97 protein-coding genes and 3 tRNA genes (2 of these 100 cut by a window edge) are annotated in these 115,343 nt (G+C 51.9%); 53 read left to right on the top strand and 47 right to left on the bottom strand.

Features of this window, described 5'->3' with window-relative positions; all coding sequences use genetic code 11:
- The 3 genes from AB1K62_RS07950 to AB1K62_RS07940 all read right to left on the bottom strand — a co-directional run.
- Positions 1-106, bottom strand: partial view of an acyl-CoA dehydrogenase family protein gene (locus AB1K62_RS07950; protein ID WP_367002720.1) — the 5' end (the start) only. It extends 1,049 nt beyond the left edge of the window; only the first 106 of its 1,155 coding nucleotides appear in the window; it begins with the start codon at positions 104-106; its stop codon lies off the left edge, out of view.
- A gap of 44 nt (positions 107-150) precedes the next feature.
- Positions 151-2,103, bottom strand: a complete 1,953-nt coding sequence (locus tag AB1K62_RS07945; protein ID WP_367002718.1) for an alkyl sulfatase dimerization domain-containing protein — start codon at positions 2,101-2,103, stop codon at positions 151-153.
- Positions 2,104-2,287: 184 nt separating this feature from the next.
- Positions 2,288-3,085 (bottom strand): enoyl-CoA hydratase-related protein, encoded by a 798-nt coding sequence (locus AB1K62_RS07940; RefSeq protein WP_367002717.1) that lies wholly within the window; start codon positions 3,083-3,085, stop codon positions 2,288-2,290.
- Positions 3,086-3,189: 104 nt separating this feature from the next.
- Between AB1K62_RS07940 and gspH the strand changes: the two genes are divergently transcribed.
- Complete coding sequence (gspH, locus tag AB1K62_RS07935; RefSeq protein ID WP_367002715.1) at positions 3,190-3,684, top strand: type II secretion system minor pseudopilin GspH; 495 nt, start codon at positions 3,190-3,192, stop codon at positions 3,682-3,684.
- An 8-nt stretch (positions 3,685-3,692) separates the two neighbouring features.
- Positions 3,693-4,079 carry a type II secretion system minor pseudopilin GspI gene (gene gspI, locus AB1K62_RS07930; protein ID WP_367002713.1) on the top strand — a complete coding sequence of 129 codons (387 nt, stop codon included), beginning with the start codon at positions 3,693-3,695 and terminating at the stop codon, positions 4,077-4,079.
- Here gspI and purU read toward each other — a convergent pair.
- A complete protein-coding gene (purU, locus tag AB1K62_RS07925; RefSeq protein ID WP_367002711.1) occupies positions 4,076-4,942 on the bottom strand; it encodes a formyltetrahydrofolate deformylase in 867 nt (288 codons plus the stop codon). The two genes, gspI and purU, sit on opposite strands and share 4 nt — an antisense overlap.
- 128 nt (positions 4,943-5,070) lie before the next feature.
- On the opposite strand from purU, the gene AB1K62_RS07920 reads away from it, so the two are divergent.
- From AB1K62_RS07920 to AB1K62_RS07880, 9 genes are all read left to right on the top strand, one after another.
- Complete coding sequence (locus AB1K62_RS07920) at positions 5,071-5,820, top strand: 6-phosphogluconolactonase (RefSeq protein ID WP_367002709.1); 750 nt, start codon at positions 5,071-5,073, stop codon at positions 5,818-5,820.
- A gap of 346 nt (positions 5,821-6,166) precedes the next feature.
- Complete coding sequence (locus AB1K62_RS07915) at positions 6,167-7,702, top strand: acyl-CoA synthetase (protein ID WP_367002707.1); 1,536 nt, start codon at positions 6,167-6,169, stop codon at positions 7,700-7,702.
- 8 nt (positions 7,703-7,710) lie between these two features.
- Entirely contained in the window at positions 7,711-9,003 is a 1,293-nt protein-coding gene (locus tag AB1K62_RS07910; RefSeq protein WP_367002706.1) for a cytochrome P450, read from the top strand.
- A gap of 77 nt (positions 9,004-9,080) precedes the next feature.
- Positions 9,081-10,508, top strand: a complete 1,428-nt coding sequence (locus tag AB1K62_RS07905; RefSeq protein WP_367002705.1) for an aldehyde dehydrogenase family protein — start codon at positions 9,081-9,083, stop codon at positions 10,506-10,508.
- A 172-nt stretch (positions 10,509-10,680) separates the two neighbouring features.
- Positions 10,681-11,853 (top strand): acetyl-CoA C-acetyltransferase, encoded by a 1,173-nt coding sequence (locus AB1K62_RS07900; protein WP_367002702.1) that lies wholly within the window; start codon positions 10,681-10,683, stop codon positions 11,851-11,853.
- 74 nt (positions 11,854-11,927) lie between these two features.
- Positions 11,928-12,713: an SDR family NAD(P)-dependent oxidoreductase gene (locus AB1K62_RS07895; protein WP_367002700.1), complete on the top strand. Its 786-nt coding sequence runs from the start codon at positions 11,928-11,930 to the stop codon at positions 12,711-12,713.
- Positions 12,714-12,775: 62 nt separating this feature from the next.
- Entirely contained in the window at positions 12,776-13,645 is an 870-nt protein-coding gene (locus tag AB1K62_RS07890) for a crotonase/enoyl-CoA hydratase family protein (RefSeq protein ID WP_367002698.1), read from the top strand.
- 53 nt (positions 13,646-13,698) lie between these two features.
- The gene (locus AB1K62_RS07885) at positions 13,699-14,340 is read left to right on the top strand and encodes a TetR family transcriptional regulator (RefSeq protein WP_367002696.1); all 642 of its coding nucleotides are present in this window, start codon (positions 13,699-13,701) and stop codon (positions 14,338-14,340) included.
- A 135-nt stretch (positions 14,341-14,475) separates the two neighbouring features.
- Complete coding sequence (locus AB1K62_RS07880) at positions 14,476-15,654, top strand: LL-diaminopimelate aminotransferase (RefSeq protein WP_367002695.1); 1,179 nt, start codon at positions 14,476-14,478, stop codon at positions 15,652-15,654.
- A gap of 46 nt (positions 15,655-15,700) precedes the next feature.
- Here the strand turns inward: AB1K62_RS07880 and AB1K62_RS07875 are convergent, their stop codons facing one another.
- Genes AB1K62_RS07875 through ftsE form a run of 4 tightly spaced genes read right to left on the bottom strand, consistent with a single transcriptional unit; the run spans position 15,701 to position 18,579 of the window.
- Entirely contained in the window at positions 15,701-16,390 is a 690-nt protein-coding gene (locus AB1K62_RS07875; protein WP_367002693.1) for a lysophospholipid acyltransferase family protein, read from the bottom strand.
- Positions 16,391-16,392: 2 nt separating this feature from the next.
- Complete coding sequence (locus AB1K62_RS07870) at positions 16,393-16,926, bottom strand: YdcF family protein (protein ID WP_367002692.1); 534 nt, start codon at positions 16,924-16,926, stop codon at positions 16,393-16,395.
- 9 nt (positions 16,927-16,935) lie between these two features.
- Positions 16,936-17,862, bottom strand: a complete 927-nt coding sequence (locus AB1K62_RS07865; protein WP_367002690.1) for a cell division protein — start codon at positions 17,860-17,862, stop codon at positions 16,936-16,938.
- Between the two features lie 6 nt (positions 17,863-17,868).
- Positions 17,869-18,579 (bottom strand): cell division ATP-binding protein FtsE, encoded by a 711-nt coding sequence (gene ftsE, locus AB1K62_RS07860; RefSeq protein ID WP_367002688.1) that lies wholly within the window; start codon positions 18,577-18,579, stop codon positions 17,869-17,871.
- 196 nt (positions 18,580-18,775) lie between these two features.
- Here ftsE and AB1K62_RS07855 point away from each other — a divergent pair, with 196 nt between their 5' ends.
- From AB1K62_RS07855 to tyrS, 3 genes are all read left to right on the top strand, one after another.
- Positions 18,776-19,558, top strand: a complete 783-nt coding sequence (locus tag AB1K62_RS07855; RefSeq protein ID WP_367002686.1) for a zinc-ribbon domain-containing protein — start codon at positions 18,776-18,778, stop codon at positions 19,556-19,558.
- Positions 19,559-19,713: 155 nt separating this feature from the next.
- Positions 19,714-19,801, top strand: a tRNA-Leu gene (locus tag AB1K62_RS07850).
- 318 nt (positions 19,802-20,119) lie between these two features.
- Positions 20,120-21,382, top strand: a complete 1,263-nt coding sequence (tyrS, locus tag AB1K62_RS07845) for a tyrosine--tRNA ligase (RefSeq protein WP_367002684.1) — start codon at positions 20,120-20,122, stop codon at positions 21,380-21,382.
- Between the two features lie 98 nt (positions 21,383-21,480).
- Here tyrS and AB1K62_RS07840 read toward each other — a convergent pair whose 3' ends face one another.
- From AB1K62_RS07840 to AB1K62_RS07830, 3 genes are read right to left on the bottom strand one after another with little or no spacing between them, the layout of a single operon-like run.
- Positions 21,481-22,023, bottom strand: coding sequence for a histidine phosphatase family protein (locus tag AB1K62_RS07840; protein WP_367002683.1), 543 nt, complete (start codon positions 22,021-22,023; stop codon positions 21,481-21,483).
- Positions 22,024-22,040: 17 nt separating this feature from the next.
- A complete protein-coding gene (locus tag AB1K62_RS07835; RefSeq protein ID WP_367002812.1) occupies positions 22,041-24,812 on the bottom strand; it encodes an ATP-dependent DNA helicase in 2,772 nt (923 codons plus the stop codon).
- Positions 24,813-24,840: 28 nt separating this feature from the next.
- Positions 24,841-25,410, bottom strand: a complete 570-nt coding sequence (locus tag AB1K62_RS07830) for an NnrU family protein (RefSeq protein WP_367002681.1) — start codon at positions 25,408-25,410, stop codon at positions 24,841-24,843.
- Positions 25,411-25,545: 135 nt separating this feature from the next.
- On the opposite strand from AB1K62_RS07830, the gene AB1K62_RS07825 reads away from it, so the two are divergent.
- Both AB1K62_RS07825 and AB1K62_RS07820 read left to right on the top strand, forming a co-directional pair.
- The gene (locus tag AB1K62_RS07825; RefSeq protein WP_367002811.1) at positions 25,546-27,141 is read left to right on the top strand and encodes a lysine--tRNA ligase; all 1,596 of its coding nucleotides are present in this window, start codon (positions 25,546-25,548) and stop codon (positions 27,139-27,141) included.
- On the top strand, positions 27,138-27,617 hold the full coding sequence (locus AB1K62_RS07820; RefSeq protein WP_367002679.1) for an asparaginase domain-containing protein: 480 nt from the start codon (positions 27,138-27,140) through the stop codon (positions 27,615-27,617). The genes AB1K62_RS07825 and AB1K62_RS07820 overlap by 4 nt, the downstream gene beginning before the upstream one ends.
- A gap of 22 nt (positions 27,618-27,639) precedes the next feature.
- On the opposite strand, the gene AB1K62_RS07815 is transcribed toward AB1K62_RS07820, so the two are convergent.
- Together AB1K62_RS07815 and argE are read right to left on the bottom strand one after the other, a co-directional pair.
- Positions 27,640-28,677: a fatty acid desaturase family protein gene (locus tag AB1K62_RS07815; RefSeq protein ID WP_367002678.1), complete on the bottom strand. Its 1,038-nt coding sequence runs from the start codon at positions 28,675-28,677 to the stop codon at positions 27,640-27,642.
- A gap of 177 nt (positions 28,678-28,854) precedes the next feature.
- A complete protein-coding gene (argE, locus tag AB1K62_RS07810; protein ID WP_367002677.1) occupies positions 28,855-30,003 on the bottom strand; it encodes an acetylornithine deacetylase in 1,149 nt (382 codons plus the stop codon).
- 210 nt (positions 30,004-30,213) lie between these two features.
- Between argE and AB1K62_RS07805 the strand changes: the two genes are divergently transcribed.
- Positions 30,214-30,603, top strand: coding sequence for a GAF domain-containing protein (locus AB1K62_RS07805; RefSeq protein WP_367002676.1), 390 nt, complete (start codon positions 30,214-30,216; stop codon positions 30,601-30,603).
- Positions 30,604-30,666: 63 nt separating this feature from the next.
- On the opposite strand, the gene AB1K62_RS07800 is transcribed toward AB1K62_RS07805, so the two are convergent.
- The 8 genes from AB1K62_RS07800 to aroQ all read right to left on the bottom strand — a co-directional run bounded on the left by AB1K62_RS07800 (position 30,667) and on the right by aroQ (position 38,947).
- Positions 30,667-30,960 (bottom strand): hypothetical protein, encoded by a 294-nt coding sequence (locus AB1K62_RS07800; protein ID WP_367002674.1) that lies wholly within the window; start codon positions 30,958-30,960, stop codon positions 30,667-30,669.
- A 369-nt stretch (positions 30,961-31,329) separates the two neighbouring features.
- A complete protein-coding gene (locus AB1K62_RS07795; protein ID WP_367002672.1) occupies positions 31,330-33,183 on the bottom strand; it encodes a DUF885 domain-containing protein in 1,854 nt (617 codons plus the stop codon).
- A gap of 171 nt (positions 33,184-33,354) precedes the next feature.
- Positions 33,355-34,083, bottom strand: coding sequence for a 2OG-Fe(II) oxygenase (locus tag AB1K62_RS07790; RefSeq protein WP_367002671.1), 729 nt, complete (start codon positions 34,081-34,083; stop codon positions 33,355-33,357).
- Between the two features lie 8 nt (positions 34,084-34,091).
- Positions 34,092-35,396, bottom strand: coding sequence for an amidohydrolase family protein (locus tag AB1K62_RS07785; protein ID WP_367002669.1), 1,305 nt, complete (start codon positions 35,394-35,396; stop codon positions 34,092-34,094).
- A 147-nt stretch (positions 35,397-35,543) separates the two neighbouring features.
- A complete protein-coding gene (locus AB1K62_RS07780; RefSeq protein ID WP_367002668.1) occupies positions 35,544-36,470 on the bottom strand; it encodes an RcnB family protein in 927 nt (308 codons plus the stop codon).
- 146 nt (positions 36,471-36,616) lie between these two features.
- On the bottom strand, positions 36,617-37,969 hold the full coding sequence (gene accC, locus AB1K62_RS07775) for an acetyl-CoA carboxylase biotin carboxylase subunit (RefSeq protein WP_367002666.1): 1,353 nt from the start codon (positions 37,967-37,969) through the stop codon (positions 36,617-36,619).
- A gap of 14 nt (positions 37,970-37,983) precedes the next feature.
- Positions 37,984-38,457 carry an acetyl-CoA carboxylase biotin carboxyl carrier protein gene (gene accB, locus AB1K62_RS07770; protein WP_367002665.1) on the bottom strand — a complete coding sequence of 158 codons (474 nt, stop codon included), beginning with the start codon at positions 38,455-38,457 and terminating at the stop codon, positions 37,984-37,986.
- 37 nt (positions 38,458-38,494) lie between these two features.
- Positions 38,495-38,947, bottom strand: a complete 453-nt coding sequence (aroQ, locus tag AB1K62_RS07765) for a type II 3-dehydroquinate dehydratase (RefSeq protein WP_367002663.1) — start codon at positions 38,945-38,947, stop codon at positions 38,495-38,497.
- A 112-nt stretch (positions 38,948-39,059) separates the two neighbouring features.
- Here aroQ and thiS point away from each other — a divergent pair, with 112 nt between their 5' ends.
- Complete coding sequence (thiS, locus tag AB1K62_RS07760) at positions 39,060-40,046, top strand: sulfur carrier protein ThiS (RefSeq protein ID WP_367002661.1); 987 nt, start codon at positions 39,060-39,062, stop codon at positions 40,044-40,046.
- A 350-nt stretch (positions 40,047-40,396) separates the two neighbouring features.
- Positions 40,397-40,762: a UrcA family protein gene (locus tag AB1K62_RS07755; protein WP_367002660.1), complete on the top strand. Its 366-nt coding sequence runs from the start codon at positions 40,397-40,399 to the stop codon at positions 40,760-40,762.
- Between the two features lie 109 nt (positions 40,763-40,871).
- On the opposite strand, the gene AB1K62_RS07750 is transcribed toward AB1K62_RS07755, so the two are convergent.
- Both AB1K62_RS07750 and AB1K62_RS07745 read right to left on the bottom strand, forming a co-directional pair.
- The gene (locus AB1K62_RS07750; protein ID WP_367002659.1) at positions 40,872-41,678 is read right to left on the bottom strand and encodes a LytTR family DNA-binding domain-containing protein; all 807 of its coding nucleotides are present in this window, start codon (positions 41,676-41,678) and stop codon (positions 40,872-40,874) included.
- A gap of 2 nt (positions 41,679-41,680) precedes the next feature.
- A complete protein-coding gene (locus AB1K62_RS07745) occupies positions 41,681-42,808 on the bottom strand; it encodes a histidine kinase (protein WP_367002657.1) in 1,128 nt (375 codons plus the stop codon).
- Between the two features lie 266 nt (positions 42,809-43,074).
- Here AB1K62_RS07745 and AB1K62_RS07740 point away from each other — a divergent pair, with 266 nt between their 5' ends.
- Positions 43,075-43,626: a hypothetical protein gene (locus tag AB1K62_RS07740; protein WP_367002656.1), complete on the top strand. Its 552-nt coding sequence runs from the start codon at positions 43,075-43,077 to the stop codon at positions 43,624-43,626.
- A 25-nt stretch (positions 43,627-43,651) separates the two neighbouring features.
- Here the strand turns inward: AB1K62_RS07740 and AB1K62_RS07735 are convergent, their stop codons facing one another.
- The gene (locus tag AB1K62_RS07735; RefSeq protein ID WP_367002654.1) at positions 43,652-44,551 is read right to left on the bottom strand and encodes a metal-dependent hydrolase; all 900 of its coding nucleotides are present in this window, start codon (positions 44,549-44,551) and stop codon (positions 43,652-43,654) included.
- Positions 44,552-44,616: 65 nt separating this feature from the next.
- Between AB1K62_RS07735 and AB1K62_RS07730 the strand changes: the two genes are divergently transcribed.
- The gene (locus AB1K62_RS07730; RefSeq protein ID WP_367002653.1) at positions 44,617-45,213 is read left to right on the top strand and encodes a helix-turn-helix domain-containing protein; all 597 of its coding nucleotides are present in this window, start codon (positions 44,617-44,619) and stop codon (positions 45,211-45,213) included.
- A 124-nt stretch (positions 45,214-45,337) separates the two neighbouring features.
- Positions 45,338-46,453 carry a sigma-54 dependent transcriptional regulator gene (locus tag AB1K62_RS07725; protein ID WP_367002652.1) on the top strand — a complete coding sequence of 372 codons (1,116 nt, stop codon included), beginning with the start codon at positions 45,338-45,340 and terminating at the stop codon, positions 46,451-46,453.
- On the opposite strand, the gene AB1K62_RS07720 is transcribed toward AB1K62_RS07725, so the two are convergent.
- Both AB1K62_RS07720 and AB1K62_RS07715 read right to left on the bottom strand, forming a co-directional pair.
- Complete coding sequence (locus tag AB1K62_RS07720; protein ID WP_367002809.1) at positions 46,436-46,858, bottom strand: VOC family protein; 423 nt, start codon at positions 46,856-46,858, stop codon at positions 46,436-46,438. The genes AB1K62_RS07725 and AB1K62_RS07720 overlap by 18 nt on opposite strands.
- A complete protein-coding gene (locus tag AB1K62_RS07715) occupies positions 46,854-47,543 on the bottom strand; it encodes a hypothetical protein (protein WP_367002651.1) in 690 nt (229 codons plus the stop codon). The genes AB1K62_RS07720 and AB1K62_RS07715 overlap by 5 nt, the downstream gene beginning before the upstream one ends.
- A gap of 92 nt (positions 47,544-47,635) precedes the next feature.
- On the opposite strand from AB1K62_RS07715, the gene lnt reads away from it, so the two are divergent.
- The 4 genes from lnt to AB1K62_RS07695 all read left to right on the top strand — a co-directional run bounded on the left by lnt (position 47,636) and on the right by AB1K62_RS07695 (position 52,464).
- Positions 47,636-49,237, top strand: a complete 1,602-nt coding sequence (gene lnt / locus AB1K62_RS07710) for an apolipoprotein N-acyltransferase (protein ID WP_367002649.1) — start codon at positions 47,636-47,638, stop codon at positions 49,235-49,237.
- An 88-nt stretch (positions 49,238-49,325) separates the two neighbouring features.
- Entirely contained in the window at positions 49,326-50,537 is a 1,212-nt protein-coding gene (gene metK, locus AB1K62_RS07705; protein WP_367002648.1) for a methionine adenosyltransferase, read from the top strand.
- A gap of 28 nt (positions 50,538-50,565) precedes the next feature.
- A complete protein-coding gene (locus AB1K62_RS07700) occupies positions 50,566-51,261 on the top strand; it encodes a tRNA (guanine(46)-N(7))-methyltransferase TrmB (RefSeq protein ID WP_367002646.1) in 696 nt (231 codons plus the stop codon).
- A gap of 195 nt (positions 51,262-51,456) precedes the next feature.
- Positions 51,457-52,464 carry a metal-dependent hydrolase gene (locus AB1K62_RS07695; protein ID WP_367002645.1) on the top strand — a complete coding sequence of 336 codons (1,008 nt, stop codon included), beginning with the start codon at positions 51,457-51,459 and terminating at the stop codon, positions 52,462-52,464.
- Here the strand turns inward: AB1K62_RS07695 and AB1K62_RS07690 are convergent.
- The 3 genes from AB1K62_RS07690 to rplU all read right to left on the bottom strand — a co-directional run bounded on the left by AB1K62_RS07690 (position 52,461) and on the right by rplU (position 54,038).
- On the bottom strand, positions 52,461-53,036 hold the full coding sequence (locus AB1K62_RS07690) for a GNAT family N-acetyltransferase (protein ID WP_367002643.1): 576 nt from the start codon (positions 53,034-53,036) through the stop codon (positions 52,461-52,463). The two genes, AB1K62_RS07695 and AB1K62_RS07690, sit on opposite strands and share 4 nt — an antisense overlap.
- Positions 53,037-53,276: 240 nt before the next feature.
- Positions 53,277-53,546 (bottom strand): 50S ribosomal protein L27, encoded by a 270-nt coding sequence (gene rpmA, locus AB1K62_RS07685; protein WP_367002641.1) that lies wholly within the window; start codon positions 53,544-53,546, stop codon positions 53,277-53,279.
- 3 nt (positions 53,547-53,549) lie between these two features.
- Positions 53,550-54,038 (bottom strand): 50S ribosomal protein L21, encoded by a 489-nt coding sequence (gene rplU, locus AB1K62_RS07680; RefSeq protein WP_367002640.1) that lies wholly within the window; start codon positions 54,036-54,038, stop codon positions 53,550-53,552.
- A gap of 227 nt (positions 54,039-54,265) precedes the next feature.
- Between rplU and AB1K62_RS07675 the strand changes: the two genes are divergently transcribed.
- Positions 54,266-54,781: a hypothetical protein gene (locus AB1K62_RS07675; RefSeq protein ID WP_367002638.1), complete on the top strand. Its 516-nt coding sequence runs from the start codon at positions 54,266-54,268 to the stop codon at positions 54,779-54,781.
- 8 nt (positions 54,782-54,789) lie between these two features.
- Here AB1K62_RS07675 and AB1K62_RS07670 read toward each other — a convergent pair whose 3' ends face one another.
- The 4 genes from AB1K62_RS07670 to AB1K62_RS07655 all read right to left on the bottom strand — a co-directional run bounded on the left by AB1K62_RS07670 (position 54,790) and on the right by AB1K62_RS07655 (position 58,687).
- Entirely contained in the window at positions 54,790-55,356 is a 567-nt protein-coding gene (locus AB1K62_RS07670; RefSeq protein ID WP_367002637.1) for a gamma carbonic anhydrase family protein, read from the bottom strand.
- Positions 55,353-55,910, bottom strand: a complete 558-nt coding sequence (locus AB1K62_RS07665) for a GNAT family N-acetyltransferase (RefSeq protein WP_367002636.1) — start codon at positions 55,908-55,910, stop codon at positions 55,353-55,355. The genes AB1K62_RS07670 and AB1K62_RS07665 overlap by 4 nt, the downstream gene beginning before the upstream one ends.
- The gene (hemB, locus tag AB1K62_RS07660; protein ID WP_367002634.1) at positions 55,907-56,920 is read right to left on the bottom strand and encodes a porphobilinogen synthase; all 1,014 of its coding nucleotides are present in this window, start codon (positions 56,918-56,920) and stop codon (positions 55,907-55,909) included. Before hemB ends, AB1K62_RS07665 begins: the two co-directional genes overlap by 4 nt.
- Positions 56,921-57,046: 126 nt before the next feature.
- On the bottom strand, positions 57,047-58,687 hold the full coding sequence (locus AB1K62_RS07655) for a M23 family metallopeptidase (RefSeq protein WP_367002633.1): 1,641 nt from the start codon (positions 58,685-58,687) through the stop codon (positions 57,047-57,049).
- Between the two features lie 210 nt (positions 58,688-58,897).
- On the opposite strand from AB1K62_RS07655, the gene AB1K62_RS07650 reads away from it, so the two are divergent.
- The 10 genes from AB1K62_RS07650 (at position 58,898) to AB1K62_RS07605 (ending at position 71,270) form a co-directional block, all read left to right on the top strand.
- On the top strand, positions 58,898-61,687 hold the full coding sequence (locus AB1K62_RS07650; RefSeq protein WP_367002632.1) for a helicase-related protein: 2,790 nt from the start codon (positions 58,898-58,900) through the stop codon (positions 61,685-61,687).
- 35 nt (positions 61,688-61,722) lie between these two features.
- Positions 61,723-62,025, top strand: a complete 303-nt coding sequence (locus AB1K62_RS07645; protein WP_367002631.1) for a S4 domain-containing protein — start codon at positions 61,723-61,725, stop codon at positions 62,023-62,025.
- Positions 62,026-62,151: 126 nt separating this feature from the next.
- Positions 62,152-62,490, top strand: coding sequence for a ferredoxin FdxA (fdxA, locus tag AB1K62_RS07640; protein WP_367002630.1), 339 nt, complete (start codon positions 62,152-62,154; stop codon positions 62,488-62,490).
- A 631-nt stretch (positions 62,491-63,121) separates the two neighbouring features.
- Complete coding sequence (locus tag AB1K62_RS07635) at positions 63,122-63,652, top strand: CarD family transcriptional regulator (protein ID WP_367002629.1); 531 nt, start codon at positions 63,122-63,124, stop codon at positions 63,650-63,652.
- A gap of 1,005 nt (positions 63,653-64,657) precedes the next feature.
- A complete protein-coding gene (locus AB1K62_RS07630) occupies positions 64,658-65,197 on the top strand; it encodes a hypothetical protein (protein ID WP_367002628.1) in 540 nt (179 codons plus the stop codon).
- A gap of 141 nt (positions 65,198-65,338) precedes the next feature.
- Positions 65,339-66,112 carry a hypothetical protein gene (locus tag AB1K62_RS07625; protein WP_367002626.1) on the top strand — a complete coding sequence of 258 codons (774 nt, stop codon included), beginning with the start codon at positions 65,339-65,341 and terminating at the stop codon, positions 66,110-66,112.
- Between the two features lie 109 nt (positions 66,113-66,221).
- Entirely contained in the window at positions 66,222-67,022 is an 801-nt protein-coding gene (locus AB1K62_RS07620) for a fimbria/pilus periplasmic chaperone (protein WP_367002624.1), read from the top strand.
- The gene (locus AB1K62_RS07615; RefSeq protein ID WP_367002623.1) at positions 67,019-69,673 is read left to right on the top strand and encodes a hypothetical protein; all 2,655 of its coding nucleotides are present in this window, start codon (positions 67,019-67,021) and stop codon (positions 69,671-69,673) included. Before AB1K62_RS07620 ends, AB1K62_RS07615 begins: the two co-directional genes overlap by 4 nt.
- A 9-nt stretch (positions 69,674-69,682) precedes the next feature.
- On the top strand, positions 69,683-70,597 hold the full coding sequence (locus tag AB1K62_RS07610; RefSeq protein WP_367002622.1) for a hypothetical protein: 915 nt from the start codon (positions 69,683-69,685) through the stop codon (positions 70,595-70,597).
- 259 nt (positions 70,598-70,856) lie between these two features.
- Positions 70,857-71,270: a hypothetical protein gene (locus AB1K62_RS07605; RefSeq protein WP_367002621.1), complete on the top strand. Its 414-nt coding sequence runs from the start codon at positions 70,857-70,859 to the stop codon at positions 71,268-71,270.
- Between the two features lie 82 nt (positions 71,271-71,352).
- Here the strand turns inward: AB1K62_RS07605 and AB1K62_RS07600 are convergent.
- From AB1K62_RS07600 to aroA, 5 genes are all read right to left on the bottom strand, one after another.
- Positions 71,353-71,439, bottom strand: a tRNA-Leu gene (locus tag AB1K62_RS07600).
- A 153-nt stretch (positions 71,440-71,592) separates the two neighbouring features.
- Positions 71,593-71,874, bottom strand: coding sequence for an integration host factor subunit beta (locus AB1K62_RS07595; protein WP_367002619.1), 282 nt, complete (start codon positions 71,872-71,874; stop codon positions 71,593-71,595).
- Positions 71,875-72,146: 272 nt separating this feature from the next.
- The gene (gene rpsA, locus AB1K62_RS07590) at positions 72,147-73,850 is read right to left on the bottom strand and encodes a 30S ribosomal protein S1 (protein ID WP_367002617.1); all 1,704 of its coding nucleotides are present in this window, start codon (positions 73,848-73,850) and stop codon (positions 72,147-72,149) included.
- A 203-nt stretch (positions 73,851-74,053) separates the two neighbouring features.
- A complete protein-coding gene (locus AB1K62_RS07585; protein WP_367002616.1) occupies positions 74,054-74,713 on the bottom strand; it encodes a d(CMP) kinase in 660 nt (219 codons plus the stop codon).
- On the bottom strand, positions 74,710-76,104 hold the full coding sequence (gene aroA, locus AB1K62_RS07580; protein WP_367002615.1) for a 3-phosphoshikimate 1-carboxyvinyltransferase: 1,395 nt from the start codon (positions 76,102-76,104) through the stop codon (positions 74,710-74,712). Before aroA ends, AB1K62_RS07585 begins: the two co-directional genes overlap by 4 nt.
- A 180-nt stretch (positions 76,105-76,284) precedes the next feature.
- On the opposite strand from aroA, the gene AB1K62_RS07575 reads away from it, so the two are divergent.
- Both AB1K62_RS07575 and AB1K62_RS07570 read left to right on the top strand, forming a co-directional pair.
- Positions 76,285-76,611 (top strand): TIGR02300 family protein, encoded by a 327-nt coding sequence (locus AB1K62_RS07575; protein WP_367002613.1) that lies wholly within the window; start codon positions 76,285-76,287, stop codon positions 76,609-76,611.
- A gap of 82 nt (positions 76,612-76,693) precedes the next feature.
- Positions 76,694-76,769 (top strand) — tRNA-Ala (locus AB1K62_RS07570).
- Between the two features lie 13 nt (positions 76,770-76,782).
- Here the strand turns inward: AB1K62_RS07570 and AB1K62_RS07565 are convergent.
- Positions 76,783-77,967 (bottom strand): endo-1,4-beta-xylanase, encoded by a 1,185-nt coding sequence (locus AB1K62_RS07565; RefSeq protein WP_367002612.1) that lies wholly within the window; start codon positions 77,965-77,967, stop codon positions 76,783-76,785.
- Between the two features lie 207 nt (positions 77,968-78,174).
- Between AB1K62_RS07565 and AB1K62_RS07560 the strand changes: the two genes are divergently transcribed.
- From AB1K62_RS07560 to AB1K62_RS07540, 5 genes are all read left to right on the top strand, one after another.
- Entirely contained in the window at positions 78,175-79,392 is a 1,218-nt protein-coding gene (locus tag AB1K62_RS07560) for an NAD-dependent epimerase/dehydratase family protein (protein ID WP_367002611.1), read from the top strand.
- Between the two features lie 82 nt (positions 79,393-79,474).
- Positions 79,475-81,037, top strand: coding sequence for a hypothetical protein (locus tag AB1K62_RS07555; protein WP_367002610.1), 1,563 nt, complete (start codon positions 79,475-79,477; stop codon positions 81,035-81,037).
- Positions 81,034-82,860, top strand: a complete 1,827-nt coding sequence (locus AB1K62_RS07550) for a glycosyltransferase (RefSeq protein ID WP_367002608.1) — start codon at positions 81,034-81,036, stop codon at positions 82,858-82,860. The genes AB1K62_RS07555 and AB1K62_RS07550 overlap by 4 nt, the downstream gene beginning before the upstream one ends.
- Positions 82,860-83,774: an outer membrane beta-barrel protein gene (locus AB1K62_RS07545; RefSeq protein WP_367002607.1), complete on the top strand. Its 915-nt coding sequence runs from the start codon at positions 82,860-82,862 to the stop codon at positions 83,772-83,774. The genes AB1K62_RS07550 and AB1K62_RS07545 overlap by 1 nt, the downstream gene beginning before the upstream one ends.
- Before the next feature lie 669 nt (positions 83,775-84,443).
- The gene (locus AB1K62_RS07540; RefSeq protein WP_367002605.1) at positions 84,444-96,815 is read left to right on the top strand and encodes an autotransporter-associated beta strand repeat-containing protein; all 12,372 of its coding nucleotides are present in this window, start codon (positions 84,444-84,446) and stop codon (positions 96,813-96,815) included.
- A gap of 476 nt (positions 96,816-97,291) precedes the next feature.
- Here the strand turns inward: AB1K62_RS07540 and AB1K62_RS07535 are convergent, their stop codons facing one another.
- A complete protein-coding gene (locus AB1K62_RS07535) occupies positions 97,292-97,690 on the bottom strand; it encodes a metalloregulator ArsR/SmtB family transcription factor (protein WP_367002604.1) in 399 nt (132 codons plus the stop codon).
- Positions 97,687-98,319, bottom strand: coding sequence for a peroxiredoxin (locus AB1K62_RS07530; protein WP_367002602.1), 633 nt, complete (start codon positions 98,317-98,319; stop codon positions 97,687-97,689). The genes AB1K62_RS07535 and AB1K62_RS07530 overlap by 4 nt, the downstream gene beginning before the upstream one ends.
- Positions 98,320-98,420: 101 nt before the next feature.
- Here AB1K62_RS07530 and AB1K62_RS07525 point away from each other — a divergent pair, with 101 nt between their 5' ends.
- The 5 genes from AB1K62_RS07525 to sulP are packed head-to-tail and all read left to right on the top strand — an operon-like array spanning position 98,421 to position 103,288.
- The gene (locus AB1K62_RS07525; protein WP_367002600.1) at positions 98,421-99,338 is read left to right on the top strand and encodes an MBL fold metallo-hydrolase; all 918 of its coding nucleotides are present in this window, start codon (positions 98,421-98,423) and stop codon (positions 99,336-99,338) included.
- Positions 99,338-99,778: a YeeE/YedE thiosulfate transporter family protein gene (locus AB1K62_RS07520; RefSeq protein ID WP_367002599.1), complete on the top strand. Its 441-nt coding sequence runs from the start codon at positions 99,338-99,340 to the stop codon at positions 99,776-99,778. The genes AB1K62_RS07525 and AB1K62_RS07520 overlap by 1 nt, the downstream gene beginning before the upstream one ends.
- Positions 99,775-100,182, top strand: coding sequence for a DUF6691 family protein (locus AB1K62_RS07515; RefSeq protein WP_367002597.1), 408 nt, complete (start codon positions 99,775-99,777; stop codon positions 100,180-100,182). The genes AB1K62_RS07520 and AB1K62_RS07515 overlap by 4 nt, the downstream gene beginning before the upstream one ends.
- Positions 100,183-100,242: 60 nt before the next feature.
- Entirely contained in the window at positions 100,243-101,508 is a 1,266-nt protein-coding gene (locus AB1K62_RS07510; RefSeq protein WP_367002808.1) for an FAD/NAD(P)-binding oxidoreductase, read from the top strand.
- Positions 101,509-101,518: 10 nt separating this feature from the next.
- Positions 101,519-103,288 carry a sulfate permease gene (sulP, locus tag AB1K62_RS07505; protein WP_367002596.1) on the top strand — a complete coding sequence of 590 codons (1,770 nt, stop codon included), beginning with the start codon at positions 101,519-101,521 and terminating at the stop codon, positions 103,286-103,288.
- 76 nt (positions 103,289-103,364) lie between these two features.
- On the opposite strand, the gene AB1K62_RS07500 is transcribed toward sulP, so the two are convergent.
- From AB1K62_RS07500 to dps, 5 genes are all read right to left on the bottom strand, one after another.
- Positions 103,365-104,510 carry an alkene reductase gene (locus tag AB1K62_RS07500; protein ID WP_367002595.1) on the bottom strand — a complete coding sequence of 382 codons (1,146 nt, stop codon included), beginning with the start codon at positions 104,508-104,510 and terminating at the stop codon, positions 103,365-103,367.
- 50 nt (positions 104,511-104,560) lie between these two features.
- Positions 104,561-105,121, bottom strand: coding sequence for a nuclear transport factor 2 family protein (locus AB1K62_RS07495; protein WP_367002594.1), 561 nt, complete (start codon positions 105,119-105,121; stop codon positions 104,561-104,563).
- Between the two features lie 164 nt (positions 105,122-105,285).
- Positions 105,286-107,826: a TonB-dependent receptor gene (locus AB1K62_RS07490; protein ID WP_367002592.1), complete on the bottom strand. Its 2,541-nt coding sequence runs from the start codon at positions 107,824-107,826 to the stop codon at positions 105,286-105,288.
- Between the two features lie 607 nt (positions 107,827-108,433).
- Positions 108,434-108,814 carry an MliC family protein gene (locus tag AB1K62_RS07485; RefSeq protein ID WP_367002590.1) on the bottom strand — a complete coding sequence of 127 codons (381 nt, stop codon included), beginning with the start codon at positions 108,812-108,814 and terminating at the stop codon, positions 108,434-108,436.
- A gap of 55 nt (positions 108,815-108,869) precedes the next feature.
- A complete protein-coding gene (gene dps, locus AB1K62_RS07480) occupies positions 108,870-109,352 on the bottom strand; it encodes a DNA starvation/stationary phase protection protein Dps (protein ID WP_367002588.1) in 483 nt (160 codons plus the stop codon).
- Positions 109,353-109,616: 264 nt separating this feature from the next.
- Between dps and AB1K62_RS07475 the strand changes: the two genes are divergently transcribed.
- Positions 109,617-109,835, top strand: a complete 219-nt coding sequence (locus AB1K62_RS07475) for a hypothetical protein (protein ID WP_367002586.1) — start codon at positions 109,617-109,619, stop codon at positions 109,833-109,835.
- Between the two features lie 247 nt (positions 109,836-110,082).
- Here AB1K62_RS07475 and mgtE read toward each other — a convergent pair whose 3' ends face one another.
- A complete protein-coding gene (mgtE, locus tag AB1K62_RS07470) occupies positions 110,083-111,423 on the bottom strand; it encodes a magnesium transporter (RefSeq protein WP_367002585.1) in 1,341 nt (446 codons plus the stop codon).
- Positions 111,424-111,814: 391 nt separating this feature from the next.
- Here mgtE and AB1K62_RS07465 point away from each other — a divergent pair, with 391 nt between their 5' ends.
- The 3 genes from AB1K62_RS07465 to AB1K62_RS07455 all read left to right on the top strand — a co-directional run.
- Positions 111,815-112,999 carry an NAD(P)/FAD-dependent oxidoreductase gene (locus tag AB1K62_RS07465; RefSeq protein ID WP_367002583.1) on the top strand — a complete coding sequence of 395 codons (1,185 nt, stop codon included), beginning with the start codon at positions 111,815-111,817 and terminating at the stop codon, positions 112,997-112,999.
- Positions 113,000-113,078: 79 nt separating this feature from the next.
- Entirely contained in the window at positions 113,079-115,112 is a 2,034-nt protein-coding gene (locus tag AB1K62_RS07460; protein ID WP_367002582.1) for a DEAD/DEAH box helicase, read from the top strand.
- Between the two features lie 20 nt (positions 115,113-115,132).
- Positions 115,133-115,343: the beginning of a YaiI/YqxD family protein gene (locus tag AB1K62_RS07455; RefSeq protein WP_367002806.1), read on the top strand. 245 nt of this gene lie beyond the right edge of the window; the window shows 211 of its 456 coding nt (coding positions 1-211); the start codon lies at positions 115,133-115,135; its stop codon lies off the right edge, out of view.

The following is a 115,343-nucleotide window of genomic DNA, read 5'->3' as shown; positions in this document are numbered from 1 at the left end:
GATAATTTCCCGCTTCCCGTTCTTCCTTCAGAAACGCCTGAAGCTCCGCGCGCAATTCTTCGAGCGCGGGGTCCGGCGGGACAACAGGAAAATTGAATCGTTGCATTTAATCAGTCCTCTTAATTTCCGCGCTCTTCACCAAAGTATAATTTACGGGGTCACAATATCAAATTGCGGGTCCACCGGATCAAGCGCGCCAAACATGGCCGCCAACAACCCCGCATCACCGCTCATTTTCATGGCACCAGATGCAATGAGTTCGCGGGGGGATATTTCCCGCATAAGCAAGCGGGTAAAATCATCGCGGTTTACAGCTACCTGCGCGTTAGCATTGGTCTCGCCCGCCCGGGGGAACATCACGCTCTTACCCAGATCAACACTGACTTTTTCTTGGCGATCAGGAAAAGAGAATTGGATGATACCACCAGTGCCGGTCATTTTAGCCGGATTAAATCGCGCGGCCATGGCATCGAACAGGGAAATTGCCGGAATGCTGTTCAGCACGCGGGCATTGGTGGTTGCGGTTGCATCGCCTTGCTTATTGCCTTGCCGCAGTTCCATCGCGCCGCTCAGGTAGATATTGCGCCATGTTCCCGCCTCGGCTTGAAAGCCAAGCTGTTCATAAGTGGAAGCCAGCCATTTTTTTGCCGCTTCATTGGCTGGATCGGCAAAGACGATATGATTGAAAACCATGGCTGCCCAGCGGTAATCGCCGGATGCAAAAGCTGTTTCACCAATGGCAAGCGCGCGGTCGGCGCCGCCCATGGCCGCGACATATTTTTGCGATGCCTCCTCCGGTGGCAATTGATGGTAATGGGCAGGAACCCCGTCCCACCAGCCAAAATAACGCTGATAGACCGCCTTGGCATTATGGTTCATCGTTCCATAATAATCCCGCACGCCAAAATCGGATGCGGCAAAATCAGGTTCACCGATATTTTCGGCAATTTCGTGCATAGTCGCGCCCTGATTGGCCAGACGCAAAGTCTGGTCGTGGACATAGCGGTATAGGCCACGCTGGTTTTTAAGAGCGGTCTGGACATTGGCACTGCCCCATGTCGGCCAGTGGTGGCTGGCGAGTAGCACATCGGATTTAGCGCCATATCTGGCGAGCATGGCATCAATCACCTTGCTCCATTTCAGCGTATCGCGCACCAGCGCGCCGCGCGGGGTCAGCACATTATGGAAATTGCGGGTGGCGACTTCGGCGCTATGCAATGCTTTATGTTCGGGCAGGTAAAAAACCAGTTCCGCCGGGGCTTCGGTTTCGCTGGCATCCATAAATTCAAAAGTGACGCCATCAATGATCACCGTTTCGCCGTCTTTACCAATGCTCTTGGTCGGCGGTAGCAGGGCGATATCGCCTTTGGAGAGATATTGGCCCAGACCCGTGCCGACATGGCCGGTTTTTCCGGCGGGCAAGCCGGTGCCGAATTGAAATTGCACCCGGCGGTTCATCGTGGTTCCGGCCAGTATATTTTCGCCGATGGCCTCGCCTAAAAAGCCATGCGGTGCGATGATCTGCACTTTGCCGGACTGTATATCTGCCGCAGAAGCCACGCCGCTTACGCCGCCAAAATGGTCGCCGTGGCTATGGGTAAAAATAACTGCCTGAACGGGTCGCTCGCCAAGGGTTTTATTGGCCAGCGCCAGACCCGCTTTTGCGGGGGCAGGGGTGGTGAACGGGTCAACCACAATCCATCCCGTCTTGCCAGCGATCAGGGTCATCACCGCCAGATCATAACCGCGCAACTGGTATATGCCGTCTTTTACCTTGAACAGGCCGTGGATGCTGTTGAGCTTGCTTTGCCGCCAGAGCGAGGGATTAACGCTGTCGGGCGCGGCATCCTTGATAAAATCAAATTGCCCGATTTCCCATGCAATCGAGCCGTCCTCGTTCAGGATCCGGTCGCCTTCTATTTTGGCCAGAAATCCGCGATTGGCGTTTTCAAAATCTGTCTGGTCGGCAAGGGGAAGACGCGCGGCCACTTTGGCATTGGCGGATTTGGTCGCCTGTGTAGCACTGCCTTCGGGCGGCTGGTTCGCAGCGATAAGCAACGGCGCGGCGGCCAGTGTTATGAATATTCCGATCGACTTGCCCATTTTTTCCTCTCCCCTAAACTACATGTTTTTTCGTGTCCGCTCCCCCGCCGCTCCGTTAGTCCTGAGCTTGTCGAAGGACGTTTTTAAATTAAAGCACCAAGGCCAGAAACGTGGTTCGACAAGCTCACCACTAACGGTATCTTCAAAGGGCATGTTCACCAATCACGCCCGAAGTTTAGCCTAACTATTGCCCCTTGAACACCGGCTTGCGCTTTTCCAGAATTGCATCAATTGCTTCGCGATGATCGTCAAGCTGTTGCAATACGCCCTGAAACAAGGCCGCTTCATCAAGATTTTCTTTCAGCGTGACACTTTGCGCCGTGCGGACCAGTTCCTTGGTCTTGCGGATAGCAGAGGGCGGCAAGGCTACCACCTGATCAGCCAGTTCATAAGCGCGTTCCAGCAAGGCGTCATTGGCGATAACCTCTGACACCAAACCATAGTTCAGTGCTTTTTGGGCATCAATAAACTCGCCGGTGAACAGCATCTGGTTCGCGCGTGCCTGACCAATGACACGCGGCAATAGCCACGCGCCGCCATCGCCGGGGATCAAGCCAACGCGCAGAAAACTTTCCGCGAAAATAGCGTCTTCGCTGGCAATGCGGATGTCGCACATGGTGGCAAGGTCGTTTCCTGCGCCGATCGCATGGCCGTTGACCGCCGCAATCACCGGAACAGAAATGTCCGCCATGGTCAGCGGGATGCGCTGGATGCCGGTTTTATACCATTGTTCGATTTGCAGCGGCGACATATTCTGCTCCGCTGTCATCGCTTTTATTTCGTGCAGGTTTCCGCCGGACGAGAAACTTTTGCCATTGGCGGCGAGGACAACACAGCTCACCCCTTCGTCATCATCCGCTTTTTTCATTGCCGTGACCAGGGCCTCGCACAGGTCGGTCGATAGCGCGTTGCGAGTCTCCGGCTTGTTGAGTGTAATCGTGACCACGCGGCCTTGCTTTTCATAAAGAACGACGTCGCTCATATCTTCTCCACCTGTTTTGCTGGTATCATTTCAGTCTCTTTCTTCATCCATTGCAGGCTAGGTCCGCTTCTGCAAGAGAGGGGGACGGGCTGAACGGATTATTTATGGAACGCTGCCGAAAATTACGACAGGGTGCTAACCGCGCAACGTATGACGCGGGCTTTACGCTGGTGGAACTCATGATTGTACTAGTGATTCTGGGGTTGATGGCGTCGGTTGCGGTCATGTCATTCCCCGAAGGTAATGATCTGCAACGCGATGCCCAGCGATTTGCAGCGCGCACGGCGGCGCTGCGCGACAATGCGATATTGCAATCGCGTCCGATGGCGGTGCAGGTCACACCGTCGGGATATGTTTTTCTGGAACGGCGCAAGGGCGGCTGGCGCGTGATAGACGACAAACCTTTTCACGCAGCAAGCTGGTCGAGCGGGGTGAGCGCCGCAGTGGATGAAGGCGGGTCGATGCTCATCAGTTTTGAAAGCACAGGCTTGCCCAGCGATCAGGCCGAGCTACGGCTAAGCTACGAAGACTTGAGCCGCAGTATCATGATTACCCCGATGGGCGATGTGGAATTGGTCGCAGTGGAGGCTGCACCATGAGGTCAGCCATGAAGAGTGAACGTGGTTTTACCTTGATCGAAATGCTGGTGGCCCTGTCGGTATTTTCGCTTGCCGCGCTCGCGTTGATCCGGCTTCAGGGCTATACGACGCGCAACGCCGCTGAACTGGAACTGCGCGTCGTGGCGCAATCCGTGGTCCGCAACCGCGCGGTAGAAATCCTCACTGATCCGCGCCCGCCCGCTCTGGGTAAAAGCAGCGGCGAAGAGGAAAATGGCGGGCTAAGCTGGACATGGACACAGGAAGCAAAGCTCGCTGGGGAAGGCCGTTTCGTGCAGGTCGATATTAGCGCGCAGGAAAAGACCAGCGGCGCGCCGGCATCCCTGACCATTTTACGGCCAACGGGCGCGGTGCTTGATGCGAGGGAGCAATATTAGCGAAACACAACCGTCCGGTTGCCGTTCAGCAAGATTCGGTGCTCGCCGGCCCATTTTACCGCTTTGGCAAGAACTTGCGCTTCTATATCGCGGCCAATGCGGATCATTTCCTCAACACTGGCGCGGTGATCGACACGCTCGACCGCCTGCTCGATAATCGGCCCTTCATCAAGGTCCGCGCTGACAAAATGGGCGGTTGCGCCGATGAGCTTGACGCCGCGTTCATGCGCGCGGTGATAGGGCTTAGCGCCCTTGAAACCGGGCAGAAAACTGTGATGGATATTGATGCAGCGTCCGGCCAGCCGGCTGCTCAGGTCGTCGGATAAAATCTGCATATAACGCGCAAGGATCAGATAATCGGCCTGTTCCTGCTCCATGATATTCACGATAGCCTGTTCCTGCTCTGCGCGGTTACTGTCCGTCACGGGCAGATAATGGAAATCCACGTCATGCCATTCCGTTAGAGCGCGCAGGTTTTCATGATTGCTGACTACAGCGGCAATATTGACAGGCAGTCCGCCGGTTTTCCAGCGATAAAGCAAATCGTTGAGGCAATGGCTGCCCTTTGAAACTGCGATGACAATATTGGGTTTGGTCGCGTCGCCGTTCAACGTCCAGTCAAGCGCGTAGCGATCACCGATCACTGTAAATTTTTCGGTGAGCACATCAAGACTGGCCGGAAACCGCTCGCCTGCGCCCTTAAACTCGACACGCATGAAAAAGCGTCCAAGCTCCAGATCGGCATATTGTTGGCTATCGAGAATGAAGCCGTCATGCTCAGCCAAAAAACCCGCAACCGCGGCAACCAGGCCAACACGGTCCTCGGCGGTGAGAGTGAGTATATAGTTTTGCGTTATAGTCATAACAGTCCTATTGTCATTTCGGTGTCCAATTGGCCCAAAGTGAGCGGTTTGAAAAGCGGGATTTACCCTTGTGCTCAATTCTTGAGTGATTAGAAGCCTGAACAAGAGACCGGAAGGACAGGATTAATATGAGTGAAGACGAGCCGTGGGATTTGGATGGGGATCTTGAAGATTTACCGGAAGGCGAAGATTCTCAGCTCGAATGGTGGGATTTTGATGACCATGCAGAAATGGTCGACGCCATTTCAAGCGATGCCGCTTTCATTATTGAAAGCGCGCTTGATGCGCGCGGAGAGGCCTTGCTGGCCCTGCCGGTGAGCGATGCCGCGATGCCGGTTCTGGAAGCCTTGGCAGAAAAGCAGATCAAGTGGAAATATGTCACGATCATCCCGACCGATGATTTTCTGGTTCCGGTTGATGATCCGCGTAGTCATGTCAAAGCACTGGCCCAATTATTTCTGACGCGCGGCGCGCGGGTTCTTCCCATTGCGACAGAGAATGAAGATTATCATTTGGCTGGCGGAGCTGCGGATGCACGGTTACAGGACCTGAAATGGCCGCCTGATCTGGTCTGGCTCGGCATGGCCGAAGACGGCAGTACCGCAGGTTTGGTCGAAAGCGCGGACCTTGAAGAAGCGCTGGACGGACCAAAGGAAAAACGTGCTGTCGGTATCATGCCCGACAACGGGGACACCCCGCTGGTGACGATCACCAAGGCCGCGATTTGCGAAGCGCGCACCGTCATGGTTCAACTCAATGGCGCGGGCGCACAGCTAAGTCTGGAACAGGCGATTGAAGAAGGCGCGGGCAGCATGGCGCCGATTGGCCGGCTATTTGCCGATCTTGCAGTGCCTGTGGACATATATGTAGAAAATTAATGCGCGGGGGTGGAGGATCCACTTGATCCTTCTTCCCTCGTCCTCCCGTATCATTACCGGGTAGGCGGGAATCCAGTTATAGAAAGACCGAAATCTTGCAGTTTGGCAAGCTGGATTTCCGCCCGCGCGGAAATGACGGCGTTTGGGCTATGTCCAAATCTTATGCCGCTCACGGCCATCAGTGTCTTTTGAAACCTTCGAACAGACGGTATCTTTCTGAACCACATCACCAATTTCATATATTAGCAATGATAACTTCATTGATTTAACTGCGCGATTAAACCATGATAGGGAAAATGCGAATCGCCAATAATGGTAATCGCCACATTATGGAGAGATACAGCCGATGCACCCTTATCTGCACGCGCAGGAAAATCCCGATAAACCAGCGGTCATCATGGCCGGTAGCGGAGCGGTTCAGACTTTTGCGGAGCTGGATAAGGCATCCAATCGTATGGCCCAGCTTTTTCGCAAAGAGGGGCTTAAAATTGGCGATACGGCAGCGGTGTTGCTCGACAACCATCCGAATTTCTTTGATTTTATCTGGGGCGCGCAACGCGCGGGGCTTTATTATGTGGCTATCCCCAGTCGCCTGACCGCATCTGAAGTATCTTATATTCTGGCCGATAGCGGGGCTTCATTGCTGGTAAGCTCGGAAAACAAAAAAGCCGTGCTTGACGAATTGTCCACGCTCAACCCCGATGTGAAGCAATTTATATATGGCACAGAAGATAGCCGTTCGATGGAAACCGCTTTGGCCGCCATGCCCGATACACCGATTGAGGATGAACGGCACGGCACCGATATGCTTTACAGTTCGGGAACCACCGGCAGACCAAAAGGCGTCCGGATTCCTTTTCCTGAGAATGAGGATATTGCCGGGCCTAACGGGCTGGCAATGATGGCCCAGACTGTGTTCGGGTTTGAATTCGGCTGCACCTATTTATCTCCAGCGCCACTGTATCATGCAGCGCCGCTGCGCTGGTGCATGAGTGTCCACAGGCTGGGCGGCACAGTTGTTGTCATGGAGAAATTTGATCCGGAACAAGCGCTTGCCTTGATCGAAAAATACAAGATTACTGCCAGCCAGTGGGTTCCGACCCATTTTATACGGATGCTCAAGCTTCCTGAAGAAGTTCGGGCAAAATATGATGTATCATCCCTGAAAAGCGCAGTGCATGCTGCTGCGCCCTGTCCGGTGCCGGTGAAAGAGCAGATGATTGAATGGTGGGGGCCGGTGCTGATGGAATATTATGCCGGATCGGAAGGTAATGGCTTTACCTTTATCAACTCCGAAGACTGGTTAGAGCGTAAAGGATCCGTGGGTAAGGCCTTGATTGGCAAGCTGCGAATCTGTGACGAAGAAGATAATGAAGTTCCCCCCGGAGTAGAGGGGCAGATTTATTTCGAGGACGGAGCGCCGTTCAGCTATCATAATGATCCGGAAAAAACCAAGGCCGCGTTCAATAAGCATGGCTGGACCTCTTTGGGAGATGTCGGGAAAGTTGATGAGGATGGTTTCCTTTATCTTACCGACCGAAAAAGCTTTATGATTATTTCCGGCGGCGTGAACATCTATCCCCAGGAAATAGAGAATTTGCTCGTCACTCATCCCAAGGTTGCCGATGCCGCTGTGATTGGCGCTCCCGATGAGGATATGGGAGAGCGGGTTGTTGCGGTGGTTCAGCCTAATGATCCGAAAGAGGCAGGTGATGCTCTGGCTCAGGAACTTGAAGCCTATTTGCGGCAAAGCCTGTCGGGCGTGAAAGTTCCGCGCCAGATTGATTTTCGCGCCGAATTGCCGCGTGAAGCTACCGGAAAATTATATAAACGCCTGCTCCGCGACGAATATTGGGGCAAGACCGGAAACCGGATTGTTTAGGAGGAAATATGAACGCTGCACCACAAGCACCGGCTGATATAGCGTCGGCGGTTATTAACCCCGCATCCTATGCGGAATGGGACAATCTGCTCGATAAATTTGATGTGCTGCGCCGGGATATGCCGATTGCGCGCATTGAAAATGGCGACCTGCATGATCCTTTCTGGCTTGTCACCGGCTATGATGATGTCATGCAGATCAGCAAAGACAACGCCATGTTCCTGAACAGCCCGCGCGGCGTTGTATTCGCTATGCGTGAAGGCGAGGCCATGGTTAAGGCGATTACCGGCGGCAGTCCGCATCTGGTTAATTCGCTGGTTGCGCTGGATGCCCCTATCCATCCCAAATACCGCCGGCTGACGCAGCAATGGTTCATGCCCAAAAACTTGCGCCAGCTTGAAGGGGAGATTAGCGCTCTGGCCAAAACCACGGTCCAGCGATTGGTTGATGCGGGGTCGGAAGCAGATTTTGTGCCTCTGGTCTCGACACCTTATCCCTTGCACGTCATCATGCAGATATTGGGCGTTCCGGAAGAGGATGAGCAACGCATGCTCTTCCTGACCCAGCAAATGTTCGGCGGTCAGGACGAGGATCTCAATAAAACCGGCATGGCAAATATGACAGCAGAACAGATCACCAAGCTGGTGGTTGGCGCTGTTGCGGATTTCGAGGCCTATTTTGCCAAGCTGGCGCAAGAAAAGCGCGCTAATCCGACAGATGATGTCGCAAGCGTTATCGCCAATGCAAAAGTGGATGACGAATATCTCAGTGACCGGGACATGGCGGGCTATTATATCATAGTCGCCTCTGCGGGCCATGATACAACCTCTGCTTCCACGGCTGGTGCGATGATGGCGCTGGCGCAGGATCCCGAACAGTTTGCGCGGTTGAAAGCGGACCGTTCTTTGCTTCCCGGCATTGTCGAAGAAGCAATCCGCTGGACCTCTCCTGTGCAGCATTTCATGCGGACCGCTGCAGATGATACCGAGATTGGCGGTGTATCCATAAAGAAAGATGACTGGCTGATGATGAGCTATGTCGCTGCTAATCATGATGAGCGGATATTCGAAAACCCGCGAAAATTTGACGCGTCGCGGTCGCCCAATCCTCATTTGGCCTTTGGCGCCGGGGCGCATAAATGCCTTGGCCTCCATATGGCGCGGCTGGAAATGAGGATATTATTCAATGAATTGCTTGACCGGATCGAAACGGTTGAACTGGCCGGAGAGCCAAAGCGCGCCAAATCCAGCTTTGTCGGCGGGCTCAAAACCCTGCCGCTCAAATATACATTATCAAAATGACAGGCGCATAGTGCCTTGTAATTGGGTATATACGCACGAAGTAGATACAGCAGAAGAAATTTTAATAGGAGAGCGACATGATCACGCAATATAAGAACCTTATTAACGGCCAGATGGTCGGCACCAAAGATGTGCTGGACGTGGTCAATCCCGCGAATGAAGAAGTCATTGGTCAGGTGCCGGCCAGCGGCGAAGCCGAACTGGATCAGGCGGTCGCCGCGGCGCGTGCGGCTTTTCCGGCATGGAGCAAGAAACCCATTGATGAGCGCCGCGAGGTGATCCAGGCGATCTCTGCGACACTCAAGGAAAATAGCGACGAGCTGTTCCGGCTGCTCACATCCGAGCAGGGTAAGCCCCATGCGCAGGCGCAAAGCGAGATTATCGGCGCATCCATGATGGCATCGGCGCAATCAACGCTCGACCTGGATGACGAAATCAACGAAGATACTGACGAGCGGCTCAGTCGCACACGCCGGGTTCCGGTGGGCGTAGTTGGCGGCATTGTGCCTTGGAACTTCCCGATCATGATGGCGGTGCAGAAAATTGTTCCCGCACTTTTGTCTGGCTGTACGATTGTGCTCAAGCCTTCCCCGTTCACCCCGTTGACGACATTGCGGCTGGCCGAGCTGATCAAGGATGTTGTTCCGGCGGGCGTAGTCAATATCATTACCGGCGAAGACAGCCTTGGCCCGTTGATTACCAACCATCCCGATATTGATAAAATCACCTTCACCGGCTCCACCGCGACCGGCAAAAAAATCATGGAAGGTGCTTCCAAAGACCTGAAGCGGATCACCCTTGAACTGGGCGGCAATGATGCGTCAATCATCCTGCCTGATGCCAATGTCGAAAAAGTGGCTGAGCAGCTTTTCTGGTCGAGCTTTGCCAATGCCGGACAGATTTGTGTCGCTGCCAAGCGTATTTATATCCACGAGGATATCTACGACGAGCTGAGCGCTGCGCTGGCTGAATATGCCAAAAATGTTAAAGTGGGCGATGGCTCGCAACAGGGCACAGCGGTTGGTCCGGTGCAGAACAAGAAACAGTACGAACGTGTGCTGGAGCTGGTTCAGGACGCCAAAGACAATGGCTATAAATTCCTGGTTGGCGGAGACCATGATCCGGATATTCCGGGCTATTATGTGCCGATTACCATTCTTGATAACCCGCCAGAAGATGCGCGGATTGTTGCCGAGGAACAATTTGGCCCGGTCATGCCGCTGATGAAATTCAGCACAACGGATGAGGTGATCAGCCGCGCCAATGCCAGCGAATATGGTCTGGCCGGAGCGGTCTGGACCGCTGACCCTGATGAAGGCGTCCGCATTGCCGAGCAGCTTGAAACCGGAACAGTGTGGGTTAATGAATCCCTGCATCTGTCACCATTTGCGCCCTTTGGTGGCCATAAACAATCCGGCTTTGGCGCGGAATATGGCAAGGAAGGCCTGCTGGAATTCACCTATCCTCAGGTAATAACGGTAAAGAAAGACAATGTGCCTGCTTGAAGCAGCCTGAGTAAATTGACCAGTCGCTCTGATGAACTGGCATGATATATTGGCGCTCTGCATTTCAGTGCAGAGCGCCTTATCATCACTATTAATGATTGACGCTAAGACAGGGCGCGTTTAACCGGTCAATTAAATTTCAGATTCGCAAATATATCAAGGAGTATAAATAATGGGTGAAGCCTATATTGTAGATGCAGTTCGGACCGCTGGCGGCCGTCGTGGTGGCCGGTTGGCGGGGATTCACCCTGTTGATCTGGGTGCAGCGACTCTTGATGCCATTGCGGATCGCAACGATTTTGATCCTGCCGCGATTGAAGATGTCATTACCGGCTGTGTGATGCAGGGCGGCGAGCAAGCCGGCGATGTCGGACGCAATAGCGTTCTGGCCTCCAAACTGCCGGACAGTATTCCGTCCGTATCCATCGACCGCCAGTGCGGTTCTTCGCAGCAATCCATTCAGTTCGCCGCGCAGGGCGTGATGTCCGGCACACAGGACATGGTTGTCGCGCATGGCGTGGAAAGCATGACCCGCGTGCCCATGGGTTCGACATCGGTATTGTTTCACAAAGCCGATCTGGGCCACAATAAAAGCCCCCGTCTGGAAGAAGCCTTTCCGGGCGTTAAATTCAGCCAGTTCATGGGCGCCGAAATGCTGGTCGAAAAGCATGGCTTTACCCGTGAAGACCTTGACCGGTTCGCGCTGGAAAGCCACCAAAAAGCTATCGCTGCTGTAGAAGCCGATGCGTTTGCCAACGAAATTGTTGCTGTAAAAATTGAAACGCCCGAAGGCGAGGAAATGCACACGGTCGATGAGGGTATCCGTTTTGATGCCACTATGGAAAGTATTTCCAGTGTCAAATTGCTTCAGGAAGGCGGCGCGATTACCGCGGCCAATGCCAGCCAGATTTGTGACGGGTCCAGTGCTGTTCTGGTTTGCTCGGAGCAGGCATTGAAAGACCACGGACTGACCCCGCGCGCACGGATCGTTAATCTGACCGTAACCGGTGGCGATCCGGTCATCATGCTGGAAGAGCCTTTGTTTGCAACCGACCGGGCGTTACAGCGCGCGGGCATGAAGATTGACGATATTGACCTCTATGAAGTCAACGAAGCCTTTGCTCCGGTTCCGCTTGCATGGTTGAAGCATGTCGGCGCAGACCGCAGCAAGCTCAACGTAAACGGCGGCGCGATTGCGCTGGGCCATCCACTGGGCGCTTCGGGTGCAAAACTAATGGCTACCTTGCTCAATGCGATGGAAAACCGTGGTTCAAAATACGGACTGCAAACCATGTGTGAAGGCGGCGGTCAGGCCAACGTAACCATTATCGAACGTTTGGGTTAACCACCATTTCCCTGAACCGGCCCATGGTATGATGAGTGCCGGTTCGGGGTATAAAACAGGAAAGAAGAAATATCATGGAACTAAATAACACGATGTCGGCAGTTATTACTGGCGGTGCTTCTGGTCTTGGCGCTGCAACAGCGCGGCGTCTGGCCGAAAAAGGCGTTAAGGTTGCGTTGTTCGACCTGAACGAAGAAAAGGGCGAAGCTCTGGCGTCTGAGCTTGGCGGCGTTTTTTGCAAGGTCAATGTAACAGAAGATGACAGCGTTGATGCTGGTTTTGAAAAAGCCCGCGCGGCCGTTGGCCAAGAGCGCATTTTGGTAAATTGTGCCGGTATTGGCAACGCCATCAAGACCGCAAAGCGCAACCGCGAAGACGGTTCCATCAGCCATTTCCCGATGGACGCTTTCAACTTTGTCATTCAGGTAAATCTGGTCGGAACTTTCCGCTGTATTGCCAAATCGGCAGCCGGCATGTTGACGCTTGATCCGCTTGACGACAATGGCGAACGTGGTGCGATGGTTAACACTGCATCTGTCGCAGCCGAAGATGGCCAGATGGGGCAAGCAGCCTATTCCGCTTCCAAAGGCGGCGTTGTCGGCATGACCCTTCCTATTGCCCGCGATCTTATGGCCGAAGGTATCCGTGTAAACACAATCCTTCCGGGCATTTTTGATACACCGTTGCTGGCGGGTGCCCCGCAAAAGGTCCGAGATGCACTTTCAGCATCCGTGCCGTTTCCAAAGCGCCTGGGTCTGCCCGATGAATATGCCAAACTGGCTATGTGCATGATCGAAACCGGTTATTTCAACGGTGAAGATGTGCGTCTGGACGGAGCAATCCGTATGGCCCCGCGGTAATATGTCGCGGTAATTTACATCCCCTCCCGTATCAGCGGGAGGGGTTTGATAGGATCCTCCCCATGACTTATTCCCATATCAGCTATGACGTTGCCGATAAAATCGCGACGATTACGATCAACCGTCCGGAAAAAATGAACGCTTTCACCAACATAATGTTGAATGAAATGTGCGATGCGTTCGACCGGATTGACGCGGATGATGATGTCCGCGCTGTTATTGTGACCGGCGCTGGCGACCGGGCTTTTTGTGCCGGAGCGGATTTGACTCCCGAGGGTGGCGGAGGACCATTTGCCAGCAGCGATCCGGTGGAGGATTATTCCGACCCGCGTGTCCGTGATGGCGGCGGCAAGCTGACCTTGCGTATCTACCAATGTCTTAAACCTGTTATTGCTGCGGTAAATGGCGCAGCGGTCGGTGTCGGTGCGACTTTGCAGCTGCCGATGGATATCCGGCTGGCCAGCGAAACGGCACGATTTGGATTTGTTTTTGCCCGGCGCGGCATTGCGCCCGATGGAGCAGCGAGCTGGTTCCTACCTCATATTGTTGGGCGGCCATTGGCGCTGGAATGGTGTATGACCGGACGGATTTTCAATGCGAAAGAAGCCTTGGACGGGGGGCTGATTCGCTCCATCCACAAACCGGATGAACTATTACCGGCGGCTTATGCTCTGGCGCGTGAAATTATCGACAATACCGCACCTGTTTCTATCGCTGTAACCCGGCAAATGCTGTGGCAGATACCGTGCGCGGATCACCCGATGGAAGCGCATAAAATTGATAGCCGGATCATCTATAGCCGCGCAAAATCGGGCGACGCCAAAGAAGGCATTTCCAGTTTTCTGGAAAAACGCGATCCGGTTTATCCGGACAAAGTTTCCACAGATATGCCAGATAGCTTCCCATGGTGGGAGGAACCTGTTTATAAGTGATCGCTTGAGCGGGGTCTGTGGAGATATAGACCTGTCGAGTAAGGGGATATGATATGAGCGCTGGCAAGCAGGCGAGTAAAAACAGCGACGCTGATAACGCGAGCGCACGTGGAAAATTGATCGAAACCGCCAGCATGATTATGCGTGAAGGCGATACGATTGATATATCATTCAGCGAGCTTTCCGTTAGGTCGGGCCTGAACAGCGCGTTGGTCAAATATTATTTCGGTAATAAAGACGGCTTGCTAGAGGCTATTCTTGAACGCGATATGACCAAGATTGTCGAGGATGTAGGCCTGTTAATTGCCAAGGATATGCCGCCCGAAGATAAATTGCGCCATCATATCGGCGCGGTAATCGATACCTATCATAAATATCCCTATTTGCACCGGCTGACTATGCGCTTGATCCGCGATCTTCCGCCTGATGGTGCGCGTGATATTGCGACCAAATATCTTAAGCCATTATCAGAGGCCTATAGCATATTTCTTGGCGACGGGATTAAAACCGGCGTCTTTCGTGATCTTGATTCGGACCTTTTCTATTCTGCTGTCACCGGGGCTGCTGACCGTTTCTTCACCGGGAAACTGGTCTGGAAATATTGCTATGGTCGTGATGATTTTGAAGAGAAAATGCGCGATTCCTATCGTGAACAGACGGTCGACCTGATCATGTCCGGAATATTAGCGAAATAAAGCGCCGTGGCGCTTGGTGAAACCGCCTGAATGGGCGGTGATAAATGCAATAATTTGTCTCGGGCCCCTCGACATTGCTACAAAATTGCGCGAAGCAGCCACTCTGTATAATGAACCACCGGAATTATTATAATCATGTCTGAAGATTTTTACCGTATTAAGCGTTTGCCGCCTTATGTATTTGCTGAAGTAAATGCGATGAAGGCCGATGCGCGAGCCCGCGGTGAGGATATTATCGACCTTGGCATGGGCAATCCCGATGGTGCACCCGCAAAGCATGTGATCGACAAGCTGTGCGAAACAGCAAATGATCCCTCGGCGCATCGATATAGCGCGTCCAAGGGGATAAAAGGCCTGCGGCTTGCGCAGTCCAATTATTACAAACGCCGTTTTGACGTGGAGCTTGATCCTGAAAGCGAAGTCATTGTGACTTTGGGGTCAAAAGAAGGGCTGGCCAATCTGGCACAGGCAATTACGGCGCCCGGTGATGTGGTTCTGGCGCCCAATCCGTCTTACCCGATCCATACCTTCGGTTTCATCATCGCAGGAGCATCGGTCCGCTCTATCCCCGCTGCGCCCGGCCCGGATTTTTTCACCAGGCTGGAATATGCGATGAGCTATAGCGTGCCAAAGCCGTCTGTTTTGGTGATGGGCTATCCTTCCAATCCGACCGCTTATGTTGCCGATCTCGATTTCTATAAAAAGGTGGTCGATTTTGCACTTGAACATAAATTGTGGGTGATCAGCGATCTTGCCTATGCTGAAATCTATTATGGCGATGTGCCGACCCCGTCGATGTTACAGATTGACGGAGCGAAAGATTGTGTTGTCGAATTTACCAGCATGTCGAAAACTTATTCCATGCCCGGTTGGCGTATGGGATTTGCCGTTGGCAACCAGCAATTGATCGGCGCGCTGACGCGGGTCAAATCCTATCTGGATTATGGTGCTTTCACGCCGATTCAGGTGGCGGCTACCGCTGCCCTTAATGGCCCGCAGGATATTATCGAGGAAAACCGTGTGCTCTATAAAAAGCGCCGGGATGTAATGGTCGAAAGTTTTGGTCGTGCGGGCTGGGACATCCCGGCACCGGAAGCCAGCATGTTTGCATGGGCACCAATTCCAGAGCAGTTCAGGCATCTGGGCGCCATGGAGTTTTCAAAGCGGTTGATTGCCGAAGCGGGCGTTGCGGTGGCTCCTGGCCCCGGCTTTGGCGATGAGGGAGAAGGCTATGTCAGGCTCGCGCTGGTCGAAAATGAACAACGCATCCGGCAAGCGGCACGCAATATGAAGAAGTTTCTCAGCCAAGGGTGATTGGGGAGTGTTTGTCGCGCCTAACCATCGCGCCTAACCATCACATCTAATCATTAAGGGCGTTAATCGCGGCATGAACGCGGTCGCGGATATCGTCGCGGCCCAGACCCGGCTCGATCTCGTCTTGCACAGCATAGGTGATCACACCGCTTTTCTGGACAAATGTATCACGCGGGGCGACTAGCCCGCTATCAAGGGCTACAGGGACCAGAGGTAGCTCCATAAGCTTGTATATGCCGGCAAATCCGGTTTGCAATTCTGGCCGCTGGCCATGGTGGGCGCGGCTGCCTTCGGCAAAAATAATGATCGGGCGGCCCTGGGCAACGGCTTTTCTGGCTTGTTTGATAATCTGCCGCATCGCTGCGCCGCCGCCATCGCGATCAATGCCCAAAAGCCCGTGCCGTTTGGCAATCCAGCCCCAAAGCGGAATGACGAGCAGTTCTTTTTTGGCAATAACTACAGGTTTCTTGAAGATACGCAGCAGATCAATCGTCTCAAACATGCTTTCATGTTTGAAGACATACAGCAGGGGTTCGTTGCGTATTTCCCCCTCTATTTTGACCCGGATACCCAAAATGAGACGGGCGCAAAGATAGTGGTAGCGGCTCCAAAGCCGGCCCATGAAATGGGTTCCGGATTCGGAAAAAAGCGCCACGAGAAACGCTAATATGATGATCGGTGTCGACCCACCGTAAAACACCGGAATGAAGATGATCGACCGGATTGCTGCCAACATGTTTAAACCCCCGCCAATGCAGCCACTTGGCGCATCAGATATTTATTATATTCCTTGAACAGCATGCCAAGCGATGGCGCACTGGCCACGGCATCCGCTATGATCGAAATTTCCGGCGGTATAGCACGTTCCAGTTCCAGTTTCGCGCGCCGCATGTGCCAGTCAGATGTGACCAGTCGCAAGGATGTATCTTTGCGCCGGGCGGCCCAGCGCGCTGTTTCCAGAGCATTGGAACGGGTGTCCACGGATTGGAATCCTAAATCTATGCAACATTCGAACAAACTGTCGGAACGGCCATATTCAACCGCTAGCTCATGCGGTTTCACATCGCGATCAACGCCGGATATTAAAAGATATTGGGCCTTTTTAGCTTCCAGAAGCTCAAGCCCGCGGTCGATCCGTTTGGCTCCGCCGGTCAGCACCACTACCGAATCGGTTTGCACATCATCGGAGGCCGGACGCGGCAAATCTATGGCAAACCAGGCGAAACCGATTATCCAAAGGAGCAAAAGAAAACTGAAAGAACGCAGGATCATAAAATGTGACTACAATATTTTCTTAAGCGCGCCCATGACCGTCATTCGCGCAGTCACCATTGCAAGAAGCATCCCCAATATCGGAATGACAGCGATAATCAACCAGCTAAACCACGATAGCCGGAGCGATTGCACCAGCCCGGACCCCAGTGCCGAAAGCTGCATCCCCAGCAGCAATATGATCGCCGCGCCGCACAATAGCCCCAATATACCGCCAAGCAACGCATCAAGCGCGATCCGGCGTTGGAACAGGCGGCTGATTTGTCCATCGGTTCCGCCGAGCAAATGAATAACGCTGATGGTTTCCTTATGCGTGTTCAGTGCGGAACGGGCAGAAATAATCACCGCCGCTGATGTTGCCATCGCCAGTAAAGCCACCAGACCAAAGGCAATCCACTGTAATGATTTTACCAGTCCTATGACCGGCGCAATAAGGCCGCTGCTTGGCTCTACCCGCGCATTCGCCGAAAACGGCCTGATCGCGGCGCGTAGCTGTTCCAGTTCATCCTCACCCGCCGGACGTACAAGTGTCAGATCAATCAGGGAGGGAAGAGGTATATCTTCCAGTAAAGAGCCTGCTTGCGCGTTCCCTGTCTGGTTTTCCGTCTGTCCCAGCCATGGTGCGATCAATTCCTCAATCTCTTTGGGCGGTAAGATACGAACTTCGTCTATCAATGCCATACCCCGCAACCGCGCGGCTGTATCCTCGGTCTGTTGTGCTTTAAGAGCGGGATTGGCTTCTATAATCTGAACCGTCGCACGGCTGGAAAGCTGGTCGGAAATATTATTCCCGGCTTCGGTAAAAGCCAGGCCCGCACCCGCAGCTAGCACCATCAGAAAAATCATGATGGCAATGACCCATGGCATTGGTCCCGACAGACGACCTTCGGGAATCAACCGGCGATCGTGACCGGGAATGACAAACAGGCTGAGCATCAGGCGTTATGCCCTGTCACGCGGTAAGGGCGGGTTGCGTAACGAGCCGGTCGGATCGGACAGTCCGCCTTTTTCAAGCTTCATCATCTGGGCACCGGCTACCTTGCTAAGCAGGTGAATATCATGGGTCGCAACCACGATTGTTGTACCTAATGTATTTAACGCTTCAAATAATTGCAGCAGACGAACCGCCATTTCGGGATCGACATTGCCAGTAGGTTCATCCGCGACAAGTATCTCCGGTCTGCCGATCACCGCGCGGGCAATGGCGACGCGCTGTTGTTCCCCGCCTGACAGCGTAGCTGGACGGGCTTCCGCACGCTCGCCCAATCCCACCCAGTCGAGCATTTCGGCAACGGGGGTTGTCAAATCCTTTTCCTTCACTCCGGCAACGCGCAGTGGCAGGGCAATATTGTCAAAGGCGGAAAGATGGGGAACAAGGCGGAAATCCTGAAACACCACGCCAATACGTCGCCGGAACCCGGGCAGGCGCGCGCGCGACATGGTTACGGCATCTTCGCCAAATAATCTGATCAAGCCACGACTGGGCCGTTGAGCCAGATATAATAGTTTGAGCAGCGATGTCTTGCCTGCGCCGGACGGTCCGGTCAGGAAATAGAAGCTACCCGGATAGAGCGTGAATGTAAGGTCAGACAAGGTTTCCGCGCCCGCACCATAGCGCAGACCAACATTTTCAAACTGAACAATTTCATTCATCAATATTTTTCAAATCATTTGATCGTGTTGGAAATAATATTTGGAGTCAATTAAGACGCTACAACGCGCAAAATCAACTACCGTGTAGTTTAGAGCCGATCAAGCGAACATCAGAACGTAGAAAAAAAGACACTTCTCCCAAAAGCATGAATAGCGGACTTGCAGTTTCATGGTTAGCCGTGTTTAGAAGGACATCATGATTTTGAATTGCCCGGCTTGTAAGACACGTTACCTCGTGCCTGATAGTGCGATCGGCCCTTCTGGCCGGTCAGTTCGCTGTGCGTCATGCCGTCATAGCTGGTTTCAGGAAGCGGCCCCACCCGAACCCGCCCCACCAGAATCAGCCGCGCCCGAACCCGCTCCTTCTGCACCGGCTAAAACGGATACCCCCGCAACGCCGCCTATGACGGGCGCACCGCCGATGGCTGAAGCATTGGCCGAGGCCACGCCCGTTCCGCCGGTACGTCCGCCAAAACAGCCACCATCCGCAGTCACACCGTCTTATGCGCCGGAAAGCAGCTTCTCACCCGGGCCACCGTTCAAACCGCGCCGCAATCCCGCGAGATTATGGACGATTGCCGCTATTGTTTTTGCTGGTCTGATCCTGCTAATCGGCGGAACGGTTTATGCTTTGGGAATGCCAAACTGGTTTTCCGGCTATCAAATGGCGTCGGTTGATGACACGCCTTTGTTAATAGAGCTAAACCAGAAGCAGGATCGCCGGACATTACAGGATGGCACCGAATATTTTGCTGCGAGCGGGACGATCATCAATCCCTCCAGCACGGAACAGACTGTGCCGCCTATGCTGGTCATCCTGCGCGATGCCAGTGGGCGGATTGTTTATAGCTGGAAGATGAAAGCTCCGACCAAAACATTGGCTCCGGGCGCAAAAGCCAATTTTAATGAAGCCAAGCTGGATGTGCCACGAGCTGCCAGCCAGTTGGAAGTTGGTTGGGCCGATATTTCTCGCGAATAGCAGAAAAAATCAGCCATAAAGGCTTTTCAAGACGAATCCTCTTGAAAATAAGCGGCATCGCATGTCTGTTAGCAAGAATATCTGTTGCGGCCCAATCCACCCTTTGCTAATGGCACGCGCCTACCAAGGGTCTATGACCCGGTTCGAATGACAGTGCGGTCGTGGCGGAATTGGTAGACGCGCAGCGTTGAGGTCGCTGTGGGATAATATCCCGTGGAAGTTCGAGTCTTCTCGACCGCACCATTTCAGATTTGAAATAAAATCACCGTTATCGCGTCGATGGATGTCGATGCAGCATGTGTTTATTCTCAAGATATCTTATTATTCTCAGCCGTTTTATAAGATGCGCGGGGATATATAGCTAATAATCCTGTGATGCCCATTGCGCTTCGCGCTATCTCTATCTACATGGTGCGCATGATCAAGCTCGCACCCATTGCTGCTTTTTATTATGCGCCCTCTTCATAAAGAGCGGTGCGTTTCGATCATGTCGTAAAACAAGAGCCGCCATCAGGCGGCTTATGTTTTTCACTCTCCTGATGGCAAATCAGGAGATATTTAATGAATTTCGATGAGAACCCGCTTGAGCAGTTTCAGGCCAAATCGCCTGTCATGCAGATGCTGATACAGCGTGGATACGTCAATCAAGCAACCAATATCACAGATGTCGACGAGGCATTCGATACGGGCATTGTAACAGCTTATGTCGGTTTCGATGCTACAGCAGACAGCCTTCATGTAGGACATTTATTGCCGATCATGTCGCTGCGCCGGTTACAACAGGCAGGGCATAAGCCCATCGTGCTGGTTGGCGGCGGTACCACGCGCATTGGTGACCCCAGTTTCAGATCAGAGGTCCGGCCCATGCTGACGGACGAACAGATCGCCAGTAACATTGCCGGAATTAAAAAGGTTTTCGAGCGCTTCCTTGTCTTTGGTGATGGTCCTACTGACGCGATACTGGTCAATAATGCCGATTGGCTCGACCAGATAGGCTGGATTGATATGCTGCGTGACGTCGGCCAGCATTTTTCCGTTAACCGCATGCTGTCGTTCGACAGCGTAAAATCACGGCTCGACCGGCAAGAGAATCTGAGCTTCCTTGAATTCAACTATATGATTTTACAGGCTTATGACTTTCTAGAACTGTCCCGCCGCTATGGCTGTGTGTTGCAGATGGGCGGAGCGGATCAATGGGGTAATATCGTCAATGGTATTGATTTGACCCGCCGCGTAGAAGGCCGGAAGGTTTTTGGTATGACAGCGCCTCTTTTGACGACGGCGAGTGGAACCAAGATGGGCAAGACGGCATCGGGGGCGGTATGGCTGAACGCGGATCGTCTCTCGCCTTATGATTATTGGCAGTTCTGGCGCAATGTCGATGATGCTGATGTAGGCAAGTTCCTTCGACTGTTCACGGATATTCCGGAAGACGAGATTCTTCAGCTTGAGGGGCTGCAAGGGGCGCAGCTTAATGCGGCAAAGATACGCCTCGCAAAGGAAGCGACCGCGCTTGCTCACGGAGTGGAAGCTGCCAGGGCTTCTGAAGAAACGGCCCGGCAGACCTTTGAGCGGGGACAGGCGGCAGACGGCCTGCCTACATTCGAGCTGACGGATGAGGAACGCGCTTCGGGTGTGCGAATCGTGGATTTGCTTGTCCGCACAACATTGGCTAAATCCAAGGGCGAAGCACGGCGTGCTATCGCAGCGCGTAGTGTGCGTATTGACGGCGCTGTCATGGATGAGGATCAGGCGACTATTGCCGAAAGCTCTTTGCCATTACGTCTTTCGGTGGGACGCAAGCGCCATGCCGTCGTAAAATAATTGTGTGAAATAATAACATTGGTGCCGGCTATATGTCGGCGCCAATGATTTGGGCGCCCGTCTTTGGTGATTATAGCGCGCCGCTATTCTATGAAAAGCTAGATATGGTCCGGTCCCAATTCCGGGTCGAGGTCGCGTGGGCGGGTGAAGCGGTTGAATGTGGCGCAGCCGTCTTTAATGTCTGTCCAATTGTCAATATTCAGGGTTAGCTCCGCCAGTGACGCTGTCGGATATTTGATTTCTACCGCGCTGCGTTCTTCGGATGGATTTTCATGGGGAACAAGGTCAAATATCAGATCTTCAAGCCCGGGGTTATGGCCAACCATTAACACATGGCCTGCTTGCGGGTCTGCGCCGCGCAGTACGTCCATCAATGTGACCGACGAAGCCAGATAGATTTTGCGATCCCATTGCGGTTCGAATGCAAGGCCGCTGGCGTCTTCAAAATGTTCGAGCGTTTCGATAACGCGCAGAGCGGGTGAAGCGAGCACTTGGTCAAAGGTGATGGCGTTGCGATTGACGAACTTGCCCATAACAACGGCAGCGCGCTTACCCTTTTCATTTAGGGGTCGGTCAAAATCACGTGTGACGGGATCATCCCAACTGGATTTGGCATGCCGCAAAAGTGTCAGTTTCTTCATATACCGCCTGATTTATATCATATGCTTGATCCTTGCGCGGAGTCATGCCCGAAAGATGTGTCAGGGGAAAGACCGTATTGCACAGTTTTGGATTTTGCTTCTTTTATCTCTGCCAAGGCGCGGTCCAATGGCATTCTTTCAACCGGTGTCCCATCCGGAAAAGCGGATAGCAGCCGGGATGGAAAGGCAGATGACAGAATGATGAAATGACCATGATCGTCAGCGCGGCGGATGATCCGGCCAAACGCCTGTGCCAGCCGGGCGCGGATGATCCTGTCATCATAGGCGCTACCCCCGCCCGCCAGCCGCCGGGCCTTGTGCAATATATTGGGCCGCGGCCAAGGCACTGATTCCATCACCACCAGACGCAGGCTGTTTCCCGGCACATCAACTCCGTCGCGCAAAGCATCGGTGCCGAGCAGGCTGGCCTTGGGATCATCACGGAAAATATCGACCAGCGTCCCTGTATCAATGGGGTCCACATGCTGGGCATAAATTGGCAAGCCATTTTGCGCCATGCGGTCGGCAATCCGTGCATAAACGGTTCGCAGCCGCCGGATAGCAGTAAACAGGCCCAGCGTGCCGCCGCCCGATGCTTCAATCAACCGGGCATAAGCCCCGGCCAGAGCGGCCATATCGCCGCGCTTTATATCGGTGACGATAATGACCTTGGCCTGTTTCGCATAGTTGAACGGACTGGGCACTTCAAATTCCTGCACGGCCTGGTTCAGGTGCACCGCCCCGCTTCGCGCCCTTGCCGTTTCCCAGTCACCGCCACCTTTAAGTGTGGCCGATGTAATCATCAGGCCGTGCGCTGGCTTGGTGACGACTTCGGTAACCGGAATGGTCGGGTCAAGCCAGTGACGGCAGATACCGATATCATATTCGCGGCCCTCGAAACGTTCAATCATCATCCAGTCAACAAAATCAGGGTCAGCAGGGCCGCCAATGCGCGACAACAGGGCAAGCCAGCCGGACAATGTATCGCAGCGCCAGCCAAGGCTGGAGAGCGCCCCTTCCATTCGAGCACGGGCGGGCCCATCCATCCAGTCCGGGCTTTCCTCAATCAGATGCTCGATCCGTTTACCCAACCGGACCAAAGGTTTGAGCAGGGCATCAATTGCTCCTGCGGCACCAGCAACAGCATCAATCATCGGTCCTTCGATGGCTGTAAGTTCGGTTTCCAGCCCGTAACCGGCATCGGCGCTCTGGCTCTCGTCACGGGCAAAAACCACGTGACGGACTTCACCCAGCAAGGCTTCGATCGGGCCAGATGGTTCGCTTTCAGCCAATCGTTGTAACCAGCCGTCGCCCGGCATGGCTTCGGCGGCATGGCGAGCGCTTTCAATCGCGCGCCCGCCTTCATCATCATAAGAAGCAAGATCGGCTAGCCGGGCAGCAAGACCGCGTCGCCGTCCACGGTTGCGGCTTTCCGGTCCGATGACCCAGCGGCGTATCTCAATGGCTTCCTGTCCCGACAGACGCGTTGCAAACATTGAATCCGCGGCATCGAACAGATGATGGCCTTCGTCAAAAATCAGACGCGTCGGGGCGTTTTGCTCACGCCCTAAAGTCCCTCTGGCCGCATTGACCATGACCAGTGCGTGATTGGCGATGACAATATCGGCTTGCTGGCTGGCGCGGGCCGATTTCTCGATGAAACATTTGCGGTAATGGGGGCAGCCGGCATAGACACATTCACCCCGCCGGTCGGTCAGGGCGGTGGCGCCATTGCGGCGGAACAGGGTCGGTAGCCAGCCGGGCAGGTCGCCGCCAATCATATCGCCATCTTTTGAATAGACCGCCCAGCGCGCAACCAGATGCGCCAATATTGCTGCGCGCCCGGTAAACCCGCCTTGCAAAGCATCTTCCAGATTGAGCAGGCACAAATAATTTTCGCGGCCTTTGCGAACGACAACTTTTTTACGGAAGGTTTCTTCGTCCGGATAAATTCGCCGGGTTTCGCGGTCGAGTTGACGTTGCAAAGCCTTGGTAAAAGTGGAGATCCAGACCGCGCCCTCCGCTTTTGCCGACCAAAGGGATGCGGGGGCAAGATAGCCCAATGTCTTGCCAATACCTGTACCTGCTTCGGCAAGTAGCATATTGGGCGTGCCTTTAACGCGGCGCGGACTAAAGATTCCGGAAACCGCGGCGGCATAGCGTTTCTGGCCCGCACGTTCCTCTGATCCTTCGCCGGTCAGCTTCCCTAGCTGAGCCAGGGTCGCGTTTTCATCCATCGTTACGGTGCGCGGGGCCGGGCGAGGAGTTTCCTCTTCCCATTCTTCGAGTTTGGAAAACAGCCAGCGTTCCTTTTCATCCGGTTTTTTAAGCCGTTTTGACACCTCTCCCGCCCATGGCCAGCGCAGCCGGTAGAGCGCCTGTGCGCTGCTCCATGCGCCTTCGCGTTCTGGCCAGTGCCCGGCCTGTAATCCGGCTAGCAGATGGCTTGCTGCCAGACGATAGAAGGCCGCAATATCCGCTTCGCGTTCCGGCGGTTCCAGTCCTAGCACTTTGGCCAGCCCTACTGGTGTCGGCACGACAAATTGTGCCGGATGAATGAACGCAAATAGCTCCAGCAGATCAAGTCCGGACAGGTCAGGATAGCCAAGCCGCTGACCCATGAGCGGTGCATTGAGAAGGATATGCGGAGTTTCGGCAACACAGCCAATAGCCTCTCCCTTGCCAATGGCACGACTCACGCCATCGCTACCGCACAGCCAGATACCGCTATGGCTGGCATGCAGTGCGGGATAAGGAAGCGCAGGGGTGGGCGAGGCCGGTTGGGTCAAACTATTGTTCAATATCTCTTCAAAAAACTTATCCACCCACCAGCGGCATGCCGGTATAATAGAGGTGCGTCATGAACAAGACGCCATAAAGAACCAGCGCGATAATAAAGCCCAGTATTTCTCGCCCGACACTGGCGGTCTCTGTTGGTTTTACCCAAGCCCCTTCATTGCGTGACACCGTGAAAATCGAAATCAGTGCCCACAGGCCCAGACCGCCGAATAAAACCACCGAACGGCTGTCACCATTGGCAAGCAAATGTCCGCCAGCCCAGACCAGCATACCGGTCAGCATCGGGTGACGGATCCATTGTCTGATCTGTGATTTGCCTTGCGCAGCTCCGAACAGCAAGATTGCAAAGACCATAAACAACATATTCAAATGACGGCCCCAAGTCGGTGGATCATAGACGAATTCAAATTGCGCCGTGCGCCATCCATAGATCATCAGGGCAACCGCTGCGATAATCAGCAATGCAACCAATCCCCTGTGCGGCCCTTTACCCAGCTTGCTTTGAAGGCTCTCCCTGAATTCCGGGGCAACGGATTTGGTCAAGTGAACGATGCTCCAGAGTAACACGCCTGCGATCAATGCACCCATTAAAAATCTCCTGCTTTTGTCCTGTGCTAACTTGCTATAGACGCTAATGCTACTATTAGCGCAGGTTCAGGCAAAAGAAACGCCAAGAAATTGCCCATAGCCTATTTACTGGCACCCATTTAACAGGACTATCATATCGTGACCGATTATCGTGAAGCAGCACAGCAATCCAAAGCATGGCCATTTGAAGAAGCCCGCAAATTGCTCAAACGCTATCGCGGAGAGCGCGGTGCGCCTGCGCCCAAAACCGGCCCGGACGGTGAAATTCAACCGATGCTGTTTGAAACCGGCTATGGCCCATCCGGCCTGCCGCATATTGGCACGTTTAACGAAGTGCTACGCACCACCATGGTCCGCCATGCGTATGAAACCCTGACAGGAAATCCGACCCGTTTAATAGCGTTTTCCGATGATATGGACGGATTCCGCAAGGTGCCAACCAATGTTCCCAATCAGGATATGCTGGCGGAGCATTTGCACAAACCGCTAACAAAAGTACCGGACCCGTTCGGGAAATATGAGAGTTTTGCAGCGCATAATAATGCGATGTTGCGGGAATTTCTTGACCGTTTCGGGTTTGATTATGAATTTATGTCATCGACCGACCAATATACGTCCGGCCTCTTTGACCCGACGTTGAAGCTGGTGCTTCAACGCTATGACCAGATAATGGACATCATGCTGCCGACATTGGGCAAGGAGCGGCAGGCGACCTATTCTCCAGTGCTACCGATCAGTCCGAAAACTGGCCATGTCCTGCAAGTGCCGGTCGAGGTGATCGACGCGGAAGCCGGGATAGTCAGATTTGAAGATGACGGCGATATGATCGAACAGAACATATTATCCGGTGGCGCCAAGCTGCAATGGAAAGTGGACTGGGCGATGCGCTGGACCGCATTAGGCGTCGATTATGAAATGTATGGCAAGGATTTGACCGATAGCGGTATTGTATCGGGAAAAATCGCCAAAGTCCTGGGCGCGCGCAAGCCGGAAGGCCTGATTTACGAATTATTCCTGGATGCCAAGGGAGAGAAAATCTCCAAGTCCAAAGGCAATGGTTTAAGCATCGAGGAATGGTTGCGCTATGGCTCGGAAAACAGTCTGGCCTTCTATATCTTTCGTGAACCCAAATCCGCCAAACAGCTCCACATGGGTGTGATCCCCAAAGCCGTGGATGAATATTTCCAGTTCCGGGCTAACTGGCATGACCAGACACCGGAAAAACGGCTCGGAAACGCCGTGCATCATGTTCATAATGGTGATGTGCCAGCCGATACCATTCCGGTGACATTCGGGTTATTGCTTAATCTCGTCGGGGTGATGGGCGATGCGGACCGGGATCAGATATGGGGCTATTTGCGTCAATATGCACCCGATGCAACGGCAGAAAAATATCCCGATCTGGATGAGCTGATCGGCAATGCGATGGCCTATCACAAGGATTTTATCGCACCCACACTAAGCCGCCGCAAACCCGAAGGGGTCGAGGTAGCGGCGCTGGAACGGCTTGACAGAGAGCTGGGCGCTTTACCGGATGAAGCTCAGGCAGAAGATATTCAGACGATTGTTTATTCAATCGGCAAGGAAGGCGGTTTTGACAATCTGCGTGACTGGTTCAAGGCGCTTTATGAAACCTTGCTGGGTAGCTCGCAAGGGCCGCGCATGGGTAGCTTCATTGCGCTTTACGGCGTAGAGAATACCCGCAAACTGATTGCAGAGGCGCTTGCGTGATTGAAATTTTCACCACGGGCGGCACGATAGACAAAGTGTATTTCGACGCTTTGTCGGAATATCATATCGGACCGACAACGCTACCCGACATATTGGCGGAAAATAATGTTTTTGCGCCGCACCGCGTGCGACAGTTGATGCGTAAAGACAGCCTGGATCTAACCGATGCCGACCGGCAGGCAGTCCATGACGCAGTGGCCGGAAGCGATGCGGACAAGGTGCTGGTGACTCACGGCACGGATACGATGGTGGAGACAGCGCAGAAACTTGGCGATATTGCCGGAAAAACCATTGTGCTGACCGGCGCTATGCAGCCTGCGACTTTACGCAAAAGTGATGCAGAATTTAACATCGGCTTTGCCTTGGCCGCGACCCAGACATTGCCGCACGGCGTATATATTGCGATGAATGGAGAGGTGTTTGATCCGGCAAGCGCCCGAAAAGATCGCGTAGCCCATCGTTTCATGCATGGATGAAAGCCTTAAAATCACGGACATATCAGTCAGGTTGAGCGGTGACCTGTTTCATTACGGCCCAATATCCGCTGGCAATTGTCATCCGTTTATCCATGCCCTTGGCAATTAAAAGTGCATTTGCTTTGGGCAGTTTATAACATGGCACGCCCATGAACAGGTGATGCTCACTGTGATAATTGACCCAATAAGGAGCGATGGTGGCGCGCTCCAGCCAGTTTGCATAAGTGGTGCGGGCATGGGTGAACGGATCTTCGCTACCCGTAGTGGTGCAGGCATGTTCCGCAATATTGCGGATACGCAGGAACAATTGGAATGTCGTCGCCAGTGCGATGAACCAGATCAGAAAAGGCAGGGCGCCAAAGCCGCTGAGATAGGACAGCCCCAGCAATGCGAGCTGTGCCATGATGAATTGCGCTGTGACTTTACCGATGAAGAGGGTCTGTGCCTCGCTCTGTTTTTTCGGATCGACCGCCTCGCCCGTTAAGCCCGCTTCCGGTCGGCCAGCCTTGCTATCATAACCGGACAGCACCTTGCCGCCGCTCATGATGATAAGACGCATCGCTGACAGCATAGTCAATAATTGCCCGCCACGCTGTTTTAGGAAGGTCAATCCGCTCAAATCGCGCAATATTTTACGCGCCATGCTGGCTTTGCTGGTCGGGAAGGGCTTCGATAATCTTAGGTCCGGATCCTCCGGCTGTTGCGTATAGCGATGATGGATCAGATGATAGGCGCGATAAGCCTGCAAATCGCTACCCGTAAAAATGCCACTTGCCCATTGACCAAGGAAATTATTCACTTTGCGGCGCGGGTGGAGCAAGCCGTGCGCTGCGTCATGCATCAATATAGCAAGACCGAGTTGCCGGCTGCCAACCAGAATGATCGCCGCGATCCACGCCAGCGGATGAGCAGCCCATAGCGCCAGTGCGATAGCCGCGATAATCACGATCCACGCATGAACGATCAACCATGGTCCGCGCCATCTGGAGATAGTGGTGAGCTTCGCCCAATTATCGGGCGTGAAAACATCTGTGGGGCGGGCTGCTTTAACGGCTGACATAATCCTTATAATAGCCCAATTCCCGCGAAAAAGCTAACTTTCTACGCGTTTTTCGGTGGTCCGCACATTCCGTAGCGTCATATTTGAACGTGCGTTTCTATTTAATTGCTTGTGAGCGTTTTTCTTTGTCTATGGTGGCGAATCAGATGGCTATCGACCCATCAGGCCCATATTTATTTAGGGCTGCTCTAGCTCCGTGATCAGTTTCGACATGAAATCAGCACCGCGGGAAAACTGGTCCATGCTGATATATTCATTTGGCTGGTGCGCTTGTTCAATTGACCCCGGCCCGCAAATAACGGTCGGGAAACCCGCTTGCCGGAATTGTCCCGCTTCAGCCGCATAGGATACGACACCGGCGGGGGTGTTGTCCCCGGTCAATTTACGGACAAATGCTTCTGCTTCGCTCGAGCCGGACTGGGTAAGTGGCGGAGCGTTGGAAAGTTGTGTCACACGCACTCCTGTATCAGGGAAAGCGTCTTTTAGCTGCGCGTCAAGTACAGCCGCTTTCTCTTTGAACGGTTTCAAGATAATGCCCGGATCGATACCGGGGGGACAGCGCAAATCGAAAATAAAATGAGCGCGGCGTGCTAATATGTTGGCCGCCGTTCCGCCCTCCATCTTGCCGATCGTCAGGGTTGCATGCGGCGGAATGAACGGAGAGTCGGGATCGGCTTGATCCCAAAGCTCGCGCGCCAGTTCGGCAAGGTCATGCATCAGCTCAATCGCAATCATATTGGCGGAAACCCCAAGATGGGTCAGGCTGCTGTGTGCTTCATGGCCCAGCACTTCCACCTCATGGACGCAAATGCCCTTATGCCCGGTGACGGGTTTCATCATTGTGGGCTCACCGATAATTGCCAAAGCCGGTTTCGGGAGTGACGCGGCAATCTCTTCAATCATTGCGGGTGCACCCAGACAACCAACCTCCTCATCATAGCTGATCGCCAGATGAACGGGCCTTTTGCCATTTTTCAGCATTGGAACCGCAGCGAGAGCAAGGGCGATAAACCCCTTCATATCGCATGTCCCCCGCCCGTGAAGCAGATCACCCCGTTCGGTTAATATGAATGGATCGCTGGCCCAGTCCTGCCCGTCAACCGGCACGACATCGCTATGACCCGATAGGATGATCCCTCCGGCGACATCGGGACCGATGGTGGCGTATAGATTAGCTTTGGCCCCATCAGCACTACTGACGCGAGTGGAGCTAATGCCATATTGCGACAGATAATCTTCAACCCAGTTTATAAAGTCCAGATTGCTGTTCCGTGAAATTGTATCAAATGCAATGAGCGAATCGAGTATCGCTAAGGCTGTTTTCATTAACTGATTCATCATTCGCTCAACATAAACACAGCAATAATAAAAGGGAATGGACTTAAAAATTCGTTATATTACAGGTGCTTTAGATTATTATACATATAGTTGTTTGGAGACTAAGGAAGTTTTCGTTAAGAACTGTTCATCCATGGTTAATAAATTATTTAGGGTTTCGCCATAGACCGGTCTGAAATCAAAGGCTCCAATTCGCAAATGAATACAGATATTACAGTAGAACAGGATTTGGAACTTCTCGCCAATATGGCGGCGAGGCTGCTTGCGACGCCGGTAGCGACAATCACTATATATAACGGAAATTGCGAAGACACTGATGATGTCGCACATATGGCTGTGTCCTGCGATAAAAAATGGGCCGCGAACAACCCGGATATTGATATTAAACAATTGGGCAGCCCGCGTAGTGCGATGACTCAATCTCTTGGTCTTTACGCTTCGATGCCACTCCGCAACAGCGATGGCGGAACCGTTGGCATGGTTGCCTGCGCGGGTGATGAAGCCCGAGATTTTAGCGCGGGTGAATTATCCTTGTTGAAGCATGTAACCGCATTGGCAGCTGCAGTCATTCACGCCGATAGCTGTTAATATTTCTGGTTAAAATCAGGCAATCTTTGTCGAAGGGCCAGCTTGCTACAGAACCGATAAACTTCAGGCGCCGGACTCTACGGCGTTCAATGCGGCCTTTCCGCGAGCTGTGATCATTGTGTCAAGAAAGCGGGGGCCAGAAGCCTGGCCGGTCAGAAATGCTTCATATAGAAGCATGCCATTGTCGCTTAACGTCTGAACAGCATCCACAAATAATAGCGGATTATCGACAGTATCATTTGTTCCTAGGCTGGTCGGGGTCATGATGGTCGCGGAAGGCCAGACTTTGTTGAGCGATCCTAAAACAGATCGCTCCGTGGCGGACAGGTTTGCTTCGGGGGAATAAGCTCGTGTCATATTCTGCTATTAACCAGTCAAATAAAGTATGCCCCACTTGTTTGATTGCGTTAACCTTTATTAAACTAAAAAGTTAAAAAAGTGTTAATGCCTGGTAACGACCGTTACTATTTTGGCTCGCTCAAGCGTTCTTAAAAAGAGCGCAAAGCCAGCTTCAAGCTGGCTCTTTACGAGATTTTACCTATAGGATCTGGAATCGGAGATGAAGGTTAAGAAGGCTGTTCTGCCCTCAGGATCGGATGAATTGAACCTGTTTTTCCAATTTTTGGACAGTTTACATAATAGCAGTTAACCATAGGGTGCTATTGCATGAATGAACGGGCATGTGATTCCGGCCAACGTCATGCGGTGGCCGGATCATTCATGCGTTCAGACCTGTGTAGCAATCCAGTCGTTGATCTTTTTTTCCAGCACCGTCATCGGCAATGCGCCAGTGCCAAGGATTTGCTGATGAAATTCACGTGGGTCAAATTTGTCGCCAAGGCTGTCCTGTGCTTTTTTCTTTAACCTCTGTATAGTCAGGGCGCCAATTTTATAAGCCAGTGCCTGTGACGGGATAGCGATATAGCGCTCGACTTCGGCGGTAGCATCTGTTTCGCCCATGCTGGAGTTGTCGAGCATATATTGGATCGCCTGTTCGCGGGTCCAACCTTTGCTATGTAAGCCTGTATCAACCACCAGTCTCATGGCGCGAAGCATTTCATCATCCAGATGGCCGAACCGCTGATAAGGGTCGCTGAACAGCCCCATCGGAAAACCCAGTTTTTCCGCATAAAGCGCCCAGCCTTCGACAAAGGCGGTGTTGCCGCCAAAGCGCATGAAATTGGGCAGGCTCTCATTTTCCTGTGCCAGTGAAATCTGGAAATGGTGGCCCGGTGCACCTTCATGCAGATATAGCGTGTTTATACCATATGTATTGCGTGAGGGCAGATCGTAAGCGTTAAAGTAAAATACTCCGGGGCGGGAGCCATCGGGGGTTCCGCTTTGATAGGAGCCACCGGCCTGAAACTTCTCGATCGATTCATCATAGGGGCGGATTTCCAAGGGAGATTTGGGCAGTACCTTGAATTGAGTAGAGATAAGTTCATCAACTTTTTTCCCGATATCATAATAGCGCTGGGTTAGTGCCTCGCGAGATTCCGGGTCAAATTTGGGATCGGTCCGTAAATAGGTGAAGAAATCAGACAAAGACCCAGCAAAATTCACTTCGTCCTTGATCGCCTCCATTTCGGTTTTGATCCGGGCGACTTCGCCAAGACCAAGGTTATGGATAGTGTCCGCATCCAGAGGTAGCGTCGTCGTTTTTTCGATCAGATGCTTATATAATATATCGCCGCCCTTCATATAGGACAGGCCAACACCTTCGCGTGCCACTGGAAGATATTCGTTTTTCAGAAAATCATGCAAGGCTTGATAAGCTGCAAAGATGTTCTTCGTCATTTCTTTATATTCGGCCGTCAGACGTGCCTTGTCAGCTTCGCTGAAATTGTCCGGAAACGCCTGTGTCGGTGCCATGAAAGGGCTTTTCTCCAAACCTAGCCCGATTTGCGTGGCTAATTGCTCTATAACATTGCCGGTCGTCAGTCTGGTTTCGACAACACCGCTATCCATACCCTGCCGAAACCGGTCAATCGAACGGTTTATCAGCGTGATAAATTCGGCATGGCGTTTCAGGTTGTCGTCATAATTTTTGACGGTTTTGAAGGGCGCAGCGCCTTTGCCAGATGCAAAAGTCGGGTAAAAGGTGTGAAAGCCGCTGAAATGGTTAAGGGGGCGAACAACGGTCAGGTCCATTATCTCGGGTGACAAACCATGGATAGCTTGCGTCTTGTCACGCAAGAATACATCATAAGCAATCTTGTCGGTCAGGGCGAGTTTGCTGCGATCAATGGCCTTCAACGCCGCCAGTTCTTTCTCCTCTGCTGCAAGTTCGGCAGCGAAATATTCGTCGGATATATAATCGCCCAATTGGTCAGCATAACGTTCATCACCGCGGAACAGGGCGCTGACAGGATTGCGTCTCAGACTATCTTCATCACTCTGTGCGAACAAAGCCTTTAACTTCTCGCTCTCGGTCATCGCTGGCGTGGCGGCGGCTTGCTGTGTGCTGGTGGATTTGCTGGCTATGGACAAGCCATGGGCATTTGCATCCGAAACAATGGCAAGAAAGCTGACGCCAATTATGCCAGTGCTGGCAAGCAGTCTAAAAGTTCTGTTTAGCATGAAGGGGCCCCTCGTTTATATTATGCTGTTATCTATGACACGGCATGGTTTCACCCGCAACGATCGCAGATGTTGTTCATCGAAAAAAGACGGTGGTTGGTCAGTGACCCACTTAATCCATGGTCCTTGTTACCGGCCATTAGATAGAAACGACCGATCAAGATCAAACTATCACTGGGACCAACGGCCTTTCCATCGGTTGAGCCGGAACCATTTGGTAATGATATATTTCGTACCTTTAATAACCGGCATCCCTGCATGAATCGTGTTCAGGTTTGGCCTTCCGTCCAACCCCATATTATTCCACATCAAAAGCATGCCCTTGCGTGGTTCGACCTGATATTCAAGCTGCGGAAAAGCTGTCGCGCCGCCTTCTTCCGGTTCGTTGAGATAAGCCATGGCTGTCCAGCTGCGCTGCCCGCCATTATTCGCTTCAATCCGCGTCCAATAATCCTCTGACTCATGGAAAAAGTCATGGTGAGCCTGAAACTCCTGTCCGACTTCATAGCGTTGCCCCTGAAGAATCTCACTATGTGAATTTTCCAGCCCCATCAGATCGCAGATAGATTGCTCAATGCGCTGTATATCCTTGTCATGGGCGCTGACATTACAGCTATAGCTGGTGCGAAATCCTTCCCTTTCGGTACCGGAATAGAGACTTGAAGGTGTGGCCTCTGCATTGATCATATTGATCAGCAAATCACAATCCTGATCATTCAGGAAATTCTGATGCACAAATAGTTGCGCGTGCGGACTTTCCAGCCACTGCACTTGCGGATGGGCATTTAACTTGTCTGTAACCAGGCGGGTAATCTCGGCTAGACGCTTCGGGCTATTATTGCGCGTCGCCTTGGTTTTTATATCCGTAGTTCCTGTAGCCTTTTGTGCAGGGGCGTTCATTTATATCCTCAATCAATTACCCGCCCGCGTACCATGACCCAGTCAATATTTTCCAGCACAGTTACATCTTCAAGCGGGTTTCCGTCAAAAGCAATCAGATCAGCAGAATAACCGTTGGCGATGCGCCCGATCTGCCCTTCCATGCCCAGTATTTTGGCAGCAAGGGTGGTAGCGCTGGCGACCGCTTCGCGGGCTGTCAGCCCGTGACTGACCATCAGCGCAAACTCCTCGGCATTGCGGCCATGGTCAAACACACCGGCATCTGTACCAAAAGCAACCGGCACGCCCATTTTCTTTGCCATGGTTACAGCTTTGCCGACTCTGCCCAATGTCTCGCGTATTTTATTCTCGACGACGGGCGTATATATTCCTTTGCCCAGCCCTTCGCTGACCCCTTGAAACGCCATTAGTGTAGGAACCAGAGCCGCGCCGTTTTCTTTCATCGCTTTTAGCGCCGCCTCATCGGCAAATGTACCATGGTCGATTGTGTCAATGCCCGCGCGTGCCGCTGCTTCAATGCCGCGTGCGCCATGGGCATGGGCCATGACTTTCAGGCCAAGCGAATGGGCGGTATCGGCAATAGATGTCATCTCGGCATCTGTGAAATGCGCTTCCAGCCCGCGACCTTGTTGTGACAGCACGCCGCCGGTTGCAGTGATTTTGATAATGTCGGAGCCGGCGCGAGAGGCCTTGCGTACTTTTTCAGCGCATTCGACCGCGCCAGTGCAGCTATACCCGCTGGAAAGAGCGTCGTTAATATCTTCTGTAAAGCCGGTGGTGTCGCCATGACCGCCGACTATGGCCAATGCTGGCCCGGCAGCGATAATGCGCGGTCCCGGGACAAGGCCCTCAGCGGTTCCTTTACGCAGAGAAAATGCTGAATATTGCGAAGACCCTGCTTCGCGAACGGTGGTGAAACCAGCCTTGGCCGTCAGTAGTGCATTTTTAGCACCAACAACAACGCCCCATTCGGTTGGCTGAGTGGTCCTCTTCCAGAAATCTCCGCCGGGGTCCCCGGTCAGGTGAACGTGAAGATCAATGAGGCCGGGCATCACGGTCTTGTCAGACATATCAACAATGGTGACATGATTATCCGGAGCAGACGGGACGTTGGAGCCTGAGCGAACGTCAATAATTTTACCGTCTTGAACGATAATTGTAGCTGGTCCGCTGGCACCTTGAGCCGGATCAGCGATAAGATTGCCTACTTTGATCATCGTAACCGAGGGAGTATTGGCTTCATTATTAGCCGAGGCGGGAGCCGCAAAGCTCGCAAAGCACATTGCTGTAATAGCAAGCAGATGACGGATCATATTTTCTTCTCCCCTGGAATCTTTTTCAGTTAATCCTTCTTCATCTGTGCGACGAGTGGCAAACTGTTTCAAGCGAAATATAAAACAAGGCCCGCAACCACTGATGGTTACGGGCCTTGACTGACGAAACCGTCATTTTGCTATAATCTAATAAAAGAAGTTGTAGATCACATCGGCTACGCGGCCAGTATATATGTCAATCAACAGCACATCGTCATAATAGCGAACCCAGCGATAGCCACCATAAGCGGGCGGCAGACGATAGCGCCAAGGATCATTTATCCAATAGCGTGATCCGTAAAAGGCCGATCCCAAGCGGATACCGATGCTCCAGCGCCGGTAATTATGATGCCGATAAGGTGAATAATAGCGTCCCGGACGATAATAGTGGCGGTTTGCTTTACGGTATTTCTTCCAATTATAGCGACGGTCATTGCGCCAATTGCGTTTCCATTGTCTGTAATTGCGTTTGCTGCGATAGTCATTGCGACGTTCAGCGCGATATCGGCGGTCGATCCGTCCATCCCGGTTGCGGTCCACTCGCCGGTCTACACGGTTGTTATTATTACGGTCGAACCGACGGTCAATGCGACCGTCACGATTGCGATCAAAACGGCGGTCTACACGGCCATCGCGGTTACGATCACCACGAGCATTGGCGCGGCGCTGTGCGCGACGTTCTGTTCGGCGGTCCATTCTACGTTCTGCTCGGCGCTCGGCACGTCGCTCAGCGCGGCGCTCGGCACGTCTTTCCGCACGGCGTTCGGCACGTCGTTCTGCTTGACGTTCTGTGCGTCGTTGCTGTCGTGCTTCAATATAGTCACCGCGTGACCGGATATTAGCCCGGCCTTTGTTATTGCGGTTCTCGGCTCGCGCAGCGCGCCGTGCATCACGTGATCCGCGATTGGCACGGCGTTCGGAACGCCGATCACGTTGTAGCGCGACACCATTGGTAAAGTCCGCAGCTATTATGGCACTGTTTCTGTTGATATTTGGCGCGATCTCGGCAGCTGATGCTGTTGCTGGTGTCAGCACTGTGGCCGCCATCAGACCGGTTATATAAAATAGTCGCATAGGGTTGCTCCTCACTATAGCGACTCTGTTTGCCGCATCTGTGGAACATCTTATAGAATAGTCACCCTGTCCGGTAGCTGAACTGCACTGTAATGTTCAGGAAAGGAAGCATTAATATGAATAAATTGACTGGCTTCCAGACAGAATTAGGCCTCGTCGTCCTTGTCCAGCCATTCTTCAAGCCATTTGATCGTATATTCACCGGACTGAAAGCCTTCGTCATAAACCAGTTTCTGATGCAGGGGGATGGTCGTCTCCACGCCCTCGATGACAAATTCATCAAGCGCACGGGCCAGCCGCATCATACAGCCATCTCTTGTCCGGCCATAAACGATCAGCTTGGCAATCATACTGTCATAATAAGGCGGTATCGAATAGCCGGCATAAAGCCCGCTATCGACGCGAACATGCATACCGCCGGGCGCATGATAGCTGACAACCTTGCCGGGTGAGGGGGCAAATGTTTTCGGATTTTCAGCATTGATCCGGCATTCAATCGCGTGGCCCTTAAATTCGAGATCCTCTTGTTTGACGGATAGATCGCGGCCATCGGCAATGCGAATTTGCTCACGGACCAGATCAAAGCCGGTTATCATTTCGGTCACCGGATGCTCGACCTGAAGGCGTGTATTCATTTCGATGAAGTAAAATTCGCCATTTTCGTATAGAAACTCGATCGTGCCAGCGCCGCGGTACTGCATGCCCTTCATGGCATCTACGCAGACTTTACCCATCTGTTCGCGCTGCTCTGCGCTAATCACTGGTGACGGCGCTTCTTCCAATACTTTCTGGTGCCGGCGCTGTAGCGAGCAATCCCTCTCGCCAAGATGAATGGCATTGCCCCGTCCATCGCCAAAAACCTGGAACTCGATATGGCGCGGGTCGCCCAGATATTTTTCAATATAGACGGTCGCATCACCAAAAGCGGCCTTTGCTTCGGTTCCGGCCTGCTTCATCTGTGTTTCCAGCTCGGCCTCGCTGTTCACGACTTTCATGCCGCGTCCGCCGCCGCCTGATGCAGCCTTGATTATGACCGGATAGCCTACATCAGCCGCGACCTGTTTAGCGACCTCTATATCACTAACTGCGCCATCAGAACCGGGGACGAGCGGAATGCCAAGATCACCAGCGGTTTTTTTAGCCGCGACCTTATCGCCCATGACTTTGATATGTTCGGGTTTGGGGCCAATCCATTTTATCCCGTGCGCTTCAACCACTTCGGCAAAATTGGCATTTTCGGACAAAAAGCCATAGCCGGGATGAATGGCATCGGCTCCGCTGATTTCTGCTGCAGAAATAATGGCAGGTATGCTCAGGTAGCTGTCCGTGGCAGAAGGAGGGCCGATACAGATCGCTTCATGGGCCAGCCGCACGTGCATGGCGTCTTCATCCGCTGTGCTGTGTACAGCGACCGTTTCGATACCAAGTTCACGAGCGGCGCGCAAAATACGTAGCGCGATTTCGCCGCGATTAGCGATAAGGATTTTGTTGATGGTCATGCGCTAAATCTCACCTACGCAATCACAACCAGCGGCTGGTCAAATTCGACCGGCTGACCATTTTCGACCAATATTGCTTTCACAGTCCCACTGCTTTCGGCGGCAATCGGGTTCATGACTTTCATTGCTTCGACGATTAACAAAGTATCGCCTACAGAAACCTTGTCTCCCACATTTACAAATGGGGCCGCATCAGGTTCGGGGGCCATATAAACAGTGCCGACCATTGGCGATTTTTGTGCGCCTGCATGGTCATTGGCCGGAGGCGGCGCAGTGTCAGTGGATGGCGCAACTGCTGGTGCAGTCATAGGCGGAGCAACGGCCTGAACGGGGGCATGAGTGCCGCCACTACGTGAAACGCGGATTTTCCGGTCATCTTCTTCGACTTCAATTTCGCTTAGACCAGCGTCATCTAGTATCGCGGCAAGTTCCCGAACAATGTCGAGATCCACATTCATGCTTCCATTACTGTCTTTTTTTGCGGCCATTTCTGGTTCCCATTTTTCTTGAAATTAAAATTATGCGCTATAATTTTTGGGTAGCATCAAGCGCCAATTGATAACTGAGTGCACCAAAGCCGCAAATCGTGCCTTTTGCAACTGGCGCCAGTAAACTTTTATGCCGAAATTCTTCCCGAGCTGCCGGATTGGACAAGTGCACCTCTATTACCGGCACGTCGATTGCAGATATAGCGTCGTACAGCGCAATGGACGTATGAGTGAAAGCTCCGGCGTTCAAGATGACTGCCAGTGCTTTATCGGCAGCTGCTTCATGCAGCCAATCGACCAGATGGCCTTCATGGTTGCTCTGGCGAATATCCACTTCAAGTCCTAGCTCATGCGCCTGATCTTCCAGCTGGCCAGCAATATCGTCGAGCGTGTCATATCCATAGATTTCCGGCTCCCGCATCCCTAGCAAATTGAGATTGGGCCCGTTAAGAACAAAAACGGTCTTTCGTGTGCTCTTTCCCTGTGACAATATGTTGTCCCCGTATCGTGCTTTTGGTTGCGGCACCGCGTGCCTCTTTATATGGCCTCTTTATAGGGCTAGATCCTGAAAAGCGAGATTAAACAGTATGGAAACATTGCTTATGTCGGAAATTTCAATTCAGCTAAATGGCGATCACAAACGGATTGAGGGCGGAATGTCTGTCGCTGACCTTGTCCGCTCGCTGGACCTGGACCCGGCAAAAGTGGCGGTAGAGCGGAACCGGGACATTGTAACGCGTTCTACGCTGGCCGATGTTATTGTGGAAGATGGGGATCAGTTGGAAATAGTCCATTTTGTTGGCGGTGGTGATCAATCAAGTGATGACGGTTGGAGCGTTGCCGGTCAGAATTTCAAATCCCGCCTGATCGTCGGAACAGGGAAATATAAGGATTTTGAAGAAAATGCCGCTGCCGTAGAAGCGGCGGGAGCAGAGATTGTCACGGTGGCTGTCCGGCGCGTGAATGTCATGGACCGCAACCAACCCATGCTGACAGATTATATTGATCCCAAGAAAGTCACTTATCTGCCTAATACCGCAGGTTGTTTCAACGCCGATGATGCTATCCGCACATTGCGGCTTGCGCGCGAAGCAGGCGGATGGGAATTGGTGAAACTGGAAGTTCTGGGTGAGGCCAAGACGCTTTATCCCAATATGCGCGAAACATTGGAAGCAACCGAGGTGCTGGCCAATGAAGGGTTCAAACCGATGGTCTATTGCGTTGATGACCCGATTGCCGCGAAACAGTTGGAGGATGCGGGCGCGGTTGCGGTCATGCCGCTGGGCGCGCCGATCGGTTCGGGATTGGGAATCCAGAACCGGGTGACGATCCGCCTGATTGTTGAAGGGGCCAATGTGCCGGTGCTTGTCGATGCCGGTGTTGGAACGGCAAGTGACGCAGCGGTTGCAATGGAATTGGGTTGTGACGGTGTATTGATGAACACTGCCATCGCTGAAGCTAAACAACCCGTTCGTATGGCGCGTGCAATGAAGCTGGCCGTGGAGGCTGGACGCGAAGCCTATTTAGCCGGCCGGATGGGGCGCCGCATGTACGCAGATCCGTCAAGCCCCCTGTCCGGACTGATTTAGCCTTGTATTACACTATGATTCGGGTTTCTCGGTAACATACTGAATAGTAACAAAAGTTACGTTAAGATAGTTTTGTCGACGCCCGGTGGTCGTTGGTCGAAGCTGTTTGCCGCCTGTCGATCAAAATAGCCGTTTATAGAAGTCTCAATGCTTATTGCTTCGCCATCGCGTATCTAAAAATACGAGGCAGGAGCATAAGTCACCAGACACTTCTAAGGGCTGGTCGAAACAAATTGCTCCTGCACTTATAGCCCTTTCCCTTCTTTCAGCAGGGAAACATGAGCAGACCATCAGATTCGTCCCATGGATTTACGGTCTGCTCCAACAAAATATAATTGAGGAGTGATGAGATGAAGAATGCTATTTTGAACAAAGGCTTGTGCGTTGCAGGTGCCATTACAGCGATGGCCGTATCCGCAGCCGGTTTTTCTACCACTGCAAACGCGCAAATCCGGGAAACACGGTCTGTCGAAGTTAGCTATGCCGATCTTGACCTAACCACTGCGGATGGCCAGCTAACTCTAGAAGGACGTCTTAAAGGCGCCGTCAAACAGGTATGTGGTAGCTTTGACCGGCGAAGCCTACATGAGATGGCCGATCACGGGAACTGTGTTGAAGAAGCCAATTTGACGGCGAACCGCGCGAAGGTCTCTTTGATTGCTCAAGCCAAAGCTGGAACGCTGCGCGAAACGGCGATGGTTATCGGAGATAAGTGACAAGATTCCAAGAGCCGCAATCCCAATTAAGCGGCCTCATTTTGGCCAAACCAACTCATAACCCCGGTGCCCTTACACCGGGGTTTATTTTTGTAATTTTCGAGAAATATTATCGGCCAGCCAACTTTTTGGCTTCGGCTAGATGCGTGCGGCCAATGCGGATTTCCGTGCCGCATTTCAGACAGGCAACCCATATACCGCCACCATCGTGGCGCAGGCCTTTAATCCAGTCCCGGCGTACCAGATGTGATCGATGCAACCGGATAAAATGTTCCGGATTCAGCCGCTCGGCCAGCCCGGTAATGGTCTGATGCAGCAAATAGCTTGAGCCGCCGCTATGTTCACGCTGGGGATCTCCTGCAACATGAAGCCGCATATAGTCCCGCTCCGCCTCGATCCGGTTGATTTCAGCGGCAGCAATGCGGCGCAGTTCCGATTTATAAGGCACCCAGAACTCCTCGGCCCAAGGCGAGTCTTCGGCCTGTACTCCCGTCTGTGCCGGTGCCTGTTCTCCTTTGCGTTCCAGAACACGGGATATGGCAACCGACAGACGCTCAGTCTCAACCGGCTTAAGCAAATAATCGACGGCGGCGACGCCAAATGCCTCTACCGCAAATTTATCAAAGGCAGTTACAAAAATAATTGCAGGCACATTTTTGATGGCAGAAAGGCTTTTCGCTACTTCCAGGCCGTTCATCCCGGGCATCGCAATGTCGAGTAGCAACAGATCAGGTTCCAGCTGCTTTGCCAACCGCAGCGCGGCCTCGCCATCGCTTGCAGTCCCGACTAGGTTGATATGCTCTTGCCGAGCGCACAGAAGCTGCAACCGCTCAATCGCCAGCGGTTCATCATCGACGATCAATGTGTCGAGTTGTAAGGGCGAGGACGGTGCTACAGAGTATTTGTCTTCTGGCATGATCAGATATCCGTTAGCAGTGGGACGGTCAGCTCTGCAATAAAGCCGCCGCTTTCCAGGTGGTGGGTTTCCAAATGTGCCTGTGTTCCAAATCTGGTTTCCAGCCTGTCGCGAACATTGGCGAGCCCGATACCATTATTATTGTCACCGGATTTACTTCGCAGCGGGGTTTCTCCATTATCAGCAACAGTCAGCTTCAGGAAATCTCCCTGTGCCATCGCGCTTATACGAATTGTAACGGGTCGTTTGGAATGGGCGACCCCATGTTTGATGGCATTTTCCACCAACGGTTGCAGGATCAGGCCCGGTACGAGCACGTCCATTAAGTCTTCGGGAATATCAATTTCAATCTTCAAGCGATCGGGAAAACGCACTGCCTCTATGTCGAGATATAGTTTTTGCAGGTGCACTTCCTCAGACAATGCAACATCTTCAAGCGGATCACCTGACAGGCTGGTGCGATAAAATTTCGACAGGTTAAGGATCATCTTCTCCGCTTCCTCCGGCTGGCTACGCATTACCAAAGTGCTAAGACTGTTGAGTGTGTTGAACAGGAAATGCGGATTAACCTGATAACGCAGGCTACGCAGTTCGGCATCCTGCGCTGCTTGAGCAAAGCGGGCGGCCTTGCGCTCCACGGTACGGACTTCTGCGGCATAGCTTAGCGTCAGATATAGCGAGGCCCAGCTAATGATGAAGAAAAAGCGTGATATACTGTCTTCTATAATGGCTTTTAGAGCATAATTGTCTTGCTCCATATATTCGCGCATTTTCGCAAAATTTTTTTCGTCAATCAGGCTTTCGGGATTATAAATATTGAACACATAATAGTTGAACGTAGCGATAGCGATGGCGCAGGGTATCGCCGCGGCAAAGGCCGTGATAATCCGGGTGGAGAGCGCCTTGTCATCAAATTGACGTAGCAGCAGATATAATAAGTAGGTCAGCCCGATCCCGAGGATTGTCACCACCACGCGCCGTATTGCCATTTCGCCTTGCGCTGGCCAGTCGCCGACCGCCGTGCGTAGCGTGATGATGATCACAAAGAACAGCCAAAAGCCAAGGATAGACAGGATTGCGACCTGTTGCCCGACCGATGCTTTGCGATGTCCGATTTCAAATTTTCTCATCAAATGCTCAATTTTCCGGTGAGCAACCAGTTTAGAATGAAATCATATCTCTTGTCTCTATCGAAATCGCGTCCGGTCGAACCAGAGTTACTGTTGGTCGAAACCTTCGGCGCATTGTGGCCATTTCAGTCATTTTCCGAGCATCTTATTTAAAAACAACAGATGCTATCCAAAGCGCCCACGGCGGCATTTAACGAAATACTAACCATATTTTGGTCCAATAGTCCTCAGCGAGAACCGAGCAATGTTCCAATACAGGAGGTAACATGGCCAAGGAAATGCAAGTGATACCCGGCGCATTGACGCTGGCAGAGATGAAGGAATTTGCCGGCTTCGGTTCGGCAACCCAGCGTTATATACGGCGTTCGCTTGACGTTGGACTGGACCGCGCGGATGCAGTGCAAACATGGTCTCGCGATGCCGTTGAGGAAAGCGGTATCAAGGAACAGGCGAGGCTTTACAAACGTCTTGCCGATATTCGCAAAGCTATTCCCGACGACTGCACTATTGATGGTATTGAGCAGTTCATGTCACCCCTGATCCAGTTATCGGCTTATGATCTGGGGCAGGGGCGTATAAATAGTTTTCCGGCTTATCGTTTCCTTTATGAGCGCTTGCTTGGTCCGGATGTCAGGCCCTGGTTGCCGGGAGGATTTTGTGCCGCCGCATCGTTGCCGCACCTGCATCCAAAAACGCGCAAGAGCTTGCTTCAGTCAATCAGCGAAGCAGCTGCAACTGCTCCCGGCTGGTCTACCCGCGAACCCAGTTTTTATCCTGAATGGGTGGATAAGGTGGATATAAGTAGGGCGGCAAACTAGCGGCTATGCATCCTGCTCTTGGCTTTTACGCGGCTTGAGCTCCTTCCGGCAGTGCCGCTGAAAATTCGCTTTCGGCAAGGTTGATCAAATGCCGGTCATCTTCGTTCCAAGGATGAAAACCGGGAAGGAAGAACTTGATCCACGGGATAATGATTTTCCGCGCCACGCCGGGTGTGATGAATAGAAATTTCAACAATTTTGCCTTGATGCGCCAGCCGGTAAGGCCGTCTTGCGCCAACAGGTCAAGCGTATCGGTATAGCGGTTGGCCCAGAAATTGCGGGTGATGACCAGCATCATTAGCGCTTTGACTTTCCAGCGTTGCCAACGGGACCAGTCACGGGTCGCATAGAGCCATGTGTCATAGGCAACGCCTTTATGCTCAATTTCTTCCAGCGCGTGCCAGCGCCATAAATCGGCTGTTTCCTGATCCGCATTGGCAAAATGCTGTGGATTGGCGATAAATTGTTGCGCCATGATTGCAGTGAAATGCTCAAGAATCATTGTGGCAGCCAGATTAGCGATCACGGGACGATCTTTGGTCATTTCCAGCGATTCGGCAACGCGCCTCTCGATTGCGCCAGTATTATAACCGGCATCTTCAACGCGGCGGTTAAGGGCGACATGCTCGCGAGTATGAATAATTTCCTGTTTTACAAAAGCGCGGATTTCATTTTGAAGCTTTTCCGGCGTAATATCACGAAAGGCTTTGACGCTTTCGATAAAAAACGCCTCGCCGCGCGGGAAGGTCAGCGACAGCGCATTATAAAATGCTGTCGCAACCGGGTCGCCATTGAGCCACCACCGGCCCGGCTCATCACCGGCATCGCGTCCAAAGCGACGATCCCGCGGAGTTATCTGATGATCTTTGGGTGTCGGCGTCACAATGCTGGCCGGTTGCGCTTGCTTGGTGCCCTGAATGTTCATAAAAGTTCGCTTTTCCACAAAATAATGTCTACATTCGAACATGCACATTAAAATTACTTACACAAATGTCAATAGTTAAGCGACGCCTCTCTCCGGAAGAAAGCCGCGGCATGGCTTTGGCCGCTGCCTGCGACTTGTTGATCGAAGCTGGTCCTCAGGCCGTAACGCTAAAGGCTGTGGCCTCGCGGATTGGCCGGACGCACGCTAATCTTCTCCACCATTTCGGTTCCGCATCGGGATTGCAAAAATCGCTTGCCCAATATCTGACAGATCAGGTTTGCGGATCAATTGCCCAGGCAGTGCTGAAGTCGCGTACAGGTGAAGGAACGGTGCGCGATATTGTTGACCTGACCTTTGATGCTTTCGACAAGCAGGGCGCGGCAGCTTTGTCGTCATGGATGTTGCTGACAGGAAATGAAGATGCGCTTGACCCGATTGTCGATGCGATCCACGTGCTGGTCGATGAAGTGGGTGAGGGCGGCCATGAAGATAAGGAAATGCATGAGGATACGCTGACACTGGTACTCATGGCATTGGGAGATGCGCTGATCGGAGAGCGGCTTGCCAGTTCTCTTGGTCTGCCACGAAATAAAGCACGCGATGTGGCGGAAAGGCATTTGGAGCATGCGCTGAACCGCTGGAAAAACGAACATCAAGACTAAGATGGTGACGCGTTCAGAACCATTTTCCTCCATAATCGACCAAACTGTCAAATATTTTACGGCCCGTTGCATATAGGTTTTCCATAGATCTCAAAAGAGACGTTTTACGGGAGTGTGAATTGCTATGGAACAACGCCCCAATTCTATCGGGAATGAACGGATATTGCATCCTGATGATCCTGCCCATCATCTAGTCGGAGACAGTGCTGCAATAGAAGAGGTGCGTAGCCTGATCCGCTATGCTGCGGCTACATCTATACCTGTCATGATCACCGGACCATCGGGTTGCGGGAAAGAGGTGGTGGCAAAAGCACTGCATCTTTGCTCTGCGCGGGTAAATGAAAAATTTGTTGGCGTGAATTGCGGGGCAATCCCTCGTGATCTACTGGAATCAGAGCTTTTCGGGCATGAAAAAGGGAGCTTCACCGGCGCAATAGGCCAGCGTAAAGGGCAGTTTGAAGATGCCAGTAAGGGCACGTTATTTCTTGATGAAATCGGTGACATGCCTTTTGACATGCAAGTCAAATTGCTCCGCGTGCTGGAAGAGAAGCAGATTGAGAGGATAGGCAGCACAGAGTCGATTGCGATTGACACGCGGATTATCTCGGCCACGCATCAGAATCTGGATCAGGCCATTGCCGAGAAACGCTTTCGGGAAGATCTGTTTTATCGTCTATCGGTCTTTCCCATTGATATACCCGCCCTAAAAGAGCGCCGGGATGATATTGCACCGCTCATCCGTCATTTTATTGAGAAGATCGACGGGGAAGAAATCTATTTTACCTCTGAAGCCATGGATATATTAGAAAATTATGCATGGCCCGGCAACGCCCGGGAATTACGCAATATTATCGAACGGGCGGTGCTGCTATTTCCCGGCATAATGATATCGGCCAGTCAGGTGTCTTCCTTGTTCCGCCGCCGGGCATCCACTGCGCCGACCTATCAGCAACATGGGTTGCCATCGAGTTTCGCGGGCGGTGCTGCGGCGCAGCCTTTCAAAGATGAGGCCGGTGATAAAGAAACATTGGGTGGGGGCTTTGATCTGAAAAAACATCTGATGCAGGAAGAGCGTAAATATCTATTGTCGGCTCTTAGAATGGCGCAGGGCGTAGTGGCAGAAGCCGCTCAGCTGGTCAGTCTGCGCCGCACGACATTTGTGGAGAAAATGCGGCGGCATAAGATTGAGCGTAAAATGGCGCTGGTGGATTCCCGATCGGAACTAGTCCGCGACGAATAGTTGTCGATCATCGACGAAAGCTTTGAATTCAAGAGCATTTCCGCTGGGATCAAGGAAGAACATTGTAGCCTGTTCACCAGCCTGCCCACGAAACCTTATGGTCGGATTGATGAGAAAGTCAGTTCCTGCATGTTTCAGCCGCGTCGCCAGAGCCTCCCATTGCCGCATCGTCAGGACAACGCCAAAATGGGGGACGGGAACATTTTTTCCATCTACCGGATTGGCCATCGCCAGCGGTTTCATATGCTTGTCCAGATGAGCAACAATCTGATGACCGAAAAGATTGAAATCAATCCAGCAATCACTGCTTCGGCCTTCCTCGCATCCCAGTAGGTCGCCATAAAATTGCCGCGTCGCAGCCAAGTCATTAACGGGGAAGGCGAGGTGGAAGGGGCGGGGTTCAATGCTCAAAATTCTGGCCCTTATTTTCTGGGGCGGCGAGCAAGAAACAATGGTCGATATCTAGATCTTCCTGAGACGCTTGTTGAGGCTGGGCGATTTTCATTTCTTCCCGAATTTGAGTAAGGATAATATCGCTTTCATTTCCGCTCTTTCCCTCGCCGCGCATCTTTTCACGGGCGCGACTGTCAAGCACAAAAGCCAAGGTTTTCAAATCTTGCGCCATTTTGGATAGATTTTCTTCCTCGTAAACTTTCTCATAGGCTAGCTGCATCATGGCGGCACATTGGTTTAATGTCGGTTTGGGTTTACCCGGAAGTGCGACATCCAGCAGCGGCAGGCATTTTTTCATTTCAGTGGAGACGATCTCGTCGGGTTCGGCAGCATCTTTGGCCTTGGTTTGTTGATCGGCAACCGCTGCCAATATTGCATCGCGCACCTGCTCACGCGACTGTCCGGTTTCTGCCATCACCTTTTCACCAACCTGTCCCGCATAGGTGCGTCCGCGTTCGGTGAGTATCGGATAGCGTAGAGCGCTATCAATCCCGCGCTCTTGTTCCGATGCAACAATCGCAAAGGTCGCCACACAGGAAATCTCGCGTTTGTGTATTTCGTTCATGTCCGTTGGTGCCTCTCTGGCAGGGACAGAAGCAGCTTGGGAGATTGCGAGTATCAAGAGAAATAATTTCATATCCCCGCTATAGCGGGGCTTTGTTCCTGGCCGCAAACGGGAAATGCCAAATAAGGTTTGAATCATACCAGATAACGCGGCAAAAGCTGCTTGTGAAAACTCTCCAAACCTTGTTCGCAAAATATTCGCTTTGGCTATCGTTGGTCGCCGGGGCGGTCTCTGCGACCGGCTTTGCGCCGTTGGGTCTTTGGCCGATCGCTCTGCTGGCACTGGCGCTGTGGATGGCCATTGTGGATAGGCTTAACAGCCGTAAAAGGGTTTTTCTTGCCGGGTGGTTGTTCGGTCTGGGACATTTTATTGTCGGGCTGAACTGGATAGCAAAGGCTTTCACCTATCAGGCGGCGATGCCGGAATGGCTAGGTTATATCGCTGTCATATTATTATCCCTTTATCTGGCTATTTATCCGGCTTTCACCGCACTTGGCGCGTGGGTTGCAGGTAAAGGGCGCCCAATAGTTTTTATTCTGGCCTTCGCCTGTTTCTGGATCATTACGGAATGGCTGCGTAGCTGGGTGTTCAGCGGGTTTATATGGAATCCGCTAGGCGTGCTTATGCTCGATACACCATTTTCCAGCAGCATGCGGTCAATCGGAACTTATGGTTTTTCGGGCATCGTCGTCGGCATAGCCGGCCTGACCGGTGTTGCGATTGGCGGGGTCATGGGCGCGCAATGGCGGATAGCAGGGCGCAGCGTGGTTGCTCTTGCCATAACCGGAATCGGTGCGGTTTTGCTCGGCCTTTTGGGTAGCGGAGATGCGCTTCCAAAATCTGGAGATCAGCCGAATATTACGGTTGTTCAGCCCAATATCGGTCAACAGGATAAATGGCAGGCCGGTTATGAAGATCAAAATTTTGCCAAACTTGCCGAGCTTACTGTTCGCAAAAATGATATGGACCAAAATGATCCCCGTATCCTGTTCTGGCCTGAAGCGGCGATCCCCGATTATCTGGAAACGGGTTATCCGCAGCGTTATTATTATGGTCGTCCCCCGACATTGTTGCGTACGCAATTGGCTAATCTGATGCAGCCCGGCGATGTGCTGGCGCTAGGGGCTCTGAAGCTGGAATTTGATGAAGCAGGCGCTCCTGATGAAAGACGCGCGATCGGTGCGCGTAACAGCGTTTTTGCGGTGGATTCGAGTGGAGAATTATTGGGCCGATACGACAAGAGCCATCTTGTTCCTTATGGTGAATATCTTCCCATGCGGCCGCTGCTTTCTGCTCTAGGCCTGTCACGTTTGGCACCGGGCGATTTCGATTTCTGGCCCGGACCGGGGCCGCGCTCACTTGATCTTGGTGCGCTTGGCAAGGCCGGTTTGCAGGTCTGTTACGAAATCATTTTTTCCGGTCAAGTCGTTTACCGTGAAGACCGGCCCGATTTTATCTTTAATCCATCAAATGATGCGTGGTTCGGATCTTGGGGGCCACCTCAACATCTGGCTCAATCCCGGCTACGCGCGATTGAAGAAGGCTTGCCGGTCATCCGCTCCACACCAACCGGAATTTCGGCTGTCATCACCAGCAAAGGCCAAATTGTTGAATCTATTCCAATGGGACAGGCCGGTCGGATTGATACCAAATTGCCACAGCCGGATGCTCCGACTTTATTTGCGCGCTTTGGAAATACCCTGCCGCTTGGCTTTGCACTTATTTTGCTTATCTGCGCCATTGCCATTCGGCTTCGTGCCCGTTAGGTTACGCATATAAACATTTCTTTATATTACCGTTCAGCGCCTTTGATGCCGCAAAGCATCTTTTGGCGAACCAAATAGTGAGAAAAATATGCGTTCAGAATATATCTTCACCTCCGAATCTGTTTCCGAGGGCCATCCCGACAAGGTTTCTGATCAGATTTCCGATGCGATCGTTGACCTGTTTTTATCAAGAGATCCCGAAGCGCGGGTGGCTTGTGAAACTTTGACAACCACTGACCGCGTCATTCTGGCAGGGGAAGTGCGCGGCAAAGGCATTATTGATACCGATGGTAACTGGGTAGATGGAGCGCTTGAGGAGATTGAAAAAACGGCGCGCGATACTGTGAAGAAGATCGGTTATGAACAAAAAGGCTTTCATTGGGACACGCTTGCTTTTGAAAACCACCTGCATCCACAGTCCCCTCATATTGCGCAGGGCGTAGACGAGAATGGCAACAAGGATGAAGGCGCCGGAGATCAGGGGATCATGTTTGGTTATGCCAGCGATGAGACACCGGTTTTGATGCCGGCAACTCTGGAATATGCACATCAGATTCTGAAAAAGATGGCCGATGATCGCCACAGCGGTAAGGCTCCGTTTCTGGAGCCGGACAGCAAGAGTCAGGTCACGTTGCGTTATGTGGATGAGGTGCCTGTCGAGGCTGTCGCGCTGGTGGTTTCGACCCAGCATGCACCGGGCTATTATAAAGACAGTGACAATCCCGCACTCTACAAAGAGCTATATGACTATGTTTTGAGCGTGTTTCACTCTGTCCTGCCGGAAGGTTTTATCACTGATGATACAGTTATTCACGTTAATCCCACTGGCCGGTTTGAAATTGGTGGACCGGACGGGGATGCAGGTCTGACCGGGCGCAAGATCATTGTGGACACCTATGGCGGTGCCAGTCCCCATGGCGGCGGTGCCTTCTCAGGCAAAGATCCCACTAAAGTAGACCGCTCAGCGGCCTATATTACCCGGTATCTGGCGAAAAATATTGTTGCAGCCGGATTGGCTAAACGCTGCGCGATCCAGCTTTCATACGCTATTGGCGTGGCCGAACCCTTGTCGATCAATGTCGATCTGCATGGAACGGGGACGGTCAGTGAAGAAAAGCTGGAAAAAATATTGCCAACTCTGGTACGTTTGACTCCCAAAGGTATTCGCACCCATTTAGGGCTTAACAAACCGATTTATAGCCCGACTGCGGCATATGGGCATTTCGGACGTCATGCAGAGGGTGATCTTTTCACTTGGGAAAAGACAGATTTGGTGGATGCGTTAAAAGCAGCTGTTTGAATCAGTTAATGGGTGCTAACCGCCCCGCATGACTAATAAAGAGAATCACGATCCGACCACAGTCCGTCAGCTTTATGGCCGTCGGCAGGGTCATGCCCTACGTGAAGGACAAATAGAATTAGTTGAGAAATTACTTCCGCAGATTAGCGTTCCGACAGAGGGGCCGGTAACATCAAAGCTGTTATTTGGTGATAACCGTCCTCTGCATTTCGAAATTGGCTTTGGCGCAGGTGAGCATATGGCAGCTCGAGCTGATATGTTGCCGGATCATGGCTTTATCGGCTGTGAGCCATATTTGAACGGAGTGGTTGGCGCGTTACAGCATATCCGCAACGGTGTTCTGCCCAATATCCGGCTCCACATGGGTAATGCGCTGGATGTGCTGGAACGGATTCCCGATGGCAGTTTAAATTTTGTTTATTTATTACATCCTGATCCGTGGCCAAAAGCCCGTCATGCAAAACGGCGTTTTATGAATCATGGTCCGGTTGATCTGATCGCGGCAAAGCTGAAATCTGGCGGCGAGTTTCGGTTTGGCACCGATCATCCTGTCTATCTGGAATGGGCGATGATGATCATGAACGGGCGAAGTGAATTTAACTGGCTTAGTCAAGGACCGCAAAGCTGGTTGATACGACCAGGTGGTTGGCCAGAAACCCGTTATGAAGCCAAAGCAAGGCGGCAAGGACACGAGGTCTGGTATTTCCGTTATCAGCGCAAATGATATTATCTAATAACAAATAATCTAAAAGATTTACTATTTTACTACTGTTTACTACATGCACCCTATTGTAAAATCGCAGTTGTCTGTGGTTTTGTTCGTTGCTGTTGGAGTTTTGTTAACCCTCATAAACTATATCCGCTGAACCAATAGCTGGTCGCGCAGATATTAGATCAATCAGGGGAGCTCTAACGAACAATGGGCAATATTCCATTAAACCACGATGCCGCGAGCCCAGAACAGATCAGTGCAGAAGCGATCGAAGCGGACGCTGACAGCCTCTATGAAACAGTCATGGGCAGTGCCACTCCGTCTGATTTGAACATTCAGTCGCGCAACCGGCATTTTTCTTCTGCAGCCATAGATCGTCGTTACTGGGTTGGCGGTGACCCTTATGCCACAGCATTTTTCAACGCATTATCTATCACCTTTCCGAAAGGAGAGACGTTTTTCATAAAAGTGCTTCAACAATATCGGGACGATGCACCAGAGAAATTGCGGCGGGAAATTTCCGGCTTTGTGCGTCAAGAGGCCGTGCACAGCAGGGAGCATCTGTTTTTTAATAAACAGCTAGAGCAGTCCGGTTATGACACATCGCGACTTGATAAAACATTGACAGATGTGCTCGACCGAATAGGGCAAATGTCACAAACTGAGCAGCTGGTAGCTACCACTTGTCTTGAGCATTTAACCGCAATCATGGCCGCCGAATATATAGCAAATCCACGCCATTTAAGAGACGCGGATGCCGAGCAGCGTAAAATGTGGCTTTGGCATGCCTCGGAAGAAATTGAGCATAAGGGCGTCGCCTATGATACATGGCTACACGCGACCCGGGATTGGAGCCGCACAAAACGCTGGCTGACTAAATCGGTTTTCATGACGCGTATCTCTTTGAGTTTCGCTAAAAACCGTTTCAAGGGCGCTTTAGACCTGCTGCGTCAGGACGGAGTATCAGATCTGAGAGCCCGTCTAGGTATATTGCGTTATGCCTTCGTCAAGCCGGGATTGCTGCGTCACGTTTTCTGGCCATGGATGCAGTTTTTTCTTCCCGGCTTTCATCCGTGGAACAAAGATGACCGGCACCTGATTCAATTGGCAGAAAGCGAATATGAAGCTGCGATCATGGACCAGCCAAAAGTGGCGGAGACCGTCGCTGTTATGGACAAACACCAAAATAGCGTTCCTGTGATAAAAGTAGCCTAAGCAGCTAACCGTCGCATGTCGTTGTCCTCTATGTCGCAGTTTTCCTTACTGTTGGAAACAGCATTTAGCGACAACAGGAATTCGACAGTCTTAACCAAGTCATTGCGGCCTTTGCTAAACCGCGATAATATGCGACCGCTTGGCCGAAAGCCCAATTTGGTCAGTACGTTAGCCGAGGCAGGATTGTCGATAAAATGGCTCGCGACAATTTCCTGGTGGTTTAGCGCTTTTGCTGTTTCCAACACAGCCCGGCCAGCTTCCGTAGCATAGCCCAGACCCCAGTGGTCGCGGCCGATCCAATAGCCCAGCTCGACACTGTTGCCTGCTGTCGGTTCAAGCCCGCACGTGCCGATGAGGCGCGGTGTACCGGCTGTCCGGCGATATATTAGCCAGCGCGGGTTTCTATCCTTATGGGGAAGAGCAAGAAATGCTTCCGCATCGCGCCGTTCATAGGGCCATGGCGCACTAGCAAGGTTGCGGACGATGGCTTCATCATTAATCGCATTATAGAGCGCGTCGGCATCTTCGGGCCAACCCGGCCTTAATAATAGTCTTGGTGTTCTGGCAAACATAGAACTCTCCGTTTCTTTTGGCTTAAGCCGAAGTTCAACCAGCCCTGCATTGTCTTGTTTAACCGCTCTGTAGGATTGAGTGATGACAATGCTGTGACAGGTTCGACAGGGAGAGATATTTGCTTACATAAAAAAAGGGAGAGGGGGTGACCCTCTCCCTGAAATCCGGTGGTTCTTTCGAGCCGTTCCAAATTATGGCTTGGTCATCCCTCAAAGGATAACCAGCTATTGGTTATCCCGTTACTCTGCGGCTTCCGCCATGGCATTGACCGACACATATTTGCGGCCAAGCTTGCCTTTGTGAAATTCGACTTTTCCGTCAATAAGCGCGAACAAAGTATGGTCTTTACCAATACCGACATTGCGACCCGGATGAGTCTTGGTTCCGCGTTGGCGGATAATAATATTGCCGGCTACAACAGCTTCGCTGCCATATTTTTTGACGCCTAAACGGCGGCCTTCTGAATCACGGCCGTTACGTGACGAACCGCCTGCTTTCTTATGTGCCATGGTTTAGTCCTCTTTCTTAGCAGCCGGTTTCTTTGCGGCTGATTTCTTGGCCGGAGCCTTTTTCTCTGCTGCTGGCTTTTCTTCTGCTTTTGAAGCAGTCTTTTTAGCTGGGGCAGCCTTTTTTTCAGCAGCTGGTTTGTCTTCAGCAGGCTTGGCAGCTTCCTTCTTAGGCGCGGCTTTTTTGGCGGCCTTTTCAGAACCGATCGCGTTGATCTTCAACACGGTATGCTGCTGGCGATGGCCGTTTTTACGGCGATAATTATGCCGGCGGCGCTTCTTGAAGATAATGACCTTCTCGCCTTTTTCCTGCGCTACAATTTCAGCAGCCACGGTCAGGCCTTTCAGGTCTTTCATGTCACTGCCGTCACCGGCCAGCAACACATCATCAAGGGTAACCGAATCGCCGGCTTCACCAGCTAATTTTTCGACTGCGATTATATCTCCCGCGGCAACACGATATTGTTTACCGCCGGTGCGCACTATAGCGAACATGGCATTTTCCCGTTTCAATCTTGTGGTTCCAACGCATGGGCAAGGAAACGCGAGTCTCTCGGCTCACGTTGGAAAGAGTGAGCGGGTACTAGATAGACATGGCTGTGTCAACCGGCGCTGGCTGAATTTCAGGTATATAATAGTGGCGTAGATGCTCAGACACCATGATAATGCAACGCAACGCAAAGACCATTGCCGCAGCAATCCGCGCAGCCTAAGATGTTTTTATGAAATTATCCATCATTCTGGTCCCGGCCTTGAGCCTGTCTTTATCCGCATGTGCTATGCAGTCCGGTGATTTCCCGTCCTTATCGAAACGGGCATATGAAGATGAATCGGTAATTGATGACAAGGCACCAAAGCCACCGCAAATGAGTGCTCTCCCGGCTGCTTTGGAAAATGCTGTCGCGGCAGCTGTGCGACAAAGTGGCGCGGCGCATGAGGTTTTTCTAAAAAACTTGCCCAAGGCCAATAACCGTGTTTCCGCAGCTCGCGGTGCCGCCCCCTCCAGCGAATCATGGGTGGTGGCCCAGATGGAGCTTTCGTCATTGGAGAGGGACCGCAGTCCGTCGATCTCGGCGTTGGCGGACCTGGATTCTCTATATATGCAGCGGCTCGAACAGGAACTTGACGGAGCAGAGCTAGGCGCAGCGGCGCTTATCGCAAAATCAAGAGACGATATTGAAAAGCAGGTTGCGGCGCAGCAACGGGAAATAGATACATTGAAATCCCGGTTACGCTAATATCCGGCTTATTTTTGCGCTGCCCTTGCAGCCTCTATTGCTGCTTTGTGCGCTTTGCCATTTTCGACATAATGAGCCACGCCCATCCGCATACCAGCGATGGCGGGTTCGGTGAGGTCGCGTAAATATTTGGCGGGTGATCCGGCCCATAGCTGACCTGTCGGGATTCGTTTGTTGGGGGTTAATGTTGCGCCAGCTGCCAACATGGCGTCCCCTTCGATGACGCAGCCGTCCATGACCGTTGTGCTCAGGCCGACAAAAGCGCGATCTTCCAAAGTGGCACCGTGGAGCATGACCATATGGCCGACCAGAGCGTCTTCGCCAATAATCGTCGGATTGCCGTTCGGCGTGGCCGGGGTTGCACTATCGCAGTGGATGGTCGTGCCATCCTGTATATTAGAGCGCGCGCCAATCCTGATGAAATTGACATCGCCGCGTATCACGCAATTATACCAGATGCTGGCCTCTGGGCCAATTTCTACATCACCGATAATCTTGCAACCGGGGGCAATAAAAGCTGATTCGTGAATCTTGGGCGTTTTGCCATTGAACGGCAGGATAAGCGGATCGGTCATATGTCGGATTTCCAGTCTTTGGCTTCAATATGGTAAACGATAGTCGGATTCAGGCTATTATCATATTCTGGATCGTGAAAGTCCAGCTCTGGCCGGTGGGTCATGCCAAGGCGTTTCATCAGTCCCCATGACGCTTCATTGGCGGCAACCGTTAATGCCACAACGAACGGAGCGTTATAGCGGGTAAAGGCGGCATCCATTGCCGCCGCTGCGGCTTCCTTCGCATAGCCCTCGCCCCAGACATCCTCACGGAGCCGCCAGCCTATCTCAAATGCGCCGGTTAATTTGGGTTGGGGGGCATTCACACGCTTCAAACCGCAAAAGCCAAGTAACGCGCCATCGGATTTGCGCTCGACAATCCAGAATGTGTGCCCGAAATCGCGGTGATAACCTTTGATTCGCTCCACCGCCGCCAGAAATTCTTCCCGCGATTGCACGCCGCCCAGCCAGCGGGTGACGTTGGGAGTATTGAGATGTTCCATGAATGGTTCGATATCTGTATCGCGCCAATTGCGTAGCCGCAGCCGTTCTGTTTCCAGAACAACATCGTTCATGCAGTATCTCCATCACGCAAAAGCCGCGCTGCATCGGCGGCAAAATAGGTCAGAATGCCGGAACAGCCCGCCCGCTTGAACGCGATCAGCTTCTCCATCATCAAAGCATCACGGTCGCCAACACCTGCGGCTGCGCCCGCCTCGACCAACGCATATTCGCCCGAGACCTGATAAGCGAAAACCGGCACGTTAAATTCAGCTTTGGCGCGATAAATGATGTCGAGATACGCCAAGCCCGGCTTGACCATCACGCTGTCTGCACCCTCGGCAATGTCCATAGCGATTTCACGGATGGCTTCATCGCTATTGGCCGGGTCCATCTGATAGGATTTCTTGTCGCCTTTCAATGTATCGCCAGAACCAACTGCATCACGGAATGGCCCGTAAAACGCGCTGGCATATTTTGCGGAATAGGCCATGATCTGGACAACATGGTGATTGGCCAGTTCCAGCGTATCGCGGATAGCGCCGACCCGGCCATCCATCATATCGGAAGGGGCAATAATGTCTGCGCCGGCATTGGCTTGATTCAAAGCCTGTTTGGTCAGCATGTCGAGGGTCCGGTCATTATCGACATAGCCGTTGGCATCAAGCAAACCATCCTGCCCGTGGGCGGTATAAGGGTCCAGCGCCACATCGGTCAGCACGCCGATATCATCTCCCATGGCATCTTTTATCGCTTTGGTCGCACGGCACATCAGATTGTCGATATTCAGCGCCTCTGCGCCATCATCGCTGCGTTTTTCGGGTGGCGTGTTGGGGAAAAGGGCTACGCACTGTATCCCGAGCTCGCGTGCTTCTTTTGCACGCTCTACAATCAGGTCCACCGACCAGCGGGATACACCGGGAAGCGCCGCAACCGGATCTTCAATTCCGTGGCCCTCCGCAATGAACAGGGGCCAGATAAGGTCCGAAGGCGTCAAGACATTTTCACGGACTAACGCTCTGGTCCAGGAAGTAGCGCGAGAGCGACGCAGGCGCGTGCGGGGGAAAGCATGGTTTTGGGTCATAAAGACAATATAGAGTGGCGGCGGCGTAGGGCAATTTTTATTTAACCGCGTTTATTACACCTCAGGCGCCGAAAATATAAAGTCTTCCGCTGCGCCTTATGGTATGCGAGCTTCAATCATTAACTCTCAACTAATTGATGTTTTTTCGATCCGGTTAATTTCTCTTTGCGGCTCTTGATTGTTTGACGCGCTTTTCAATGACCCCAGAGCTGCTCCGGGTGTAACATTCCTCAAGCGCTGTAATTCGTCTTTGAACCTTGCGAGTTCTTTGCCGTTTAGCGCGGCGCGTTCGACGAATTTAACCGAATTGGGGTTAATTGTCCGGCCATTGCGATAAAGTTCATAATGCAAATGTGGGCCGGTCGAAAGGCCGGTAGAACCGATATAGCCGATAATCTGTCCCTTGCGGACGCGGGTTCCGTTGCGTACGGCAATGCGGCTCATGTGCGCGTAGCCGGAAGCGAGCGAGCCGCTATGCTTTAATTTCACATATTTACCATAGCCGCCCTTGCGGCCTGCATAGGCGACAGTGCCGTCTGTCACCGCGTATATCGGAGAGCCATAGCCGCCGCCAAAATCCATCCCGCTATGCATGCGTTTATAGCGTAATATCGGGTGGCGGCGCATACCATAGCGCGATGTGAGGCGTCCCCGTGTAGGGCGGACCAGCTCGCCGCGGGATTGGCCGACACCGGATGCCTCAAACCAGTTGCTGCGTCCGCCGCTGGTCCATTTCAACATCTGTGCCTTCATTTTTCCATCGCGCTCTATACCGGCATAAAGCAAGTCTCCGACTTCCACTTCGCCGGTTTCGGCCCGGCGATAATCCAGGATTATATCAAATTCATCTGTCGCGCGGATATCGCGTGAAACCGACATTTTCTTGCCGATGACTTGGAGGAACTTTTGTACAGCTCCGGCAGGTGCGCCCGCTGCACGAGCGGAGCGGTAAAGGCTGGTACCAACTACGCCCTTCACCCTTAATGGTGTATTATCAACCATGATCGGTTGACGGTTGAGTTTCAGTTGTCCACCGCTACGTTGAATTTCCAGATTCAGATCAAAACGCGCCCGAAACGCCATTTGGTCCAGCGGCCTTGGTTGGTTTTGGGAAGCGCGACGTCCCAATGTAACGTCAATTTTCGTTCCTGGCTTGATCTCGTCCAAACTAATCGCTTCAGAGATTAGATTTGTGACTTCACCTGCTTCTGAATCGGCTATTCCTGCACGTTGTAACACTCGCCGTAAGCTATCCCCTTGGCCAAGAGTTGCGATAAGTTCAACATATGGACGTTCAGGACTTTGCGCCAATGGCCGTACGGCGTCCGTAGCGGCCATTCGGATACCGGTATCCGCCCCATAAGCAAGCGGGGTGATCATTTGCGAGCGTGCCCGATCCGCATGAAGCCCTGTAAGAGCCGCTTTTGAATGGCCGCTGATTGGGCCAAATTCAGGGAACAGAGATAGCGCGAAGCCGCAGAGCAAGACCAATGTTGCAAGCCCGCGAAACCATGTAAAACTACCGATGTTACGGCCAAGGTCGGGCACCCAGTCAATCTGGGCCAGATATTCGCGCCATTGTTCCATTTTACCGGTCAGGAGGCCGGGCCATATTTTCTCAATGATCGGGCCGGAGAAAGCAGATGCCGGTGCTGACGGTTCTGCGGTAATCGCGGCAGACCCCATTCCCTGATCAGCAAGCATTTCGATACTTTTGAACAAACGCACCCCTTCGCGGTGTTGTTCCTGAAGAAAAGCTTTACGCAAAGATCAGAGTGTCACCGCAATGTTATTTTTTCATTGTGAAGGAACAAGGTTAAAGTCAAATTAAGATCGAATCTGATCACAAGCTATGCGTTAAACCGTGCTAATTCGCGGATATCCGGCAAGTGGCCACTATTAACATCATAAACTATTTTGCTGGTTCAGGGCGGATTATACTTGCCAGTTTGACATAGATGCGGTGAGGTAGGGCAAATGTCCGATTTTTCTCAGTCCCCCGTTATCGCTGTTCTGGGCCCGACGAACACCGGCAAGACCCATTTGGCGGTCGAAAGAATGTGTGCCCATTCCAGCGGCATGATCGGTTTTCCTCTGCGTTTGCTGGCAAGGGAGGTTTATGACCGCGTCGTAGCGTTAAAAGGTGAAAACCGTGTGGCACTGGTTACGGGGGAGGAAAAAATCATTCCGCCGGATGCCCGCTGGTTTTTGTGCACAGCCGAAGCGATGCCGGTTCACAGAGATTTCAGCTTTGTAGCCATTGATGAAGCCCAGCTTGGAATAAATCCCGAGCGCGGGCACATTTTCACCGACCGGATGTTGAATATCCGTGGCCGAGATGAAACGATGATTTTGGGTTCCGACAGCCTGCGACCGTTGATAGAGCAATTGATTCCTGACGCCGAGATTATCTCTCGCCCGCGGTTTTCCACGCTCAGCTATGCCGGCTCACGCAAATTATCACGATTGCCGCGGCGCTCGGCGATTGTCGCCTTTTCACTTGAAGATGTTTATGCCATCGCCGAAATGCTCCGCCGGCAACATGGCGGAGCGGCCATTGTTATGGGGTCACTGTCACCGCAAACCCGCAATGCGCAGGTCAAAATGTATCAAGACGGCGAAGTGGACTATCTGGTCGCCACAGACGCAATCGGCATGGGGTTGAACCTGGATGTGTCCCATGTTGCCTTTGCATCTTTGAGGAAATTTGACGGCCGCCGCCGTCGCCGCCTGACACTCGCAGAAATCGGTCAGATCGCTGGCCGTGCGGGTCGTCATCAAAAGGATGGCAGTTTCGGTGTGCTATCGGGGCTGGCGTCATCGGACGAGTTGCAGCCGGAAGAGATAGAACGGCTTGAAGATCATGATTTTCCGCGTCTGGAATGGCTATACTGGCGCAATGCAGAGCCGGATTTGACCAGCGTCACCGACCTGATCCAATCCCTTGAAGAGGCACCGGGGGAGCGGCTGTTACATGCGGCGCCGGAAGCCGTTGATCTGGCGGTGCTCAAACGGCTGGCGCAGGATCCTGATGTTACTCGGCTGGCCAAAGGAAAAAATATGGTGGGCCTGTTGTGGGAAGCGGCCTGTATTCCTGATTTTCGCAAAGTCGGCGCTGATCATCAGGCACGTTTTGTTGCCGCGCTCTGGCCCTATCTGGCACAGGGCAGCGGTCGTATTCCTCACGCACGCATGGCGCAGGAAATCGCACGGCTGGAAAATGTCCAGGGTGATATTTCTACCCTTGCTGCTCGTATATCTGCTGCGCGCAGTTGGAGCTATATTGCGCAAAAATCGCGCTGGGTCGAACAAGCCGGTGTGATGGTGGAGCGCACACGCGCACTGGAAGCCCGGTTAAGTGATGCCATGCATAATCAGCTAACCCAAAGATTTGTTGATAAGCGCACACGCATGTTGATGCGCGGATTAATGAAAGATGCAGTCCCACAAGATGTTGCGCTGGAGCCTGATGGCGCGATATTAGTTGATGGAGTAGAAATTGGGATGCTGAAAGGCTTCCAATTTGTTGTTCCTTCGGATAGCCGGAGGGAAGACCGCAAGATGCTGTTAGCTGCAGCGGAAAAATATTTGGGACCGATTATGACCGACAAAGCCGATGCACTTGCAAAAGCACCCGATAGTGAACTGACGCTGGCTGCCGATGATGCCGGTCAACCGGTAATTTACTGGCAGGAGGCAAGGCTTGCCGTTCTGGCCAAAGGCAAGAATCTGCTACATCCCGAAATCAAATTTGATCGCGCCCTGAAAGACATCTCTCCCGAGAACAGCAAAAAGGCCGAAGAACGGGTCAAGCAGTGGGTAGAGGTGATGAAGGCAAAGCATTTGGAAGGACTCGTCAAAATAGACGCGCTTGCCAATGATGCGGCGACCCCTGCCTCTGTTCGTGCATTATTTGCCCAGATCGTGGAAGTGGGCGGTATAATCGAGCGACGCCAGATTGATCAGGCGGTTCGCGCTCTGGATAATGATTTACGAGGTGTGGCGCGACGCGGCGGGCTGGTGTTTGGTGCGCTGGATATTTTTCATCATGCATTGATGAAGCCGGGAGCTGTGCTTTGGCGCAATGCGTTGTTCGCGGCGCTGGATGAAAAGCCGATGATCGCGTTGCCCGGTGATAATGCGGTGCATCTCAAGGACTGGAAATTTGCCGTTCCTGAACATGCCAGTCGATTGGGCTTTCGCCGGATTGGCGGCGAATATGTCCGGGTCGATATGGCGGAGCGGCTGGTTAAGCAGGCGCATGAAGCACGGCAGGCAGGGCCGGTTTTCAAAATTGATCCCGCTCTTGCAACGTCCCTTGGATTGTCGGCGAAAGTGCATGAAGCGCTGCTCGATATGGCTGGATTTGTAAAAACAGACGAAGAGCTTTCGGTTTCTGAAGCAGTCAGAACAGCTGAAGCAGACAAAACGCCTGAAGCGGATAAAGCAAAAGGAGAAGCAGAGGCTTCAGCGGAGGTTGCTTCATCGGCATCCTCAACTCCAGCGGCTCCAAAAGACAAAACAGTATCTTCAGTTTCAGCCGATTCAAATGATAGCGAGCAAGCGGAAACGCCTTCTCCGCATTGGCGCTGGAAGGGTATGGGTAAGCCGCGTTCAGGAAAACCGAAAAATAATCATTCGGGCAAGCCACGGAACAAAAAATCCGGTAAAGCGGGTTCCAGACCGCGCAAAACGGAACCAGTGTTGGCTACGGCGGGTGGTGCCTTTGCTGAACTGGCCGCGCTGAAAAAGGCGATGAAAAAATAGACTGAAACGGGGCTGAAAGACATCAGGACACTGTTTTGAAAAATAGAAAAGCCGCTGAAACGACCACTGATCCGCTGGTGCTCAGGATAGACAAGCTGCTTTGGTTTTTGCGTTTCGCGGGCAATCGGGCGATGGCAAAGAAATTAGCTAATAGAGGGCTTGTGCGCCTGAATGGCCGCAGAGTGGATCGGGCGCATATGATGGTCCGGCAAGGGGACATTTTAACGATTCCGAAAGGCCGTGAAGTGCATGTCATCCGGATTGCGGTTTTGCCCGTTCGGCGTGGCAGTGCCGTTGATGCAGAAAGTTGTTTTGAACGGTTGCGTACGGGCGAATGAAACAGCTCCGAAGGCATCGGAGTATTATATTAGACAGGAACCAGCTATTGACGTTACTAAATTTGCACAATAGCAGAGGCGCGATGATCGTATATTAACGGCCTGTAAGATGGAGTAGACGAGCCGATGACTTATGTTGTTACCGAGGCATGCATTAAATGCAAATATATGGACTGTGTGGAGGTCTGCCCCGTCGATTGCTTTTATGAAGGCGACAACATGCTCGTCATCAATCCCAGCGAATGTATTGATTGCGGTGTATGTGAACCGGAATGTCCGGCTGAAGCTATTTTGCCGGATACAGAAGACGGTTTGGAAAAATGGCTGGAAGTTAATACAAAATATTCCGAAAGCTGGCCAAATATCACTGTGAGCCGCGAACCGCCCGCTGATGCCGACGAGTTTAAAGGCGTTGAAAATAAGTTCGAGAAATTTTTCTCCGAAGCCCCTGGCGAAGGCGATTAAGTTTAGGGGTTTTATACAACCTCAAGCGTCGGGTGTAGGTTTTTTATAAACCTCAGGCGCCGGGCGCGGGCATCCGCCCGCTTGGCTTTCCTGCATAAGCTCGGGCGCGCGGTCGCGCTTGCCGACGCTACGCGTCGGTTCAGCCCTCCCTCGAGATGGCGCACCAAGGCGCTCCCTCGAAATGGCGTACCAAGGCGCTTCCTCGAGGTGGTACACCAGTCCGAGCGCAGCGAGGCAAGGCCGACCGGCCGCCGCGCCTTATGGCGCGTAGCCAAGGGCGCGGATGCGCCCGCCCGGCGCTTGAGGTAAAAAAAGAATCTCCCCCCGAGTGCAGCGAGGCAAGGCCGCCAACATATACTGGCGTCCGCCGCGCCTTATGGCGCGTAGCCAAGGGCGCGGATGCGGCCGCCCGGCGCTTGAGGTAAAATAAAAATTTCTTCAAATAAAAGTTTCTTAACGCAACGATAATTGCTTTTTTGTGTCGAATCTGTTAATACTGGTGTCGGTTAACGGCTGGGCACGGGGGTGTTTGGTCGTTATATGTATGAACAAAAGGGTTTTTTCGTCGGTTTTGCTTCAATAACTTTGACCGGGATTATCCTTCTTTTCCTTCAAGAAAGAAAGGTTTTTTATGGCTGCGAATACGCTGTCCTTTGATGTGGGCGATTATGTTGTTTACCCGAAACACGGTGTAGGCCGGGTTATCGAACTGCAGAACGAAGAAATTGCCGGAATGCAACTTGAACTCTATGTCCTGCGGTTTGAAAAAGAACGTATGACATTGCGTGTTCCGATGAACAAGGCCGAGGGTGTCGGCATGCGTAAGCTATCTTCCGACAAGACGCTAAAGGAAGCGTTGGAAACGCTAAAAGACAAGCCAAAAGTCAAACGCTCCATGTGGTCGCGCCGGGCGCAGGAGTATGAAGCGAAGATCAATTCCGGTGATCTGGTATCCATCGCGGAAGTAACCCGCGATCTGTTCCGTGCGGATGATCAGCCAGAGCAAAGTTATTCCGAACGACAGATTTTTGAAGCGGCGTCCAGCCGTCTGGCCCGCGAGCTGGCTGCGATGGAAGAAACCGACGAGCCAACCGCTCTCGAAAAAATTCTGGAAATCCTGAATATTGCGGCGCCTCAATATTATGAGGACAAAGAAGCCTGATTTTCTGAATATGTTTTTTAAGCATTTAAAAAACCGCTCCGGTATTCGGGGCGGTTTTTTTGTTGGGGGGGGTGGGGATAAGACCTCAGGCGCCGGGTGTTTTTTATTTTACCTCAAGCGCGGTGGGATTCTTTATTTTTACCTCAAGCGCCGGGCGGGCGCATGCCCGCGCCCGGCGCTTGAGGTTAAATAAAAACTCCCCGCAACTCTAGACACACACCCAAAGTCGGCCACCCCTCCGACGCGAAGCGGAGGCAAGCGCGACCGCGCGCCCGAGCTTATGCGAGGAAAGCCAAGCGGGCGGATGCGCGCGCCCGGCGTTTGAGGTCTAAAAAAGAATCACCTCAACTCTAGACACACACCCAAAGTCGGCCACCCCCCGACGCGAAGCGGAGGCAAGCGCGACCGCGCGCCCGAGCTTATGCGAGGAAAGCCAAGCGGGCGGATGCGCGCGCCCGGCGTTTGAGGTCTAAAAAAGAATCACCTCAACTCTAGACACACACCCAAAGTCGGCCACCCCCCGACGCGAAGCGGAGGCAAGCGCGACCGCGCGCCCGAGCTTATGCGAGGAAAGCCAAGCGGGCGGATGCGCGCGCCCGGCGCTTGAGGTAAAAATAAAGAATCACCCATGCCTGAAACTAAGCCAGAACCTGCCTTATCCGCTGTTACGCGCCTGGAAATTCACAAAATATCATTAAGCTTTTTCACCCCATTGTCCCAATTTTGGACAAGCTCCTAATATTGCGATTTTCACATTTTACGCCCGTTTACCATTATATGCCTTGGCTACCCGTGCTTATAGCAACTTTGGATATTGGATAAACAACCGGATTTATGCGACTTTACTTGTAGTTTGTAATTTTCGGGTTGGTATATTTAGCGAATTCTTATATTAAGGTTTCATTAACGATATAGGGGTGAGTCGGGTCGCGACTCCCATTAATATTAAGCGAGGACTTTACGCTCACCAAAGTTCTTGGCGACGTTACGTAATGAGGGGCACTCATGCGATATTTATTTCCGGCGAAAGCCGGCGTGGCACTGGCCGCAGCGATTCTGGCTGTGCCTGCTGCTGCCAACGAAATAGACAATGCGCGTTCATTTGACATCGCCGTCAGTGGCTCAATAAGTCAGTATTGCGCATTGGGCGGCATTGCGGACATGGATTTCGGCAATCTGGAACGCCGCGGTCTTAGCCGTCAGGTTCCGGTGGCCTTTAATTGTAATATGCCATTCACGATGACCATCAATGGCGAGCGTGGTGCGTTAACGCACACGACTATGCCAAATGGTCAGGGGCCTTTTGGCGGCCAATTGCCTTATTCGCTGTCCATCGAAATGCCTGTGCGTCACCCGGCGCAGCAGGTCGTTACCAAATCGTTTACCAGCCGCCAGATTCAGGCCGGCGGCATTATTTCCAGCAACGGCGGTATCGCCACAGATGGCATGGTTCTGGGCGTTGAGCTTGGCTTGCCTTCGGGTGAGGCCGGACTGCTGGCTGGAGAATATTCCGAGATGATCACGATTACGGTCTCTCCGATCTGAGTTTCGTCTGCGGAATGATCTGCAGACGGTATTACGCCGGAAGGGCAGGCATCGATGCCCCTCTGGTTTGCGACCCAACCGATGCGAACAAAAGACCGATACCCAAGTTAATAGGGACGGTTTAACAAAAGGAAGTAAGTCATGAAAAATATCCTATCCGGCGCAGTTGCCGCAATCGCTCTTGTTGCTATCTCGGCTCCTGCCGCTGCACAGACCAACGAACTGCACTATGCGGGCACTGCTTTAGGTGGTTATACAATCACCAACCCACAGGATTTCCCTTTTCCTTTCGATGGTCTGTTCATCCTTGCCGGTGAACTGGGCGTTGCAACTCAAGTTGGCACACGCTACACTGCGCAAGCATCTGCACCAGGCGACACCGAAACCGCTACTCCAACAGTTACCGTTGATTTCCGTTTGAGCGGAACCGTTAACAAAGACTGTTCGTTCTATTCAGGTAACACTGCATCAGCAACGAACATCGACTTTGGTGTAATCGGAATCCGTACCGGCAACAATGAAAATGTTAACAATGCATTCGAAATGGTTGGCCCTGCGGTTGCGAACATTGAATCACTGACTGCTGGTTGTAACTTCAACAACGAAGTTGAAATCTCGAAAGACGACATCCGTGGTCTGGTTAATAATGCTCCTGGTGGTTTTGATACGAATGAATTCACCGCAAATATTCCATATGAAGTGGATGCAAACTGGACCGGCGTTGCGCTTAACGCTCAGACAACCGGTTCCGCGCAGAATCTGAATGTGGCAACCAATGCAAATGCTGGCACCAAACAGCAAGGCGCATGGCGTTCTGCTATGACCATCGACATTACTGCACCGGTAATAACGGGCAAAGGCCTGGTCGCTGGTACCTATGAAGGCACCACGACACTGACGCTTCGCGCGCTTTAAGCCTTGTTATAATATTTGAGAGAAGGGGGAGGATTATTCTTTCCCCTTTTCTTAACTTTTTTGTGAAATAACGTTAAAAAAACTTGGTAAAAATCTGGGGGCATTGTTCATGACGCTATTGACGACATTAAGACGGCGTGTTTGCGCTACGCTATTGTTAGTCGCCGCTCTGGCGCTAACGACACCGGCCCTCGCCATGCGTGTTTCACCCATGGTTATCGAAATGGAATCACGCGGGACGGATGCGACCGCCCGTATTGAAGTGCAAAATATTAATCCGGATAAATTGGCATTCGAAACCCGTGTTTTCCGTATGGAAATTGATGCCGAAGGCGAAATTACCGAAACGCCAGCTGATGAAGATTTTCTGATATTCCCGCCACAAGGCGTATTACCTGCCGGAGGCCGTCAGGTCGTTCGTTTGCAATGGCTTGGCCCCGCAGAGCCGAATACGTCTCAGGCTTATTATGTATCTGTTGAGCAACTACCCGTAAAATTGGAGCCTTCAGTTACCGATGCTGTCGGGGCACAGGTGCAAATCCTTTATAATATGCGCGCACTGGTTGTTGTCGCACCGCCAGGCGCAAAACCTGATGTGTCCGCGACGAAGGTAGAGCAGGTTTTTTACCAGCCGCCCGCTCCTCCTGGCGCAGCAGAACAGCCGGAAATGCAGGACGGAGTGGCTATCACCCTAACCAACACAGGCCGCCGCCATGCAATGATGGCGAATTTTGGTTGGCAATTGGTTGGTACGGACAAGGATGGCAAGTGGCTACGGGTCGATATCTCTCCTGAAGAACTGACGCGTGCGGTCGGGACTGGCTATGTTCCGGCGAATGGCGAACGTATTTTCCGTGTACCTGTTCCAGGATTTGGCCCGGGACCGATTAAACTGACATTCCAGCAATGAACCGCTCCGTTCTTTTTTGTACCGTTGCGCCCTTGGCTTTATGGTCCGGGGGAGCATTGGCTCAGGTAACCATACCTTTGCCGGGTCAGACCAGTTCCCAAACTGGGGAGGCCGGCCGGCAGGATGAACCTGCAACGATTCCTCTTCCCGGGGATCCTGTATCCGGGCCGGTTGAGACACCTGAAACGTCACCAGAACCAGCAGAGCCGGTTGTGCAGCAATATCCGATTGGACCGCATGGCCGTCCGGATATTAACCCATATGACCGCGACATTGATATGACGGTGCCGCTGACCTTTCAGAGCCGCAGTCTAGGCGAGATTCCTCTGCGGTTGACGGCAGATGACAGGTTTTTGATCGAATCAGAAACCTTTCTGCGCTTGATGACGTCGGTTCTGAACGAGAATGCACATACTGATCTATCAGAAAAATTAGCATCTTTGCCTCAGTTCGGGCCAGAGGATTTGAGTGAAACCGGCGTTGAACTTACTTATGATCCCAGTACTTTGGCGGTCGTGGTGGTTGAGGTTTCACCAGAACAGCGCGCAATTCGCGATTTATTTGCGCCGCCACGCGATGATATCAATGACATTACATTAGAGCCGGCTGATTTTTCCGCTTTTCTTAACCTGAGCGTAGCAAGTACCTATTTTTGGGAAGGCAATGAGATTAATCCGCCGACCATTAATTTTGATGGGGCTGTGCGGCTTGGTCCGGTGGTGTTTGAGGGCGACGCGCAACTAGGCCAAAGATTTGGTTTAACCGGCGATTCGTACAAGCTGACACGCAATTATGCGCGACTGGTTTATGATGAGCCGGAGGATTACCGCCGTTGGTTCCTGGGCGATCTTGATCCCGAAATCCGCGGTCAGCAAGCATTTGTTTCGATGGGTGGTGTCGGTGTCTTGCGCCAAAAGCGTCGGTTTAACGCTTTTCGTTCGGCAATCCTGCAATCCAATCGTCAACTTATAGTCCAGCGCGATTCGACTGTGCGTTTTTTGCGAAATGGCACGCTATATCGTGAAATACGTCTTCAGCCGGGGCGTTATGATTTTAGTTCGCTGCCGCTCATTGCAGGCAGCAATGATATCGACATTCAGGTGACCGACAATACCGGCGCGGTGCAGAACCTGTCCTATCAACAATATCTCGATCCGATTGACCTTGATCCCGGCGATCATGAATATGGCGCATTTTTCGGACCGACGAGCGAAACATTTGGCCGCGCACCCGATTATCGCGGGCCGCTGGCTTTTACGGGTTTCTTTCGCAAAGCCTTTTTTAATCGTCCGGCCATCGGCATAGGTATTCAGGCCAGCAAAGATGTGCAGACGCTCACCGGTCAGACCCAGTTTGTATTGGGCAATGGTGGACGATTATTGCTGGACGCCGGAGGAAGCAATTCCAAATCCGCGGGGCAGGGATTTGTAGGTGGCATCAGTTACGAACATTTTATTGATCGCGGCGGCCTGTCCGATAGCTTCACGATCAGGGCCGATTATATTTCGGACCATTTTGCCACTTTGAATAATGTGGACGGAATTAATACAACATCTGTAACGGCGTCGGCGCAATATACGCATCAGTTTAATCTGAAATTTTTGACGACCACAACCGCTTCTTATCTGAAAGGTCGTGGATCACTGGGCGACAGTTATCGCATCGGGACCACCGGCTATTATCGTTTGAACCGGGAATGGACGTTCCGGGCTGGCGTTGATTACGCGAAGTTTCCCAGTTCATCTGCCCGGGGTAACGGGTTTAGCGTCAGCATCGGACTTGTATTCCAACCGGATTACAGACGCCGTGCCGAGGCGCGGTACGAAAGCCGTGATAGCGTTAAAGAGCTTTCCTATAACCAGAGCGGCCTGAACCAGCTTAACAGCGTCGGCTTTGGCGGTGTCATCGCGCATGAAAACAATAATGCACGCGCCCAAGGCTATGCGTCCTATTCCGCTAACCGTTTTGACGCATCGATAAGCCATGCCAGCTTCGGGCCGAGTATTTCGGATTTCGGACAGGTCAACGCCACTTCGGTCCGTGTGGGTACGACATTGGCTTTTGCAGACGGTCTATTTGGTATCGGACGGCGGATTAATGACAGTTTCATGTTGCTTTCCGCACACGAAAATCTGGGTGATCGCAGCGTGGTAGCCGGACAATCACTGGCCGAGAATAATTATATCAGTAAAAGTGGCGCATTGGGTTCAGCCGTCAACAATTTCCTTGGTTCCTATTCTACCCAATCAGTCCAATATGACGTGGAAGATCCGCCAACCGGTTATGATACCGGTTCGGGAATATTCCGTGTATATCCGTCCTATAAGAGCGGATATGCCGCGCGTATCGGGACCGATGCGTTTGTCAGCGCGATGGGTACGCTGGTTCTGGGGCCGGACCAGCCGGTTTCATTGATCGGTGGTCGCGTGAATTTGCTGGATGTACAAGAAGGGGAGAATCCGCAGCCGGTTCCTTTCTTCACCAATTCGGTCGGGCGTTTTGCCATTGCCAACCTGTTGCCGGGCCGCCGTTATCTGGTTGAAACATATGGGCCTAATGGCACGATCGACAAAAGTTTTGAATTCACTGTTCCGGCCGATACGGACGGTTTGGTGAAACTTGGTACCGTTCGTCCGGGCATGAAGAAATAGGAGACACTAATGCTGCGTCCATTTTTGACTTTTTTAGCAGCCTCTGTGGCTGCACCAGCTTTGGCCCAGGTTCCTGCGGCACCCGCCGACCAATCGACCGAATGCCTTCTTCGTGTCAATCCTGCTCCGGCAAGCTGGATCATAGACGGGCATGATCCGTTCTCCGGCTCTATTCCCGAAGGCACATTTGGCGTGACTTTTGTGAATGAAGGCGGAGCAGATTGCCGTTTTGTACCGGTATTTGAATTGCGGCAACCGCCATTTGGCCTGTCCAAAGACATGGGGCAACCCGTGGAATATAGGTTGTTGAACCTGACCGACACAACCGATGCAACGCCGCGTGCAGGCCGGTCACAGCGCCGGGCTACCCAGCGTGAAATGGTGCTTAAGCCAAGAGAATCACGCTCGCTAATGTATAAGCTTGTTGCTGAGCCGAGGCAGATAAATAGTTCTGGAACGTTCACGCAGGACGTGACTTTAGAAGCTCAGGATAGCCAATTTCGTTCTTTGGGGGGCGCGCCTCTGGTTCTGGGGCTAACCGTACTCCCGTCCGCGCGGATCAGCCTGGCAGGCTCCTATACGATGAGCGATGGTCAGGCCGTTGTTGATCTGGGCGAATTGCGGGAGGGCATCGCGCCGACTATGCTCCGCCTGAATGTCAGTAGCACGGGTGATTACGAGATTGCCGTAACCTCTGCAAATTCCGGACAGCTTCGTTTGGGAACCAGCCAATGGTTCGTTCCCTATTCCGTTGCGATAGGCGGGAATGCGCTAAACCTTGTTGGAACCCGCACCGTTACGGGGACTCCCAGAGCCGGACTTGTTCGCGACTCTTTGCCGTTACAGTTCATTATCGGCGATGTTTCTAACAAACGTGCCGGGGTTTATAGTGACGTGCTTTCGGTAACGATTACAGCCCGATAATCCTTGCTAATCAAACAACTAGTAAAATACTGCTGTGGCAAGTCTTTGCGGTCTGATACTCATGATGACTGTATTTAATTTATAGTAATGATAATTTGGGTGTCGCCCATATTGCAGTAGCGTAGAATAAAAGTTCGTCAGCTTCGCTGTAGCGAAGATTATTACCAATAGTAAATCGCCTGTTAACTCTGCTCGTTGACGCTAGCTTCAATGGCCTGTGTCAAGTTCTTTTCATCAGAAACGAATTGAAAGCAGGAATATGGCGAAGAAACTTATCAGTGCGATAGCAGTGGTGGTTGCGGCCACGGCTACAACAAGTGCAGTTGCAACAAGCTCGATGGGGTTCAATTTAAGGGCAGTAGTGCCCGTGACTTGCGGGGTTCAATATAATCCGGCTGGCGCTGGCTTTACCGATAGCGTTGCTCGGCTTGGCCAACTTCGTGAATATTGCAATGCACCGGCTGGATATCAGTTAGAAGTCCGCTACAGTCCCGATAGCTTGCGAGGCGTGCGCCTAAACTTTGGCAATGAAAGCGTGACGCTTGATGGCTCTGGTTTTGCTACGATTCCCGGTGCTTCCGGGCCCAAGATTCAAACACGGGCACTGTCGGCACAAGTGGGGCCAAACGGGTTTGATGCACGCGAATTTCAGGTTGCCGCGATAGCGAACTGATAGCCGTTCTGGTCCACGCCGTCTTATAAATAATATTGGATTGCGGGTCTTATAAGCCCGAGATCAAAAGCTTTTTTAAGACTGGTGCGGACGGCGGGACTCGAACCCGCACACCCATTTCGGATAGCAGATTTTAAGTCTGCTGCGTCTACCATTCCGCCACGTCCGCACCGGTATAATTCAGCTCTTGACTGAATCGACTTTTGACAAGCATTATTGCGGGCAGCAGGTCAAGTGTAGAGATGCTAAAAATGAATTTTTTTGATAGCGCACCCGAAGTTCGCTCATATTTCCGGCGGCTCAGATGGCGTACAATATGTGTTTAGCGCTTATTCAGGCGCTCGCGGATCTCTTTTCCAGGTTTAAAGTAGGGAACACGTTTGGCCGGAACCTCTACTGATTCCCCTGTGCGCGGATTACGACCGATACGTGGTTGGCGCTGACGGGTTGAAAAAGCGCCAAAGCCGCGGAGTTCCACTCGTCCGCCTTCCGCCAGTTTCTGGCTAATCTGGTTGAAAAACAGATCAACGATTTTTTCAATCTCATCTGGCTTCAAATCAGGGTTTTCTTCGGCCAGTTTCTCAAGAAGTTCAGACCGTATCATGAGCGTGCCTTTCCAGTTGCGGGGCAACCACATAATTCAAGCGCATCGCTTCCCGCAAAAAACATAAGGTGCGGGTTCGATGATGTTGGATATTGACAGAAATCTTATGTGTTTTCAATGGTGTTCGGCTATAGATTGTAATCTGCCCTGCATTGGGACGGGCTGATTACATTCCAAACTTATAATTATGCATGCCTTTACCAATGAAAAAGCCCGCCTTCTTTCGGGAGGGCGGGCTTTTTCTTGAAACCATATCGGACAATGCCGGTGGTTTAGTCGTCTTTCTTCTTGAGCGCTTCGCCCAGAATATCGCCCAGACTTGCGCCGGAATCGGTAGAACCGAATTGTTCGACAGCTTGTTTCTCTTCCGCGAGCTGATGTGCTTTGATAGAGAAGTTTGGCTTTTTGGAACGATCGAAACCGATAACCATGGCGTCCACTTTCTGGCCAACCTGGAAACGGTCAGGGCGCTGCTCGTCACGGTCACGGCCAAGGTCGGTACGCTTGATGAACCCGGTTGCGCCATCATCACCAACCTGCACTTCAAGACCGCCATCACGGACTTCAAGCACGGTAACCGTGGTAACCGTTCCTTTCTTGATGCCGCCGGAATCGGTTCCGCCAACGGCTGGAGCGCCTTTTTCAAGCTGCTTCATGCCAAGAGAAATGCGCTCTTTCTCAACATCAATGTCAAGAACGATTGCTTTTACCTGCTCTCCTTTATGGTGGAGGTTCAGCGCATCTTCGCCTGAAATGCCCCATGCGATGTCGGACATGTGAACCATGCCGTCAACGTCGCCTTCAAGACCGATAAACAGGCCGAATTCGGTTGCATTTTTGACTTCACCTTCGACCGTGCTGCCAATCGGATGGGTATCTGCAAAGTCTGTCCACGGGTTGGATTGTGCCTGTTTGAGGCCCAGTGAAATCCGGCGTTTCTCGGTATCCACTTCCAGAACAACGACATCGACTTCCTGCGAAGTAGAGACGATTTTGCCCGGATGGACGTTTTTCTTGGTCCAGCTCATTTCGGAAACATGAACGAGGCCTTCAATGCCGGGCTCCAGTTCGACAAACGCACCATATTCGGTGATATTGGTAACAGAACCGGTCAGTTTCGTACCAACGGCGTATTTCTCGGAAGCGGCATCCCATGGATCGCTTTCAAGCTGTTTCATGCCAAGGGAAATACGCTGGGTGTCTTTGTTGATCTTGATGATCTGGACTTTCAGCGTATCACCGATGTTGATCATCTCATTGGGGTGATTAACCCGCTTGTAGCTGAGGTCGGTAACATGGAGCAGGCCATCAATGCCGCCCAGGTCAACAAATGCACCATAATCGGTGATGTTTTTCACAACGCCTTCGGTCACTTGACCTTCAGCCAGCGATTCGATCAGTCCCGAACGCTGTTCAGCGCGGGTTTCTTCAAGGATAGCACGACGTGATACAACGATGTTGCCACGTTTGCGGTCCATTTTCAAAATCTGGAAAGGCTGTGAAATATCCATCAGCGGGGTCACGTCGCGCACAGGGCGGACATCGACCTGACTGCCGGGTAGAAATGCTACAGCGCCGTCAAGATCAACGGTGAATCCGCCTTTGACACGGCCAAAGATGATACCGTCAACGCGGTTGCCTTCGTCATATTCTGTTTCCAGCTTGTCCCATGAAGCTTCGCGGCGGGCGCGGTCGCGCGACAGCATGGCTTCGCCGTTCACATTTTCGATACGGTCGACATAGACTTCGACTTCATCGCCAATATTCAGGTCTGCTTTTTGACCGGGAGCAGCAAATTCGCGCAGCGCCACACGGCCTTCTGATTTCAAACCAACATCAATGACAGCCATGTCATTTTCGATGCCGACAACGGTGCCTTTGACCACGCGGCCTTCAAAGCCCTGATCTTCACCGCCGATTGATTCGTTTAATAATGCCGCGAAATCATCGCGGCTGGGAAATGCCGTAGAGGCCATATAAGAGTTCCTTAATAATCATTTTTCGGGCCAAGCGGTTGGTTCCGCTGGTCTTGGACCAAAACATGACAGCCACCGCATGTGGCAGTCATATTCGCCAGAAAACTGCCATTTTGGTCATACGGAAGTTAGGCCACAAATAGAAATAGCTGCGCCAGGACCAGAGCGATTATCTATCACCCGTCTAGCGCACCGCGAATTTGTTATGCCGGACCTTTTTTGCCCCGGCGGCTTATTTTCGCATCCACCAAGGCAATTGCCTGTTGAATGGCGTCGCCTATAGTCAAATCGGTCGTATCAAGCAAGTCTGCATCCTCGGCGGGTTTTAGCGGCGCTGTTGACCGGCTTTGATCCCGCTCATCTCGCTTGACTATATCGGCCAATATGTCATCGAAATTCACCGGATCGCCGGACCCTTGCTCTGCCCGGCGTTTCATTTCCTCAAAGCGCCTAACGGCCCGTGCTTCGGTGGAGGCGGTGACGAACAGTTTAACATCGGCGTCCGGGGCTATCACCGTGCCGATGTCACGGCCATCAAGCACCGCGCCGCCCGATTGATAAGCAAAATCTCTTTGGCGTTTATGCAGTGCCCCGCGGACCTTGGGATGTACCGATACCCGGCTGGCCAGTCCGCCAATCGCTTCGCTTCGCAGCGCTGGATTGTCTAATAGCAGCGCATCGAACATACAGGCTGCAAGAGCATCTTCGGGATTATCAGCATCGCCACCTTGGTTTAAAACCGTCCAGCCGACACCGCGATAGAGCAGGCCGGTATCCAGAAAAGGCAAGCCGTAATGCTTTGCCAATTCCTTGGAAATCGTGCCTTTGCCAGAGGCGGTAGGTCCATCGACGGCAATGATCATCGGGTGCTGCTTTGTAAAGCGGCTAGCATATCGGAAAATCCGGGGAAGCTGGTTTCCGTGGGACTCATATCATCTACTGAGACGCCCGTTTCACTGACAAGGCCCGCAATGGCAAAGCTCATGGCGATCCGGTGGTCCAGTGCGGTCTTTATCATCGCTCCATCCGTTTGCGCCCTAAGTGGCTTCCCACCGCTGCCATTGATTGTCAGACCATCTGCATTTTCAGAAACATCGGCACCGAGCATGATCAGCCCCTCCGCCATTTGTGACAGACGATCCGATTCTTTGACGCGCAGTTCAGACAGGCCGCTGGTGATTGTTTGCCCTTCTGCCAGAGCAGCGGCGACAAACAGGATGGGAAACTCGTCAATCATACTTGGCGCGATACCGGCGGGAACATCTATTCCTTTCAGCTTGCTGTGCTTCACATGGATATCCGCGACAGGTTCGCCGCCAACCGTGCGCCGGTTTTCAAAACGTATATCGCCGCCCATTTCCTGAAGCACAGTAAACAGCCCGGCACGCGTGTCGTTAATGCCGATATTCTCAACCACAATATCCGACCCCGGAACCAGCAAAGCGGCAACGACCGGAAACGCAGCGGATGACGGATCGCCCGGAACTGTAATATTTTGCGGCTCAAGCTCCGCTTCCCCGACGAGAGAAATGATGCGGTTATCTTGTCCGTCAATCTCAACCGAAATATCTGCGCCAAAGCCTTTTAACATGGTTTCGCTGTGGTCGCGGGTGGGTACAGGTTCGATCACGCGGGTGATACCGGGGGTATTCAGTCCGGCGAGCAATATTGCTGACTTCACCTGTGCAGAGGCGACGGGCAGGCGATATTCCAATGGCACAGCCGGGCAAAGCCCCCGCACTGTCAGCGGCAGACACGCTTGGTCATCGGCGGTAATCCGGGCGGTAAAATCCGCGCCCATGGCGGTAAGCGGATCAATCACCCGGCCCATTGGCCGTTTGGACAGACTGGCATCGCCAAGAAAGGTTACGCTGATATCGTGAGAGGCGACCAGCCCCATTAGCAATCGCACAGACGTGCCGCTATTGCCTAGGTCAATGGCGGTTTCCGGCTGCATCAGTCCGCCGACTCCGACTCCGTGAACGGTCCAGAGATTATCCTTCTGTTCAATTTTGGCTCCCATGGCGCGCAGGGCCGCAGCGGTCGCCAACACATCTTCGCCCTCCAGCAGGCCGCTAATTTCGCTCTTTCCAATAGCGAGGGATGAAAGAATCAGGGCGCGGTGAGATATGGATTTGTCGCCCGGCACCCTTGTCCGGCCAATGAGCGGGCCGGCTGGTGAAAAATATGCCGGTTTGGCATTCCCCGCTGCTTTGGCATCCAATATTGTCTGAACTGTCGGTTTTTTAATCATTTATAGGTTTCTTGTGCGGGAACATGCGAATAAAATACGCATGATTCGTTTCGGGATATGAAACGGCTTTTGACAGCGCGGCTCAGCTATGGCAAGGCGCGGCCCGATTGATTGATCGATTCTGCAAATCTTGTGAGCGGTCATTATATATTACTGACAAATAAGGATTTGGAGCCAGCCATGGTGAAACCAGAATGGGGTACGAAAAGAACTTGCCCGAAATGTGGAACACGTTTTTACGATTTGGGTAAAGAAGACCCGGTTGCCTGTATCGAATGTGAGGAAACATGGATACCGGAACCCGGCTTGAAATCCAAACAGCCGATGCCATTTGAAGAATCGCCTAAAAAAGATGCGAAAAAAGAAGACGAAGTTGCCGATGATGATCTGGATATCAACATCGATGATGACGATCCTTCGCCGGATAATGAAGTTGATCTTGGCGGTGATGACGATTTGGGCGTCACCAAAGGCAAGGGCGATGACGAAGATAACGCTGAAACCTGACCAGCGAATTTGTAATGATTTCGGCAAGCCTTAATTTGGGGCTTGCAAAATGCGGCGTGCTTGGATTAAACGCGCCGCTCAAGGGGCCTTAGCTCAGCTGGGAGAGCGCTTCGCTGGCAGCGAAGAGGTCAGGAGTTCGATCCTCCTAGGCTCCACCATAAAATCAAGTTGCTAACTGCGTAATGGTGCTGATGCTAATGCACTTAAAATCGCATGGTACATTGGTTTCGCTTGCCAGTTCTCATCAAATGGATGACCGCGCAAACTATCTCCGTCCGCTCTGCGTTTATATGACGGATAGCCTCTTCTGTTCATATAGCTTGATTTGTCAGCGATCGACCAAAGTATAACCTGCTTTACATTTAGAAAATCGAGAGTGATGTCTAAATAACCTTTGGTGTAGGCTGCCGCCTCATGGTCCCGGAGTTGGGTATCTGCATATGTCAGGTTGCGGTCGCTGCAATCCAGCTCCGTTAGAATGACCTCAAGACCCATGGAATTAACTTCGTCTAGAAACTTACGCCATTCAAATTCATTTCGCGGTCGGTTAAGCGAATTTCCAATGTGACTTTGTATGCCAAGAGCGTCTATAGGGACATTACGGTTGAGAAGGCGCTCAAGTAATTTCAAAACTGCGTTGCGATGGACAGGCGATGCTTCCCAATTCATTGTTTCATTGTAAACCAGCTGGGCTTTAGGTGCCTTGGTTTTCATAATATGAAACGCGACATCAATAAATCTATCGCCAAGTATCCTGCTCAGCATAGAATCGCGTATTAAGCCTTCCGTAGGATCAATGGCCTCATTCACTACATCCCATGATACAACCTGCGGGAATTTTCGTCCAAGAAGAGCGCCGTGTCGCCACATTCGTTTCGTCAGTTGTTTTTTTTCGGTACTGCGCCAGTCTTGAGCCAATTCTACAAGCCATGCAGGCATTCGTTCATCATGGTTCCACACAAAACAATGCCCCCGGGAAGCATGGCCTTCCTGCTCCGCATAACCAGCTACTGACATGGCTTTTCTCGTAGAATAATCACCTTCGCGTTTTTCGAGATATTTCCATTTCATAGCGTTTTCTGCTGTCACTATCGAACAGTGGTGCGCTATCAGATCTCTATATTTTTTATTGCCAAGCCATTTGGTTGATACAGCACTACCAAATAGGATCCCCCGTTTAGCTGCAGTGGTTGCCAGTGATGTGGTTAATCGAGGGCCGGACTGTGCATAAGCGGGGAAGGAAGAATATATCCCGGTGCCCGCCACCATTTTTAACATAGCTCTGCGTGTAAGATTTACCTTAATAGATTTGCGGGCTGTTTCTGGCACCAGCACTTTTTTTCCAGTCTCTTCCAAATTCTTTAATATCAGTTTCTCGATTATGCGTCATTTCCCGTGTGCGCCGGCATTACCACGGCTCGTTTACATGAGTTTACCGCGGGAAAGGCCAACATATGCTACACACTGTCCAGCGAAGTTAAAGCGCTACATATTTTGTAACCAAAAAATTGGGCAATCCTCCCCGGCTCCACGCTGAGCCATAATATAACATAAGGGCAACTGATGTTTTCGAAAAAAATACTCGTACTCGGCGGTGATGGATTTTGCGGCTGGCCAACAGCTCTGCACCTATCAGAAAGCGGATATGATGTCACAATATTGGATAATCTGTCACGGCGGATAATTGATCTTGAACTTGGAATCCGCAGCCTCACACCTATTCAGCCGATTGATATTCGCATAGATACCTGGGAAAAAGTTTCAGGAAAGCGGCTGGGCTTTAAAATGCTCGATATCGCTACGGATTATCAGGAGCTTGCCGATTTTCTGAACGAATTGAAGCCTGATGTAATCGTGCATTTTGCTGAACAGAGGGCCGCTCCTTATTCCATGCGTGGAGCAAAGGAAAAATGCTACACAGTAAATAATAACATTTCCGGTACCCATAATATACTTGCGGCAATCGTATCTCTAGGACTGGACACGCATCTGGTGCATCTCGGCACGATGGGCGTGTATGGATATACCGGTGCCGGCTTTCAAATACCTGAAGGCTATCTTCCAATAGAAGTAAAAAATGATGCCGGCGAGCGGGAGCCACGTGAAATTTTATATCCGACACGGCCTGGCAGCATTTATCATATGACTAAATCGCTCGACCAACTGCTTTTCCAATTTTACGCCCAGAATGACGGGATCAGAATCACGGATCTGCATCAAGGCATAGTTTGGGGGACGCAAACCGAAGAGACGCGGAAAGACCCCTATCTAGTCAACCGTTTCGACTATGATGGTGAATATGGCACTGTTCTCAACCGCTTCCTAGTAGAAGCATCAATCGGGCACCCATTGACTGTTCATGGAACGGGCGGACAAACCCGTGCATTCATTCATATCCAAGACACTGTGCGCTGTATCAGACTGGCAATTGATAATCCGCCTAAACATGGTGATAGAGTGGAAATCCTCAACCAAGTGACAGAAACATTACGGGTGCGCGAACTTGCTAAAATGGTTTCGGAAATCTCGGGTGTGGACATCCAAAATGTTACCAATCCTCGCAACGAGTCTGATGAAAACGATCTGGATGTTAGCAATGCCGGTTTCTTATCCTTGGGTCTTGAACCGATTACTCTAGATGCCGGGTTACTTGACGAGACGATTGAATTATCAACCCTGTACCGTGATCGTATTGATATGAGGAAAATACCCGCCTGCACTGCTTGGAATCAGGACCGGGCAGAAGTGCTCAATGATGCGTCAAGGAGCGATGACGTTTAGAAATTAACGTTATCCCAGTCTCACACTTTTTAGATAGCGAAGAAATTCGCGAATATACCATATTGCAGGAAAGATAAGGAAAATGAGATTAATCGGATTAGGATTGCTGACTTTTTTGCTTGCTGGCTTCCTTATATTTTTGGGGCAAAGTGGTGCCTTCAGTACTGCTTTGAACCGGGCGCAGGGGGGTGGCCAGCAGAAATTTTCTGACCCCCATCGCGTAACTGTGGAAACACTTGGCATTTCAGGTAAAAAGGTATTTGCAGCAGCCCATAATATGAAAGGACCGCTTATCCTGAGCGGCCTTCCTTCCTATTCCGGTCAGCGGTTCCATTTGCCAACGGATGCTAGGCCAGTTTCTGGTCGGTATGACCTAAGTTTTTCCAGTCGCATCGCTGAAGGACTAGAGGGCGTGCTGCGAGTTACAATAAATGGTACTAAACGAGCGGACATCCTGCTTTCTGATGAAGATTATCCAGGAGCAGATAGAAAACGCAAAGTCAGTGTTGAATTGATGTCAAGTGAACTGGCTTCAGGAGTTCTGGATATTGGATTAAGTTTGCAAGGCCGGGGGCCGATTGCAAAATGTACACCGGATGATGCTATCGCTGCTGTTGTTGAGATAGATGCTGAAAGCGGTCTGCGATTAACACTCTCCAAGCCTGTTGAAACAGCAAAAGACAAGCTTGCTCTATGGGGTGGACATGTTCCACTAGTCTGGCGTCCCGGACAAAGCGTTACCGAGAAGACATTATCAGTAATTTACGCGGCTCGTCTCGCCCAAAAAGGCTATTCACCCTATTTTACCCAAAAGGGCATTACTGGCGATCAGCTTGCTAAATTAGTTGATGAGGCAACATTATATACGGATTTAACTATTCCTGAAGCCTATCCGGTTCCCCTGACCGGTGACAGTGCCAATCGCGGAGCCCGAAAGTTTGACCGGCAAACTACCTGGCGTTACCGCTATGCGTCTGACAGCCTTCCGGAAAATTTGCTTCCCTCTGTTTTGGATATGCGTATGGCGTTGGGGCCGATCGAAGGGGACAGCCAATATAATCTCCTTGTAACATTGAATGAGCACATGTTGTTTGCAGAGCGTGTTTCACCGCAAGCTGAGCGATTTAGCCAATCAATTGAACTGCCCGCAGGGTTGCAAAGGTCACTTAATAATCTGGAAATAACTTTGGTGGATGCTTATCGCGATGAACTTCGTTGCGGTTCTACCAGCCAATCTATAGCGGAGTTGCTACCAGAAACGGTTCTTCGCAGTGGCAGCCATTCTGTAAATGACGGCTTGTCCGAATTGAAAGCATTATTGCTTTCGAGTGGGGATATTAGTTTCTCAGCCTCAACGACAACCACAGTAGATGCCAATGCGGCAACCGGGCTTCTAGCTGCGCTGGCTCCGCAGAGGCTGACGTTTATAAATAAAAACGGGCCGGTATCAATGCGACTGGTAACCGGTGACATTGCTAAACAATCCAAAGCAAACGATTGGATCGTATATCTTTCGAAAGAGCCTAACGAAGGCTATGTAGCCATACGGGGGAAGGATAAGCGTGATCTGTCCGGCATTGCTATTGCTTTAGTGATTTCTGTGCCTAATAAACCGCATCAACCTAAAGCCGGAATCGCGCAGTGACTTTTGTAATGTCCGGTGATATCCGGCGTGATAACCAATATCGGTCGGTTGACAGCCGGCCCGAAGGTTTCGCAGCGAATATTTCCCTTTATCGAGTACCGGCATTATTGCTGACATTCTGCCTGTTGGCGCTGTTACAGCTATGGCTATTCGGATCCGGTATGCTTGAGTGGCTGTTTCCAGAAAAGGACTATGTTTTCGCCCGTTATACCGGGCAGCATTCTATAGCAATCCGCACCTATATTATTTCATTTTACATCGCGTTCGCTTGTTATGCGAGCGGGACAATTTTTGCGCGGTCTTTATTTGCGTTCGATCTTATCTTACGATTCTTGCTCATTTGTGCATTACTGGATTTGGCGAATACAGCCTTTACAGCATTTTTAGGGGATCCTTATCCGCTATTGGTTGTCCAGATTTTCGCCGGGATAATTGGTTTCGGACTATTTTCCTTAATGCTGCTGGAGCGCGGCAATATGCCACCAGCGGTTCCGGTAATTGTCGGCGAACAGAATAACCTGAGAGCATTTCTCCGTTTGATAGCAGTCGCTGTCATTGCTGCGGCTATATCAGGCTATATTGGTTTTTCAGACTTTAAGATTGTCAAAAATTTGCGTGAGATTACCCTGCTTGGAGGGATTGGTCCCGGGGTTATCCTATTCCTGCCAGTATTTTTCCTGCAACTTTATATTATTAGTTTGATTGAGCGGCGACTGGATTTGAACGAGGAAGTTTATCCTGCCGTAACCATTATAATTCCTGCCTATAATGAAGAGCAAATTATTGCAGAGACAATCCGACATATTGATAAAGCCGCAAAGCATTATGCTGGCATTGTCGAGCTTATTCTACTCGACAATTCCTCCGAAGATCGCACAGCTGAAGTGGCACAAAAAGTGATTGATGAAGCTGAGGCGATATTTGGACGAGTGGTTCATGTCAGTCAGCACGGAAAAGCTAATGCGCTCAATCGGGGAATTGCTGAAGCGAGCCATTCAATCACTATCCGGATTGATGCTGATACACTTATTGGTGAAGATAATATCACCTTGGCGGTACAGAATTTTGCAGATGGGGACGTCGGGATTGTCGGCGGTGTTCCATTGCCGCCGGGGGGAGCTTTATTTGATCGGGCTAGGCTTGTGGAAGTGCTCGTCAAACATGGCTATTACTCTCCTGCTTTGAGCAGTATCTGGGGACTGGTCGGTGTGCCGGGCATGTTTGCAGCCTATCGGACGGATGCATTAAGACAAGTCGGGAGCTTCTCACGCGGTATGAACGGAGAAGACACTGATATGTCACTGCGTATCGCTGAATTGGGCTTTAGAGCGATAGTGGATCATCGGCTGCGTTATATATCTGAAGTGCCTGCCAGTTTTGCCCACATGCGTGAACAAAGGCTGCGCTGGTTCCGTTCGGTTTATCACGTGTCTTCACGGTGCCGTAGCATCGTAATTTCAAAGACATTCAGTATGCGTGGCAAATTGATATTACCTTATATGTTATTAAACTCTGCACGCCGTGCGATGATGGTGCCAATATTGCTATTCGGGATTTTCCAGTATCTGATGGTCACTGATCCGAGCAGCCCGTTGATATGGCAAGCAATCGCCGCGGTGTTGGTTGGCGCGCCCGCAATGGTGGCCGTGGCGGCTGTAATCATGAATCGCCGCCCTGATGCGTTGCTCGCCATACCGGAATATCTATTATTCCGTGCATTGAGAGCCTGGTTTACTCTGGAATCCGTGCTCACCATTCCAATAAATAAAACCGCCAGATCACTAAAAAAACCTTCTACCCAAACAAAAAGTCACACAGCGTAATGAAAAAACATCTTCTTATGATATTAGTTGCCGTTCCATCCTGTCATGCAGTTGCTGCCCGGGCACAGGATAGTGGTTTTTTCGCCGAGGCGGAAATTGCCGCTGGCCGGGATATTGTTCCCCCCGACATCATTGAAAGTGGACTAGACCAAGATCGTCTGGAAGGCTTGGTCCAGGGTAATGTGAAGATAGGTTATGACGTGACTTCGCTTTTGCAGCTGAACCTTTCTACAGGAACCGAATTATATCCCGTCGACAGTCTGTATAATCGTTACCGCATTGGCTCTGGTGTACGCGGTGACATTCCTCTGGCTAAAGATGGTCGGACGCGGATTCGTCTGGCAGCGGATTATGAATATGTTTTTGGAGAAGACGGCAGAGTGTTCGACCGTATTCGAGGAGGTGCACAGCTAATCCATCGCCATTCGCCTGAGCATAGCACGATCGGCCGTCTGCGCTATGGTTATCGTAACCAGTCGGAAGAACGGTTTGCCGGGTTTGATCAATCCGAATGGTTAGCAGAATTACGTCATAACTGGCGTCCGGGAGGTGGGCAGACTGCCATTAACATTTCACTTTTGGGACTGCGCCATATAGCCGACGACGATCGCTTTAGTTATGACGGTTATGGTTTTCGCCTAACTGGTCGCACCGCGCTCACAAAACGTCTGACGGGTTTTGGTAAGTTTTCGATAGTGCAGCGCGATTATGACGATGCATTTTCTAACGAATTTCCTACAAAGCGCTCTGACACCAATATACGCATAAGAACTGGTCTAGAATATCAAGTTTCGCAACGCATCCATCTGTTTGCAGAAGGCGGATATGCCAGCACTAATTCCAATATACCGGTGCGCGATTATAATGGTTTTATCGGTCTTATAGGTGCGCGGGTTTCACTCGCAGGAAAGTAGCTGGATTGATTAATATCTATAATTTTTCAGTTGTCGGATAGCTTCATTTATATCACTCGTTTTTAATTAATTATCGTAAGGCCCAAGAAGCTTCCCATGCCCTCCATGCTTTTTCCGCAGCAGCTGTTTCAGCTTACTGGTAGCGATTGCGCTTGAAATAAGTGCGTCAGGCAATACCGCCGATATATACAGACGTTTCACCATCACTGGGCACAGGTGCATAATTCACCTGAACCTGCGTTGACGGCATCTGGCCCGCTGCTCAATATCTTCAAGATGCAGCATTAGCTCTCTTTGGAATAGAGCCTCCAGTTGTAGCCTGTTGTAGCGCCCCCTTGCGCTCAATACGGCTTAGCAATTGTAAAATTTAGTGTTTTCCTCCGCTTTTGGCAGAAATTTACTTTTCATTAAGATTTGACAGGTTAGGCCATCGGATACGAGAGGAGATGCTAGCGGAGCAGAAATTATATTTTTGAAATTAGGCTAGTGACTCGTTTTATACTCATTTCCAGTCTCCTGCGCGTTGGCCTGGAGGATGTGGGAAGGCGAGCGGGCTAGCCTCTAAGAATGTGATCATTATGATAAAATGGGTCACATAATATTTCAAAAACATGATCCACTGCCGCTGGCTTCATCTTCTATTGGTTTTATCAAGATGGAGTACAGGAAATGATTACACTGAAATCTGAGCGGGCGCACGGTGCTAATTTTCCCCTTCGTCTTTTAAGCGGTGTTTCCGCCGGGGCTCTTCTTTTTGCCGGTTCACTAGTCGGTACGGCCCATGCACAGGATGCTGACAGAAACTGGGATGCTAATAGCACTGCTGTCGGCAATGGCGGTTCAGGAACCTGGGATTTATCAAGCCCTACTTGGAGTCCGGGAGATGACGGTGTTAGCGGCCCTTACGACACCCCTTGGGATAATACGCTTCTCGACAATGCCATATTTGGTGGTACGGCCGGTACAGTGACATTGGGTGAGCCGATTACGGTGCACGACATGTCCTTCAACGTCCATAATTACACATTGACCGGGGGCACCCTTACGCTTGCTGGTGCCACCCCAACTATTGATACCGCAGGTAATACAACAATCAATTCCGTAATTGCGGGTACTGACGGGCTTGTGAAAACGGGGAGCCGATTACTTTATCTTACAGGTGTAAATACGTTTAGTGGGGGAATCGCGCTGAACGATGGTTTTCTTCATGCTGACAGTGACGCTGCCTTAGGTGATCTGTCCAACAATATCGAAGTAAACGGTAATGTCGAATTGCGTATTGATTCCGGTATTTCGAACCGGACAGTAACGGTCGCGTCAGGAGCGCGGGTCAGTCTGAGCGGAGCTTCCACAGGCACTGCACTCTACACTGGAGCCGGCGACGTCGATGTGCATAACGGCGTCAGAATGACCAATGATGCTAGCAGCTATACTGGCGCGACACGAATGTTTGGCGCTAATGGTGGCTCGGGTCTTCTTTATTTCTCTTCCGTTCGTAATCTAGGTGAGGCTAGCTCGCTCGGCGCTCCGACAACGGTGGCAGATGGCACCATTTACTTTACAGGAGGCAACCAATATTCTGATCGCATCGCGTACAATGGTACGGGCGATACTACCAACCGTAACTGGGTGATGAGCGGTGGAACACTGCGCCGGTTCCTTAATGTGGGCAGCGGGACGCTATCAATTACTGGCGATATAGAAATGGCGTCTGCTTCGCGGTTCGAAGCGGTCAGTGCCGGATTTGATCTATCTGGCGTGCTCAGCGGAGCTTCGCCTTCTGTGATTTTTCGTGCCAGCGCAGGCGCCGAGATTAGTTTAGGCGGCGCCAATAGCTATACAGGACTCACAGATATTCTAGGCGGTGTCGTAAAGGCTTCGGTTCTGGCGAATTCGGGAGCGGCGAGTTCGCTTGGTGTTAACGCAAATGTCAATCTTGGTAATAACGGAATCCTGACCTATGTCGGCACTGGCGATACGAGTGACCGGATCTGGAGTGTCAATGGAAGAGCCGGAATTCACAATGAAGGGACGGGGGCTCTCGCGCTAACAGGAGATCTTTCGTTTGATCCTGCGAACCCATGGATGGACAGCATAAGTTTTGGCGGCAACTATGCCGGGCAAAACAGTTTTTCAGGCGTGATCTCGGGCGAAGGTGATCTGATTAGTACAGGTTCTAGCGTCTGGGAGCTGAATGCAGCCAATAGCCGAGAGGGTGCCATCATTATGAATGGTGGGACTTTACGAGCTGGTAATGCAGATGCGTTCGGCATCGTAACAGGAATAACTGTAAATGGCGGCACGCTGGATGCAGGCAGCTTTGATTTAGAAACTCCGACACTTGCGGGTTCGGGCGGCACGATCGCGCTAAACGGTAGTACGTTGACCGTGAACGCGGCTACAGCGCAAACTTATGGCGGCGCTATTGCCGGCACTGGCGGGCTGACCAAACTTGGCGCCGGAACGCTGAGTTTGACAGGAGTAAATAGTTATACAGGCACGACGAATGTCGGTGGCGGTAAGTTGGCGATCGATTTTTCATCTGCAGGCGGACCGGTAGATAATATCGTCAGCTCGTTATCACAATTGACGCTAAGTGGTGGTAAAATAGAGGTTATTGGCGCTGCCGGGGAAGTGAATAATCAGAGTTTCAATGGCACCGTTATTTCGGCTGGTAGCAATATTATACAGGCGGTATCCGGTGGAGGAGGCACTACCAACCTATATCTTGGCGCACTAAGCCGCGTAGGCGGACTCGCCAATTTCGTTGTACCGGCAAATGGTGCCATCAGGACAACGAATCCTGACGGTGCTCTAGGGGGCTGGGCTACTATTAACGGTTCCGATTATGCTAAGGTTCTAAGCGGTGGCATTATCGCTTTCGACGCTAGTGACTATACCGACAAAGATGATGCCGGCAATTGGCTCAATGGCGAAATCATCAGCGATGCTGGTGGACCCGCAGACAGCCCTTTCATGGGCACGGTCAATGGCAATGTTCAATTGGGCGGACTGCGTTATACAGCCGCAGCCCCTTCGACAGTTACAGTGGGAGGTGGAAACACTCTGGGTGTTGATGGAACGATTATCGTGGCACCTAGTGTTCTTGCAAATAACCAGACAATCACTGGAGGCTCATTGACCGGCGGAGCTGGCGGAGGGGCATTAGGCATCCAGCAGAATGGCACGGGGACATTCACGATCCAGTCTGCCATCGTCGACAACGGCGGCGCAACCAGTTTTGTTAAAGGTGGTAGCGGGCGAACAGTCCTTTCAGGGACGAATAGTTATTCCGGTGTGACTAACCTCACGAATGGCGTGCTCAGCGTCAGCAATATTGGCGATGGCGGTATATCGAGCGGTATCGGTGCTTCTTCGGCGGCCTCAGCTAATTTGATCCTCGAGGGTGGAACGCTACAATATACCGGAGCTACCGCCACTACCGACCGCGGTTTCACCCTAGTAAACGGCGGCGTGACGCGAGCAATTGAGGTGACTAATTCGGCCTCCAACCTTGTTTTTACCGGCCTTGTTACCAGTCCCGACGATGCAGGTTTTACCAAATCCGGCGCGGGCACACTGACGCTTGGCAATGCTGCAAATGATTATATCGGTGTAACTACGGTTAGCGGGGGAACGCTGGCTGTCGATACGCTGACCAACGGCGGCATGACAAGTAATATCGGTATGGCGAGTAGCGATTCGGAGAATATTGTGTTGGAAGGTGGGACCCTGTCCTACACGGGCACGACAACCAGTACCGATCGCGGCATGACCTTTGGTCCGGGCGGTGGCGGCGTGGGTGTCGCCGATGCGAGTGCAAGTCTTACGCTTTCGGGTATATTGACCGGCACTGCTCTTAGAAAAGAGGGCGCGGGTACATTAATTCTCACAGGCGCTAATAGCTATACGAACGGAACAACTGTCAATGATGGTGTGTTACGTGCGGGAGCCGAGAATGTTTTCGGCGGCGGAGCCATGGACGTAAAGTCAGGCGCACAGCTTGACCTGGACGGTTTCGACAATAATGTATCAACACTTTTTGGTGCTGGAAATGTTGATCTTGGAAACGCTATACTGAATGTAACTTCAGGCGGCACGTTTAACGGATCGATAACCGGGAGTGGCGGCCTCACCCGCTCAGGTTCAAATCAATATAGTTTAAAGCTGTTAGGGTGTAACAGCAGCTATACTGGAGCAACGACCCTGACCAGCTATTTATCGGTAGACTGTCTGGCCGATGGTGGTCAAAATAGCGCTATCGGAGCTTCGACAAGTGACTCGTCTAATCTTATATTTTCAAACGGTGCGCTGATTTATACCGGCGGTAACGTGAGTGTGGATCGTGGTTTCACGTTACAAAGCGGTAATGGTATTATTATTGTAGATAATGCCGCAACTACGTTGCAATTTTCTGGAGAAGTTGTCGGCGGAGGAAGACTGCGTAAGGATGGCCCCGGCACTTTGACCTTGTCCGGTAACAACAGCTATTCAGGGAGCACAATAATTGATGGCGGCACCCTCCGTGCGGGTACGACCAACGTATTTGGGACTGGAAATATATCAATTGCAGACGCTGCCGATGCGGTTCTCGATCTCAATAATTTCGATAATATAGTTCGAGCTCTTTACGGCGGCGGCGCTGCGGGAGGTAATGTACTGCTCGGCACTGCTACTTTGACGCTTAACGCCCCGAGTTCCGGCTCTGCCGCTTATGCTGGCGCTATCAGTGGTACTGGAGGTCTGGTTAAAAACGGTGCTTTTAATCAAATTCTCTCGGGCTGTGACAGCACTTACACCGGCAGCACCATCATAAACTCCGGGACGCTTCACGTGGCTTGTCTGGAAGATGGAGGAGTCGCCAGTTCTATGGGGGCGTCTGGGGCAGATCCTAGCAACCTCATTCTAAATGGCGGAACATTGAGATATATTGGCGCTGGTAATAATACTGATCGCCAGTTCTCCTTGGGATCATCAGCGACGAGCGGGATAGATGCCAATGGTACAGGCGCGATCAATTTTACAAATAACGCAGCTATTTCCTATCTGACCCCGGACACAAACCAGACATTGCGGCTGGGGGGAGCCAGCACAGCTGACAATACTTTTGCCAGTCAGGTCACAAATAATGGATCTGGCTTAACGTCGCTAACCAAGCTTGATTCCGGGACATGGATATTAACCAATCCGAACAGCAATTATACTGGCGTTACAACGATCAGTGGAGGCGTGCTCGGTGTCAGCAAATTATCAGATGGCGGGATTGCCAGTAGTATTGGCGCATCGTCGGCTGCTGCCTCCAATCTGATTATCGGCAATGGTTCAACCCTGCGATACACAGGGAGTGGCGATACTACCGATCGGTTGTTCACCCTGTCCTCCGGGGTTACCTTTATCGAATCTTCTGGCACTGGCGCGATTGTTTTCACCGACATCGGCCCAGTAACATTGCAAGGCAATAATCAGGCGCGTACTATCGCTTTAGGCGGCACGAATAGTGGCAACAATACACTTGCCGGCTCAATCGGAAATGCTGGCTCAGGCGTTACCTCACTGGCTAAAAATGATAGCGGTAAATGGGTGCTGACCGGCAATCACAGTTACACCGGCAGTACGAATATCAACGACGGAATATTGTCCATTGGTGCTGGCGGCACAACGGGATCAATATCGAGCGGAATCGTCAACAATTTTGGCGCGCTTCAATTTAACCGCTCCAACCAGCTTGTGTATGGCGGTGCAATCAGCGGCACAGGTACTGTCACTCAGGCTGGAACCGGAACGACAATTCTTACAGGGAACAGCAATTATTCCGGCGGAACCACGATCAGTGCAGGGGCACTACAACTGGGCAATGGTGGTGTAACAGGTAATATCATTGGTGATGTTGCGAACAACGGTAACTTGATCTTTAACCGAAGCGACGACTATCAATTTGATGGTACGATAACAGGAAGTGGATCGGTGTCGCAGATCGGCAATGGCACGACGACACTTACAGCCACGAACGGCTATTCCGGCGGGACTATAATTTCAGCCGGAACATTACGTGTATCAAGCGATAGTAATCTTGGCGCGTCCTCGGGCGGTCTGACGATCAACGCAGGAAGCCTGAACACAACCGCGACTATGACATCTAGTCGTAATGTTACCCTTACGGGCAATGGAACATTTCTGACTGATCCGGCGACCACGCTTACTTTGGGCGGCACCATATCGGGTGCGGGTCGACTAACCAAGAGCGGTGACGGCACGCTCGTTTTGACAGCGAACAACACTTATTCCGGCGGTACAACAATTGGCGCCGGTACACTACAGATCGGAAATGGCGGAGCTACGGGCGGGATTATCGGGGACGTACTGAATAATGGTGCACTCCTATTTGACCGGTCCGGTTCGCTGGCAATGGATGGTGTCATTAGCGGGAGCGGCTCCGTCACCCAATCCGGCCCAGGAACCACGATTTTTTCAGGAAATAACAGCTATGCAGGTGCGACCAATGTCAACACCGGTGCATTAATTGTAAATGGTGACCAATCGGGTGCGACAGGTCTGACCACCGTCGCCTCCGGTGCGATGCTAGGCGGTACCGGCATAATTGGTGGTGATGTTACCATCGCCAATGGCGGTATTTTGTCGGCTGGTTCAAATGGCGTCGGTACTTTGTCGATAAATGGCAATCTCGCTCTTGCAAATACGTCACAACTGGACTTCGAATTTGGCCAGGCGAATGTGCCGGGCGGTCCGCTCAACGACCTTGTCAATGTCGCCGGAGATTTGACACTCGACGGCATTGTCAATGTTACGCAGCCGTCTGGCGGTAATTTCGGTCCTGGCGTCTATCGGATGTTCAACTATTCCGGCGTGTTAACCGACAATGGCGCAACCCTCGGCGTTCTGCCGGGCGGTAGTGCCGGGTTCATCCAGACAGCGATCTCAAATCAGGTAAATCTAGTTAATACGGCTGGTCTCATACTCAATTTCTGGGATGGCGCTGGAGGGCCAAAGAATGACGGCGTGATCCAGGGCGGCAACGGCGTCTGGCGTCTGGCAAATGGTGCTAACGACTGGACCGAAGTCAGTGGCACAGTTAACGCAGATTACGCGCAGGATAGCTTTGCAATATTCCAAGGAACCGGCGGTGTCGTTTCTGTTGATAATAGTGGCGGAGCTGTCTTGACCACGGGAATGCAATTTACAGCAAGCGATTATGTCATAACTGGCGATACGCTAACATTGACCGGCACCGAAGCATTGGTGCGCGTTGGTGACGGCAGCCCCGGCGACGCTGGTATCGTGACACGGATCGAGGCGGAACTCACTGGAACCGCTGGGCTTACCAAAGATTTAGGTGGTACGCTCGTGCTCACCGGCAACAACAGCTATGCCGGTGGCACCGCAATAAACGGCGGTACATTGTCAATTGTCAATGATTCCAATCTTGGCGATATCGCTGGCGGGCTTAGCCTGGACGGCGGTACTCTCAATAACACAACGAGCTTTTCGTCAAACCGTGCCGTTGATCTCGCCGGTACAGGCAGTTTCCTGACCGACGCCGGCACGATTTTCACCTTGGACGGTCTGATCTCCGGCGCTGGTGCCTTGACTAAGGATGGGGATGGTACGCTCGTTCTGACAAACGGAAACAGCTATGCCGGTGGAACCACAGTCAATGCAGGTACGCTCTCTATTGGCAATGGCGGTGCATCGGGAAGTCTGATAGGCGACATCGTCAATGACGGGTCAGTGGCCTTCAATCGCTCGGACGATATAATATTCTCAGGGATTGTTTCTGGAAGCGGCTCACTGGAAAAACTTGGTGGCGGCACTCTCACGGTTACAGGCGCAAATAGTTACACAGGTGGCACCACCATTAGCGCCGGAATACTGCAATTGGGTAACGGCGGTACAAGCGGTGAAATAATTGGAGATGTTCTCAACAACGGAACGCTCCTGTTTAACCGCTCTGATATGCTTGGTTTTGCCGGTCTGATATCAGGTACGGGTAATGTTACGCAGGCAGGCCCCGGCACGACAATTCTTCTGGCAAATAATAGCTACGCCGGAGCCACCGATGTTAATGCTGGTACGCTTCTGGTAAACGGTGACCAGTCGCTGGCCACAGGTCTTACCACTGTCAACAGTGGCAGCGCATTAGGTGGAACGGGAACTATCGGCGGTAATGTTATTATTGCAGACAATGCAATATTAACACCTGGTGATGCAACAGGTCCGGGAACGCTGACGATTAACGGCAATCTTGAGCTATCGAATGGTACATCGCTAACCTATGATTTCGGGCAATCGGATACCGTTGGCGGACCGCTGAATGATCATACACAGGTTGGCGGCGACCTGACGCTCGACGGCACGATTGACGTTGCGGTAACAGCGGGCGGCGATTTTGGCCCGGGCCTTTATCGCGTCATTAGCTATGACGGCACACTCACCGACAATGGATTGGTAACCGGCGCCTTGCCGCCCGGTAGTCTCGTTGCAGTCCAAACGTCAGTCGCGGGCCAGGTAAATCTAATCAATGCATCCGGCGCGACGCTTAATTTCTGGGACGGCGCTAACGCGGCCAACAAATCAAACGGCGCCATTAACGGAGGCGACGGGATATGGCAGAACAGCGCTGGAAATGACAATTGGACCGAAACCACAGGCGCAGTAAATGGTGCCTATACCGACGGCAGTTTTGCCATATTTGCGGCAACGCCCGGGATCGTGAGCGTGGATAACAGCCTCGGCGCGGTCAGCGCTTCGGGTATGCAGTTCGCGAGCGACGGTTACCGGATTACCGGACAGGAATTAACTCTTGTCGGACCTCAGGCGAAAATCCGGGTTGGCGACGGCTCGGCGCTTGGAACTGGATATACAGCGACGATCGACGCAACGCTTTCCGGTGCTTCCGAACTGGTGAAAGCCGACCTTGGGACGCTCGTGTTAACCGGTAACAATAGTTATACAGGTGGTACGCTGATCAATGTCGGAACATTACGTGTTTCCTCCGATGCCAATCTTGGTGATCTTGCTGGCGCGATAAGTTTTGGCGGCGGCATAATTAATACCACGGCAGATATGACTTCTGACCGCGCGATAAATGTAGGCAGCACGGGTCGTTTCCTAACTGATACGGGCACTACTTTAGCGCTGAATGGCTCTATTACTGGTGCTGGTGGATTGACGAAAACCGGAGCGGGTAGCCTCGTCCTGAACGGCACCAACAGCTTCGCCGGAGATACGGCGGTCGACGCCGGAAGCCTTTTTGTAAATGGTGACCAATCGGGCGCTACCGGCCTCACTAGCGTGGTGACGGGGGCATTATTGGGCGGTTCCGGCATAATCGGCGGTGATGTGATTATCGCCGATGGTGCGACGCTTGCCGCGGGCACAGATGGCGTTGGCACTTTAACGGTGGGCGGTGATCTCGTGCTGAATGACGGGTCGCTGATGGACTTTGAATTCGGAGAGGCCAATGTTGCGGGCGGGTTGCTCAACGACCTTGTCAACGTAGATGGCGATCTTGTTCTAGATGGTACAATCAACGTAACGGTTCCTACGGGCGGAAGTTTTGGACCTGGAATCTACCGTGCTATTAACTATGGCGGCACGATAACCGATAATGGCCTAACCCTTGGTACATTGCCGGGCGGAAGTGCAGTTTCGGTACAAACAGCAATCAACGGCCAAGTGAACCTCGTCAATACGGCTGGATTAACCTTGAGCTTCTGGGACGGTGCAGCCGGACCGAAAAATGACGGCACGATCAACGGCGGTGACGGTGTTTGGCAGATTGCAGGTGGCTCCAACAACTGGACCGATCTCGATGGTTCAGTGAACGCTGATTACATGCAGGACAGTTTCGCCGTATTCTCAGCTGCCCCGGGGGCTGTGACAGTCGACAATAGTAACGGCAATGTTCTGGCTTCGGGCATGCAGTTTGCCAGCGATGGCTATCATATTAGTGGCGATCCGCTCACGCTTACAGGCGCTCAGGCTGTCGTGCAGGTTGGCGACGGCAGCGCGGCAAGTTCAGGCTATGTAGCTACAATTGATGCCGAGCTAGTCGGCACGGCAGGGCTAGAGAAGACCGACACGGGCACACTCATACTCGCTGGAGCCAACAGCTATACTGGCGGAACGGCCATTAATGGCGGCACGCTTCGCATCTCTGACGATGTGAACCTTGGTGACGTGATGGGCGGATTGAGCTTTGATGGCGGTACGCTGAGTACAACTGCGAGTTTCAGCTCCAACCGTTCAGTCGATTTGGCAGGTGCGGGTACGTTCCAGACCGATGTAAATACCACATTCGATCTTGGTGGCGATATCTCTGGTGCGGGCAGTCTCACCAAGAGCGGCTCTGGCACGTTGATATTGTCTGGTACCGGAAGTCATACGGGCGCTATGAATGTCAACGCCGGTACGGTTCTGGTCAATGGCAACTATGGTACGGCCTCAGGTGATGTAACTGTCCTGTCGGGCGCATATTTTGGCGGAACCGGTACGATCGGCGGCAATGTGACGCTGGCGGATGGCGCGATACTGACTCCTGGCGCTGGTGGGGCAGGCACTCTGACCATAGGCGGTAATCTGGATTTGTCCTCCGGTTCGCAACTCAATTATGAGTTCGGAGCTGCAAATGTTGTGGGCGGTGCTTTGAATGATCTCGTGAATGTTGGCGGCAATCTGGCGCTTGACGGCACCATAGATGTTACAGTTACCGCTGGCGGCGCCTTCGATGTGGGTGTGTACCGGGTCTTCAATTATGACGGTATACTCACTGATAATGGGCTTGCTCTTGGTAGCTTGCCGGCAGGCAGTAGCGTAACAGTACAAACTTCGGTGTCGGGCCAGGTAAATCTGGTAAACAGTTCAGGACTGACACTTGATTTTTGGGACGGCGCGTCAGGCCCCAAAAATGATAATATAATCAATGGTGGCGATGGCATCTGGCAAAATAGTAACGGTAATGACAATTGGACTGATGCGAGCGGTTCGGTAAACGCCCCGTATAGCGACAGTTCTTTTGCCGTATTCGGCGGCACTGCCGGGACCGTGACCGTCGACAACAGTCTTGGAAATGTTGCCACATCAGGAATGCAGTTTGCTACGAGTGGCTATACGATTACCGGCGACAGCATTTTGCTCGATGGGCCGGAATCTACCATCCGTGTGGGCGATGGGACGGCTATAGGCGAAGAGTTTGTCGCGACGGTCAACGCCGATCTATACGGTAATAGCAAGTTGGTGAAAACTGACGCTGGCACACTCGTGCTGTCAGGCACAAATAGCTACACTGCTGGCACAGTGATTAACGGTGGAACGCTCCAAATCGGTTCGGATGCCAACCTTGGTTCGGTGACAGGCTCGGTGACGTTTAACGACGGAACATTGCACACGACCGCCGATATTATTAGCAACCGTGAATATGTTATTGCAGGAACAGGTTCGTTCCGCGCCGATGCAAATAGCTCGCTGATATTGGACGGAATTATTTCCGGTGGAGGTTCCCTTACCAAGAGCGGTGAAGGTACAGTCGTGCTAACTGCGGATAACAGCGGATATACCGGCGCAACAAGCGTTGCGGCTGGCACCTTGGCTGTCAACGGTATTTTGGGGGGTGATATCTCTATTGGCGAGGCTGGCCGTCTTACGGGCACCGGCAGCGTAGGATCGACGATTAACAATGGTACGATTGCACCCGGTTTCGACGGTGCGTTCGGGTCGCTTGCGATCAATGGTGATTATGTCGGTAATAATGGCCGCGTTGAAATTGCCGCAGCATTGGGTGATGACAGTTCCGCCACAAGTCGGTTGATCGTGAGCGGTGCAACATCAGGCACAAGCTATCTCGATGTTATAAATCGAGATGGGCTGGGTGGCCAAACGGTCGAAGGTATAAAAATCATCGAAGTAAACGGATCATCTGATGGCGAGTTTATCTTGAACGGTGATTATATATTTAACGGCGATGATGCTGTAATTGCCGGAGCCTATGGCTATCGCCTCTACCAAGGCGGGGTCAGCACTCCGACAGATGGCGATTGGTATTTGCGTTCTGCATTGCTTAATGAACCAGATGAGCCGGAGTCACCACTCTATCAGCCGGGTGTCCCAGTTTATGAAGCTTATGGCAGCAATTTGCAGGCACTTAATGGCTTGCCGACAATGCAACAGCGCATTGGGAATCGCAGTTGGGCAGCAGGTGCCCACGGTGAAGGAATCTGGGGACGGATGGAGGCCACGCGCAACCGCGCCAATGCCAAAGTTTCCACCAGCTCTTCGGATCAGAATATCGTAGACTGGAAACTTCAGGTGGGCGCAGAGAGCGAGCTTGCCCAAACCGATAAGGGTGAGCGTCTGGTCGCCGGGCTAACTGCCCATTATGGTGATGCTGACAGCCACGTCCGTTCGATCTTTGGCAATGGATCGATCAATACAATGGGCTATGGGGTTGGCGCGACACTGACGTGGTATGGTCTCAACGGTTTTTATGTCGACGGCCAAGCACAATATAGCCGGTATAACAGTGACCTCAACTCAGATGTACTTGGCGATTTGGTGCGGAACAATGATGGCAGCGGTGAATCGTTCAGTATCGAAATAGGAAAGCGGAGCATGATTGGGACAAAACTCAGCATCACACCGCAGATACAGACGGTCTATTCGAACGTTCGCTTTGATAAATTCATTGATCCCGCAGGAGCAACTGTTTCAGATGAGAAAGGAGCCAGCTTAAAGAGTCGCTGGGGTATCGCGCTTGATCACCAAAGCGGCTTGAGCAACGGGCGCAGCAAATTATATGGTCTCGTTAATCTGAACTATGAGTGGCTAGACGGAACCCGTGTGCAAGTATCCGGGACGCCGGTCGACTATGCAAATGACCGGCTCTGGGGTGAAATCGGCTTAGGGGGCAGTATCAATTTGAACGGAGGGGTGACCCTTTATACCGAAGTTTCAGGCTCCAGCCCGTTCAAGGATATGGGTAATAGCTATACGTTAAAAGCGAATGCGGGAGTCCGAATTACATTTTGATAGATAGCGAATATTATCATTTTACTATGTCGGTCTCCACGCGCCGCGACATCATTTAGAAAGCAGACATTCTGCATAGAAATATGTGAGTGTTTTGGATTTGTTGCAGTGATTGCAAGAAACGAATATGAAGCCAAAACACTCACAAGCAAGATGTGCGAGGAGAGAGCACAAGCGATCTCTGCCGCCATAAGGGCTATTATAGGGCCAACACCCGCTGGGACGACGCAGGAGCTGTGTCGGTAATGAAGCCATCGGTATTGGTAAGCGGCCGCGGCGCCAAATAGTTTGAGTCAATCGGTCAGGAGCTATTCGCCTCCGTTAAACCTATATGACTCTGCTCAAAGTCTCACGCCTATAGTGGTTATCATCTGTTCGGGTCGAGAAACGACGGGGTGCCATTTCAAGTCTGTTTTAGCTGCCCGATCTGAAGATATTGGTCATCCGGCTGTCAGCTAGCGAAAATCATATGTTTTTTACAAAACTCTGGCAAAGCCAGCTACCCCGATGCCAGTTGGCTGATTTTCGGAGGACGCAGGCTGTGATTTAGTTGCATCCCGGACTTTTTGCGGATCAGGATTGTCGACCAGCAGGGCCTCCATCGTTCTGACACAAAGGCGGGCTGTATCGTCAGAAAGATCATACCAGATCTGCTTTCCCTCTCTTTGTGTTTTTACGACCTCTGCGCGCCTGAGCGCTGCGAGTTGTTGACTGAGTGCAGGTTGGCCTATGTTCGTAGCCTCGTCAATTTCGCTAACAGTGCTCCTGCCCTGCAAAAGATAAGACAAAATCATCAATCTTTGCGGCTGGGCATAGACTTTGAGCTTTTCAGTAGCAAAATCTGCCCGTTCGCGGCTTTCAAAAATTGCGGTCATGGTGCTTTTATCGAATGGCAGAGCCAGTCCTCTTCATTGCGGGCTTCCGTAGAAGTAAGCGGAGGCAGCGAAAGTACATCATCACCGGGCTGCCACCCCTCTGGTGTTAGAATATTTTTGTTTTCGGCCATTTGCAAAGCTGAAACCATGCGGATCATTTCTTCAACCGAGCGTCCGACATTATGCGGATAGCTAGTAGTCGCCCGGATAATACCTTTCGGATCGATAAAATAGCTTGTTCTCATCGTGGCGGAATCGGTTGAGTTCTCGTCAATCATGCCAAAGGCGCGGCCAATAGCCATGCTGGGGTCTTCGATGATCGGGAATGGTATGTTCACTCCAAACCTGTCTTCAATGGCTCTGATCCATGCAAGATGGGAATGGAGGCTGTCTACGGACAGGCCCAAAAGCGCGCAATCCAATGTATCGAATTTATCCGCATGCCTTGCCAAGGCTACAAATTCGGTTGTGCAAACCGGTGTAAAATCGGCTGGATGCGAGAAAAAAATCAGCCAGCGCCCGCGAAAAGAAGACAGCTTAATTGGTCCGTGCGTTGAACGCGCCTCGAAATCCGGTGCTGCATCGCCAAGGCGCAATGGAACTGATTGCATCTGAAACTGTTCTGTCATTGATTCTATCTCCTCCCGAGGGGTTACAGAGAAATGCTATTGACGCAATATATATAGTGCATTACATAATTTATGTAAATATGAATCTATGAGGATTAACAATGGTAGACTCGGTCCTGGCCCATGCAAGCGCTCAAATCATCAGCGCGCAGCAACATATACCGCAGATCAAGGCGTTCTTTGATAACGAAACATTCACTGTGACTTATGTTGTCCACGATCCCGAAACAAAAGCTGCGGCGATCATCGACAGCGTATTGGATTTTGATCCATCGTCCGGTCGAACGTCATTTGCCTCTGCTGATAAAGCCATTGCCTATGTGAAGGAGCATGCCCTCGAAGTGGAATGGTTGCTGGAAACCCACGCTCATGCCGACCATCTCTCGGCGGCTCCATATTTGCAGGAAAAGCTTGGCGGCAAAATCGCTATCGGTGAGCATATTCTTATGGTTCAGGACGTCTTTGGAAAATTGTTTAACGCCGGAACGGAGTTTCAGCGCGATGGCTCCGACTTTGACCATCTGTTCGCGGATGGCGATACATTCAAAATCGGTAAACTGGACGTCACGGTAATGCACGTTCCGGGGCATACGCCAGCCGATATCGCCTATGTCATTGGCGACGCTGTGTTTGTTGGTGATACCATGTTTATGCCAGATTATGGAACAGCGCGGGCCGATTTCCCCGGTGGTGATGCCCGAAAGCTATATCAGTCCATGCGGCGGCTGTTGTCATTGCCGGATACCACCCGGCTGTTCATGTGCCATGATTATCTACCCGAAGGACGGGACGAATATGTCTGGGAAACCACGGTTGAAGAGCAACGCAAAGGTAATATCCACGCGCATGAAGGGGTGAGTGAAGACGAATTTGTTAAAATGCGGACAGCGCGAGACAAAACGCTCAACATGCCGCGGCTGATCTTGCCATCGGTTCAGGTCAATATGCGGGCAGGGCGTCTGCCACCCAAGGAAGACAACGGATTGCGTTATCTTAAAGTTCCGTTGAACGGCGTCTGATGCTTTCTGCATTTCCCCATGCCATGCCGGTTCAAGGACTGATCGGCGGTCTGCTAATCGGCATCGCCGCAGCATTAATGCTGCTTGGCCTTGGCCGCATCGCCGGAGTCAGCGGTTTGGCCGCGCGCGCTACCGGAATTGCCGCTAGCGGCACGCCGCGCGCTATGGCGATTGCTTTTATCATCGGCCTGCCACTTGGAACCCTGATAATATCTTTGATTATGGGCGGCGTGGAAACCCGTTTCCCGTCATCCAGCATCCCTCTCATCATTGGCGGGCTTTTGGTCGGCTACGGCACGCGTCTGGGTTCGGGCTGCACCAGTGGTCACGGCGTCTGCGGAGTGACAAGATTGTCTGCGCGTTCACTGATCGCCACGGCCATTTTCATGGCAAGCGGGTTTGCCACGGTCGCTCTGATGCGCGCAGGGGGCTTGTTATGAGACAGATATTGATAGCCCTGTTTGCCGGCACGCTCTTTGGCGCTGGCCTAGCCTATTCGGGCATGGCCGATCCTGCGCGGGTACAGGGCTTTCTGGATCTATTCGGCCCTTGGGACCCGACCCTTGCTTTTGTAATGGGCGGTGCCATGATTCCCATGGCGATAGCCTGGATAATAGAAAAGCAGCTCGACCGGCCTTTTGCTGATAAAGGTTTTTCCTTGCCAACAGCCTCGGTGATAGATCGCAAGCTCATGGTAGGTGCATTAATATTTGGTTCCGGTTGGGGGATCAGCGGTCTTTGTCCCGGACCCGGCTTTGCCAATTTAGCGATAAATCCTTTTCCCGCTTTGATGTTTGTTGCCGCATTGCTTGTAGGAATGTTGGTGCATCGCGTGACGGAATAACCCCGATATAATCGGGAAAGGCGCTCAATGACCAGTAAAGAGATAATAGGATTGACCGAAATGACCAAAGCATCACCATTCCCTGAAACGCATGGCAAGTCTTTTAATGTGGTTATTGTGGGCGGTGGTTCTGCCGGTATCGCAACAGCGTCGAGTATATTGAAACGTAACCGGAAACTCTCGCTCGCGATCATTGATCCCGCTGATGACCATTATTACCAACCCGGTTGGACGATGGTTGGCGGAGGTGTATTTTCTGCGAAGTTCACACATCGGAAACAACAAGATGTCATTCCTGATCGCGCGCATTGGATAGAATCCGCTGTGATGACATTCGACCCGCAAAATAATAGCCTCCAGACATCCGACGGGCGGGAAATCGGATATGATGTGCTGATTGTTTGTCCGGGTATTAAACTCGATTGGGAACAGATTGAGGGCCTTGCGGAAACTTTGGGAAAAAATGGTGTCACGTCCAACTACCGTTATGATCTGGCACCCTATACATTTCGCTTGGTGCAGGACATGACCAGCGGCCGCGCACTGTTTACGCAACCTCCGATGCCGATAAAATGCGCCGGTGCACCGCAAAAATCCATGTATCTCTCATGTAGTAAATGGGAGAGAGAAGCTGTCCTCGATAATATTGATGTGCAGTTTCACAATAGTGGGGCCGTGCTATTCGGTGTCTCGGAATATGTGCCTGCGCTCATGGAATATATCGAAAGATATAATGCAAATCTGAACTTTGAATCGAAGCTGGTCGCTGTGAATGGCGAAGCAAAAACTGCGACGTTTGAACAGAAAAATGGTGACAGTACCAGGCGTGTCGAAGAAAGTTTCGACATGATCCACGTCGTCCCACCCCAAGTCGCACCTGATTTTGTCCGCAATAGTCCCTTGGCTGGCGTAGACGGCTTTGTCGAAGTGGATCAGACAACGTTGCGTCATATCAGATATGACAATATCTTCTCACTGGGGGATGCCTGCAACGCCCCTAATGCCAAAACCATGGCCGCAGCGCGCAAGCAAGCTCCAGTTGTGGCGGTCAATGCGCTCGCAACACTTGATGGAAAGCCGATGGCCGCTAATTATGATGGCTATGGGAGCTGCCCGCTTACTGTGGAGCGCGGTAAAATCGTGCTGGCTGAATTTGGCTATGGCGGAAAACTGACCCCAAGTTTTCCTTCCTGGCTGATTGATGGCACCCGGCCTTCTCGCCTGTCCTGGTTACTCAAAGACACGATACTTCCGCCGGTTTATTGGCACGGCATGTTAAAAGGGCGTGAATGGATGGTAAAACCGCAACCTATTGGCTCAGATTGAAGGCGTATTTATGAAGCTTTTCCGCTATTTGCCTATATTGGATTGGGGCAGTCGTTATAACAGAACGACGCTGACCAATGATGGCGTCGCAGCGGTCATAGTCACGATCATGTTGATTCCGCAAAGTCTGGCCTATGCGATGCTGGCCGGACTTCCCCCGGAAATCGGTCTATATGCGTCTATATTGCCCCTGATTGCCTATGCCATATTCGGAACGAGCCGCACGTTGGCGGTCGGGCCGGTAGCGGTTGTATCATTGATGACGCTGACGGCGGCAAGCGCCATCGCAGCCCCCGGCAGTGCTGATTTTATCGCTGCGGCACTGGTGCTGGCGTTGCTATCAGGTCTGTTCCTTTTACTGATGGGGATTCTAAAGCTAGGATTTCTTGCCAATTTGCTTTCCCATCCGGTTGTATCGGGATTTATCACCGCCAGTGGTATCATCATCGCGACCAGTCAGCTAAAATCAATTTTGGGTATTGAAGCCAGCGGCGCGACAATGCCCGACCTTATATCCAGCATCGGCAAAACAATCGGCACGGTCAATATCCCGACATTGATTATCGGCGTGCTTGCTACGGCTTTCTTGTTCTGGGTCCGCAAAGGGTTGCAACCGCTTTTGGTCCGTCTTGGTTTGCCAAGTCGTCCCGCAGAATTGCTTGCCAAAGCCGGACCAATTATAGCTGTCGCTGTTTCTACAATCGCGACAATAATGCTGGGGCTGGAAGCAAAAGGGGTTAAAGTCGTTGGAGACATCCCGCAAAGCCTACCGCCATTGACAGTCCCGCTGATGGATTTCGATCTTTGGCAAGAACTGGCCATTCCGGCATTGCTCATAACGATTATCGGCTTTGTGGAATCAGTCTCTGTAGGCCAGACATTGGCAGCAAAAAGACGCCAGAGAATTGATCCGGACCAAGAGTTGATCGGACTGGGCACTGCCAATATTTCAGCCGCCTTTTCGGGTGGTTATCCGGTTACCGGAGGCTTTGCGCGCTCGGTTGTCAACTTTGATGCAGGTGCAGAAACACCGGCAGCAGGTGCCTTTACGGCCATTGGCATCGCGGTGGCGGCGCTGTTTCTAACGCCGCTGCTTGCATCGCTACCTATTGCAACTCTGGCGGCGACGATCATTGTTGCTGTGCTTAGTCTGGTCGATCTGAAAACCCCGCGCACTATCTGGCGCTATTCAAAAGCCGATTTTGCCGCAATGGCCGCAACCATCGGTATTACCCTGTTAGCGGGCGTGGAGCCGGGTGTTATTGCAGGGGTCGGGCTAAGCCTCGCATTATTCCTGTGGCGCAGTTCACGGCCCCATGCCGCGATTGTCGGGCGCGTTCCTGAAACCGAGCATTTCCGTAATATAAAGCGCCACAAAGTATTCACCGATCCGCGCATATTGACCATTCGGATTGATGAAAGCCTGACTTACTTAAACGCGCGCTGGCTTGAAGAATTTATTCTCGAGCAGGTAGCAGAGCAAGAGGAAGTGCGGCATGTCATCCTGATGTGTTCGGCGGTCAATACAATTGATGCTTCGGCATTGGAAAGTCTTGAAGCCATCAACCACCGCCTCGAAGATGGCGGCATTTTGCTTTACCTTTCCGAAGTGAAAGGGCCAGTGATGGACAGGCTTAAACGCTCCTATTTTCTCGATGAATTATCGGGCAAGATATTCCTGTCCCAAAACAAGGCTTTTTCACAGCTTATCCAAACAGCTGATGCGGAAGAAGCCGCGCAAGAGCCGGTCGACCGGCATCTTGCCCGAGGTATGATATAAATGGAGAGGCAGAGGCTATGTCATATTCTCTAACATGAGAATATGATGCTCAAGGGCGTTCATCCCGTTATATTCATTAGTCCGCATATACTTTTATCGGGGTAGGCGGCTGATCAACATCGACAAGGTCGTCGGGGTTACTATCTGCGTAAAAAGGATAGTCGGTATAGCCTTCCTCACCTTGGGTATAATAGGTGTCGGCATCCAGCTTGTTGAGGCCCCACCCGTTTTTATAGCGTTCGGCAAGATCGGGATTGGAAATGTAATTCTGGCCATAACAGATGAAATCTGCTCCGCCTTCTGCAATTGCTTTTGCACCTGTTGAGCGGGTGAATCCTGCAACATAGCCCACCGGACCATCGAACAGGGGGCGAAGGGTGCCATAGACATCCCAGTCCATACCGTAATTGCCCAATTGCAGATAGGCGATACCACGTTTGGAAAGCTCTTTGGTCGCATAGCTGTAGGTTGCTTGCGGGTCATCATCGAAGACATTATGGAACTGCCAGCCGGGTGAAAACTTAACGGCGACAAATTCTTTGCTGGTTGCATCAATCATCGCGTCGACACAGGCCAGCAAAAATGCCGCCCGTTTTTCAACGGTGCCACCCCATTCATCTTCGCGTAAATTGGTGTTTGTCGAAAGAAATTGCATGGGCAAATAGCCGGAAGCCGCGTGGATCTCGACACCATCAAGACCGGCCCGTTGCGCGCGCACGGCGCAATCGCGAAACGCGTCAATCTCTCCCAAAATCTCTTCATGGGTCATTTCGCGGGGGCGTTGATAAACCCGTTTTGCGCGCGGGCAATTGATCGTATAATGACGCGCAGTCGGGTCTGGTTGAACCGCTGATGGGCCAAAGGGCTGCTCACCATTCAATTGCAACTCGTCGGTCAGGCGCCCTGAATGCATGATCTGGCCAAAAATATGACCGCCTTCCTCATGGACTGCATCGGCAACCATTTTCCAGCCTGCTTCGTGCCGGTCAGTCCAGAGACCTGGCGCGAAAAGATAGGCTAGCCCCATCTGGCTGGGCGCAATCCCCTCTGTAATTATCAATCCAGCGGAGGCCCGTTGCCGGTAATGTTCGACGACCACCGCAGTCGGTGTGCCATCAAGATAGGCCCGTTGGCGAGTCATGGGGGCCATTGCCATACGGTTAGCCATGACAATATTGCCAAGCTTGAGTGGCTGGAAAAGGGGAGCTGTGTCTATAGTCATATTTTTCTTCCGGATATTGGGATGTGAAAGAGGGCTGGTAAAGACCGGGTTTACTGGTTCTTTCCAGCCATGATTTCGGCAAATAGAGAATAGGAAAAGTCACTTTTGTCGCGGGCCCAATGGGCAGTCTGGCTTTCAGGATTATTGGGTATGATCAGGGGCGGATCAAATGTTTCTGGAGCCGGGTCGACTTTGCTGACGCGGGTCATGCAGCCAATGGATGTACGGTGACGGATGGCCCAGACACCATCAATCTGTTCAAAATGATCGAGATAGCGGCCATCGCCGATTAAATCATAAATGCCGTCACTGCGCGGAATACGCAGCTGGACATGCCAATAGCTTTCACTAGCAGCATGATCACCGTTTAATTCTATGGAAATATTGCTGACAAAATGCCGGGTCGCGGTCATTTCCGCGTGCACCGGCCACAGCCATTCAATAAAGCCTTCTGCAGTACCTTTAAACACAGGCGCATGATCATCTGTGCCGCCGGGGTGCCAGCAGGAGAGAGTAATCTCCTTGTCCATCCGGTCCATGCCACGGCAATAACGCCATAGAGTCTCTGTAATCGCTTGCTTGTCCAGCAATTGTTTAAGCGCTTGTTCCATGATGTTACCTCTCAAAGACCAATTATTTTCCCTGTCGGGTTTCGAGCATATATAATCAGAACATACAGGCTATCGCTGTGCGGATTAGCCGTTGCTATTCTGCCCAAAAAAGCCGGAACAGCTTGTGCTGACCCGGCTTTTTCTGATTATTCGAAGCAGGTTTCTTAAAATTTGAACCTGGCTTCTACAAAGACCTGACGACCGCGGTTTTGCGTAAGGATCAAATCGTCACCAACCGGAAGTCCCATACCCGGGCTAGCCTGTAGAGGACGGACTCCACTTGAATTGGTCCAGAGTTTGTCGGTCAGATTAACGCCAATAAGCGACAATCTCCATTTTCCGTCGGGATGACCGATAGACACCGCTCCATCAACAGTCACATAGCCATCCTGTTTATAATCGTTCAGCGTCTGTTGGTTGGTAATATAGGAACTGGTGTATTGCAGATTGCCGTTCAAGCCGAACTCCATGCTATTGCCAAGCGGGGCTGTCCAGTCGAAGGCGATATTACCCGCAAATTTAGGCGCTCGCGGCGCAGCACGGCCGTTCAGATCGGTTTCGTCCCCCGTATTGGGCACACCATCTGGATCAACGGTAATAAACTCTTTCGAGAATTTGGCATCGGTATATGCCATCGCACCTGAGAAATTAAGCCCGGATACTGGCGTGGACCATGCCCATTCAACATCAATGCCTTTGCTGGTGAGCTGACTGGCATTGAATGTCTCGAACTGAATCGTCGCATTGTTGAAATTCTGCACCTGCAGATCATCGAACACATAGTAGAAGCCCGACACGTTAAATGTCACTGATCGGCCTGCAAACTGGCTCTTTACACCAATTTCTCCGCCCTTACCCGTTTCCGATTCAAACCGCAGCGAATCTGCAACCGCCTGACGAACAGCCGGGTTGGGGCTGTTAAAGTCCAGCAAACCAGCCGATGGTAAAGAACTATTGTCTACTCCACCGGACTTGAAGCCGGTCTTGAATGAACCATAGATATTGACGTCCGGTGTCGCCTGATAGCGGATGGACAGCTCGGGAGAGAAATTGTCATCCTTGAACTCGATCGGCCCGGAGAAAAAACCACTGGGAATAAAAGCACCGCCTGATGACAGGATCGTATGGACATAGGGAACCGAAATCCGGCTTGTCTTATTCTCTTCTGTCCACCGCAAACCGCCGGATAGCTGCAACTGATCGGTTATATCCAATGTGGTGCTGGCAAAGAAGGAAAGTGCTTCGGTTTTTGTATTCTGCTTTTTGAAATAATCAAAAGTGTTTCCTGTCACAGGATCCGGTGCAACAAGCGAGATAGGCACAACCTGTTGCGCTGAATTAAAGTCAATATCGCGGGTTTCGTAAAATGCACCGACCATGAAATTGAACATGCCGTCAAAATCACTGGTCAGGCGCAGTTCCTGACTGAATTGTTCGGTCTTGTTGCGTGCATTCCCTTGGCCAGCCGCCTGTGCAGAACCGGGGAGGTTAGCCGCCGCGAGAGCTGGCGCGATCGCTGCTATCGGGATGCCATTGGGGTTAAATGCCGGGCCTACACCGCCTATGGCATAGCTGTCGTAATCATCCGCATCGAGGCTAAGATAGCCGGAAACAGATGACAGAGTAAGATGGTCGGATAAATCCAGATCCCAGCTTAGCCGGCCAAGAAATATATCCGCTTCGCCATAAGGCGTGCCTTTATAGCGCGTAGCGCCGCCGCTTCCCTCGGGAAATTTCTGTTGCAAAACAGAAGCTGGATCGGAGAGCGGGTAAAGACCGTCGTTGGTATTACAGCTGGCGCCGGAAGGAATGGCAACTGCACCACCAAGAAGAGCAATTTCATCGGCGCGGCCATTGGGACCACAATGAATATCTATATGACCATTTGCGCCGTCATTTCGGTTGCGGACATAGTTTATTTTAAGATTGGCATTGAAATTGTCGGCTGGATCCCATTGCAACGTCACACGGCCCACAAAATCCCTTTTACCCCGCGTCATATTTATCGCGGGTGTCCCGGGCTCAAGCTCTATATATTTGTCGATATCGGTATATTGCCCCGCTATCCGGATGCCCAGGGTGTCGCTGATCGGGCCAGAGATATAACCGCCAACAATCACAGCATTTTCTTCAAATTCATAAGACGCTTTTCCGCCTGCTTCCCAATCCTGCGTGGGATTGGCTGAACGGACAGAAAATACGCCGGCAGACGCGCTTTTCCCGAAGAAAAGCGATTGCGGGCCTTTTAGCACATCAATCTGTTCGACATCAAAAAAACCGGCCTGCACCATCCGCATCGTGCTCACTTGAACACCGTCAAAATCAAAGGCGACGGCAGAGTCAAAAGCTGCCGAAAGACTTGATGAGCCAACACCGCGCAGTGCAATCTGGCCACCCGATCCGGAACCGCCAGTTGATACAGTCAGAGCCGGAACGCGGCTGACAACGTCTGCGACCTGATCAACCTGAAATTTATCCAATGTATCACCACCAATGGCGGTAACGGTAACTGGCACTTCCTGTAGTGTTTCGCGCTGCTTGCGGGCGGTTACGGTAATGATATTGCTACTATCTTCAAATGATTCCTGAGCGTGAGCAGGAACGGCGAATCCGGCAAAAACCAGAGTGGCTGCCGATCCCATCAGCAATCCCCGGGCCGATGTACCTGAAATAATATTAGTACGGCTTTTCGTTTGTTTCGTCATTTCCCCCCCCCCCCCCCCCAAAAAAAGCTCGGATACATATCTGAGCCAGATTCAAATCCCACATTCAGACCATTGCGTTTTATCGGTAATTTGAGGGGTCATTCTAACCAGAACTGAACAATGCTCAGCTAATCAATTTATTAGTCCGGGATGTAATAATATCACAATATATTTGGAAGGAGCCTAAGTTATCCGGCAATATTAGCAAAATTGGCTATCATTATGACAAATGCGCCATCATCTTCATAAGCTCTATGGTTAGCAATTGTGGAGGTTTTAGCGAACAGGTATCAACGGGACTGTTCCCTAATCTTTGAATCCTGTTCGTTCATATGAATAACCGGCTGGGGGCTATAGCGGGTGTCAAAGCCGCAACTATGCAGAATGGCCGCGGCGAAAGGAATATTATTCCCTATATGCTCCCATAGACCCTTTTGGGCCAGCTCATTGGGCATATAGAAACCCTGATGAGGCCAATAAAGCCGCATCATAATATTCCCCCCGCAGCAGAGAAATTATTATTTCATGTTACGCGCAGCCAGAGAGCCAGCTTTCATTATGTCAATTTCCGCTTGCATAGACCGGGCATTGCGTAACAGAAAAGCCTTTAGGAAGCGGTGCAATTAACCCCTTTGGCCGAGGCTGTTGTTTCGCCTTCCGCAAGGGGAGCAAGCATGCCCTCGGTCATACCTTTGGTCCACCATTCCCAGCTATCTCCGACATAGCGTGCGCCACTGGCCGAAACTTCTGTAGTCATCTCAACGGTCTTGTCTCCGATGACAACCGTGGCGGTGTCAGTATCAGGATAGCTGGCCTCAACGACTGTGCCATCTTCACACTTATAGGTCGTTTTTGTCACGGTTTCCGTCTCTGGTTGGGCGGTTTCTTCTGTTTGAACTGTTTCATCTGTTTGATCGGCTGTATTTGTGCCGCAAGCAGCTAGAGCTAGCGTTGCGAAGATCATAGCCGTGCCATTGATAAGTTTCATTTGTGTAACTCCATATTTTGCGAACGCCTGATAAATGTCGAGACGCTAATAGCGATTAATCGTCGACAGCATTTGCTCCGATAAACCAAGCGTCTTTGTCGATTATACCGCATGCTGAAGTAAAAAGATCAGCAGTGACTTCGTCACCCGCTTCGCTCGCTGTATTGATTGCCTCGCGAAGTTCGCCGCCATAGGCCATCAACCGCTCTTTCAGTTCGCGGATATGATCTCCGGTTTTCAAAATCCCGTCGGGATATGCGTCCAATGCGGTTCCGCTCTTGACATTTTGAAGCGTTCCTTTGGCAACGCCGCCCAATATGACAGCACGCTCGGCTATATCGTCGCTAATTTCGCGCAGCCGATCTGCTACTTCATCCAGCAATTCATGGAAGGCGATAAAATTTTTACCGGTTGTGTTCCAATGTGCTTGCTTGACGGCAAGCACCAAATCGATAGCACCTGCCAAACGGGCATTGAGCAGATCGATCATCTGTTCGATAGTGTTATCATCAAGTTTTGAAACATATTTCTCTGGCATAGCGCACCTTTTAATTAGAGGGATTGGATACGTACTACTACAATTATTATGGTAAGCCTGTGGAGATAATCAATAACAATATATTAAGATCATAATATTTAGCAGCGCAAATTTGCTAATGGGTTGAAACCGCCTTTCATAAACTGGCTAATACGAAACAAGTCATTGCAAATATAATTGCCCGGTTAAGCGTTTTAAGATAATATATTCTTGGACTATGTAACAGTGGAGTGCTTTTAAGGCATTAAACGCAGGAGAATATTTTTGGCTTACACCGGAAAATATGAATCGCCGTCGGAATTGATGAGCGATAATAGTTTGAGCGATGATGAGAAAATCGAAATGCTAGAAGAATGGCGTAATGATAAGGAAGCCCTTATGCGCGCATCAGACGAAGGCATGCAAGGTGAGGTACAGTCGAATTTTCTCAAAAAAATCGAGAATGCACTGCTCTCGCTTAATGAGAAATCTTCTTCACAATAATAGCGCTGTTAACTGATTGAATAATCATCTGTAAACGAACCGTTGAATACGGTTAGTACATCACAAGGATGCAGTATTAACAACCTTGCGCGCAACGCTTCTCAGCATGAAGCAGTTCCGTCCGGTAATTCGTGATCGGCAAGAGCGATGTTTCCAATCGCATGTATAGCGACAAGCCGCACGGCATGTAACAGAGCTTTGGTGTAATGCTTATATAGCCCCAAAGCTGGCAACGGATATTGCCCCCTCAAGGCATTGATAGCACCTGTGATGCGATAGAGAAATAAATGAGAACCCCTGTTGCGTCAGCGATGGATGTCACCAGCGGCGTGCTCGCGGTGGCAGGGTCCAGTTTGAAATGGCTGAGGAGGAAGGGGAGTAACATTCCGATGAGGCTGCCGACAATGACAATGAGTATCATCGAGACCGAAATAACAAACGCAATTTCTATGCCGCCCCGATAGACGCCGATCACCGCAATCGCCGCTGCCATGCTCAGCCCAAGGAGCAGCGCAACGATAAGTTCGCGGACTAGCACCCGGCTCCAGTCGGACATCCCGATATCCCCTGTGGCCAGCGCGCGGATCATCAGGGTGGCGGATTGTGATCCTGCGTTTCCTCCCGAAGCTATCAATATCGGCAAGAAAAACATCAGCGCCAGATGGGCCGCAATTGTTTCCTCAAAATAAGCAATGCCCGCTCCGGAAAAAATATTGCCGAACACCAGCAGCATCAACCATGAAATACGGGCGCGGTAGAGCATCGGAATGGTTGCGTTACCAACGCTGGAAATGAGTTTGGTGACCGTGCCTACCCGGTGGAAATCTTCCGTTGCCTCTGCTTCCAGTACATCCAGAGCGTCATCATGCGTGATAATGCCTACAAGGCGGTTCTCTTCATCAACAACCGGCAATGCGATCATATCATACCATGCGACCCGGCGTGCGGCTTCTTCGACATCATCTTCTGCCCTGATCGCATGGGTGTTATACTCCATGACGTCCGATATCAATGCGCGTGCCGGTGCGATGATGAGGTCTTTAAGCCGCACCGAGCCAAGCAGTTTTCGGTCGGCATCAATGACATAGGCACGGTAAATAGTCTCTTTGCCCGGTGCTTCGCGGCGCAAAACGGTCAGGGCGTCAGTCGCGCTGAGATCAAGTGACAGGGCGGCATAACCCGAAGTCATGACCGCCCCGGCGGTGCCTTCGTCATAAGAGGCCAGTTGGCGGATATCTTCGCGCTGCGCTTGTGCCAGCGCAGGCATCAACGCGTCGCGCTGTTCATCGGAAAGCTCTTTATAAAGGTCGGCGCGATCATCGGCATCCATTTCCATGACGATAGCCGCCAGTTCGCCGCGCGGCGTGACGGTTGCAAGCGCAGTCTGGAAATCATGATCGAAATATCCGAATATTTTGGCCTGTCGTTCCCTGCTTGCCATAATCAGAATATTCCATGCCCGGAGGGGAGGAAGTTCTTCCAGTATCTCTGCCAGATCAGCCGGATGCATATCGGCCATAGGGGACTGTAAGTCGTCGTATTTTCCGTTAGCAAATAAGGGAAGCAAGTCGATGAGTATGGCCTGCATTTGCATCTCCAGTAAGTTACACGCAATAATCACACGCAAGTGATGAAACAAAAGCTGTCCCTCGCAGACCTATACCGTTGCGGGACTTTTTATCTGCCAAGTAGGATGATTTGTAAGGTGAGGGTGCCCAATAGGTCAAGGCAGGCCACATCCGATAGAAAAAGCTCACAGACATATATGGCAATTTTCGCCAAGAAAACTGATTGTTCCTTCATGGGAAGCTGCTAATGGGTGCGGGAAATTATCCCGGATGATATACGACCTGCAAATCTCGGGACTGGCAGGATGCAATTAAGACGGTGCGAGCGAATATGGGGTCGCATCCCGGCGCTACGTGCTGCGATATGATGAGCCTCAGTTTATGCCTATAGCTTTGGGATAGCCCTTCACCATGACGAACACCCCCACACAATATGATGCCATCATCCTTGGCGCAGGCGGCGCGGGATTGATGTGCGCGGCAATTGCTGCGCAGCGCGGACGCAAGGTGCTGTTGATTGACCATGCGGATGAACCGGGTAAGAAAATCCTGATTTCGGGAGGCGGGCGCTGTAATTTTACCAATATCAACACCGCACCGGACAGATATATTTCTGCTAACAAGCATTTCGCCAAATCCGCGCTCAGCCGCTATACGGCGCAAGATTTTATCGCGTTGGTCAACCGGCATGGCATTGCGTGGCACGAAAAAACATTGGGCCAGCTTTTTTGTGACGGATCGGCAAAACAGATTGTCGCGATGCTGTTGGATGAATGTCCCGATGATGCCGTGACCCTGTCTTTGGGTCGCTCGATCACGGCTATCAGCCATAGCGATGCAAATTATCATGTCGAATTTGGGGGCAACCGCGCGTCCGCCCCGTCACTGGTGATTGCAACGGGCGGACCATCTATTCCCAAAATGGGCGCAACCGGTTTTGCTTATGATATTGCCCGTCAATTCGGTTTGAAGGTGGTCGAGCCGCGCCCGGCGCTTGTCCCGCTCACTCTTGGCGGGGAGGAAACCCTGTTCCGCTCGTTATCAGGTGTATCTGCGCCGGTAATTGCTAGCTCTGGCAAGACAGCGTTTCGGGAAGCGGCTTTGTTTACGCACAAAGGTCTGTCAGGTCCGGCGATATTGCAAATATCATCCTATTGGCGCCACGGGGAGCCTGTCAGCATCAATTTTTTACCGGATTACAAACCCGACTGGTTGACCAAATTGAAGCGTGAGCAGCCGCGAATCTCGCTCAACAAGGCGATAAGCGAACGTCTGCCCACCCGCCTGTCTGAGACGCTTCTTGACCGGATCGCGCTATCTGGGGAGCTGGGCAATCTGGCTGATCGCAAACTGGCAGAAGCAGCGCAACGCCTGTCCGCTTGGCGCTTCATGCCCAATGGCACCGAGGGCTATGCCAAGGCAGAAGTCACCGCAGGCGGGATAAGCACAGCGGAACTCTCGTCCAAAAATATGGAAGCTAGGCAAATGCCGGGTTTATATGCTATTGGCGAAGCGGTTGATGTTACCGGATGGCTCGGTGGCTATAACTTTCAATGGGCTTGGGCTAGCGGTTGGGCCGCCGCGCAAACTCTATAGATAAACGATATATTATCACAGACCGCGGGCAATTGGCATTTCCACGCGGCTTTAAAATTTTGCCACGGAACGGATTCTCATGCCTTTTACCACATTACCCCCGCTTCTTGCCGAAGCGCTTACCCAACATGAATATGACAAACCCACAGCCGTACAGGCCGCTGTGCTGGAACCGGAGGCCGCTGGCCGCGACCTTATTGTATCGGCGCAAACCGGCTCGGGAAAGACGGTGGCTTTCGGTCTGGCGATGGGGCCGGAATTGTTGGACGACAATGGACGCTTCCCGTTTCTGGTAGAACCTTTGGCTTTGGTTATTGCTCCCACTCGCGAACTGGCCTTGCAGGTCAGCCGTGAACTGACATGGCTTTATCAACCGGCGGGCGCGCATATTGCAACCTGTGTCGGCGGCATGGATGCGTCGAAAGAGCGCCGGACATTGCGCCGCGGCGCCCATGTAATCGTCGGCACACCGGGCCGTTTGCGCGACCATCTGGAACGCGGCGCGCTGGACCTTAGCAAATTGCGCGTGGCGGTGCTTGATGAAGCCGATGAAATGCTCGATATGGGCTTTCGCGAGGATCTGGAAGAAATACTCGATGCAACGAGCGAAGATCGCCGGACGTTGTTATTTTCCGCGACCATACCAAAGCCGATTATCAATCTTGCCAAACGCTACCAGAATGACGCGCTGCGTATTTCTACTGTTGGCGAAGATCGCGGGCATGGTGACATTGCCTATCAGGCGATTACGGTTGCGCCAGCGGATACCGAAAATGCGGTGGTCAATCTGTTGCGTTTCCATGAAGCGGAATCGGCAATGCTGTTTTGCGGCACGCGCGAAGCCGTGCGCCGTCTGCACGCCAGTCTGGTCGATCGCGGGTTCAGCGCGGTAGCCCTGTCGGGCGAGCATACCCAAAGCGAGCGTAATCAGGCAATGCAGGCATTGCGTAGCAAGCGCGCGCGCGTTTGTGTGGCAACCGATGTGGCCGCACGCGGGCTTGATCTGCCAACGCTCAGCCTGGTCATCCATGTTGAGATCCCCCGTGATGCAGAGACATTAAAGCACCGTTCCGGACGGACGGGCCGGGCAGGTAAAAAAGGGACAGCGGTTATCATCGTGCCCTATCAACGCCGCAAACGGGTTGAGTCCATGTTGCGCGGAGCAAAAATCAATGCGGAATGGAAAGATGCACCGACTCGGGCCGACATCCGCAAAAATGATGCCGAGCGGCTAATTGAAACCTTGCTTCAGCCGGTCGAGATTGATGACGATGACATGGAACTCGCAAAGCGCTTGATGGCCGAAAAAACGCCAGAGGAAATTGCGGCGATGCTGGTGCAATCGCATCGCGCGAAAATGCCTGCGCCAGAACAGATGCTGGACCGTGGCGCACAGTCAAAGCCCGCTGCCGGTGGGCCACGCCCCGGTTTTGAAGATACGGTCTGGTTCAAAATGGATGTCGGGCATAACCAGCGCGCCGATGCCCGCTGGATTTTGCCCGTGTTATGCCGCCGTGGTCATATTACCAAGAATGAAATTGGTGCGATCCGCATCAATGGCGATGACACCTTATTTGAAATACCGCGCCGCGTGGTGGATAAATTTACCGCAGCCATTGCCGAAAAACGCGAAGCCGGTGGCGATGATACCGATGACATCACGATCACCCGGTTTGAAGGCAAGCCGCGCGATGAAGCAAAGCGCAATCGCAAAAGCGGACGCCGCGATAATGCAGGTGGTGAGGGGCGCGATTACAGTAACGCCAGCAAGAAATTTGGCGGCAAGAAATATGGTGCCAAGAAATTCGGAGATCGCAAATCCGGCGGCAAACCGGGAGGCCGGGACTTCGGCGGCAAGAAGCCTTATGGCAAAAAGTCTGAAGATGGCGGAAAGCCTTATGTTAAGCGCAAGCCATCGGCTGACCGCGAGGGCGCCAATGAAGGCCGTAGTGAAGCAGGCGGCAAACGTGAGTTTGGCGATGGTTTCAAGAAAAAAGCCGGTTTCAAAGGCGACCGCAAATCTGGTCCAAAAGGCGGGGCTGGCGGCAAGAACAAAAAGCCCCATTGCGGCAAACGGCCCTTTGAAGGTCAGCGGGGACCTAAAAGCGACTGATCCGCCCTATGACTAAAGCGATTCAGATTTATGTTGATGCCGATGCCTGCCCGGTAAAGGATGAAATTTACCGGGTGGCCTATCGGCATGAAATCCCGGTTATTGTCGTGAGCAACAGCTATTTCCGTGTGCCAGTCCATCCACTGGTCAGCCGTGTGGTTGTCAGCGACGGCTTTGACGCTGCTGATGATTATATTGCCGAGCGGGCCGGGGCTGGCTGTGTCATCATCA

It is taken from the genome of Parasphingorhabdus sp. JC815 (assembly GCF_040717415.1).
GTDB lineage: Bacteria > Pseudomonadota > Alphaproteobacteria > Sphingomonadales > Sphingomonadaceae > Parasphingorhabdus.
Note: the sequence above shows the minus strand (reverse complement) of the source record. Positions and strands in the feature narration are given on the sequence as shown.

Bases quoted from the DNA above. Each gene is read 5' to 3' on its own strand.
- AB1K62_RS07945 (WP_367002718.1), bottom strand. From the start codon at position 2,103: ATGGGCAAGTCGATCGGAATATTCATAACACTGGCCGCCGCGCCGTTG.
- AB1K62_RS07940 (WP_367002717.1), bottom strand. From the start codon at position 3,085: ATGAGCGACGTCGTTCTTTATGAAAAGCAAGGCCGCGTGGTCACGATT.
- gspH (WP_367002715.1), top strand. From the start codon at position 3,190: ATGGAACGCTGCCGAAAATTACGACAGGGTGCTAACCGCGCAACGTAT.
- gspI (WP_367002713.1), top strand. From the start codon at position 3,693: ATGAAGAGTGAACGTGGTTTTACCTTGATCGAAATGCTGGTGGCCCTG.
- purU (WP_367002711.1), bottom strand. From the start codon at position 4,942: ATGACTATAACGCAAAACTATATACTCACTCTCACCGCCGAGGACCGT.
- AB1K62_RS07920 (WP_367002709.1), top strand. From the start codon at position 5,071: ATGAGTGAAGACGAGCCGTGGGATTTGGATGGGGATCTTGAAGATTTA.
- AB1K62_RS07915 (WP_367002707.1), top strand. From the start codon at position 6,167: ATGCACCCTTATCTGCACGCGCAGGAAAATCCCGATAAACCAGCGGTC.
- AB1K62_RS07910 (WP_367002706.1), top strand. From the start codon at position 7,711: ATGAACGCTGCACCACAAGCACCGGCTGATATAGCGTCGGCGGTTATT.
- AB1K62_RS07905 (WP_367002705.1), top strand. From the start codon at position 9,081: ATGATCACGCAATATAAGAACCTTATTAACGGCCAGATGGTCGGCACC.
- AB1K62_RS07900 (WP_367002702.1), top strand. From the start codon at position 10,681: ATGGGTGAAGCCTATATTGTAGATGCAGTTCGGACCGCTGGCGGCCGT.
- AB1K62_RS07895 (WP_367002700.1), top strand. From the start codon at position 11,928: ATGGAACTAAATAACACGATGTCGGCAGTTATTACTGGCGGTGCTTCT.
- AB1K62_RS07890 (WP_367002698.1), top strand. From the start codon at position 12,776: ATGACTTATTCCCATATCAGCTATGACGTTGCCGATAAAATCGCGACG.
- AB1K62_RS07885 (WP_367002696.1), top strand. From the start codon at position 13,699: ATGAGCGCTGGCAAGCAGGCGAGTAAAAACAGCGACGCTGATAACGCG.
- AB1K62_RS07880 (WP_367002695.1), top strand. From the start codon at position 14,476: ATGTCTGAAGATTTTTACCGTATTAAGCGTTTGCCGCCTTATGTATTT.
- AB1K62_RS07875 (WP_367002693.1), bottom strand. From the start codon at position 16,390: ATGTTGGCAGCAATCCGGTCGATCATCTTCATTCCGGTGTTTTACGGT.
- AB1K62_RS07870 (WP_367002692.1), bottom strand. From the start codon at position 16,926: ATGATCCTGCGTTCTTTCAGTTTTCTTTTGCTCCTTTGGATAATCGGT.
- AB1K62_RS07865 (WP_367002690.1), bottom strand. From the start codon at position 17,862: ATGCTCAGCCTGTTTGTCATTCCCGGTCACGATCGCCGGTTGATTCCC.
- ftsE (WP_367002688.1), bottom strand. From the start codon at position 18,579: ATGAATGAAATTGTTCAGTTTGAAAATGTTGGTCTGCGCTATGGTGCG.
- AB1K62_RS07855 (WP_367002686.1), top strand. From the start codon at position 18,776: ATGATTTTGAATTGCCCGGCTTGTAAGACACGTTACCTCGTGCCTGAT.
- tyrS (WP_367002684.1), top strand. From the start codon at position 20,120: ATGAATTTCGATGAGAACCCGCTTGAGCAGTTTCAGGCCAAATCGCCT.
- AB1K62_RS07840 (WP_367002683.1), bottom strand. From the start codon at position 22,023: ATGAAGAAACTGACACTTTTGCGGCATGCCAAATCCAGTTGGGATGAT.
- AB1K62_RS07830 (WP_367002681.1), bottom strand. From the start codon at position 25,410: ATGGGTGCATTGATCGCAGGCGTGTTACTCTGGAGCATCGTTCACTTG.
- AB1K62_RS07815 (WP_367002678.1), bottom strand. From the start codon at position 28,677: ATGTCAGCCGTTAAAGCAGCCCGCCCCACAGATGTTTTCACGCCCGAT.
- argE (WP_367002677.1), bottom strand. From the start codon at position 30,003: ATGAAAACAGCCTTAGCGATACTCGATTCGCTCATTGCATTTGATACA.
- AB1K62_RS07805 (WP_367002676.1), top strand. From the start codon at position 30,214: ATGAATACAGATATTACAGTAGAACAGGATTTGGAACTTCTCGCCAAT.
- AB1K62_RS07800 (WP_367002674.1), bottom strand. From the start codon at position 30,960: ATGACACGAGCTTATTCCCCCGAAGCAAACCTGTCCGCCACGGAGCGA.
- AB1K62_RS07795 (WP_367002672.1), bottom strand. From the start codon at position 33,183: ATGCTAAACAGAACTTTTAGACTGCTTGCCAGCACTGGCATAATTGGC.
- AB1K62_RS07790 (WP_367002671.1), bottom strand. From the start codon at position 34,083: ATGAACGCCCCTGCACAAAAGGCTACAGGAACTACGGATATAAAAACC.
- AB1K62_RS07785 (WP_367002669.1), bottom strand. From the start codon at position 35,396: ATGATCCGTCATCTGCTTGCTATTACAGCAATGTGCTTTGCGAGCTTT.
- AB1K62_RS07780 (WP_367002668.1), bottom strand. From the start codon at position 36,470: ATGCGACTATTTTATATAACCGGTCTGATGGCGGCCACAGTGCTGACA.
- accC (WP_367002666.1), bottom strand. From the start codon at position 37,969: ATGACCATCAACAAAATCCTTATCGCTAATCGCGGCGAAATCGCGCTA.
- accB (WP_367002665.1), bottom strand. From the start codon at position 38,457: ATGGCCGCAAAAAAAGACAGTAATGGAAGCATGAATGTGGATCTCGAC.
- thiS (WP_367002661.1), top strand. From the start codon at position 39,060: ATGTCGGAAATTTCAATTCAGCTAAATGGCGATCACAAACGGATTGAG.
- AB1K62_RS07755 (WP_367002660.1), top strand. From the start codon at position 40,397: ATGAAGAATGCTATTTTGAACAAAGGCTTGTGCGTTGCAGGTGCCATT.
- AB1K62_RS07750 (WP_367002659.1), bottom strand. From the start codon at position 41,678: ATGCCAGAAGACAAATACTCTGTAGCACCGTCCTCGCCCTTACAACTC.
- AB1K62_RS07745 (WP_367002657.1), bottom strand. From the start codon at position 42,808: ATGAGAAAATTTGAAATCGGACATCGCAAAGCATCGGTCGGGCAACAG.
- AB1K62_RS07740 (WP_367002656.1), top strand. From the start codon at position 43,075: ATGGCCAAGGAAATGCAAGTGATACCCGGCGCATTGACGCTGGCAGAG.
- AB1K62_RS07735 (WP_367002654.1), bottom strand. From the start codon at position 44,551: ATGAACATTCAGGGCACCAAGCAAGCGCAACCGGCCAGCATTGTGACG.
- AB1K62_RS07730 (WP_367002653.1), top strand. From the start codon at position 44,617: ATGTCAATAGTTAAGCGACGCCTCTCTCCGGAAGAAAGCCGCGGCATG.
- AB1K62_RS07725 (WP_367002652.1), top strand. From the start codon at position 45,338: ATGGAACAACGCCCCAATTCTATCGGGAATGAACGGATATTGCATCCT.
- AB1K62_RS07715 (WP_367002651.1), bottom strand. From the start codon at position 47,543: ATGAAATTATTTCTCTTGATACTCGCAATCTCCCAAGCTGCTTCTGTC.
- metK (WP_367002648.1), top strand. From the start codon at position 49,326: ATGCGTTCAGAATATATCTTCACCTCCGAATCTGTTTCCGAGGGCCAT.
- AB1K62_RS07700 (WP_367002646.1), top strand. From the start codon at position 50,566: ATGACTAATAAAGAGAATCACGATCCGACCACAGTCCGTCAGCTTTAT.
- AB1K62_RS07695 (WP_367002645.1), top strand. From the start codon at position 51,457: ATGGGCAATATTCCATTAAACCACGATGCCGCGAGCCCAGAACAGATC.
- AB1K62_RS07690 (WP_367002643.1), bottom strand. From the start codon at position 53,036: ATGTTTGCCAGAACACCAAGACTATTATTAAGGCCGGGTTGGCCCGAA.
- rpmA (WP_367002641.1), bottom strand. From the start codon at position 53,546: ATGGCACATAAGAAAGCAGGCGGTTCGTCACGTAACGGCCGTGATTCA.
- rplU (WP_367002640.1), bottom strand. From the start codon at position 54,038: ATGTTCGCTATAGTGCGCACCGGCGGTAAACAATATCGTGTTGCCGCG.
- AB1K62_RS07675 (WP_367002638.1), top strand. From the start codon at position 54,266: ATGAAATTATCCATCATTCTGGTCCCGGCCTTGAGCCTGTCTTTATCC.
- AB1K62_RS07670 (WP_367002637.1), bottom strand. From the start codon at position 55,356: ATGACCGATCCGCTTATCCTGCCGTTCAATGGCAAAACGCCCAAGATT.
- AB1K62_RS07665 (WP_367002636.1), bottom strand. From the start codon at position 55,910: ATGAACGATGTTGTTCTGGAAACAGAACGGCTGCGGCTACGCAATTGG.
- hemB (WP_367002634.1), bottom strand. From the start codon at position 56,920: ATGACCCAAAACCATGCTTTCCCCCGCACGCGCCTGCGTCGCTCTCGC.
- AB1K62_RS07650 (WP_367002632.1), top strand. From the start codon at position 58,898: ATGTCCGATTTTTCTCAGTCCCCCGTTATCGCTGTTCTGGGCCCGACG.
- fdxA (WP_367002630.1), top strand. From the start codon at position 62,152: ATGACTTATGTTGTTACCGAGGCATGCATTAAATGCAAATATATGGAC.
- AB1K62_RS07635 (WP_367002629.1), top strand. From the start codon at position 63,122: ATGGCTGCGAATACGCTGTCCTTTGATGTGGGCGATTATGTTGTTTAC.
- AB1K62_RS07630 (WP_367002628.1), top strand. From the start codon at position 64,658: ATGCGATATTTATTTCCGGCGAAAGCCGGCGTGGCACTGGCCGCAGCG.
- AB1K62_RS07625 (WP_367002626.1), top strand. From the start codon at position 65,339: ATGAAAAATATCCTATCCGGCGCAGTTGCCGCAATCGCTCTTGTTGCT.
- AB1K62_RS07620 (WP_367002624.1), top strand. From the start codon at position 66,222: ATGACGCTATTGACGACATTAAGACGGCGTGTTTGCGCTACGCTATTG.
- AB1K62_RS07615 (WP_367002623.1), top strand. From the start codon at position 67,019: ATGAACCGCTCCGTTCTTTTTTGTACCGTTGCGCCCTTGGCTTTATGG.
- AB1K62_RS07610 (WP_367002622.1), top strand. From the start codon at position 69,683: ATGCTGCGTCCATTTTTGACTTTTTTAGCAGCCTCTGTGGCTGCACCA.
- AB1K62_RS07605 (WP_367002621.1), top strand. From the start codon at position 70,857: ATGGCGAAGAAACTTATCAGTGCGATAGCAGTGGTGGTTGCGGCCACG.
- AB1K62_RS07595 (WP_367002619.1), bottom strand. From the start codon at position 71,874: ATGATACGGTCTGAACTTCTTGAGAAACTGGCCGAAGAAAACCCTGAT.
- rpsA (WP_367002617.1), bottom strand. From the start codon at position 73,850: ATGGCCTCTACGGCATTTCCCAGCCGCGATGATTTCGCGGCATTATTA.
- AB1K62_RS07585 (WP_367002616.1), bottom strand. From the start codon at position 74,713: ATGATCATTGCCGTCGATGGACCTACCGCCTCTGGCAAAGGCACGATT.
- aroA (WP_367002615.1), bottom strand. From the start codon at position 76,104: ATGATTAAAAAACCGACAGTTCAGACAATATTGGATGCCAAAGCAGCG.
- AB1K62_RS07575 (WP_367002613.1), top strand. From the start codon at position 76,285: ATGGTGAAACCAGAATGGGGTACGAAAAGAACTTGCCCGAAATGTGGA.
- AB1K62_RS07560 (WP_367002611.1), top strand. From the start codon at position 78,175: ATGTTTTCGAAAAAAATACTCGTACTCGGCGGTGATGGATTTTGCGGC.
- AB1K62_RS07555 (WP_367002610.1), top strand. From the start codon at position 79,475: ATGAGATTAATCGGATTAGGATTGCTGACTTTTTTGCTTGCTGGCTTC.
- AB1K62_RS07545 (WP_367002607.1), top strand. From the start codon at position 82,860: ATGAAAAAACATCTTCTTATGATATTAGTTGCCGTTCCATCCTGTCAT.
- AB1K62_RS07540 (WP_367002605.1), top strand. From the start codon at position 84,444: ATGATTACACTGAAATCTGAGCGGGCGCACGGTGCTAATTTTCCCCTT.
- AB1K62_RS07535 (WP_367002604.1), bottom strand. From the start codon at position 97,690: ATGACCGCAATTTTTGAAAGCCGCGAACGGGCAGATTTTGCTACTGAA.
- AB1K62_RS07530 (WP_367002602.1), bottom strand. From the start codon at position 98,319: ATGACAGAACAGTTTCAGATGCAATCAGTTCCATTGCGCCTTGGCGAT.
- AB1K62_RS07525 (WP_367002600.1), top strand. From the start codon at position 98,421: ATGGTAGACTCGGTCCTGGCCCATGCAAGCGCTCAAATCATCAGCGCG.
- AB1K62_RS07520 (WP_367002599.1), top strand. From the start codon at position 99,338: ATGCTTTCTGCATTTCCCCATGCCATGCCGGTTCAAGGACTGATCGGC.
- AB1K62_RS07515 (WP_367002597.1), top strand. From the start codon at position 99,775: ATGAGACAGATATTGATAGCCCTGTTTGCCGGCACGCTCTTTGGCGCT.
- AB1K62_RS07510 (WP_367002808.1), top strand. From the start codon at position 100,243: ATGACCAAAGCATCACCATTCCCTGAAACGCATGGCAAGTCTTTTAAT.
- sulP (WP_367002596.1), top strand. From the start codon at position 101,519: ATGAAGCTTTTCCGCTATTTGCCTATATTGGATTGGGGCAGTCGTTAT.
- AB1K62_RS07500 (WP_367002595.1), bottom strand. From the start codon at position 104,510: ATGACTATAGACACAGCTCCCCTTTTCCAGCCACTCAAGCTTGGCAAT.
- AB1K62_RS07495 (WP_367002594.1), bottom strand. From the start codon at position 105,121: ATGGAACAAGCGCTTAAACAATTGCTGGACAAGCAAGCGATTACAGAG.
- AB1K62_RS07490 (WP_367002592.1), bottom strand. From the start codon at position 107,826: ATGACGAAACAAACGAAAAGCCGTACTAATATTATTTCAGGTACATCG.
- AB1K62_RS07485 (WP_367002590.1), bottom strand. From the start codon at position 108,814: ATGAAACTTATCAATGGCACGGCTATGATCTTCGCAACGCTAGCTCTA.
- dps (WP_367002588.1), bottom strand. From the start codon at position 109,352: ATGCCAGAGAAATATGTTTCAAAACTTGATGATAACACTATCGAACAG.
- mgtE (WP_367002585.1), bottom strand. From the start codon at position 111,423: ATGCAGGCCATACTCATCGACTTGCTTCCCTTATTTGCTAACGGAAAA.
- AB1K62_RS07465 (WP_367002583.1), top strand. From the start codon at position 111,815: ATGACGAACACCCCCACACAATATGATGCCATCATCCTTGGCGCAGGC.
- AB1K62_RS07460 (WP_367002582.1), top strand. From the start codon at position 113,079: ATGCCTTTTACCACATTACCCCCGCTTCTTGCCGAAGCGCTTACCCAA.